The organism is Cellulomonas sp. NS3 (genome assembly GCF_024757985.1).
Classification (GTDB): domain Bacteria; phylum Actinomycetota; class Actinomycetes; order Actinomycetales; family Cellulomonadaceae; genus Cellulomonas_A.
The window spans coordinates 3826679-3941469 of sequence record NZ_CP103289.1; the positions used below are offsets into that span (position 1 = coordinate 3826679).

A 114791-nucleotide genomic window follows, 5' to 3' on the forward strand; every position below is an offset into this window, starting at 1 on the left:
CGGGGACGTGACCCCCGGGCCCGACGCGGGTGCCGCGGACGGGACGACCGGGACGCCGCCCCGGCGCGTGCGTGCCCGGACGGTCGTCGCCGGTGCGGCGGTCCTCGTCGCCGCGCTCGCCGGGACGCAGGCAGCGCTCGACGCCCGGGACCGCGACGAGCTCGCCCGCTACGCGCAGGTGCCCGGCGTGCTCCCTCCGCTCGGCGACGGCCTCGAGGCCCGCTGGGAGCCCGGGCTCGGCGACGTGCTCACCATGTACACGGGCGCCGAGGTCGACGGGCTGAGCCTCGGCGCACGGTTCGAGGCCTCGGGCGCGCAGAGCGCCGTCGCGCTCGACCCCGCCACGGGCGACGTCCGGTGGTCGACACCGCTGCGTGGTCCCGAGGAGCTGCTCGTCGACGCCACGGAGAACCTGCAGGGCGTCCCGTGCGACGCCACGACCGGCGAGTCGCCGCTGCTCGTGTGCGTCGTCGGCGGCCGGTACGTGCGCCCGTCGGTGCCGCCCGAGTCCTACGGCGGCGACACCTCGCTCCCCACGCCGGTGCCGCAGGAGGCCGAGCTCGTGGTGCTCGACGCCACGACCGGCGACGTCGTCCGCCGCGCGCCCGAGCGGCCGCCGACCGGGATGGTCGTGGTCGGCGGCACGGTCGTGACGGCGACCTCCGCGACCGACGGGAGCGTCGCGGTCCGTGCCCGGGACGTGCGCACGGGCGAGGTGGCGTGGGAGCAGGAGCTGCCCGCGGGGACCGCCGAGCGCGAGTGGGCGCAGGCCGCGGCGGCTCCGTCCCTGGTGCCCGCCGGCGACACCGTGCTCGTCGTGCTCGGCACGGCCACGGCGCGGTTCGGCCCCGACGGCACGCTCGTCGGCACGACGCCCGCGAGCACGTCCGAGGTGGGCGCCGTCGTCGAGCCCGCGCGCGGCGACCGGGTGGTGCGGCGCGGCTTCGGGGTCTCGGGCGGCGAGGCGGTCTCCCTGCTCTCCCCGGACGGGACCTCGACCGTCCTGCCCGAGGGCCGGCTGCGGGTCCTCAGCGTGGACGACGGGACGGAGCCCGACGTGCTGCTCCTGACCGGGGCGCCCGACGCGGACGGCGGGCTGCTCGCGTGGGACGCCGGGACGGGCGAGGTGCGCTGGGTCGTCGACGACCTCCTCGTCTCCGACGCCGTCGTGCTCGGCGGCGTCGCGTACCTCGTCGGGTTCGATCGCTCGCTGCGCGCCGTCGAGCTCGCCGACGGCACGACGCGCTGGCGCACGGCACCGCCGGCCGCCGCGCCGGGGACGGGCGGCGACCCGGCGACGAGCCCGACGCTGCTCACCGACGGCCGCTCGCTCGTCGTCGTGGGCCGGCGCACCGAGGCGACCGAGGCCCAGGCGTACGCGCTCCGTGACGGCAGGCCGACGTGGGCCGGGACCCTGCCGTTCGCGGTGGACGGCGTCCAGCCGCTCGGGGGCCGCGCGGTCGCGTGGTCGCGGGACACCGACCGCTGGACCGTGCTCGGCTGAGACCCGCCCGGCCGGGGCCCCCGCCGACCGCCTGGACGTGCGCCCCAGCTGCCCCGGCGCGTCGTGTGGCAGGATGGGCCGCGGACCGAGGGCGACGACGCCGACCGTGTGCGCACCCGCGAGCTACCTCAGCAGGCGCTCCCACGGACGACGACTGCTCCCGGTCTGTGTCAGCGGCGACACTTCTGGCACCTTTCACTACGGATCGTCCGGCACGTACCTGCCGGTGAAGGGAACACATCATGGCTACGGTCACGTTCGACAACGCCACCCGGGTCTACCCCGGCACGGAGCGCCCCGCGGTGGACGCGCTCAACCTGCACGTCGAGGACGGCGAGTTCCTCGTCCTCGTCGGCCCCTCCGGCTGCGGCAAGTCGACCTCGCTCCGCATGCTCGCGGGCCTCGAGGACGTCAACGCCGGTCGCATCCTCATCGGCGACCGCGACGTCACGGACGTCCAGCCCAAGGACCGCGACATCGCGATGGTCTTCCAGAACTACGCGCTGTACCCGCACATGACGGTCGCCGACAACATGGGCTTCGCGCTCAAGATCGCCGGCACCCAGAAGTCGGAGATCCGCAGCCGTGTCGAGGAGGCCGCCAAGATCCTCGACCTCACCGAGTACCTCGACCGCAAGCCGAAGGCCCTCTCGGGTGGCCAGCGTCAGCGCGTCGCGATGGGCCGTGCGATCGTGCGCCAGCCCCAGGTGTTCCTCATGGACGAGCCGCTGTCGAACCTCGACGCCAAGCTCCGGGTCCAGACGCGCACGCAGATCGCGTCGCTCCAGCGCCGCCTGGGCGTCACGACGGTCTACGTCACGCACGACCAGACCGAGGCCCTGACGATGGGTGACCGCATCGCGGTCCTCAAGGACGGCCTCCTGCAGCAGGTCGGCACGCCGCGCGACATGTACGACACCCCGAAGAACGTCTTCGTCGCCGGCTTCATCGGCTCGCCGGCCATGAACATCGGCACGTTCCCGGTGCTCGAGGGCTACGCGCAGGTCGGCAAGGCCCGCATCGCGGTCCCGCGCGACGTCGTCACGGGTCTCACGGCCGAGGACAAGGGCCACGTCACGATCGGCTTCCGTCCCGAGTCGCTCGACGTCGTCCCGCAGGGCACGCCGGACGCCATCCCGGTCGAGGTCAACCTCGTCGAGGAGCTGGGCTCGGACGCCTTCGTCTACGGCTCGCTGACCAACGAGTTCGGCGCCGCGGCCACCGTGCACTCCGGTGCCGGGGACGCGCAGGTCGTCGTCCGCGTCGACCCGCGCCAGGTCCCGGCCAAGGGCGAGACGATCTGGGTCCGCATCCGCACCGGCGAGCAGCACCTGTTCCATGCCGGCTCGGGCGAGCGCATCTCGCACGTCTGACCTGCACCTGACGCACCCGCGAGGGCGGACCGGCACCTGCCGGTCCGCCCTCGCGGCGTTCCGGTGGCTTGTCGGTGTCGTCCGGGTGGGGGCTGTGCGCGCTGTCGGTGCTCCCACCTCCCCGCGTCCGACCGTGATGAGAGGATCGGTGCATGAGCCAACGCCCGCCTGCGCGCCTGCAGATCACGACCGCGGCGCCCGACCCGGCGCTCCTCGACCTGCCCTGGCACATCCCGCTCGAGGAGTGGCCGGCCGAGACGCTCGCCGCGCTCCCCCGCGGGATCTCGCGGCACATCGTGCGGTTCGCGCGCCTGTCCGGGCGCGTCATCGCGGTCAAGGAGATCGGCGAGACGGTCGCGTACCGGGAGTACGAGCTCCTGCGCCAGCTCAGCCGCATCGACGTGCCGAGCGTCGACCCCATCGGTGTCATCACGGGCCGCACCGCGCCCGACGGCGAGCCGCTCGAGGCCGTGCTCATCACTGAGCACCTGTCGTTCTCGCTGCCGTACCGCGCACTGTTCAGCCAGTCGCTGCGCCCCGACACCGCGACCCGGCTCATCGACGCGCTCGCGGTGCTCATGGTCCGCCTGCACCTCATCGGGTTCTACTGGGGCGACGTGTCGCTCTCGAACACGCTGTTCCGGCGCGACGCCGAGACGTTCGCGGCGTACCTCGTCGATGCCGAGACCGGTGACCTGCACGACCGGCTCACCGACGGCCAGCGCGCGTACGACCTCGAGGTCGCCCGGGTCAACATCATCGGCGAGCTCATGGACCTGCAGGCCGGCGACTTCCTCGAGGAGGAGGTCGACGCCGTGGCGATCGGCGCGATGCTCGTCGAGCGCTACTCGGAGCTGTGGACCGCGCTGACGGACGCCGAGTCGTTCACCCTCGGCGAGCGCTGGCGCGTCCAGGCGCGCATCGAGCGGCTCAACGACCTCGGGTTCGACGTGGGCGAGCTCGACATCACGACGGACGTCGACGGCACGACCGTGAGCATCCAGCCCAAGGTCGTCGACGCCGGCCACCACTCGCGCCGGCTCATGCGGCTGACGGGGCTCGACGTCCAGGAGAACCAGGCCCGGCGCCTGCTCAACGACCTCGACGCGTTCCGGGCGGCGACGGACCGGCAGAGCGAGGACGAGTCGTTCGTCGCGCACGACTGGCTCACCGGGGTCTTCGAGCCCGCCGTCCGGGCCGTCCCGCGCGAGCTGCGCCTGAAGCTCGAGCCCGCGCAGGTGTTCCACGAGCTGCTCGACCACCGCTGGTACCTCTCGCAGCAGCAGGGACGCGACGTCCCGATGCCCGAGGCGGCGCAGAGCTACGTGCGCGACATCCTCCCGTACCGGCCCGACGAGCAGGCGATCCTCGGGGTCAGCGCCGCCGACCTGCACGAGGACGCCGACGTGGTGCCCGCCCCGCGGCGCGACTGAGCCCACCCCCCCCCCCGCCGGACCACCCGGCGCCGATCCCGGCGCCCGCGGCGGCCGAGCCACCCGCGCCGGGACCCCGCAGCGAACCACCCGTCGGGCCCCGTGCGGCCTCGGGCGCGACGGTCAGCGCGCGCCGAGGGCGACGACGCGGTCGAGGCCCACGATCGGCCAGACGGGCGCCGGCGGCGCCGGGTCGCTCCGCAGGCGCGCGTGGGTCTCGACGTCGAAGCGCTCGGTCCCGTACCGGAGCTTGCGGCGCTCGGTGCCCTCGACGACGAACCCGGCGCGCGCGGCGACGTGGCAGGACGCGGGGTTGTTCACGCGGTGACCGAGCTCGAGCCGGAAGAGCCCGAGGGTGTCGAACGCCCAGGCGGCGACGGTCGTGACGGCCTGCGTCGCGAGCCCGCGCCCCCGGTGGCTGGCGGCGAGCCAGTACGACACCCAGGCGGTGTCGTGCACGTGCTCGACGTGGCTCAGGCTCACCGCGCCGACGGCACCCCGGTCGACGCTGATCGCGAACGCGAAGTGCGCGGGTCCCCACGAGTCGAGCTGAGCGGCGATGAGCCGCTCGCACGCCTCGAGGTCGCGGGGGTCGGTGCCGCCCCCGAGCTGGACGGCGAGGTCGGGGGACGCCGCGAGCGCCGCCTGGAGCGCGGGGGCGTCGCGGAGGTCCCAGCGTCGCAGCTCGGTCGTCATCGCTCCCATCGTGGCACGGACGACGGTTGCCCGCGGCCACCGCCGCCGTCCTCGACCCGTCCGGCGTACACCCGTCAGGCTCCGCGCTGGCGCGCCACCTCGTACAGCGCGATCCCCGCGGCGACGCCGGCGTTGAGCGACTCGACCGCCGAGCCGATCGGGATGGACGCGATCGCGTCGCAGTGCTCGCGCACGAGCCGCGAGAGGCCCTTGCCCTCGGAGCCGACGACGATGACGAGCGGGTCGTTCGCGTAGGGCAGGTCGCCGATGGGGGTGTCCCCGCCGCCGTCGAGCCCCACGACGAAGCACCCGGCGCTGCGGTACTGCTCGAGCGTGCGCACGAGGTTCGTCGCGCGGGCGACCGGGACGCGCGCGGCGGCGCCGGCCGAGACCTTCCACGCGGAGGCCGTGACCCCGGCCGCACGCCGCTCAGGCACGAGCACGCCGTGCACGCCGAACGCCCCGGCCGAGCGGAGCACGGCGCCGAGGTTGCGCGGGTCGGTGATGCCGTCGAGCGCGACGATGAGCGGCGGCCGGCCGGACGCCTCGGCGACGTCGAGCAGGTCGTCGGGCTCGCCGTACGCGTACGGCGGGACCTGGATCGCGACGCCCTGGTGCACCGAGTTGTCGGTCAGGCGGTCGAGCTCCGGCTTGGTGACCTCGAGGAGCGGGTAGCCGCGCTCGGTGACCGCGCGCAGGATCTCGCGCGTGCGGTCGTCGGCCTCGAGCCGCGCGGCGATGTACACCGTCGAGACGGGGATGCCGGCGCGCAGGGCCTCGACGACCGAGTTGCGGCCGTTGACGATCTCGTGGGTCGCGGAGACCCCACGCCCGCCCTTCGTGCCGCCCGCGCTGCGCGACGCCCGCGCCCCGCCACCGGCCACGCGCGCGCCCGAGGACGGCCCCCGGTCGGTCCCCGTGGCCGCACGCCGCTCGGCGGCGATCTTCTTCTTGCCCGCGGGGTGGTACGGGCGGTCCTCGGCCTTGGGCGTCGGGCCGCGGCCCTCGAGCGACTGGCGTCCCTTGCCCCCCGAGCCGATGCTCGCGCCCTTCTTCGATCCCGGCTTGCGTGTGGCGCCCCGGCGCTGCGAGTTCCCTGGCATCAGTCGTCGTCCTCGGTACGTGGTGCTGCGAGCGACCAGCGGACGCCGGTCGCGGAGTCCTCGACGACGACCCCGGCTGCGGCGAGCCGGTCCCGGATCGCGTCGGAGGTGGCGAAGTCGCGTGCGGCGCGCGCCTCGGCGCGTGCGGCGAGCTCCGCGGTGACGAGCGCGTCGAGCGCCTCGGCGTAACGGCTGTCGGTCCCGTGGCCGCCCCACTGCGCGCCGGCGGGGTCGAGCCCGAGCACGTCGAGCATGCCGCGCACGGCCACCAGCTCGGCGCGCACGGCCGCGGCGTCACGGGCGGCGAGCGCGCTGTTGCCGGCGCGCAGGTGCTCGTGCACGACGGCGAGCGCGGCCGGCACGTTGAGGTCGTCGTCCATCGCGGTCGCGAAGTCGCCGGGGAGCGGACCGGTGGCGACCTCGTCGGGCGTCACCGCGGCGTCCGGCCCGAGCTGCTCGGTCGCGCGCTCGACGAACCCCGCGAGCCGGTCCCACGTGCTCTCGGCCTCGCCGAGCGTGTCGGGCGTCCACTCGAGCATCGAGCGGTACTGCACGGACGTGAGCGCGTACCGCAGCACCGCCGGGCGGACGCTCTCGAGCAGGACGCTCACGAGCAGCCCGTTGCCGAGCGACTTGCTCATCTTCGCGCCGCCGAGCGTGACCCAGCCGTTGTGCAGCCAGTACCGCGCGAAGCCGAGCCCGGCCGCGTGCGACTGCGCCTGCTCGTTCTCGTGGTGCGGGAAGCGCAGGTCGAGCCCGCCGCCGTGGATGTCGAACGTGTCGCCGAGGTAGCGCTGCGCCATCGCGGAGCACTCGAGGTGCCAGCCGGGGCGCCCCCGCCCGAACGGCGTGGGCCACGACGCGGTCGCGGGCTCTCCCGGCTTCGGCGCCTTCCAGAGCGCGAAGTCGCGCGGGTCCTTCTTGACGACCGTCGGCACGTCGCCGTCGGCGGGACCGCCGTCGGGCGCGGGAACCATGTCCTCGAGCCGCTGGTTCGTCAGCGCGCCGTACTCCGGGTACGAGCGCACGTCGAAGAACACGTCGCCGTCGGCCGCGACGTACGCGTGGCCGCGCTCGACGAGCGTCTGCATGAGCTCGACCATCGCGGGGACGTGACCCGTGGCGCGCGGCTCGTAGGTCGGGCGCAGCACGCCGAGCACGTCGTACGCCCAGGTGAACGCCCGCTCGTTCTCGAGCGCCCACGCCCACCACGGGCGACCGGCCTGCTCGGCCTTCGCGAGGATCTTGTCGTCGATGTCGGTGACGTTGCGGACGTACGTGACGTCGTTGCCGGCCCGCCGGAGCCAGCGCACGAGCACGTCGAACGCGATGCTCGAGCGCACGTGCCCGATGTGCGGGGGCGACTGCACGGTCGCGCCGCACAGGTAGATGCCGACGGAGCCCGGACGGACGGGCACGAAGTCGCGCACCCGGCGGGTCGCGGTGTCGTACAGGCGCAGGCTCACCCCGCAAGGTTACCGGCGCGTGGCGTCGTCACCCGCCGGTCCGGGCCGCGGGCCTGGTGCGCCGCGCCCGGCGGTACGACCGGGCGCCGGTCAGCCGAACGTCCGGCCCTCGCCGCGGTACGTCGGCACCGTCCGCTCGAGCGTCTCGCCGCGCACGAGGTGCACCTCGGGGAAGCGCTCGTAGACCTCGCCGGCCTTGGCATGCCGGAACCAGACCCGGTCGCCGACCGAGAGCCCGTCGACGCCCCGGCCGCGCAGGGGCGTCTGCACCTCGCCCGCGCCCTCGCGCGGCGTGAGCGCGAGCCCGGCGGGTGCGACGGGACGCGGGAGCCGCGAGCGCGTGGCCGGGCCCGACGCCACGTACCCGCCCCCGAACGCGGTCGCGTAGCCGGGACCGGGCAGACGTACGACGTCGAGGCCGAAGAACGCCGCCGGGCGCGGCTCGAACGCGCGGTACCCGTCGAACAGCGTCGGCACGAGCAGCCCGGAGCCGGCGGTGACCTCGGTGACCGCGGGGTCGGCGGCGCTCGTCCCGACCGACCCGGAGCCGCCCGAGTTGACGAGGCGCAGCGGCGCGCCGGTGGCCTGCTGGACGGCGTCGACGACCCGGGCGCGGCGCCGGTCGAGCTCGCGCACGGACGCGCGCTTGACGGCCCGGACCAGCACGTCGGAGTCCGGCAGCCCGGCGACCTGGGCCTCGTAGAACATCACGCCGCGCACCTCGATCCCGGGCCGGCGCGCGAGGGTCGCCGCGAGCACCTCGGCCTGGCGCGGCGTGTGCAGCGGCGACCGGCGCACGCCGAGGTGCACGACGGTACGGCCGACCCCGAGCCGCAGCGACGCGTCGATGTCCAGGCACACGCCGACCGGGTTCCCGCCCGCGGCGGCCGCCCGCTGCGCGAGGTCCGCCTGACCGACGTGGTCGACCATGAGCGTGATCGCGGCGGCGGCGCGGGCGTCCCGGGCCAGCTCGTGCAGCGCTCCGGTGTCGACGGTCGGGTAGCCCATCAGGACGTCGTCGACGCCGTTCTCCACGAGCCAGAGCGCCTCCCGCAGGGAGTACGCCATGACGCCCACGAACCCCGGGGTCGCGAGCGCGGCCCCGACGAGGTGCCGCACGCGCACCGACTTGCTCGCGACCCGGACCGGCACGCCGCCGGCGCGCCGGACGAGGTCGGCCGCGTTGGCCTCGAACGCGTCGAGGTCCACGACGGCGAGCGGGGCGGGCAGCCCGCGGGTCACCGCGTCGAGGCGTGCGCCGAGCGTCGTCACGCAGCCGACCGCCGGCTCCCGAACCGCGGAGCGAGCAGCACGACGACGACCGCGAGCGCGAGCGGCACCGCGTAGCCGATGCGCAGCGTCGAGCCGACGCCGATCGCCCCGACGAAGACCCCGCCGAGCACGGCACCGAGGTAGTTGAACCCGTTGAGCCGCGCGACGACCGCGTCGGCGTGCTCCGGCGCGAGGCTCCCCGCGGCGGCGAAGCACAGGGGAGCGATCACGCCGAGCCCCAGCCCGGTGAGCCCGAGCCCCGCGATCGCGACCGCCGGGCTCGGCGCGAGCACCACGGCGAGCAGCCCCGCCGCACCGACCAGGCCCGCGGTGCGGACGACCGCGACGCGTCCCCAGCGGCGCACGGCCAGGTCGCCGGCGAGCCGCGACACCAGCGTCGTCGCGAGGTACACGCCGTAGCCGAGCGGCGCCACGTCGGCCGCCGCGTCCAGGACGTCGCCGAGGTAGATGGTGCTCCACGTCGCCGCGGCGGAGTCGACCACGTAGTACGCCACGACGGCGATCCCGAGCACCGAGATGGCACCCCAGGGGAGCGCGGAGCGGCGGACGGGGCCTGCGTCCGCGTCGGGCCCGCTGGGCGTGAGCGGCGCGTCGTGCGCCCGCCAGGCCCGCCGGAGCACGAGCACCCCGACGACGCCGACGACGGCCGCGACGACGGGCAGCGCGACCTGCTGCGGGACGTCGCGCGAGACGTACTGCCCGACGTAGACGGTCGCGAGGATGCCCGCGACCGACCAGGCCGCGTAGAAGCCGGTGAGGATGCTGCGCCCGTACTCGCGCTGCAGCGCGACCGCCTGCATGTTGGTCCCGGCGTCGACCTGCCCGAGCCCGACGCCGTAGAGGGCGAAGCCGACGAGGAACACCGGCAGGCTCGGCGCGAGCGCGATGACGAGGATCGCGAGCGTGATGCTCGCGATCCCGGTGGCGAGCACGGCACGCGAGCCGGGGCCGCGCGCCTGACGCTCGGAGAGGACCGTGCCGACCGCCGCCATCAGGCACACCCCGAGGACGACGACCGTGACGACGTCGTCGCCGATCCCGAACCGGTCCTTGAACCCCGGCAGGCTCGTGATGAGCGCGCCGTAGGCGAGCCCCTGGGCGCCGAACGCGAGCGCGACGACGACCCGCGCGGCGCGGGCCGCGGCCGGGAGCCCGGTGGGCGCCGCGCCGGTGTCGAGGCCCGCGGGTGCGCCGGGCACCGACGTCCCGCCGGTCATGCCCGCGTCCCGGTCAGGTCGCGGTGACGGACCGCCCGGCCCGGACCGGCGAGCGGTCGGGCCGGGCGTCCGGCGTCCGTGCGGGTCACGCGTGCGAGCTCGCGTGCTCCGGGAGCGTGGCGCTCGCACCCGGCTCGCCGCTCGCGCCGAGGTACGTCAGCGAGGCCGCCGGCGCCTCGTCGTCGCGCGCGGCCGGCCCGTCGATCAGGTCCCGGGGAAACGTCGCGGCCTGCGTCGCGAGGAAGTCCGCGAACCCGACGAGGGTCGTGGTCGCCGCCGCGTCGTCACCGTCGACGAGCCACGCGAGGGCGATCCCGTCGACGACGGCGACGAGCGAGCGGGCGAGCCGCTCGCGCGGCACGAGCCAGGTGATCCCGACCGCCTGCTCGATGTTCTCGAGGAACACCTCGGCGGAGTTCCACTGGCCGCGGTACTGCGCGATCGCAACCTGGTTGAGCTCCGCGTGCCGGAGCGACGTCGTCGTCAGCTCGTAGCTCAGGAGCTGGGCGCCCCGGTTCGCGCGGATGCTGTCCCACATGCTCTCGACCGCGGCACGGAACGTCGTGCGCAGGTCGGCGTCCTGCGGCAGGCCCATCTCGGCCGCCTGCCGGTTCTGCACCGTGATCGCCTCCGCCACGGCGCGCAGCAGCTCGTCCTTGTCCTGGAAGCAGTAGTGCACGACGCCCAGCGAGACTCCGGCCTCGGCGGCGACGGCGCGTACCGTGGCCGCGTCGATCCCGTCCCTGCTCGCGACGCTCAGCGCCGCCTCGATCAGCTGCTCTCGCCTCGCGGCGACAGGCATGCGGTTCATCGGTCCCCCGTTCGATCCCCTCGTTCGCCCGGGCTCCGCGCGACACGGGGTCTGCGGAGCCCGTACGCCCCCTTGACCCCATCTCAATGTGCGTCGTGACAATAGTCAAGCGTGCGGAGCACTTGACTTGGACGGCCGACCAGATCGACAGTCAGCCCATGAACTTCGGGGGGAACCGTGGGGAGTGGCAGAACTGGGCGCGGACGGCGCAGGCGAACCCGGTGCGCCGGGTGCGTCCGCGCGACGAGGAGGGGCTCGCGGCGCTCGTGCGCGGGGCCGGTGACCTGCGCGTACGCGCGGTGGGGGCCGGTCACTCGTTCACCGGCGCGGCGGTGACCGACGGGATCCTCGTGAGCCTCGACGCCATGACCGGCATCGAGCGCGTCGACCACCGGGCCGACGGCAGCGCGCGCGTGACCGTCCGGGCCGGCACGCGGCTCGGCGACCTGAACGCCGGGCTCGCCGCGCACGGGCTCGGGCTGCGCAACCTCGGCGACATCGACCGCCAGTCGATCGCCGGGGCCATCTCGACCGGCACGCACGGGACCGGCATCCGGCTCCCGGGCCTGGCCGCGCAGGTCGTCGGGGTGCGGCTCGTGACCGCGTCGGGCGACGTCGTCGAGGCCTCGCCCGAGCACCGGCCCGAGCTGTTCGAGGTCGCGCGGCTCGGGCTCGGCAGCGTCGGCGTGCTCTCGGCCGTCACGCTCGACGTCGTGCCCGCGTTCCGGCTCGAGGCCGTCGAGGAGCCGTGGCCGCTCGACCGGGTGCTCGAGGGCCTGGAGGGCCCCGACGGGCTGATCGAGTCCAACGACCACTTCGAGTTCTACTGGTTCCCGCACACGCGGCGCACGCTCACGAAGCGCAACAACCGCGTGCCCGACGACGACGTCCGCCCGCTCTCGAAGGTCCGCGCCTGGGTCGACGACGAGCTGCTCTCGAACGGCGTCTTCGCCGCGACGAACACGCTGACCGCCGCCGTCCCCGCCCTGACGCGCTCCGTCAACGGCATCGCCGCCCGGGCCCTCGGCGCGCGCACCTACACCGCCGCGTCGCACGAGGTGCTGGTCTCGCCGCGCCGCGTGCGGTTCCGCGAGATGGAGTACGCGATCCCGCGCGCCGCCGTCCCGCAGGTCCTCGGGGAGATCGAGGGCTGGCTCGCGTCGACCGGCGAGCGGATCCCGTTCCCGCTCGAGGTCCGGTACACCGCGGCGGACGACGTCTGGCTCTCGACCGCGTACCGGCGCGAGACCGCGTACGTCGCGGTGCACCAGTACGTCCGGCTGCCGTACCGGCGCTACTTCAGCGCGGTCGAGCGGATCGTCGCCCAGGTCCAGGGGCGCCCGCACTGGGGCAAGCTGCACTGGCTCGGGCCCGACGAGCTGGACGCGCTGTACCCGCGGCTCGCGCAGGCCCGTGCGGTGCGCGCCGAGGCCGACCCCGGCGGACGGTTCGCGAACGCCTACGTCGACCACGTCCTCGGGGCGCCGGGGGAGCGCGCGGCCTGAACGCGCGGCCCGAGCCCGCGCCCGGTCGTCACGTCGCGGCGGACCGCTCGATCTCGCGCGCCTGCGCACGCAGCTCGCCGAGCACGCGCTGCACGACGAGGCGCTCCGCCCGGTCGGGCCGCAGCAGCGCGTCGATCCGGCGACCGGCCCGGACGCCGGCGAGCGGCACGAGGCACAGGCGGTCGGGCGCGGCCCCGCTCGTGTAGCGCGGCAGCAGCGAGATCCCGTGGCCGGCGGCGACGAGCGCCTCGACGACGTGGAAGTCGTTGATGCGCTGGACGATCCGCGGCGGCGACCCCGCGAGCGCCGCCAGCTCGTTGAGCACCGCGGCCACCGGGAAGCCCTCGCGCACCGCGATCCAGTCCTCCCCCGCGAGGTCGGCGGGCTCGAGCGTCGCACGCTGCGCGAGCGGGTGGCCCGGCCACAGCGCGACGTCGAGCGGCTCGCGCAGCAGCGGCTCGACCCGGAGCCCGCCTCCCCAGCCCGCGGAGCCGTCGGGCCGGTGCGCGACGACGACGTCGAAGTCCGCGGTGAGCACCCCGAACTCGGCCTGGGCGACGTCCTCGTCGCTGCACTCGAGCGCGATGCCGCCGAGCCGGGCGACGCGCGTGAGGAGCCCGGGCAGGAGCATCTGGGCAGCGCTCTGGAACGCGCTCACGCGCACGGTCCCCCGCGGCTCGGCACGGTGCGCGTCGACCGCCGCACGCGCCCGCTCGAGGGCGACCGCGACGTCGACGGCGGCCCCGGCGAGCGCCGCACCGGCGGGCGTGAGGCGCACCCCGCGCCCGACGCGCTCGAGGAGCACCGCCCCGACCTCGCGCTGCAGCACGCGGACCTGCTGCGAGACCGCCGACGGCGTCACGTGCAGCGCCGCCGCCGCGGCGGTGACGCCCCCGTGGTCGTGCACCGCGCGCAGCGTCTCGAGCAGTCGGGCGTCCATGAAGCCACGCTACAGAGTCCAGGGCCGACTTTTCGATGGTGCTGCGACGCCGCCGGGCCGACGATCGACGCATGCCGCCCCGCGACCGCCTCCTCGCCGCCGTCGTCGCCCTCACGTGGGGCCTCAACTTCACGGCGATCCACCTCTCGCTCGAGCACTTCCCGCCGTTCTTCCTCGCCGGGCTCCGGTTCGCGGTGCTCGCCGTCCCGGCGCTCCTGCTCGTCCCGCGCCCAGCCGTCCCGTGGCGCTGGATCCTGGGCTACGGGCTCGGGTTCGGCATCCTGCAGTTCGCGTTCCTGTACCTCGCGATGGACGCCGGGATGCCGACGGGGCTCGCGTCGCTCGTGCTCCAGTCCTCGGCACCGTTCACGGTCGTGCTCGGCGCGGTGTGGCTGCGCGAGCGGCTCAGCGCCCGGCAGGGCGTCGGCATCGCGCTGGCCGTCCTGGGCCTCGCGGGCATCGCCGTGCACCGGGCCGAGCTGGGCGGCTCCGCGACGCTCCTGCCCGTCCTCCTGACCCTGTGCGGGGGCCTCGGGTGGGCGTTCGGCAACATCTGCAACCGCCAGGCCCGCAGCGGCTCCCCGCTCGCGCTCCTGATGTGGATGTCCGTCGTCCCGCCGCTGCCGATGCTCGGGCTCGCGCTCGTGGTCGACGGGCCCGCCGCGATCGGCACGTCCCTCACGACGCTCGGCAGCCGTACGGGCCTGCTGGCGCTCGCCGGGCTCGCCTACACGGTGCTCGTCGCGACCGTCCTCGGCACGGGCCTGTGGACCGCGCTCATGTCCCGGCACCCGTCGAGCACGGTCGCGCCGTTCTCGATGCTGGTGCCCGTGGTCGGCGTCGCGGCGTCCTGGCTGCTGCTGCGCGAGCCGACGCCGGTCGTCGAGCTCGCGCTCGGGACGCTCGTCGTGGGCGGGGTGCTGCTCGGCAGCTCGCGACCCCGGCGCCGGGCGGCGCTCGTCGGGGCGTCGGCGGCCGGTCCCGCCGGCACCGGGTCGCCGGCCGAGGGCGCCGCCGACGACCCGGACGCGGTCGGCTCCGCCCGCACGGCCGAGCAGCCCGCCGTCCGCTAGGCCAGCCGGCGGACCGTCACTCTACCGTCCGCAGCGGGGTCCGGCGGGCGGCGCGGGCAGCTGCGGCGCGGTGGGCCGGGCGGTCGGGCGCAGGTCGGGTCAGGGTGCGCCGGGTCAGCTGCCCGGGGTCGGGCGCCGGACGCGCGTGACCGGGATGGCGCCCGTCGCGAGCTCGGCGCTCACGGGCGGCGGCGGCGCGGCGGCGGCCTCGCTCTCGGAGAGCTCGGGGGCGCGGTGGTCGTCGAGCTGGGCCAGGCCGTCGATCGTGGCGGCCAGCACGTCCGTCGGGATGCGCACGCGCAGGCGCACGCGGTTGACGCCCTCGCGCTGCGGGAGCGGTGCGGGGCCTTCCGGTGCTGCCCCGTGACCTGGCAGCGCTCTCACGCGCTCGACCGGGCGAGTCGGGGGGCGGTGCGTCTTCGTCACGAAGCGGGACGGTACAGACATTCCGACCGCGATGCGACCCCCCAGCCGCCGCAGCGGCCGGTCGGCGCCCGCCGGGTCCCGCGCCCGGGTGACGGGGCGAGCGCAGCGGCAGCGCGTGCTAGGGCACGGATCGGTGGGCGACGACCAGGGCCGTCGCGACCGCTGCCACGCCCTCACCGCGGCCCGTGAGCCCGAGGCCGTCGGTCGTGGTCGCCGAGACGCTCACGGGCGCCCCCGCGGCCGCGCTGAGCGCCTCGACGGCCTCCGCGCGGCGCGGGCCCAGGCGCGGTCGGTTGCCGATCACCTGGACGGCGACGTTCCCCACCTCGAAGCCCGCGGCCCGGACCCGCCGCGCCGCCTCCGCGAGCAGCACCGTGCCGGCGGCGCCCTTCCACTGCGGCTCCGCGGTGCCGAAGTTCGAGCCGAGGTCGCCGATCCCCGCGGCGGACAGGAGCGCGTCGGCTGCGGCGTGCGCGGCCACGTCGGCGTCCGAGTGCCCCTCGAGCGGGCGCTCCCCCGGCCACGCGAGCCCGGCGAGGTGCAGCACGGCGTCCTCGCGCGGCTCGGCGGCGTAGGCGTGGACGTCGACGCCGATCCCCGTGCGCGGCAGCGCGAGCGAGGTCGGGTCGGTGGCGTCGGTCATCGAGCCGGCCTCCTGGTCGGACGGGGCGTCGGGCGTGGACCGGGCGCGGCGCACGGGCCCGGCGTCGCGCAGGGGCTCGGCGTCGCGCACGGGCCCGGCGTCGCGCAGGGGCTCGGCGTCGCGCACGGACCCGGCGTCGCGCAGGGGCCCGGAGTCGTGCGCCGCCGGGGCGTCGGGGACCGACGACCGCGCCGCCAGGACGAGCTCGGCGAGCGCGAGGTCCCGGGTGGTCGTGACCTTGAACGCGTCGTCGTGCCCCGCGACGACGTGCACGGGCAGGCCGAGGCGCTCGACGAGTCCCGCGTCGTCCGTCGCGGCGCTCGCCTCGTCCTCCGCGACCGCCTGCGCCTCGCGGTGCGCGCGGTCGAGGGTCGCCCGGTCGAAGCCCTGCGGGGTCTGGACGGCCCGCAGGTCGGCGCGCGGGACGGTCCCCGCCGCGGAGCCGTCGGTGTGCAGGCGCGTGAGCGTGTCGGTCACGGGCACCGCGGGGACGACGGCGGGGTGCCCGGCTCGGACTGCGGCGACGACCCCGTCGACGGTCTCGGGAGGGACGAGCGCGCGCGCCGCGTCGTGCACCAGGACGATGGTGGCGTCCGCCGGGACCGCGGCCAGCCCGGCTGCGACCGACGCCTGGCGCGTCGAGCCGCCCGGGACGACCCGGACCGGGACGCCGAGCCGGGCACCGTCGAGCAGCGCCGCGAACTCGTCGAGACGGTCCGCAGGCGCGGTCACGACGAGGGCGCTGACGGGGAGCGCGCTGCCGGCCGCGGGCGACGCGACGCCGCCCGCGGCCAGGAGGCTGCGGGCGGCGTGGACGACGAGCGGCGTCCCCCCGACGCGGACCAGCGCCTTCGGCAGCGCGTGCCCGAGGCGGGTCCCGCTGCCGGCGGCGGTGAGCACCGCCACGACCCGGTCCGGACGTGCACCCGACCGGGTGTCGTCGCCGGAGGCGCGCGGCACTGCGGCGGCGTTCCCGGTCACGGGGCGTCGAGGACGGTCGTCGGAGGACGCGTTACGAGGCGAGGACCTCGTCGAGGATGGCCTCGGCCTTCTCCTCCTCGGTGTGCTCGGCGAGTGCGAGCTCCGAGACGAGGATCTGACGGGCCTTGGCGAGCATGCGCTTCTCGCCGGCCGAGAGCCCACGGTCCGCGTCGCGGCGCGAGAGGTCGCGCACGACCTCGGCGACCTTGATCACGTCACCCGAGGCGAGCTTCTCGAGGTTGGCCTTGTAGCGGCGCGACCAGTTGGTCGGCTCCTCGGTGTACGGCGCACGCAGCACCTCGAAGACGCGGTCCAGGCCCTCCTGGCCGACCACGTCACGCACACCCACGAGGTCGACGTTCTCCGCCGGGACCTCGATCGTCAGGTCACCCTGGGCGACCTTGAGCTTGAGGTAGATCTTGTCCTCGCCGCGGATGGTCCTGGTCTTGATCTCTTCGATCAACGCTGCACCGTGGTGCGGGTAGACAACCGTCTCCCCAACAGTGAAAGTCATCTGCAGGTGTCCCCTTTCGCGGACGCCCATTCTATCACGCTATTGTTCGCCCCCTTTCGCCCGCCCGCGGCCGTCCGAGCCGTTTGCGCAGGTCACGCCGACGCCTCCGCGGGTGCCCCGGGGGCGGCCCGCGGAGCCCGGGATCCGGCGGCGCCGACTAGGCTGTGGACCTGCGGTCCGTGCGGTGCGCGGACCCGCCACCAGCGCACGTCAGCACCGCCGGCCGATGCCGGCACCCGTTCCGCCCCGAGGAGTCACCGTGGCCCGCGTCCGCCCGTCCCTGCACCTGCGCCTCACGGCGACCGTCGCCGTCGCGCTCGTCGGCGCCGGTCTCGCCGGTTGCTCGGCGACGAACCCGATCACCACCCAGGAGCCGTACGCGCCGTCCGACGGCGTGCGGGTCACGCTCGGCGACCTCACGGCCGAGAACCTGCTGGTCCTCACGGCCGGCGCTGGCGAGGCGGCCAGCCTCCAGGGCGCCCTGTCGAACGACGGTGCCGAGACGCTCGAGGTCACCTTCGCGCTCGAGGACGGCACCGAGGTGGGCACGGTCGAGGTCAGCGCGGGCGACGGGGTGCTGCTGGGCGGCACCGACGGCGAGGAGCTGCTCTTCACGTCCGCCGACGCGCCGGGCGCGACGACCGACGTGACGATCTCGACCGCCGCGGGCGGCTCCGAGACGATCGCGGTCCCCGTGCTGGACGGCACCCTGCCCGAGTACGAGGACCTCGTCCCGACCTCGCTGCCGACGACGACCCCCTCCGCGCCGACCGGCGTCGACCCGACGCTCGAGCCGACCCCCACGCCGACCGAGACGGCGTCCGAGGGCTGACCGCCGCCCGCAGGCACCACGCACGAACGGCCCCCGGGGACTCCCCCCGGGGGCCGTCGTGCTGTGCGGGCGCTCAGGCGGTGGCGCGGGGACGCTCGGGCGGTCCCGCTCAGCCGAGCGACCCGATCGCGTCGAGCACGTCCGCCCGCACGGACGAGGGCAGCGGTGCGTAGCCGATGTCGACGAGGCTCTGCTGGACCGCGGGCGACGCGAGGTGCCGCAGGAACGCCCGGACCGCGGCGGTCGTCGGGGCGTCGAGCCCCGTCGAGCACACGACCTCGTAGGTCACGAGCACGATCGGGTACGCGCCGGGCTCACGCGTCGCGTGGTCGAGCTTCAGCGTGAGGTCGTCGCCCTCCCCGGTGCGCTCGGCGGTGGCGACGGTCGCGGCGGCGCTCTCCGTCGTGAGCTCGACCGGGCCCGAGCCGTTGTCGATCTTCGCGACGCCGAGGCGGTTCTCCTTCGCGTAGGACCACTCGACGTAGGTGAGGCTCCCGGGGGTCGTGGCGACGGCCTCGGCGACGCCCGCCGACTTCTCCCGGCCCTCCCCGACGCCCTCGACGGGCCAGGTCTTCGCCGGCGCGTCCGTCCACACGTCGCCCGCCGCAGCCGCGAGGTAGCGCGTGACGTTCTCGGTGGTGCCCGACTCGTCGGACCGGAACAGCACCTGGATCTCCTCGGCGGGCAGCAGCTCGCCGGGGTTGAGCGCAGCGATCGCCGGGTCGTCCCAGGACGTGATCTCGCCCCGGAAGACGCGTGCGAGCGTCGGCGCGTCGAGCACGAGCTGGCTGACGGTGTCGAGGTGGTACGCGATCGCGACCGGGCCGGTGACCATGGGCAGGTTCCACGCGGGCGACCCGGCGCAGCGCGCCGCCGCCGCGTCGACCTCGCCCTTCGCCGGGTTCAGCGCCGAGTCGGTGCCCGCGAACGCGACCTCGCCGGCCGTGAAGCGGGTGATGCCCGCGCCGGAGCCGCTCGCGTCGTAGTTCACGACGACGTCGGGGCACACTGTCGAGAAGGTGATGATCGCCTGCTCGACGGCGTTGCGCTGCGCCGAGGAGCCCGCGGCCTCGAGGGTGCCCGCGCCGCACTCCTCCACGGCGTCGACGGACGCCGTCGCCGACGCGGACGCCCCCACCGGCTCGTCGCCCCCGGAGCCCGGCTGCGACGCGCAGCCTCCGAGCACCCCGAGGACGAGCGCGAGGCCGACCGGGCCGACGATCCGTGCGAGCTGGCGTACCGCCACGTGAGGTTCCTCCCCTGCAGACGTCGCCCCCGCTGCACCGGCCGGTGGCGGCGGTGCGCGGGGACGCGGACATGACGGCACCAGGACCGGGCGCTGTCGCCTGGCCCTGGTGCGGCGGCCGGAGCCGCGCGGTCGGCCTTCCGGGGCGGGACGCCCCGGCGGACCGGCCGGTGGATCAGCCGAAGCGGCCGGAGATGTAGTCCTCGGTGGCCTGCTCGCGCGGCGAGGAGAACATCGTCGCGGTCTGGTCGACCTCGATGAGCTTGCCGGGAGCCCCGGTGCCGGCGATGTTGAAGAAGGCCGTCCGGTCGGAGACGCGCGCGGCCTGCTGCATGTTGTGGGTCACGATGACGATCGTGAAGTCGTTCTTGAGCTCGGAGATGAGGTCCTCGATCGCCAGCGTCGAGATCGGGTCGAGCGCCGAGCACGGCTCGTCCATGAGGAGCACCTGCGGGCGCACGGCGATCGCGCGCGCGATGCACAGGCGCTGCTGCTGACCGCCCGAGAGGCCGGCGCCGGGCTTGTCGAGCCGGTCCTTGACCTCCTTCCAGAGGTTCGCGCCCTGCAGCGCGTTCTCGACCGTGTCCTGCAGCTCGCTCTTCTTCTTCACGCCGTTCAGGCGCAGGCCCGCGGCGACGTTGTCGAAGATCGACATCGTCGGGAACGGGTTGGGGCGCTGGAACACCATGCCGATCGTGCGGCGGACCGCAACCGGGTCGACGTTCTTGTCGTACAGGTCGGCGCCGTCGAGCAGCACCTCGCCGTCGACGCGCCCGATCGGGAGCACCTCGTGCATGCGGTTGAGCGTCCGCAGGAACGTCGACTTGCCGCAGCCGGACGGGCCGATGAAGGCGGTCACGGAGCGGGCGTCGATCCCCATCGTGACTCCCTCGACCGCGCGGAAGTCCCCGTAGTAGACATTCAGGTCCTTGACGTCGATGCGCTTGGCCACGGCCCTCAGCGCTCCTCTCGTGGCAGTGCGGTGGGGGTGACGGGTGCGGCGGCGGCCGTCATGACTTGACCTTGCTGAAGTGCCCGATCGCGCGGCCCGCGATGTTCAGGGCCATGACGATGAGGATCAGCGTGAGCGCCGCACCCCACGTGCGCTGGACCGCGGCGTCGAGGAACTCGGTGCGGTCCTGGTTGATCATCGTGGGCAGCGACGCCATGTTGCCGTTGAACAGGTCCATGTTGATCGACTTGGTGTACGGCCCGAGGATGAGCAGCGGCGCGGTCTCGCCCATGACGCGCGCGAGCCCGAGCAGGACGCCGGTGATGATCCCGGAGAAGGCCGTCGGGAGGACGATCTTGACGATCGTCTTCCACTTGGGCACACCGAGCGCGTAGCTGGCCTCGCGGAGCTCGTTGGGGACGAGCTTGAGCATCTCCTCGGTCGACCGCACGATCGTCGGGACCATGAGCAGGACGAGCGACAGGCTCACCGCGAAGCCGACGCGGGAGAACCCGAACGTCGAGATCCACAGCGCGTAGACGGTCAGCGCGGCGACGATCGACGGGATGCCCGTGAGGATGTCGACCATGAAGCTCACGGCCCGCGCGACGCGGCCGCGGCCGTACTCGACGAGGTAGATCGCGGTGAAGATGCCGAGCGGGACCGAGATGAGCGCGGTCACGGCGGCCTGCATCACGGTGCCGGCCATCGCGTGGTACGCGCCGCCACCGAAGTCGCGCACGGTGATCCCGCGCTGCGAGTTCGTCCACCACGACGACTCGAGGAGCATGTGGTAGCCCTGCGAGACGACCGTCCACAGGATCCAGACGAGCGGGATCACGGCGACCAGGAACGCGAGGTGCATGACGACCGTCGCGATGCGGTCCTTCACGCGGCGCGACCCGGAGCCGCCGCCGTTCAGGCTGCGCAGCTCGTCGCCCGGCGAGGCGTCGCCCGGGTCGGCTGCGGCGAGGCTCGGGGTCAGGGACGTGGCGCTCACTCGGTGAACCCCTTCCGGCGGTCGATGATGACCCGGGCGATCGCGTTGACGGCGAACGTCAGGAGGAACAGCACGAGCCCGGCGGCGATGTAGGCGCCGGTCTTCGAGGGGCTGTCGAACTCGGACGCGGCGTTCGCGATCTTCGAGGCGAACGTCTCGCCGCCGAAGAACAGCGACCAGCTGAAGGCGCCCGTCGTGGTCGACAGGATGATCGTCACGGCGATGGTCTCGCCGAGCGCCCGGCCGAGGCCGAGCATCGCGGCGGACACGACGCCGGGCCGGCCGAACGGGAGCACCGCGGTGCGGATCATCTCCCAGCGCGTCGCGCCGAGCGCGAGCGCAGCCTCCATGTGCCCGACGGGCGTCTGCCGGAAGACCTCGCGCGAGAGCGCGGTGATGATCGGCAGGATCATGATCGCGAGCACGATCGACGCGAGGAAGATCGTGCCGGCCTGGACGGCGGTGGGCGCGAAGAGCGGGAACCAGCCGAACGCGCTCTTGAGCGCGTCCTGGAAGGGCTGCACGTACGGCATGAGCACGCGCGCGCCCCAGAGGCCGAACACGATCGACGGCACCGCGGCGAGCAGGTCCACGAGGTACGCGAACGGCTTGGCGACGCGGGCCGGGGCGTAGTGCGTGAGGTAGAGCGCGACGCCCATGGCGATGGGCACGGCGATCGCCATGGCGACCACCGACGAGATGATCGTGACCCAGAGCAGCGGCGCGATGCCGAAGCGCAGGGCGTCCGGGTCGGCGACGCTCCACTCCCGGGACGTCAGGAAGCTCGCGCCGTTCGCGGCGAGGGACGGCCACGCCTTGCTGATGAGGTAGACGCCGACGATGACGACGAGCGCGACGACGACGGCGCTCGACCCCCCGGCGAGCAGCTTGAAGGCGCGGTCGGGACCGCGCGAGAGACCCTGCTTCAGGCCCTCGGGGCCCGGCGGCGCGCCGGGAACGCGCGGCGTGCTGGTGGTCGTGGCCATCGGCGTCCTTCAGTCGGTGCTGGGCGGTGCTGGGGTGTGCGTCGGGCTCCGCGGCGGTGCGCCCCGAGTCGTGCGTGCCGTCGTCCCGGCCCTCCCTCGTGGGGTGGACCGGGACGACGACGACCCGTCCGGTGCTGCCGGGCCGGGTGCGGCCCGGCAGCGTGTGGAGGTCAGGTCAGGCGATGGCCTCGATCGCGGCCAGGACGTCGGTCTGCACGTCCTCCGGCAGCGGCGCGTAGCCGATCTCGACGAGGCCCTCCTGGACCTCGGGCGAGGCGAAGTGCGTCAGGAACGCCTTGACGCCGGCCGTGGCGGCCTCGTCGAGACCCGCCGAGCAGACGATCTCGTAGGTCACGAGGACGATCGGGTAGGCGCCCTCCTCCTGCGTCGCGTAGTCGAGCTTGAGGGCGAGGTCGTTGCCCTCGCCGACGCGCTCGGCGGTGGCGACGGAAGTGGCGACCGTCTCGGCCGTGAGCTCGATCGGGCCGGAGCCGTTGTCGATCTGCGCGATGCCGAGGTCGTTGTCCTTCGCGTAGGACCACTCGACGTAGGTGATGCCGCCGGCCGTCGTCGCGACGCCCTCGGACACGCCGGCCGACTTCTCGCGGCCCTCACCGACACCAGACGACGGCCACGACTTGCCGGCCTCGTCGGTCCACACGCCACCCGAGGCCGCGTTGAGGTACTTGGTGAAGTTGTCGGTCGTGCCCGACTCGTCCGAGCGGAAGAACACGTGGATCTCGTCGGCCGGGAGCGTCGCGCCCTCGTTGAGCGCCGCGATCGCCGCGTCGTCCCAGGTCGTGATCTCGCCGCGGAAGATCTTGGCCGTCGTGGCCGCGTCGAGCACGAGCTCGTCGACGCCCTCGAGGTTGTAGGCCACCGCGATCGGGCCCGTCACCATGGGGATGTTCCACGCCGGGCCGGCCTCGCAGCGCGCCTCGGCCGCCTCGACCTCGCCCTTGTCGGCGTTGAGCGCCGAGTCCGAGCCCGCGAACTCGACCTGGCCGGCCGTGAACTGCGTGATGCCCGCGCCGGAACCGGTCGGGTTGTAGTTCACGGTGATGTCGGGGCAGACCTCCTCGAACGAGGCGATGGCCTGCTCGATCGCGTTCTTCTGTGCGGACGACCCCTCGGCGTTGAGCGTTCCACCCTCGCCGCAGTCGATGTCGCTGCCCCCCGCGGTCACAGCGGCGGAGTCCGCCGTCCCCTCGCCACCGGCGTTGTTGTCGGACCCGCAGGCCGCGAGCGCCAGAGACGAGACGAGCACGACACCGACCAGACCGGTCTGTCGTGCGAGCTGCCGAACCTTCACGGGAATCCCTCTCCTGATGCTTTCGTCGTAGACCCACCGGACCCCGGGGGCCTCGGTGCGCCACTGACGCTAAGGAGAGGAAGTGACCGCGTGGCCCGCCGGAGGTGAACCCCCGGTGAACGGTGGTCGACGACTACCGGCCAGGCCTTGCGGCGCGGACCGTCAGGACGCTTCGTCCGTGTCCGCGATCTTGTACCCGAGGCCGCGCACGGTCTGCAGCATCGTCGGGTTGGCCGGGTCGTCCTCGATCTTGGCGCGCACGCGCTTGACGTGCACGTCGAGCGTCTTGGTGTCGCCGACGTAGTCGGAGCCCCAGATGCGGTCGATGAGCTGGCCGCGGGTGAGCACGCGGCCGGCGTTGCGCAGCAGCAGCTCGAGCAGCTCGAACTCCTTGAGCGGGAAGGCGACGAGCGTGCCGCGCACGTGCACGGTGTGCCGCTCGACGTCGAGGCGGACGGGGCCGACCTCGAGCGTGCCGTCGTCGAGCTCGTCGTCGGCCGGTGAGCCCGCGGCGGCCGGTGCCCCGCGGCGACGCAGCACCGCGCGGACGCGCGCGAGCAGCTCGCGGAACGAGTACGGCTTGGTGACGTAGTCGTCGGCGCCGATCTCCAGCCCGACGACCTTGTCGATCTCGCCGTCCTTGGCGGTCAGCATGATCACCGGGACGTCGCTCGTGCGGCGCAGCTCGCGGCACACCTCGGTGCCGGAGAGCCCGGGGAGCATGAGGTCGAGCAGCACGAGGTCGGCGCCGCCGTCGGCGAACCGCTCGAGCGCCTCGGGGCCCGTCGCGGCCGTCACCACCTCGAAGCCCTCGCGCTCGAGCTGGTACGTGAGCGGGTCGCGGTAGGACTCCTCGTCCTCGACCAGCAGGATCCGGGTCACCGGGCGGCTCCTTCGTGCGCGGGGTCGTCCCCGCCGGCGGCGGGGGCCTGCGCGGGTGCGGGGGTGGTGGTGGCGGCCGCGGGCGCGGGTGCGCCGGGTGCGGCCGTACCGGAGTCGGGCTGCGGGGTCGGCAGCGTGCCGATCGTGCGGGCGGCGGGCGGCGCGGCGAGCAGCTGGTCCGGCACCGCGCCCACGGGCAGCCGCAGCGTGAACGTCGAGCCCTTGCCGGGGCGCGACCACACCGTGACCTCGCCGCCGTGGTCGGCCGCGACGTGCTTGACGATGCTCAGGCCGAGCCCGGTGCCGCCCGTGTCGCGCGAGCGTGCGGGGTCGACGCGGTAGAACCGCTCGAACACGCGGTCCTGCTCGTCGGACGCGATGCCGATGCCCTGGTCGACGACCGCGACCTCCACGAGCCCCTCGACCGCCCGGACCCCGATGCCGACGTGCGCCCCGTCCGGGGAGTACGCGACGGCGTTGTCGAGCAGGTTGCGCACCGCGGTGACGAGCAGCGCGTGGTCGCCGTACACGGTCAGGCCGCGCTCCCCGCCGACGTCGAGCCGGATCTGCTTGGCGCTCGCCGCGGTGCGCGCACGGTCGACGGACTCCTCGATCACCGCGTCGACGTCGACGACCGCGATGTCCTGCAGCGCGCCCGCGACCTGCAGCCGGGACAGCTCGATGATCTCGTGGACGAGCGCCGAGAGCCGTGCGGCCTCACCGCGCATGCGCCCCGCGAAGCGGCGGACCGCCTCGGGGTCGTTCGCGGCGTCCTGCACGGTCTCCGCGAGCAGCGACAGCGCACCGACCGGGGTCTTGAGCTCGTGCGAGACGTTGACGACGAAGTCGCGCCGGATCGCCTCGAGGCGCCGGGCCTGCGTGCGGTCCTCCGCGAGCACGAGCAGGTGCCGCGGGCCGACCTGCGCCACGCGGACCTGGAGCATGAGGGTGCCGGGGCCGACGGGCCCGCGCGGCAGCTCCAGCTCCTCGTCGCGGATCACCCCGGAGCGGCGCACGTCCGCGATGAGGTCCCGGATCGCCGCGTGCACCACCTGCCCCTCGCGCACGACGCCGAGCGCGTACGCGGGCGGGCTCGCGCGGACCACGCGGTCGTCGTCGTCGAGCACCACGGCCGCCGAGCGGAGCACCGCCAGCACGCGCACGAGCCCCTCGTCGAGCTCGCGCTCGGGCTGCGCGGGGACGCTGTACTGCGAGCGCTCGCTCCACCGGAACGCCGCCACGGCGACGACCCCGACCACGAGGCCGAGCAGGCCGGCGACGACCGCCACGAAACCACCAGGACCATCCACGTCAGCCAGCGTACGGTCGTCCCAGGACACCCCCGCACGACCACCGCCCGGGCGGCCCGATGGCCTCCCGATGTTCACCTGGGGGCGGGAGACCGTTCACCTCCGGGTGCGAACGTGACGGTCGCGCGCACCAGCACGCAGGAAGTAGGGACCATGCGGCAGATCTTCGAGGCCGAGCTCACGCAGCTCGGCGACGACCTCGCGGCGATGAGCCGCCTGGTCGAGCACGCCATCACCAACGCGGGGATCGCGCTGCTCACGGCAGACCTCCAGCTCGCCGAGACCGTCATCGCGGACGACGTCGCGATCGACGCGATCGAGCGGGACCTCGACGAGCGCTGCGTGCACCTCCTCGCGCAGCAGCAGCCCGTCGCGACGGACCTGCGCGTCGTCGTCTCCGCGCTGCGCATGAGCGCGACGCTCGAGCGCATGGGTGACCTGGCCCGGCACATCGCCCAGGTCGCGCGGCGCAGCTACCCGCGCGTCGCCGTCCCGAACTCGCTGTCGGGGACCTTCACGGAGATGCACGAGGCCGCGACGCGGGTCGCGAAGCGGACCACGGCCGTGCTCACGACGCGTGACCTCGAGGTCGCGCAGAGCATCGAGCGCGACGACGACCTGCTCGACTCGCTGCACGCCGACACGTTCACCGCGCTGCTCGGCGTCGGGTGGAACGGCAACCCGCAGGAGACGGTCGACGTCACGCTGCTCGGCCGGTACTACGAGCGCTTCGGCGACCACGGGGTCTCGGTCGCCCGCCGCGTCACGTACCTCGTCACGGGGGCGTTCGAGGACACGCGCGCCGGACGGTAGGACCGCTCGACCCTGCCCGACCCCCGGGGGTCGGGACCCGTCACGAGGCGCTGGGGGGCGGGCGCCGGCGAGGCCAGGACCCCGGGTACGACGAACGCCGCGGAGCACCGGACGGTGCACCGCGGCGTTCGTCGTGCTCCGCCGCCGCTCGGGCCGCCCGACCCCGCCCGCCCCGCCCGGCGACGTGCACCGGGCGGGGCGGGTGGTGCGGGCGTGCGGGTCGGACCTACTTGCCCTGGTTCGCCACCGCGGCGATGGCTGCCGCCGCCGCGTCGGGGTCGAGGTACTCGCCACCGCGCGTCACGGGCGTGAGGGTGTCCTCGTCGAGCTCGTAGCGCAGCGGGATGCCGGTCGGGATGTTGATGCCGGCGATCGTCGCGTCGTCGACGTCGTCGAGGTACTTCACGATCGCGCGGATCGAGTTGCCGTGCGCCGCGACGAGCACCGTCTTGCCCGACTGCAGGTCCGGGACGATGTCGCTGTGCCAGTACGGCAGCGCGCGGTCGAGGACGTGCGTGAGCGCCTCGGCGCGCGGGATCGGCTCACCGGCGTAGCGCGCGTCGGCGTCCTGCGAGAACTCCGAGCCCAGCTCGATGTCCGGCGGCGGGACGTCGTACGAGCGGCGCCACAGCATGAACTGGTCGTCGCCGTACTCGTCGCGGATCTGCTTCTTGTCCTTGCCCTGGAGCGCGCCGTAGTGGCGCTCGTTCAGGCGCCAGGAGCGCTTGACGGGGATCCAGTGGCGGTCGGCGGCGTCGAGCGCGAGGTTCGCGGTGGTGATCGCGCGGCGCAGGAGCGACGTGTGCACGACGTCGGGCAGCACGCCCGCGTTCGTCAGCAGCGTCCCGCCGCGCCTGGCCTCCTCGACCCCCTTCTCGGAGAGCTGGACGTCGACCCAGCCGGTGAAGAGGTTCTTGGCGTTCCACTCGCTCTCGCCGTGGCGGAGCAGCACGAGGGTGTAGGTCATGGGTTCATCCTGCCGCACCCGCGCGGGAGCGCACCGGGGACGTTCGGCCCGTGAGCAGCGTCAGGACCGGCGGCGCGCCGCCGCGAGCGCGTAGACCTTGAGCACCTGCTCGGCGGCGCCGTCCCACCCGAAGTGCTCGGCGTGGCGCCGCGCACCGAGCCCGAGCGTCGCGCGCACGGCGTCGTCGGCCAGCACGTCCTCGATCGCGTCGGCCCACACCGCGGGGTCGTGCCCGTGCACGAGCCGCCCCGACACCCCGTCGGTCACGACCGAGCGCAGGCCGCCCACCGCGGACGCCAGGACCGGCGTGCCCGACGCCTGCGCCTCGACCGCGACGAGCCCGAACGACTCGCTGCGCGACGGCATCGCGACGACGTCGGCGGCCCGGTACCAGCGCGCGAGCTCGGCGCGCGGGACGGGCGGGCGGAACAGGACGTGGTCGGCGAGGCCCGTCGTCGCGGCGAGGGCCTCGAGCTCGCGGACCGCCGTCGGGCGACCGCTGGGGCCACCGAGCACGACGAGCAGCGGGACCCCGCTGCCGTCCCCCGCGCGCAGGGCGAGCACGCCGAGGGCGCGCACCAGCACGTCCGGTGCCTTGAGCGGCTGGACGCGGCCGGCGAACAGCACGACCCGCCGGTCGAGCGGCAGCCCGAGCGCGCGGCGGGCCTCGGCGCGGCCGTCGGGGCCGCCCGGCGCGAACAGCTCGAGGTCGACGCCCGGGGCCACGACGTGCACGCGCTCGGGGTCCGCGTCGTAGAGCGCCACGAGGTCGTCGCTCTCCTCCGCGGTGCTCGCGACGAGCGCGTCCGCCTCCGCCACGACCTGCTCCTCGCCGATGATCCGGCCCGTGGGCTCCGCGGTGTCGCCCGGCGCGAGCGACGCGTTCTTCACGCGCGCCATCGTGTGCATCGTGTGGACGAGCGGGACCTCCCAGCGGTCCGCCGCGAGCCAGCCGACCTGGCCGGAGAGCCAGTAGTGCGAGTGCACGACGTCGTACCAGCCGGGCCGGCGCGCGGCCTCCGAGCGCAGCACCCCCGCGGTCATCGCGCAGAGCTGGCCGGGCAGGTCGTTCTTGTCGAGCCCCTCGAACGGGCCCGCGGGCACGTGGTGGACGAGCACGGGCGGCATGACGCCGGGCTCGACGTGCTCGGCGAGCAGCACGCGGCGCGAGTCCTCCCGGGAGAGGGTGTCGCCGCGCGCGTCGGTCCCGGGCAGCACGACGGTCTCGGGCAGGGCCGACGAGGTGGCGCGCGTGAAGATCTCGACGCGGGCACCCCGGCGTGCGAGCGCACGCGACAGCTCCGAGACGTAGACGTTCATGCCGCCCGCGTCGCCCGTGCCCGGCTGGTCGAGCGGCGAGGTGTGCACCGAGAGCATCGCGACGCGCGGCAGCTCGGTGGTCACGGGCGCTCCAGGGTCGGGTCGGGCGGGCTCGGGGATCGGGTCACCGGGGTCGGGCCTGTCCCCAGCGTGCACCCGCACCATGGCGGAGGCCCGTCGTGCGCCCATTGTCTCGCGTCTCGGACGCCCGGTCGTCGCCGCGGGCAACCGGCCGGGCAGGATCACCCGCGCGGCGGCAGCGCGGCGCGTCCGCGGGAACCGCGCGGACGAGCCCGCACCGACGGGGCGTCAGCGGACGGGGACCACGCACGCCGGCGCGGGCAGCGGGAGGACGTCCGACGGGGCCTCCGCACCCGGCCCGAACGTCGTCAGGGCGCCGCCGACCTGCTCCGCGACGACCGCCCAGCCGTCGACGACCGCGTGGTGGCGCGGCCAGCCGCCCGCGCCGAGGGGAAGGTCCCGGACGTGCGTCAGGAGGCCGTCGGCGCCGACCGCGAGCTCGGCGAGCACGCCGGCCGCGCGCACCCCGACGAGCAGCCGGTCGCCGTCGAGCGTCACGTGCGAGGGCAGGACGCGCGGCGCGACGCCCGTCGCCTCGTCGACCGGCGCGGCCGTGCCGCCCGCGGGCAGGACCTGCACCGGCTCGCCGGTCGCCGTCGCCGCGTCCCACGCGAGCACGTGCACCGTGACGTCGAGCTCGCCCACGACGTACGCGAGGCGCCCGTCGGCGGAGAAGACGAGGTGGCGCGGGCCGGTGCCGGGCGGGAAGGTCGCCGCGACGCCGTCCTCCGCGAGCCGCCCGTCGGCCTCGACGCGGTAGCGCCGCAGCTCGTCGGTCCCGAGGTCGCACACGAGCACGTGCGCCGCCCCGGGTGCGAGCGCGACAAAGTGGGCGTGCGGCGACTCCTGCCGGCTCGCGTCGGGACCGCTGCCCTCGTGCCCGAGCACCTGCGCCGGCGCGCCGGACGCAAGCACCTCGGGCGCGAAGGCGCCGTCCGCGTCGAGCGGCAGCACCGCGAGCGTGCCCGACGAGTAGTTGGCGACGTACAGGGTGCGCGCGTCCGGGCTCAGCAGGAGGTGGCACGGGTCGGCGCCGCCCGACGCGACCGTCGCGACCGGGTCGAGCCACCCGGGCCCGGCGCTGCCGGACGTGTGCCCGCCGTCGGAGGTGCCGCCGTGGGACGGGTGACCGCCGGCGGCCTCGTCGTCGACGGACCGAGGACCCGAGCCGTCGTCGCTCCCCCCGCCCCCCACCGCGAACGCCGTGACCGTGCCCTCGGACCGCTCCCCCACCGCGTACAGCACGCGCCCCGACGGGTGCGCCGCGACGAACGACGGCGCGGGGGTCGCGACGACCTGGCGTGCGTCGACGAGCCCGCCCGTCGCGAGGTCGAGCGTCACGCGCCAGACCCCCTCGCCCAGCCCGGCGGGAGTGCCTGCCCCCGCGGCGGGGTACGTGCCGACCCACAGGTCGCGCGACCCGGCGGATGGGGCGGACGCCGGCGCGGAGCCGGTCGACGGCGTGGTCGTGGGACGGGTGCGCGGCTGGTCGGTCACGGGAGCCGAGCGTAGGCGGTGCGCCGGTCCGGGGCCCGGCGCGTCCGCGGAGCACGCCGGGGCTCAGGACGTCCGCAGCGCCGTGAGCCGCTGGAGGCGGTACCGCGTCGTGCGCTGGAGGAGGACCGGGTACACGTGGAAGGGCACCGCGAGCGCGGCGGACCACGCCGCCACCGCCGGGCGTCCGAGCACGAGGCCGGCCGCGGCGAGCAGCGCCGTCAGCCCGAGCAGCAGCACGTGCGCGCCCTCCGACCGGCGCGTCCCGGTCTCGAGCGCGTCGAGCGTCGCGCGCGAGCCGTCGAACCCCCGCCCGGCGTCGACCGACCGGTTCCAGCCCACGGCGCCGAGCGCGCGCCGGAACACCTCGACGCCGCACCGGCGGTACCAGCGGAGCTCGGCGCGCCGCACCGGCGTCCAGCGCCGCGGCAGCCACCGCTCGGGCTCGCGCAGGACCACGGCCGCCCAGCACAGCCCCGTCCACTGGGCGCCCCACGCGAGCACGCCCGCGTCGACGACCCGCCACGCGAGGACGAGCAGCGCGAGCACGGCCGACGTCACGGCGACGTCGACGACGACGCGCAGCGGGGTCCGGGGAGGCATGCCCTGTTCTACCGCGACCGCACCCCGCGCCGTCCCCGGACGCGACGCACCCGCGCCGACCGGACCCGGCAGGGCCGGTCGACGCGGGTGCGTCGGGTGAGCGGGACGCCGGTGGCTCAGCGCGCGCCGCCCGCGCGGCGCTTGTTGATGAGGTCGAACGCGACGGCGAGCAGGAGCACGAAGCCCTTGATCGCCTGCTGCACGGCCGGGTCGACCGAGAGGATCGACAGGCCCATGTTGAGCACGCCCATGATGAGCGCCCCGATGATGGCCCCGGAGATCCGGCCGACGCCGCCCGTGACCGCCGCGCCGCCGATGAAGCACGCGGCGATCGCGTCGAGCTCGTAGTTCTGGCCGGCGGCCGCGACCGCCGCACCGGCGCGCGAGGTCACGACGACCGACGCGACACCGGCGAGGAAGCCCATGTTGACGAAGATCCAGAAGTTCACGTTGCGCGTGTTGACCCCGGACAGGACCGCCGCCTGGACGTTGCCGCCGATCGCGTAGATGTGCCGGCCGAACACCGTGCGGCCCATGAGGAACGTGTACGCGAGGATCAGCACGCCGACGATGATGAGCACGATCGGGGTGCCGCCCGCGCTCTGCGAGAGCACCCACGTCACCGCCCCGATGCCGACCGTGATGAGCACGATCTTCGTCAGGAACAGCGGGACGGCCTCGGTCTTCAGGTCGTGCTTCTTCAGCACCGAGCGCGCCCGGACCTGGCTGCCGACGAGCGCGGCGATCACGATCGCGCCGAGCACGAGCGTCACGGCGTCCGCGTTCCCCGCGAAACCGAGGAAGTTCGGGATCGAGCCGCCCGAGATGTCGATGAACGGCGCGGGGAAACCGGCGACCGTGACGCCGACGAGAAGGATCGCGAAACCGCGGAAGATGAGCATCCCCGCGAGCGTGACGATGAACGCCGGGATCCCGATGTAGGCGATCCAGAATCCCTGCCAGGCGCCGACCACCGCCCCGATCGCGAGCCCGAGCAGGACCGCGACGAGCCACGGGAGGCCGAAGTCCTTCATCATCAGCGCGACGAGGCCGCCGATGAATGCGACCTGCGAGCCGACCGACAGGTCGATGTGCCCGGCCACGATCACCATGACCATGCCGATCGCGAGGATCATGACGTACGCGTTCTGCTGGATGAGGCTCGCGACGTTGTTGGGCAGCAGGAGCTTGCCGTCGGTGAGGACCTGGAACAGCGCGACGATCACGACGAGCGCGCCGAAGATGCCGTACTGGCGCATGTTGCCGCCCATGCCCTGGAGGCGCGCGAGCGGCGAGACCCGGGCCTGCGCCGGCGTCTCGGGTGTCATGGTGGTGCTCATCGGGCGGCCCCGTCCTTCTCCATGGTCATGTAGTGCATGAGGGTCTCCTGGGTCGCGTCCTCGCGGGACACCTCACCCGTGATGCGCCCCTGCGAGAGCGCGTAGATGCGGTCGCAGGTCCCGAGGAGCTCGGGGAGCTCGGAGGAGATGACGATGATCGCCTTCCCCTGGGCCGCGAGCGCGTTCATGATCGTGTAGATCTCGTACTTGGCGCCGACGTCGATCCCGCGGGTCGGCTCGTCGAGGATGAGCACGTCGGGGTCCGCGAAGATCCACTTGCTCAGCACGACCTTCTGCTGGTTGCCGCCCGAGAGCTTGCCGACGAGGGCCTCGACCGTGGGGGTCTTGACGTTGAGGTCCTTGCGGTACTGCTCGGCGATCTTCGTCTCGCCCTCGCGGTCGACGACGCCCAGGCGGGCCACCTTGTCGAGCGCGGCCGACGAGACGTTGCGCTTGATCGTGTCGATGAGGTTGAGGCCGTACCGCTTGCGGTCCTCGGTCGCGTACGCGATGCCGTGGCGGATCGCCTCGCGCACCGAGCCGACCTGGATCGGCTTGCCGTCCTTGAGGATGCGGCCCGAGATGTTGGCGCCGTACGCGCGGCCGAACACGCTCATGGCCAGCTCGGTGCGGCCCGCACCCATGAGGCCCGCGATGCCGACGATCTCGCCCCGGCGCACGAAGAGGTTGGCGTTGTCGACGACGACGCGGCCGTGGTCCACGGGGTGGTGGACGGTCCAGTCCTCGATGCGCAGGACCTCCTCGCCGATCACGGGCTCCCGGTCGGGGAACCGTGCGTCGAGCGAGCGCCCGACCATCGCGCGGATGATCCGCTCCTCGGAGACCGGCTCGGCGCCGTGCATCTCCATCGTCTCGATCGTGCGGCCGTCGCGGATGACGGTCGTGGTGTCGGCGATGGCGTGGATCTCGTTGAGCTTGTGGCTGATGATGATCGACGTGATGCCCTGGCCCCGGAGGCTGCGGAGCAGGTCGAGCAGGTGCGCGCTGTCGTCGTCGTTGAGCGCGGCCGTGGGCTCGTCGAGGATGAGCAGCTTGACGCGCTTGGACAGCGCCTTGGCGATCTCGACGAGCTGCTGCTTGCCGACGCCGATGTCCATGATCTTGGTGTCGGGGCTCTCGGTGAGCCCCACGCGGGCCAGCAGCTTGGCGGCCTCCGCGTTCGTGGAGTTCCAGTCGATGACGCCGCGCTTCGAGCGCTCGTTGCCGAGGAAGATGTTCTCGGCGATCGACAGGAACGGGCTCAGCGCGAGCTCCTGGTGGATGATGACGATCCCGCGCTCCTCGGAGTCGCGGATGCCCTTGAACTCGCAGGGCTCGCCCTCGAAGAGGATGTCGCCCTCGTAGGTCCCGTGCGGGTACACCCCCGAGAGGACCTTCATCAGGGTCGACTTGCCGGCCCCGTTCTCCCCGCAGATCGCGTGGACCTCGCCGCGCCTGACCTCGAGGGTGACGTCCTGCAGCGCCTTGACGCCCGGGAACGTCTTGGTGATGCCCCGCATCTCGAGGATCGTGTGATCGCCTGTCATGTCTGCTCGCAGTCGTGTGCTGGTCGGTGGACCGCCGGACGCCCGGCGTGGTCCCGGCGGAGGCCGGCCGGGGCGGCGTGCGCCACCCCGACCGGCCGACGGGACCTCGGGTCAGAGACCGAGGTCGCTGGCCTTATAGAAGCCGGACTCGACGAGCACCGACTCGACGTCGTCCTTCGTCACGACCTGCGGGGGCAGCAGGTAGGTCGGGACGACCTTGTTGCCGTTGTCGTAGGTCTCCTCGTCGTTGACCTCGACCTCGTCGCCCTTGACGATCTGGTCGACCATCTTGGCGACCTGGTCACCGAGCGTGCGGGTGTCCTTCCAGACCGACATGGACTGCTTGTCGGCGAGCATGTTCTGGACGTTGGCCTTGTCGGCGTCCTGGCCCGTGATGAGCGGCCAGTCGCTGCCCGGCGTGTAGCCGGCGCCCTCGAGCGCCTGCTCGATGCCGAGCGCGAGCGAGTCGTTCGGGGAGAGCACGACGTCGACCTTGGTGCCGCCCGCGTAGAACGAGTTCAGGCGGTTCTCCATCTCGGACTGGGCGTCGTCGGAGCCCCAGCCCTGGATGCCGATGCTGGTCCACTCGTCGTTGCTCTTCGGGGCCTTGCCCGACGGCGTGACGAGCTTGCCCTCGTCGACGTACGGCTTGAGGACGTCCCACGCGCCGGAGAAGAAGAACTTGGCGTTGTTGTCGTCCGGCGAGCCGGCGAACGGCTCGAGGTTGAACGGGCCCGCCTCGGTCTCGAGGCCGAGCTGCTCGACGATGAACTCGCCCTGGAGCTGGCCGACCTTGTAGTTGTCGAACGTCGCGTAGTAGTCGACGTCGTCCGTGCCGTTGATCAGGCGGTCGTAGGCGATGACCGCGATGTCCTTCTCCTTCGCCTGCGCGAGCACCGGGCCGAGCGCGGTGCCGTCGATCGAGGCGACGACGAGGACCTCGGGGTCCTGGTTGATCATGTTCTGGAGCTGCGTGATCTGCTGGTCGACCTGGTTGTCGGCGTACTGCAGCGTGGTCTCGTAGCCCGCCTCCTGGAGGAGCTCCTCGAGGTGCGCGCCGTCCTTGTTCCAGCGCTCCAGGCTCTTCGTCGGCATCGCGATGCCGATGAGGCCGCCCTCGGCGGCGGCGGTGCCGCCGTCGCCCTCGGGGGTGTCGCCCGCCCGCTCGGTGCTGCACGCCGCGAGGCCGCCGACGAGCAGTGCCGCGCCGGCGAACGCCGCGACGACCTTGGTGTTTCTGAGAGACATCGTTGTCGACCCTTCGTCCGACCGCCGGACTGCCCGGCGGTGAGGTGACGCGTCCTCGCGTCGGGTTCGGGGTACCCCGTGACGACCTGCGGTCGCCGTCAGGCACCCTCGCCTGATGTGCACCCGGGCCAGCCGACCCGGGTTTGTTGTCGCGATGAATTTAGGATGTGAAGCCATCCTGCGCAAGGACAGTACAACTGTTGAAGGTCACGATTCCACAACGGCGGGATCACATCCCGGTGACGATGCCCGGATGCGCACATGTGAACGATCACATGGACGAATCGGGCACCCGACTGCCCGACGGCGTCACCCGAACGTGCGAAGCGCCCCCTCGACGGCCCCGTGCCGTCACACGCGCGCGCGTCCGTTCCCCGCTCCCGCGCCGGCGCCGTCGCCGGTCCCGAACCAGCCGATCGGGTCCGCGGCGACCGCCCGCAGCACCGCGAGGGCGCCCCCCGTCATCGCCGGGTACTCCCCCGCCCGGGCCTCGCTCAGCTCGACGGGTGACCACCCCCCGAAGATGACACAGCGGTCGAGCTGCTCCGCGACCGCGTCGCGCACGTGCGGGTAGATCTGCCCGAACGTGCCGCCGAGCACGACGAGCCCCACGTCGACCACGTTGACCACGTTCGCGAGCGCGACGCCGAGCGCGGTGCCGCCCCGGTGCAGCGAGTCGAGCGCCGCCCGGTCCCCCGCGCCGGCCGCCGCGACGAGGCTCGCGAGCGGGGCACCGGGCTCGAGCCCCGCCCCGCGCACGAGCGCGTCCAGCCCCGCGTACTCCTCGAGCGTCCCGCGGCCCGGGCCGAACGGGTCGAGCACGGTGTGCCCGAGCTCGCCGCTCCACCCGTGCCGGCCCAGGAAGATCTCGCCGTCGAGCACGATCGCTCCGCCGATGCCGACCTCGCCGGAGACGTACACGAAGCTCGGGCGGCCCGCCGACCTGCGCGCATGGGCCTCGGCGCGCGCGGCCAGGTTCGCCTCGTTGGCCAGTCGCGGCGGGAACCCCGCGAGCACCGGGTGCCTCGTCAGGTGCGCGACGACATCGACGTCGCGCCACCCCAGGTTCGGCGCGACGCGCAGCGGGCCGGTCACGCGGTCGACCAGCCCGGGCAGCGCGAGCGCCGTGCCCGCGACCCGGACCCCGTCGGCGCTGAGGTTCGCGGCGACCCGGCCCGCCATCTGGGCGAGCCGGTCGAGCACGGCCTCGGGCCGGCTGCCGCGCAGGTCCCCGAGCTCGACGCGCTCCGTCAGGACGCGCCCCGCGAGGTCGAGCGCGCGCACGCCGACGTAGTCGACGTTGACCTCCATGCCGAGCGCCGCGACGGTGCCGCGTGCGGGCGCGAGCGGGACCGCCGGCCGGCCCGCGCGCTGCGAGACGAGCGGCTCGAGCTCCACGACGAGCTGCGCCGCGATGAGCTGGTCGACGAGCCCCGAGACGGTCGCACGGGCGAGGCCGGTGGCGGACGCGATGTCGGCGCGCGAGAGCGGCGCGTGCGCGTCGAGGACGTGCTGGAGCGTGAGGCTCAGGTTGTGCTCGCGCAGCGACGCCTGACCCGCGGCCCGGCCCGGTGCGCGCACGCGGGTCGCCGACGGGCGGCCGCGTGCCGGGAGCGCGCCGGACGGCCGGGTGCCCCGAGCGGCGCGGCCCGTCGGCGCGACGGCGGGCGGGGCGACGGGCGCGTCGGCCTGCGCCGACGCCCCGGGCGGCGCGGCGGCGGCGGACCGGTCGGGCGTCATGACTTGACCCTAGCCGCTCCCGCGGATAAGTTCACTCATACAACAAATCCCGCCGGCTCTCGTGGAGGAGAACCCGATGGCGCCCAAGGCCACCCCCGCAGACAAGTTCTCGTTCGGTCTCTGGACCGTCGGGTGGGAGGCGCGCGACCAGTTCGGCGACGCGACCCGCCCGTGGCTCGACCCGGTCGAGTCCGTGCACCAGCTCGCCAAGCTCGGCGTCGCGCACGTGACGTTCCACGACGACGACGTCGTCCCGTTCGGTTCCGACGCGACGACGCGCGACGAGATCCTCGCCCGCTTCAAGGGCGCGCTCGACGAGACCGGCATCACCGTCGAGATGGTCACGACGAACACGTTCACGCACCCGATGTTCAAGGACGGCGCGTTCACCTCGAACGACCGCCGCGTGCGCCGCTACGCGCTGCGCAAGATCGTCCGCAACGTCGACCTCGCCGCCGAGCTCGGTGCCGACACCTTCGTCATGTGGGGTGGCCGCGAGGGCGCGGAGTACGACTCCGCGAAGGACCTCAACGCCGCGCACGACCGCTACGCCGAGGGCATCGACACCGTTGCCGCGTACATCAAGGAGAAGGGCTACGGGCTGAAGATCGCCATCGAGCCCAAGCCCAACGAGCCCCGCGGCGACATCATCCTCCCGACGATCGGGCACGCGATCGGCTTCATCGCCAAGCTCGAGCACGGCGACATCGTCGGCCTCAACCCGGAGACGGGCCACGAGCAGATGGCCGGCCTCAACTACACGTCGGGCATCGCCCAGGCGCTGTGGGCGGGCAAGCTGTTCCACATCGACCTCAACGGCCAGCGGTCCATCAAGTACGACCAGGACCTCGTCTTCGGTCACGGCGACCTGTTCTCCGCGTTCGCCACGGTCGACCTCGTCGAGAACGGCTTCCCGAGCGGCGGCCCGCGCTACGACGGCCCCCGCCACTTCGACTACAAGCCGTCGCGCACCGAGAGCATGGAGGGTGTCTGGGCGTCCGCCGAGGCGAACATCCGCACCTACCTGCTGCTCAAGGAGCGTGCGCTCGCGTTCCGCGCGGACCCCGAGGTCCAGGCGGCGCTCGAGGCGTCCGGCGTGCTCGAGCTCGCGCAGCCCACGCTCGGCGAGGGCGAGACCCTGGCCGACCTCCTGGCCGACCGCTCCGCGTACGAGGACCTCGACGTCGACGCCGTCGCGGCGCGCGGCTTCGACTTCGTGCACCTCAACCAGCTCGCGCTCGAGCACGCCATCGGCGCGCGCTGACCGCTGCTGACCCCGCACCACCGCACGACCCGAGAAACCCCGGCCGGGCCCGGCGACCGCACCCCGCGGACGCCGGGCCCGGCTCCTCGCACGAAGGGCACACGCACATGACGCTCGTCGCCGGGGTGGACTCCTCCACCCAGTCCTGCAAGGTCGTCGTCCGCGACGCGCAGACGGGGGCGCTCGTCCGCTCCGGGCGCGCCTCGCACCCCGACGGCACCGAGATCGACCCCGCCCGCTGGTGGGACGCGCTCCAGGCCGCGATCGCGGACGCGGGCGGGCTCGACGACGTCGACGCGATCGCCGTCGGCGGTCAGCAGCACGGCATGGTCGCGCTCGACGCGGACGGGAACGTGGTCCGCGACGCGCTGCTGTGGAACGACACGCGCTCCGCGCAGGCCGCCCTCGACCTCATCGGCGAGCTCGACGGCACGCCGCGCGACGGCGCCGTCGGTGCGGCCGAGGGGGCCCCGCTGCTGGACGGCGCGAGCGCCTGGGCGCAGGCCACCGGGTCGGTGCCCGTCGCCTCGCTCACCGTCACGAAGCTGCGCTGGCTGCGCGACGCCGAGCCGGAGAACGCCGCGCGCGTCGCCGCCGTCGCCCTCCCCCATGACTGGCTCACGTGGCGCCTCGCGGGCCACGGGCCGGGCTCCGGCCGCACCGGGCTGGAGGCGCTCACGACGGACCGCTCCGACGCCTCCGGCACCGGCTACTGGTCGCCCTTCACCGACGACTACCGCCGCGACCTCCTCGAGCTCGCGCTCGGCCACGACGCGGTGCTGCCGCGGGTCGTGCGTCCGGGCGATCCCGCCGGGACCTCGACGGTCGGCGCGCGCGGTCCGCTGCTGGGCGCCGGCGCGGGCGACAACGCCGCCGCGGCCCTCGGCCTCGGGCTCGTGCCCGGCGACGTCGCGATCTCGATCGGCACGTCCGGTGTCGTCTCGGCGATCGCCTCCGCGCCCAGCGCCGACGGCTCGGGCCTCGTCACCGGCTTCGCCGACGCGACCGGTGCGTTCCTGCCGCTGGCCTGCACGCTCAACGCCTCGCGCGTGCTCGACGCCGCGGCGCGCATGCTCGGGGTCGACCACGCGGGCCTCTCGGAGCTCGCGCTCTCCGCGCCCGCCGGCGCCGACGGCCTCGTCCTCGTGCCCTACCTCGAGGGCGAGCGCACGCCCAACAAGCCGGACGCCACCGGGGCGCTGCACGGCCTGCGACTCGCGAACACGACCCCGGCGCACCTCGCCCGGGCGGCCGTCGAGGGCATGCTGTGCGCGCTCGCCGACGGGCTCGACGCGCTGCGGGCGCAGGGCGTCCAGGTCGAGCGCGTGTTCCTCATCGGCGGCGGCGCGCAGTCGCAGGCCGTCCGGGAGATCGCGCCGAGCGTCCTCGGGCTCGACGTGACCGTGCCGACGCCCGGCGAGTACGTGGCCGACGGGGCCGCGCGCCAGGCGGCGTGGGTCCTCTCGGGCGAGCCCACGCCGCCCGCGTGGACCGGCGCCGGCGAGTCGACGGTCTACCGCGCGGAGCCCGCGCCGCACGTGCGCGCGCAATACGCGGCGGTGCGCGAGCTCACCGGGACCCGTCCCGCCTGAGCCGACCGACGCGCGTCCGCCCGGTGCGGGGTGGGCGCGCGTCCCGCCCGGCCCGGGTGCCCTCCCACCCGGTCCGGACGCACGAGTGCCCGGCACCCATGGGGTGGTGCCGGGCACTCGTCACGTTCCGTGCACCGCGGGCGACCGCGGCAGGGTCGGGCTGGGTCAGTGCGCAGCCTCGTAGGCGGCCTTGACGTCCGCCGAGATGCGACCGCGCTCCGAGACCGGGTGGCCGTTCGCCTTGGCCCAGTCGCGGATGGCGCCTGCGTCACCGCTCGACGACGAGCCGGACGTGCGACGCGTGCTGCGCCCGCCGCGGCCGGCCGACGAGGACGCCCGCCCGCCCGTCTTGCGCGCGTGACCCACCCACGTCGCGAGCGACTCGCGCAGCTCGTTCGCGTGCGCCGACGTCAGGTCGATCTCGTAGGAGACGCCGTCGATCGAGAAAGAGACGGTCTCGTCGGCGGTTCCGCCGTCAATGTCGTCGACGAGCAGGACCTGGACCTTCTGGGCCATTGTTCTTCTCCTGGTGCGAGGGGGGATTCTCACGGGGTGTTGAACGCAGCATCGCACCATTCGAAAGTCGCGTCAAAGGGGACGCGGGCGCACCGCCCGAACAGCGAGTGTCAGATATCTGATTCAGCCCGGGCGGATTTGGCCTTCGCGGCGCGCTCCGCATCCTGCGCATCCATGCGCGCCAATGCGGCGCGTTCCGTGCGGTCGGCATTCACGAGCGCCCGCATCACATACCAGAAGATCGCGCCGACGCCCACCGAGGGCAGCAGCGCGGCGAGGGCGAGAAGGAAGCCGTTCATCGCGACAAGTCTACGCCCGGCGATCTCACCGGGTGCCCGACCGCGCTTTTCCGCTCAGACCTGCGGCTTCACGAGCGGGAACAGGATCGTCTCGCGGACGCCGAGCCCCGTCAGCGCCATGAGCAGGCGGTCGACACCCATCCCCATGCCCCCCGCGGGCGGCATCGCGTACTCGACCGCGGTGAGGAAGTCCTCGTCGAGCTGCATCGCCTCGTCGTCGCCCGCGGCCGCGAGCAGGGCCTGCGCCTCGAAACGCTGGCGCTGGATCACCGGGTCGACGAGCTCGGAGTAGGCGGTCGCGAGCTCGAAACCGCGCACGTACAGGTCCCACTTCTCGACGAGCCCGCGCCTGGTGCGGTGGTCGCGCGTGAGCGGGCTGGTCTCGACCGGGAAGTCGCGCACGAACGTCGGCGCCCACAGGTCGTTCCCGACGTGGTGCTCCCACAGCTCCTCGACGAGCTTGCCGTGGTTCTGCCGGCGGGGGTCGATCTGGATGTCGAACTTCTCCACGAGAGCCGTGAGCCGCTCGTCGGGCGTGTCGTGCGTGATCTCCTCGCCGAGCGCCTCCGAGAGCGACTCGTACATCGACAGCTGCGTCCACTGCCCGCCGAGGTCGTACTCCTCGCCGTTCGGGAGCGTCACGACCGTGCCGCCGAGCGCGTCGTTCGCGGCGGTCTGCACGAGGTCCTGCGTGAGGACCGCCATCGTGTCGTAGTCGCCGTAGGCCTCGTACGCCTCGAGCATCGCGAACTCGGGCGAGTGCGTGGAGTCGGCGCCCTCGTTGCGGAAGTTCCGGTTGATCTCGAAGACGCGCTCGATCCCGCCCACGACGGCGCGCTTGAGGAACAGCTCGGGGGCGATCCGCAGGTACAGCTCGATGTCGAACGCATTCATGTGCGTGACGAACGGGCGCGCCGCGGCGCCGCCGGCCTGCGTCTGCAGCATCGGCGTCTCGATCTCGAGGAACTCGCGCCCGTGCAGGTTGTCGCGCAGCGAGCGCACGACGGCGGCGCGCAGGCGGGCGGCGTCGCGCGCGGCCGGGCGGGCGATGAGGTCGACGTAGCGCTGGCGGACGCGGGCCTCCTCCGAGAGGTCCTTGTGCAGCACCGGGAGCGGGCGCAGCGCCTTCGCCGCGACCTGCCACTCGTCCGCGAACACCGAGAGCTCGCCGCGGCGCGAGGAGATGACGCGCCCGTGCACGAACAGGTGGTCGCCGAGGTCGACGAGCGCCTTGAACCGGCTCAGCGACTCCTCGCCCACCTCGGCGAGGCTCAGCATGACCTGCAGGCGGGTGCCCTCGCCGTCCTGGAGCGTCGCGAAGCACAGCTTGCCGGTGTTGCGCAGGAACACGACGCGCGCCGCGACGCCCACGAGGTCGTCCGTCTCGGTGCCCGGCTCGAGGTCCGGGTGCGCCGCGCGGACCTGCGCGAGCGTGTGCGTGCGCGGCACCGAGACCGGGTACGCCTCGCCCTCGGCGAGCAGGCGCTCACGCTTCTCGCGGCGGACCCGCATCTGCTCGGGGAGGTCCTCGGTCTGCTCGTCGTCCGCCCCGGCGGGCACGCTGTCGGTCACTGGACGATCCTACCGACCGGCGCACGCCTGCCCGTCGGCGTCAGGCCGTCCCGGCGGGCGTCAGGTCGAGCGCGACGTCCAGGATCGGGCTCGAGTGCGTCAGGGCCCCGACCGAGAGGTAGTCGACGCCGGTGCGCGCGACGTCGGCGGCGACGTCGAGCGTCAGGTTGCCCGTCGCCTCGAGCTCGACCCTGCCGGTGCGCGCCTCGCCCGCGCGCACCGCGGCGACGACCTCGGTCAGCACCGCGGGCGGCATGTTGTCGAGCAGCAGGAACCGGGCCCCGACCTCGACCGCCTCGAGCGCCTGCGCGAGCGTGTCGGCCTCGACCTGGATCGTCACGTCGGGGAAGCGCGTGCGCACCGCGTCGACCGCCGCGGCGACCGAGCCCGCGGCCACGACGTGGTTGTCCTTGACCATCGCGACGTCGTACAGGCCCATGCGCTTGTTCGTGCCGCCGCCGCAGCGCACCGCGTACTTCTCGAGCGCGCGCAGGCCCGGCGTCGTCTTGCGGGTGTCGAGCACCTGGGCGCCCGTGCCGTCGAGCGCGTCGGCCCAGCGGCGCGTGTGGGTCGCGACGCCCGACGCGCGCGAGACGAGGTTGAGCAGCGTCCGCTCGGCGACGAGCAGGACCTGGACGGGTCCGGTGAGCGTCGCGAGCACGTCGCCGCGGCGCACGCGCGTGCCGTCGGGGACGCGCAGGTCGACCGTCGCCGGCGCGAGGGCAAGCCGCGTCGCGACCTGGCCGAGCACCTCGGCGACGACGACGAGCCCCGCGACCACCCCGTCGGCGCGCGCGACGACGTCCGCCGTCCCGGTCTCGTGCGCCGGGACGGTCGCCTGCGTCGTCACGTCGCGGCCCGGGGCCGGGCCGAGGTCCTCGTCGAGCGCGATGCCCACGAGCCGCGCGAGCCACGCGGCGTCGGGCGCGTCGTGCGGTGCGGCGGGGGTCGGGGCGTCGGGCGGGGTCTGCGCGGTCACGGCGCCACGGTAGCCGCGCCGCACGGGGCACGTGGACCGGCGCCCGTCCGTGCCCCACGTGGGTCGTGTCGCTTCCGTTCGGGGCGCGGGCACCCCATCCTGGGACGCGGCCGCCCGCCGTCGGCCCCGGCGCACCACCGCCGTCCCACCCGAGGAGGACCCGCGTGAACGAGATCGACGTCGCCCGGCTGCACGCGCTGCTGAGCGAAGACCCCACCGCGACGGTCGTGGACGTGCGCGAGGCCGACGAGTACGCCGGCGGCCACGTCCCCGGGGCGCTGTCGGTGCCGCTGTCGGAGCTCGTCGCGCGCGCGCCCGAGGTCCTCGGCCTGCCGACGCCCGTGCACCTCGTGTGCGAGTCGGGCGGGCGCTCGGCGCAGGCCGCGGGGTGGCTCGAGGCGCAGGGCGTCGAGTCCGTCAACGTCGTGGGCGGGACGAGCGCGTGGCGCCGCGCCGGGCTCCCGGTGGAGGTGCCGGGGCGCTGACGTCCGGCCGACGGCTCGCCGTCGTCGGGGCCGGGGGCGGACACGGCTGACGTGCCCCTGACGTCCGGCACGGTCCTGCCGTCGTCAGGCCGGCGGGACGTCCCCCGCGAGCGGCACCCGCTCGGTCACCAGCCGCCCCTCCGCGTCGAGGCGCACCTCGATCCGCAGGCGCCACGCGTCGTCGGGCACCGGGAAGTCGGTGCGGGTGTGCCCGCCGCGGCTCTCCTCGCGCTCGAGCGCCGTCGCGGTGAGCGCGGTCGCGACCTGGTGCACGTTCGTCGTCTCCCACTCGGCGGTCTGCGGGTCGGCGACGACGCCCGAGGAGCCGTGCGAGACGACGTGCGCGTCGGTCCGGACGCCCGCGAGCCCCTCGGCGGCCGCCCGCAGCCCCTCGCCGGAGCGCAGGACCCCCGGGCCCGACGACGCGAGCCGCTGGATGCGCGAACGGCTCGCACCCGCCACCAGCGCGGCGCGTCCCGGGCGCTGCTCGGGGTCTTCGGGGACCAGGTCCCCGGCGCCGACCCGCTCGGCGATGTCCCGCGCGGCGCGGTGGGCGAACACGAGGCCCTCGAGGAGCGAGTTCGAGGCCAGCCGGTTCGCGCCGTGCACGCCCGTGCACGCGACCTCGCCGACCGCGTAGAGCCCGCGCAGCGACGACCGGCCCACGAGGTCGGTGACGATGCCGCCCGAGTGGTAGTGCTGCGCGGGGGCGACCGGCACGAGGTCGGTCGTCAGGTCGATGCCGTGCTGGAGCAGGCGGTCGTGGATCGTCGGGAAGCGCCGGCGCAGGAACTCGGCGCCGAGGTGCCGCGCGTCGAGCAGGACGTGCTCGGAGCCGGTGCGGGCCATCTGCGTGACGATCGCGTGCGCGACGACGTCCCGCGGCGCGAGCTCGGCCATCGGGTGCACCGCGGGCATGAAGCGCACGCCGTCGGTGTCGAGCAGGTACGCGCCCTCACCGCGGACGGCCTCCGAGACGAGCGTGAGCTGCCCGCGCACGCCCGAGCCGAGCCACAGCACCGTCGGGTGGAACTGCACGAACTCGAGGTCGCCGAGGCGGGCACCGGCCCGCAGCGCCGCGGCGATCCCGTCGCCCGTCGCCTGCACCGGGTTCGTCGACGAGCGGAACACCTGCCCGATGCCGCCGGTCGCGAGCACGACCGCGGGGGCCAGCGCCGCGCCCACGCCGTCGCGCGTGCCCTCGCCGATCACGTGCAGCGTCACGCCGCACACCGCGCCGGGCTCGCCGCCCGGTCCGCGCGGGCCGGTGAGCAGGTCGAGCACGAGCGCGTGCTCGACGACCTCGATGCCCGGGTCGGCGCGCACGGCGTCGAGCTGGGCGACGAGCGCGCGGGAGATCTCGGCACCGGTCGCGTCCCCACCGGCGTGCGCGATCCGGTCGGCGTGGTGGCCGCCCTCGCGGGTCAGCGCGATCTCGCCGTCCGCCGCGCGGTCGAACACGGCCCCGCCCGCGACGAGCTCGCGCACGCGCGCCGGCCCCTCGGTCACGAGCACCTCGACCGCGCGCGGGTCGCACACACCGGCCCCGGCGACGAGCGTGTCGGTCAGGTGCGCCGAGGGCGAGTCCGTCGGGTCGAGCGCGGCCGCGATGCCGCCCTGCGCCCACAGCGTCGACCCCGACGCCAGCACCCCCTTCGTCACGAGCAGGACGCGCGGGACGCGGGTGCGCAGCTCGAGCGCGGCCGTGAGGCCGGCGATGCCCGAGCCGACGACGACCGCGTCGGCCCGCACGGTCCACCCCGGCTCCGGCGCCGCGAGGTGCGAGGCGAGGACGACGCCCTCCCCCTCGCGCGCCTCGAGCCCCTGCGGGTTCGCCGGCGCCGGGGCGAGGGTCATCGCGCCGTGCCGGGGATCGCCGGGTGCGGGCCCTGCACGAGCGAGCGGCCCTGCGCGAACGGCACGCCGCTCGGCTCGAGCCCCGAGAGCTCGGTCCACTCGGGCGGCACCTGGCCCGGGTCGTCGCCCGCGCCGACGATGCGGTTGTCCGCGTCGACGAGCACGACGTGCGGGGAGTACGTGCGTGCCTCGGCGTCCGAGAGCATGCCGTAGGCGATGAGGATCACGACGTCGCCGGGGTGCACGAGGTGCGCCGCGGCCCCGTTGATGCACACCTGGCCCGAGCCGGCCTCGCCCGCGATCGCGTACGTCGTCAGCCGCGCGCCGTTGGTGACGTCGACGACGTCGACCTGCTGGCCGGGGAGCAGGTCCGCGGCGGCGAGCAGGTCGGCGTCCACCGTGATCGACCCGACGTAGTGCAGGTCGGCCTGCGTCACGGTCGCACGGTGGATCTTGCCGATCATCATCGGTCGCTGGAGCGAGGTCATCGGGTCCCCTCGGGTCGGTCGGGCCCGGCCTGCTCGGGGTCTCCGAGGGTCAGCCGGACGTTGTCGATGAGCCGGGTGGAGCCTACGCGGGCGGCGACCGCGAGGACCGCGGTGCCGGCGAACCCGGGTCGTACGTCCTCGAAGCCTGCCGCGTCGACGAGCGCCACGTAGTCGACGTCCACGACCCCGGCCTGGGCGAGCGCGGCGTGCACCGCGTGCACGACGTCGCTGGGGTCCTTGCCGGCCTCCGCGAGCTCCCGGCCGGCAGCGAGCCCCCGCGAGAGCGACAGCGCCTGCGTGCGCTCCCCGGGGCTCAGGTAGGCGTTGCGCGACGACAGCGCCAGGCCGTCGGCGTCACGCACGGTGGGGACCCCGCGCACCTCGACGGGCACGTCGAGGTCGTGGACCATGCGGCGCACCGCGCTGAGCTGCTGCGCGTCCTTCTCGCCGAACAAGGCTACCGACGGCCGCGTGAGGTGCAGCAGCTTGAGCACGACCGTCAGGACGCCGTCGAGGTGGCCCGGACGCGAGCGCCCCTCGAGCACCTCGCCGATCCGCCCGGCGGCGACGCGCACCACGGGGTCGCCGCCCGGGTAGACGACGTCCGGGGTCGGCGCGAACACCACGTCGCCGGGGCCGAGCAGGCCGTCGCCCGCGAGCAGCGCGAGGTCGCCGTCGAGGTCGCGCGGGTAGCGGTCGAGGTCCTCGCCGGCGCCGAACTGCAGCGGGTTGACGAAGATCGTCACGACGACGTGCCGGGCGGCCGCGCGGGCGGCGCGCACGAGCTCGAGGTGCCCGGCGTGCAGGGCGCCCATCGTCATGACGACGGCACGCCCGGGGAGGTCGCCCGCGCCGTCCTGCGCCACGAGGGCCGCGGCCAGGTCCTCGCGCGTGCGGACCAGGGCGGGTCCGCTGCGGTGCTCGTGCGCGGTCATGCGTCGTCCTCCTGCGTGCGGTCGTCGTCGGGGTCCGGCGCGTCCTGCGCGGCCCCGGGTCCGGGGCCGGTGGGTCCCACCCCGTCCAACGCTGCCGGACCGCCCGGCATGCCCGCCACCGGGGGCGGCTCGGTCAGCACGTCGAGCAGCGTCTGGGCCGCGCCGGCGTCGAGCAGCCCCGCCGCGAGCCCGCGCGACGTCGCCGCCCGCGCGAGGGTCCGGTAGCTCAGCGGGACGTCGACCGCGCCCGTGCCCGCCCCGAGGGCCCCGAGCACCTCGACGTGGTCGCGCACCGTGCCGGCGTCCCCGCGCCGCACCGGTCCCGTGAGCGCGGTGATCGCGCCCGGTCCGCCGCCGGACGGACCGCCGGCGCCCGCCGCTGCGCCTGCGGACGCCGCGCGCAGCGACCCGTCGAGCGCCGCCGAGAGGAGCGGCCCGAGCACCCGGCCCGGGTCGTCGACCCCGGCCGCCGCGAGCGCCTGCGCGGCCTGCGCGACGAGCACGACGAGGTGGTTCGCGCCGTGCGCGAGGGCCGCGTGGTAGAGCGGGCGGGCCTCCTCGGCGACGACGACCGGCTCGCCGCCGACCTCGACGACGAGCGCCTGGCCGATCGGCAGCACCGGGCCGGGCGCGGTCACGGCGAACGTGCAACCGACCAGCCGGGCGAGGTCCAGGGACGTGCCCGTGAACGTCATCGCGGGGTGCAGCGCGAGCGGGATCACGCCGGCGGGGCGCGCCGCGGCGAGCACCCCCACGCCGTACCGCCCGGAGGTGTGCGCGACGATCTGGCCCATCTGCCACGCACCGACGTCCGCGAGTCCGGTCACGAGCCCCTCGAGCGCGTCGTCGGGCACCGCGAGCAGCACGAGCTCGGAGCGGCGCACGACCTCGGGGACATCGACGACCGGCACGCCGGGCAGCAGCTGCTCGGCGCGCTCCCGCGACTCCGCCGAGATCGCGCTGACGGCCACGACGGGGTGCCCCGCCGCGCGCAGCGCGCTGCCGAGCACGGCACCGACGCGGCCCGCGCCCACCACCCCGACCCCGAGCCGCCCCGGCCGGCTCGCACCGCTCACGCCGTGCCCTCGCGCCGCATCCACTGCTCGGGTCCCGCGTTCGCGCGGGCCGTGCGGGCACGCTCCGACTGCTCGTCGAGCAGCGCGGCCGCGACCCCCGCGTCGAGGTGGTCGACGCGCGGGCTGACCGGGCCGGGCGTCGAGTGCACGACGAGCGACGCGACCCCGAACCGCCGCTGGAGCGGGCCCTGGTCGAGCTGCAGGGACTGCGTGCGCTCGTGCGGGACGACGACGAGCCGCCGGATGAACCGCCCCGAGCGCACGAGCAGCGCGCGCTCGGTCACGAGGACCCCGCGCCGGTTCCACGCGAGCAGGTCGAGCAGGCGCGCGCGGCGCGGGACGGTCAGGAAGCCGAACGCGTCGTCCTCCGCCGAGCCCGAGAGCCCCGCCTCGACGACCGCGCGCGGGTCGGCCACCCCGAGGTCCGGGAGGACGAGCCACAGGGCCAGCACCGCGTCGTCGCGCGTCCCGACGGGGAGCAGCACGTTCTCCGTCTGCTGCTCGCTGGCTCCGCCGTAGCCCGCGACGTTCATCTGCACGCGCCACCAGTCCTTGCGCCGCCACATCGGGCCCTGCGTGATCGCCAGCGCCTGGACGCGACCCGGCGGGACCGTCTGGGCGCGTGCCTCCGTGAGGCCGTGGCGCAGCCGGATGCCGTCGGGCGAGATCGCGGCGCGGAAGTTCGCGCCCTGGTTGACCGACGACCAGATCGCGCCGGCGACCCCGAACAGCGCGGGCACGACGATGAACACGGCGCCCGGCTCGCGCGTCCAGGCGACGCCCACGATCACGGGCACGATGAAGACACCCGCCCAGACGGTCACGCCCGAGCGCAGCACCGACTGCACGAGCCGCGCCATCGGCACCTCGAACACCTGGTGCTCGGGCGCCGCCTCGACCACGGGACCGCCCTGCGGCGCGCCGGCCTCGACGTGCAGGCCCGCGGCGCGCGCGAGCAGCTCCGAGCGCAGCGCCTCGGCCTCGTCCTGCTTGAGGAACGCCAGCGAGACCGCGGAGCCCGAGCCGCCGGCGACCTCGAGCTTGAGCTCGGCGAGGCCGGTGATCCGGGCGAGCAGCGGCTGCACGACGTCGACGGCCTGGAGCCGGTCGAGCCGCGCCTGGCGCTGCTGGCGGAACAGCACGCCCGTGTGCAGGTGCACGGCCTGGTCGGTCACCGCGAACCGGGTCATGCGCCACGCGAGCAGCGCGTACACGAACCCGATCGCGGCGACGAGCACGAGCCCCCCGACGACGAACCGCCAGCGCCCGTCGCCCACGAGCTCGGCGGCGTTCCGCAGGTCGTCCCCGAACTGGTAGCCGAGCACCGCGATCGCGCCGACGAGCACGCGCCAGCCCTTGATCGCCGGGGTGACGGGGTGCATGCGCCGCCAGACGCGCGAGTCCGCGGCGGGCTCGGGGAGCGTCGCGCCGTCGGCGGGCGCGGCGTCCCCAGGCGTGGCGTCGGCGGGCGCGGCGTCCCCGGTCGCGACCGCACCAGGCGTGACGTCCCCAGGCACGACGGCACCGGGTGCGACGGCACCAGGTGCGACGTCACCACCCACGGCGGTCGCCGCCGGCTCGGCGTCGGGACCGGCGGCCGCCTGCTTCACGAGGTCGGGGCGTGCCGGGACGCGCCCGGCGGAGACGGCACCCTCCCCTGGCGCGCGCGGCCCGTGCCGGTCCGGGACCGCGGTCGTCGACACCGGCCCGCCCTCGGCCGGCTCGGTCGGGCGGTCCACGTCGCTGCCGCGCTCGCTCACAGCCCCGCCAGCTGCGCCTCGCCGCGCGACGCGAGCTGGTCGCGCAGGCGCGCGGCCTCCTCGGGCGGCAGGCCGTCGATGGTCGCGTTCGTGTTCGGCGACGCGGTGTGGAGCTGCACGGACGCGATCCGGAACCGCCGCGCGAGAGGGCCCGCGGTCACGTCGACGTACTGCATGCGCCCGTAGGGGACGACGACCAGCTGGCGGAACAGGATCCCCTTGCGCACGAGCAGGTCGTCGGCGCGCTCGGCGTACGCGTGCGCGCGCACCTGCCGCGGGACGAGCAGGGCGGCCCACAGCATCGGGAGGACGACCACCGCGGGGAACACCCACGTCCACGCGGCGCCCGTGAGCAGCGGGATCGGCACGAGGACCAGGAGCACGATCGCGGTGGTGATCCCCAGGGCCGTGAGCCGCGCCCCGGCGAGCCGGCTCGACACGGGGGTCCAGGTCACGCCGGTCGGGTCGAACGGGCCGCCGGGTGCTCGTTCGGGTGCAGTCGTCATGCGCTCATCCTTCCACCGTGGCCGGACGTACCGGATCGGTCGTGCGGTGGACCCCGGCCCGACCCAGGGACACGCCGGCGCGGCCGAAGGTCGGGCGGCGGCGGGGCGCGCGCGGCGGGGCCCGGGTGCCGCCGGCGACGACCGCGACAGGAGGTCCCGTCGGCCGGGACGCGCACCCCCCGAGCGGCCGCCGGGGCCGTCGGCCGGGAGCCGACGTCGGCGTCAGCCGGCCGCCGGGTCGGGCGCGGGCTCGCGCGGGCGCGACGGGTCGTCCTTCGCCCCGTCCTCGGGCGGCGGGACGCGGCAGAACCACTCGACGACGAGGCCGACGACCGCCATGACCAGCGCACCGACCACCGCGAGCCCGGCCGCTGCGGCACGGGCGCGCTGCGGCTCGATGTCGAGGTCACCGAGCACCGCGAGGACCTGGCCGCCGTACCAGCCGACGAGCACCGCGCCGGTGTAGCAGGACGCCTTCGCGAGCACCGCGGTCCGCGCCGCCCGGATCGGCGACAGGTCGGGCCGCTTGCCCTGCAGGAACTGCCGCACGGCCCAGCCCATCGAGAGCACGACGGCCGCGATGACGAGCTCGACGCCGACCACGAGCCACGGGACCTCGGGCACCTGGATGCCGCGGCTCGCGAGCGCCCGGACCAGCAGCGCGCTCAGAGCGGTGGTGGCGAACGCCCAGAGCGCGAGCGTCTGCCATCGCGTGCGGTGCATCACGGGTGCGGCCCGGTCCCCGGGTCGCCGGCGGGCTCGGGCTGCACGGCCGGCACCGGGACCGTGAGCCAGTCGAGCGCGAGCCAGCGGATCCCGTCGCGGTCCGGCGCGGTCGCGGCGAGCGCTCCGACCGGTCCGCCGCCGAGCCCGGGCAGCACCGCGTCGGGAGCGACCTGGGCCCACGGCTGCAGCACGAACGCGCGCTCGTGCGCGCGGGGGTGCGGCAGCTCGAGGTCCTCGGTCACGGCGAGCGTCGCGCCGTAGACGATGATGTCGACGTCGAGCGTCCGCGGCCCCCAGTGCTCGTGCCGCTCGCGCCCGTGGAGCTGCTCGACGGCCTGCGTCGCGCGCAGCAGGTCGCGCGCCGAGAGCGTCGTGCGGGCCAGGACGACCGCGTTGAGGAAGTCGGGCTGGTCGGGGCCGCCGACGGGCGCGGTGCGGGCGAGCGGCGAGACGTCCACGACCTCGATGCCCGCGACCTCGGCGAGGTCGTACACCGCGTCGCGCAGCGTCTCCTGCGCGGCGCCGAGGTTCGAGCCGAGCGCCAGGACCACGTCGACCGCGCCGCGCGGCGCCTCGTCGAGCGCGTCGGTCATGAGCTCGCCGTCGACCACGTCGTCGTCCGCGTCGCCGGGACCGCCGAGGAGCTCGGGCCGGGTCGAGCGGACGTGCGGCGCGGGCTCTGGGGCGGGCGGCGCCGGGTGGCCCGCCGCGCCGTGACGGGCGACCGTGGCGCCGTCGACGCGCACGGGCCCGGAGTGGTGCGTCCCGGGCGTCTCGTCGGGCTCCGCGTACGGCTCGGCCGCGAGGACCTCGGGCCGGTACGGCAGCGGCTGGTAGGGGCCCTCGTCGTAGGGGAACGGGGTCGCGCGCCCGAGCGGGTCGGTCGGGTCCGCGGGAGACGGCGCGCCGGGGTGCGGCCCGGTCGGGACCGGCGGGAGGGGTGCCGGTGGGTGCGGGGCGGGCGGGTGCGGGGTCGGCGGGTGCGGGTCGGGCACCGGCTCGGCGGCACGCGGCCCCGACGCCGCCCCGCCGACCGTGGCTGCGGCGATCGTGGGCAGCTGCGCGGTGACCGTCCGCACCGGGGCCGACGTCACCGCGGCGCGCTCGCGGCCGTCCTCGTCCGCGGGGCGCCACGGCTCGGCCGCGGGGAGCTTGGCGCGGTCGCGGTAGATCTCGACGACGACGTCGTCGAACGGCACCGGGATCGGGGCGCGCGGCTTGTGCAGCGCGACGTCGACGGCGACCGCCTGCGGGAACGCGAGGACGGTCGCGGCGATCCGCTCGGCGACCGTCTCGATCAGGTCGGCCGGGTCGCTCGAGAGCACCCCGGCGACGTGCTGCGACAGCGTCCCGTAGTCGAGCGTGAGCGCGAGCTCGTCGCGGGCCGCCGCCCGGCGGGTGTCGAGGTGCACGACGACGTCCGCGACGAACTCCTGGCCGTCGCGGCGCTCGTGCTCGAAGACCCCGTGGTAGCCGATCGCGGAGATCCCGAGCACCCGGATGCGGTCGAGCCGCCGGCCCGACGCGTCGTGGGCGACCGCCGCGCTGAGCGCGTACGGGTCCCGGCCGCGTGCCGGCTGGCCACCCTCACCGTTCGCGTGCACGTTCACCGCTCGCCTCCCGTCGTCCGACCCGTCCCACGCGCGTCGCCGCCCGCGTGCCGCCACGCCGCCGCGACGCGCACGGCGTCCGCCGAGCCTGCCACCTCGTGCACGCGCACGCACCAGGCTCCCGCGGCGGCCGCGAGCGCCGAGACCGCCGCCGTCGCGCCGTCCCGCGCGAGGGGCGGCGCGGGCGTGCCGTCCGGGCGGGCGAGCAGGTGCCCGAGGAAGCGCTTGCGGGACGCCCCGACGAGCACCGGGAAGCCGTCCGCGACGAGCTCGGGGAGCCGCGCGAGGAGCGGCCAGTTGCTCGCGCCCGGCTTCGCGAAGCCGAGGCCCGGGTCGAGCACGACCTGCTCGTCGCGCACCCCCGCGGCGCGCAGCGCGTCGACCCGCTGGGCGAGCTCGCGCCGCACGTCGGCCACCACGTCGTCGTAGTCGTCGCGCGCGTCCATGACGTCCGCGTGCCCGCGCCAGTGCATCGCGACGTACACCGCACCGGTCTCCGCGACCGTCGCGAGCATCGCGTCGTCCGCCAGGCCGCCCGAGACGTCGTTGACGATCGACGCGCCGCGCGCCACGGCCTCGCGGGCCACGACCGCGCGCGTCGTGTCGACGCTCACCGTCGCGCCGCGCTCGACGAGCTCCGCGACGACCGGCAGCACGCGCTCGAGCTCGTCCTCGACCGCGACGCGGCGCGCACCCGGCCGGGTCGACTCGCCACCCACGTCGAGCAGGTCCGCACCGGCCTCGACCAGCGTCAGGCCGTGCGCGACCGCCGCCGCGGGCGCGAACCACCGACCGCCGTCCGAGAACGAGTCGGGGGTCACGTTCACGACCCCCATCACCAGCGTGCGCCCCGCGCCCGTGAGGTGCTCGGGCAGGGGGGCGGGACGTGCTCCGGTGCTCACGGGCCGAGCCTAGGCCCCGGTCAGCGTCCCAGGACGAGGCTCATCGCCTCGGCCCGCGTGGCCACGTCGCGCATCTGCCCGCGCACCGCCGACGTGACCGTGCGCGAGCCCGGCTTGCGGACGCCGCGCATGGACATGCACAGGTGCTCGCACTCGATGACGACGAGCACGCCCTTGGGGTCGAGGTTCTCGACGAGCGCGTCCGCGATCTGCGACGTGAGCCGCTCCTGGACCTGCGGGCGGCGCGCGAACACCTCGACGAGCCGCGCGAGCTTGCTCAGCCCCGTGATGCGGCCCGCAGCGCTCGGGATGTACCCGACGTGGGCCACCCCGTGGAACGGCACGAGGTGGTGCTCGCACGTCGAGTACACCTCGATGTCCTTGACCAGGATCATCTCCTCGTGGCCGAGGTCGAACGTCGTGGTCAGCACGTCCTCCGGCTCCTGGCGCAGGCCCGCGAAGATCTCCCGGTAGGCCCGGGCGACCCGGGCCGGCGTCTCGCGCAGCCCCTCGCGCTCGGGGTCCTCGCCGACCGCGAGCAGGAGCTCGCGGATCGCTGCCTCCGCCCGCACGGCGTCGTACTCCGGCACCACGCGACGCTCCGGGGCGGCGAGCGGCGCGGGCAGGAGCTCGGGCAGCGCGTCGTCGTGCTCGTCGACGGTCATCGCGGTCAGCCCCGGGCGTTCGGGTCGGGGGTGCCGTCCCACGGGAGCTGGACCGGGATCTCGGCCGGGTGCTCCGGCTTGGCGTCGGCCGCGACGTCCTCGGGGATGATCGGCGCGCCGTTCTGCTCGGCCCGCTCGCCCTTCGTGAGCACCGGCGGCCGCTTCGAGACCGCGCGCTCCTCGCTCGACAGCCACACCTGGCGCGGCTCGCGCTTGACGACCGGCGCGAAGATCTCCGCGAGCTCGGCCTGGTTGAGCGTCTCGCGCTCGAGCAGCTCGAGCACGAGGTGGTCGAGCACGTCGCGGTACTGGACCAGGATCTCCCACGCCTCGTCGTGCGCGGCGTCCATGAGCTTGCGGACCTCGACGTCGACCGTCGCGGCGACCGACTCGGAGTAGTCGCGCCCGTGGCCCATGTCGCGGCCCATGAAGACCTCGCCCGAGTCCTGGCCGAGCTTCACGGCGCCGATGCGCTCGCTCATGCCGAACTGCGTGACCATCTTGCGGGCCGTCGCGGTGGCCTTCTCGATGTCGTTGCTCGCACCCGTCGTCGGGTCGTGGAACACGAGCTCCTCGGCGACGCGCCCACCCATCGCGTACGCGAGCTGGTCGAGCAGCTCGTTGCGCGTCGTGGAGTACTTGTCCTCGAGCGGCATGACCATCGTGTACCCGAGGGCACGGCCGCGCGGGAGGATCGTGACCTTGGTGACCGGGTCGGTGTAGCGCAGCGCCGCCGCGACGAGCGCGTGCCCGCCCTCGTGGTACGCGGTGATCTTCTGCTCGGAGACCTTCATGATCCGGGTGCGCTTCTGCGGCCCCGCGATGACGCGGTCGATCGCCTCGTCGAGCTCGTGGTCGCCGATCGTCTGGCCGCCCGTGCGCGCGGTCAGCAGCGCGGCCTCGTTGAGCACGTTCGCGAGGTCCGCACCGGTGAAGCCGGGGGTGCGGCGCGCGACGGCGTCGAGGTCGACGTGCGGGGCCATCGGCTTGCCCTGCGCGTGCACCTGCAGGATCCGGGAGCGGCCCTTGAGGTCGGGCGGGTCGACCGAGACCTGGCGGTCGAAGCGGCCCGGGCGCAGCAGCGCGGGGTCGAGGATGTCGGGGCGGTTCGTCGCGGCGATGAGGATGACGTTCGTCTTGACGTCGAACCCGTCCATCTCGACGAGCATCTGGTTGAGCGTCTGCTCGCGCTCGTCGTGCCCGCCGCCCATGCCGGCGCCGCGGTGGCGGCCCACCGCGTCGATCTCGTCGATGAAGATGATCGCCGGGGCGTTCTGCTTGGCCTGGTCGAACAGGTCGCGCACGCGGCTCGCGCCGACGCCCACGAACATCTCGACGAAGTCCGAGCCGGAGATCGAGTAGAACGGTACGCCCGCCTCGCCGGCGACGGCCCGCGCGAGCAGCGTCTTGCCGGTACCGGGCTGGCCGTAGAGCAGCACGCCCTTGGGGATCTTGGCGCCGACCGCCTGGAACTTGGCGGGCTCCGCGAGGAACTCCTTGATCTCGTGGAGCTCCTCGACCGCCTCGTCGACGCCCGCGACGTCCGCGAACGTGACCTGCGGGGACTCCTTGCTCACGAGCTTGGCCTTGGACTTGCCGAAGCTCATGACGCGCGAGCCGCCGCCCTGCATGTTCGACATGAGGAACCAGAAGACGGCCAGGATGATGATGAACGGGACGATCAGCGTCAGCAGGCTGCCCCACCACGACTGGCGCGGGACCTCGGACGTGAAGCCCTTCTCCGGGTCGGCGTCCGCGATGGCGTTCACGACCGTCTCGCCCTGCGGCACGACGTAGTAGAACTCGACGTTCTTGCCGAGGTTGTCGTCGCCCTGCACGTAGTCCTCGGACAGCGTCAGCTGGACGCGCTGCTCACCCTCCGTGACCTTGACCTGCTCGACCTTGCCCTCGTCGAGGAGCTCGAGCCCGACGGACGTGTCGACCCGCTGGGTGCGCGGGGAGCCGAAGATGGTGCCGAGACCGATCCAGACGATGACGGCGGCCAGCACGATCCACACGGCGGGGCCGCGGGTGAGTCGCTTGAGATTCATGGGCAGCGGGGGTGGCGCCCCCTCATCCCTCCGGGTTGCAGGGCAGCAGGTGGCGTCGAAGTTACACGCTGGACCTGGGATCGACGGGGTCTGTTCGCCCAGGGCAGGAAGGGCGCCTCAGCTGGAGTAGACGTGCGGCGCGAGCGTGCCGACGAACGGCAGGTTGCGGTACTTCTCCGCGTAGTCCAGCCCGTAGCCGACGACGAACTCGTTCGGGATGTCGAAGCCGACGTAGCGCACGTCCACGTCGACCTTCGCGGCCTCGGGCTTGCGCAGCATCGTCGCGATCTCGACGCTCTCCGGCCCGCGGCTGCGCAGGTTCGCGAGCAGCCACGACAGCGTGAGCCCGGAGTCGATGATGTCCTCGACGACGAGCACGTGCCGACCGGTCAGGTCGGTGTCGAGGTCCTTGAGGATCCGCACGACGCCCGAGGACTTGGTGCCCGAGCCGTACGACGACACGGCCATCCAGTCCATCTGCACCGTGGAGTGCAGGCGGCGCACGAGGTCGGCCATCACCATGACCGCACCCTTGAGCACCCCCACGACCAGGAGCTCCTTGCCCGCGTAGTCCGCGTCGATCTGCGCCGCCAGCTCGTCGAGGCGCGCACCGAGCTGGGCCTCCGTGAGCAGCACGCGCTCGAGGTCGTCACCCATGTCCGCAGGATCCACGGTCGTCATTCTCCTTCGTGCGTTCGGGGGTGGAGCCTCAGCCTGCCACACGCGCGGGACGCGACGACGGGACCTGGTAGGGCCGCCGGGCCCTGCCCGTGCCACGCCGTCACGAGGGCGTCGACCGCGAGGACGTGCGCCCGGGTCAGGCTCCCGGGCGGGCAGCCGGCGTCCACCGCGGCCCGGCGCAGCGCGCGGCGGCGCACGGCCGGGAGGGCCCGCGCGAGGGTCGCGACGTCGAGCGCGACGCCGGGGGCCGGGCCGTCGGGCGCCGGGTCGCGCGGTGGACCGTCGGGCGCCGGGTCGGGAACCGGGCCGTCGGGCGTGTCGCGGGTCGCCGCGGCCAGCAGCTCGGCCGCGAGCGCGTCGAGCGCGTCCGCGTCCTCGCGCAGCAGCTCGGCGGTCCGGGCCAGCGCGACGGCGACCCCCGGACCGAGCGTGTCCTCGAGCACCGGCAGGACCGCGGCGCGCACGCGGGAGCGGACGGGCGCCGCGCGGTCGTCCGGCGCCGGGGTGTTGGTCGGGTCGTGCCACGGCGTGAGCCCGTGCGCCGCGCAGACCGCCTCGGTGTCCGTGCGGCGGAGCCCGAGGAACGGGCGCCGCAGCAGGTCCCGGCGTGGCGCCATGCCCGCGAGCGAGCGGGCGCCCGACCCGCGCGCGAGCCCGAGCAGGACGCCCTCGGCCTGGTCGTCGAGCGTGTGGCCCAGCAGCACGGCCGCCGCGCCCAGCCGCCGCGCGGTCGCGTCGAGCGCCGTGTACCGCGCGTCGCGGGCCGCCGCCTCGGGACCGCCCGGGCCGCCGACGTCGGCACGTACCACCTCGACCGGGTCGAGGCCGAGCCGCCGGCACGCGGCGGCCGCCCCGGCCGCGACGTCGGCGCTGCCGGGCTGCAGGCCGTGGTCGACGACCACCGCGCCGGCGCGCACGGGACGCACCGGGCGCGGGGAGCGGGCGCTGCGCCCGGCGACGAAGGCCGTCGCCGCGGCGAGCGCGAGGGAGTCGGCGCCGCCCGAGCACGCGACGAGCACGAGGGACCCGGCGGGCAGGTCGTCGAGCGCGTGCGTGACCGCGGTGCGGGCGGCCGCCACGGCGGGCGCGGGTCCGGTCACGCGGGTCAGCCGTGCACGCGACGCACCCAGGCGCCGGGCTCGGCGATCTCGCGCGCCGACGGCAGGTGCTCGGGTGCGGCCCACACCGCGTTGAGCCCCTCGGTCCCGACCGCGGTGCGGACCGCGCGCACGAACGCCGCGCCGTCCCGGTACTGCGCGAGCTTGGCGTCGAGGCCCAGGAGCCGGCGCACGACGCGCTCGGGCCCGCGGGACCGCGCGCCCGCGTCGCGGCGGGCCTCGAACCGGGCGCGGATGCGGCGCACCGACGGCACGACCGAGCGGCCGACGGCGTCCATCGCGACGTCCGCGTGCCCCTCGAGCAGCGCCATGACCGCGCCGACCTCGTCGACGAGCACCCGCTGGTCCGCGGGCAGCAGGTCGAGGATGCCGCGCCCGTCGTCCGGGCCGCCCAGCGCTCCGGCGACGCCCTGCACCAGGTCCAGCAGGGTCGGGCCGTCGTCGTCGCCCGCGCCGCGGTCCCGGCGTCCGTGGGCCCGCCCGGCGTCGCCCGAGAGGCCCGCGAGCAGCGCCCCCGAGCGCGCGCGGAGGTGGTCGGCGAGCCAGGGCGCCGCCGCGAACTGGAGCGCGTGCGTCTGCTCGTGCAGGCACACCCAGAGCCGGAAGTCGGCGGGGTCGAGCCGCATCGCGCGCTCGGCCTGGAGCACGTTGGGCGCGACCAGCAGGAGGCGGCCGGCGGGTGCGTGCGCGTCGGCGGTGAAGGGGTCGAACTGCCCGAGCACCTTGCCGGACAGCAGCGCGAGCACCGCCCCCACCTGCGTCGCGGCGGCGAGACGCGCGGCGGGGGGCACCGGCCGGGGCACGGGGACGTCGTGCGTCATGCTCGCCATGAGCCGGGTGTTGGCCCGGGCCCAGGCGGGGCGGTCGACGACGTGCACGGTCGCGGGCACGCGTCCGTCGGCGGGCGTCAGGCCGGTGATCCGGGCGACGTGCTCCGGTGCGGCGGCCGCTGCGGAGCGCAGTCCCTCGACGAGCGCGGCGGCCTCGTCGCGCGTCGCGCGCGGGCCCGGCGTCGCGAGCCGTCCCGCGAGCCGCGCGGCGACGTCCCAGTCGACGAGCGGGCGCGCACCGGTCCCGGTCGCGCCGGGCTCGGCGTCGACGCGGTCCGGGTGTGCTGCTCGACGCGGTGCCACGCGCCCACCGTAGCCGCCACCGCCGCCGGCCCCGCCCCGCCGTCAGCGGCAGCCGCACTCCGCGAGGCGCGCCACGAACCCGTCGATCGCCGCGCGCGGCGCCGGCTGCCCGCCGCCGGGAGTCTGGTCCGCGAGCACCGCGAACAGCAGCTGGCGGCCGTCCGCGTCGACCACGGTGCCGGCGAGCGACGTGACGCCCGGCAGGCTCCCGGTCTTCGCGCGCACGAGGCCCCGCGCCGAGGTGGTCGTGTACCGCTCGGCCAGGGTGCCGGTGAGCCCGGCCACCGGCATCCCGGTCGCGATCTCCCGGAGCTCGGGGCGCGCCGGGTCCGTCACGAGCCGCAGGAGGCCGAGGAGCAGGTCCGGGGTCAGCTGCGAGCCCGTGCCGAGGCCCGAGGCGTCGACGAGCTGCGCCCCGGCCGTGTCGACGCCGAGCTGCGCGACCTCCCGCAGGACCGCCTGCGACGCCCCGTCGAAGCTGCCCGGCAGGCCGGAGTCGACCGCGACGAGCCGCGCGACGACCTCGGTGATCGTGTTGTCCGACGTGTCGAGGAAGTAGTGCACGACGTCGGAGAGGGGCGCCGACCGCACGAGGCCGAGCTGCTCGGCGCCCGCGGGGGCCGGCCCGACGGGGCCGACGCCGGTCACCGTGATCCCGTTCTCCGCCAGCCGCTGCGCGAGCACCTGGGCCGCGTTCGCCTCGGGGTCGGCGTGCCGGGGCGGGTACTCCCCCGGGCGGATCTTCGCGATGTCGACCGCGAAGCTCGTCACAGGCGCGACGAACCCCTGGTTGACGTCGGCCGGCTTCCACGTCGGGCTCAGCGCCGGGCCGGAGAACAGGGACCCGTCGTAGCCGAGCCGCACGCTCGTCGTCCCCGTGGACGCCAGCACGCCCGCGACCTGCGTCGCGAGGTCGCCCAGGCCCGCGTGCCCGACGACCGCGTCGGCGTCGCCCTCGGCCGGCGCGAGCATCATGTCGCCGCCGCCGACGAGCACGATCTCGTCGCCCTCGCCGCGGACGACCCGCGTGTCGAGCGTCGACGCCGGGTCGAGCGCCGCGAGCGCGGCCACGCCGGTGACGAGCTTCGCGGTCGACGCCGGGACGCGCGGCTGGTCGGAGGCGTGCGAGGCGAGCACCTCGCCGGTGATCTGGTCCGCCACGACGACGCCCACCGCCGGGCCGATCCGTCCGTCCGTCACGAGGCCCTGCACGAGCGCGGCCACCTGCGCGGCGTCGGGGACGGGTGCCGCGGCGTCGAGCGGGCCGAGCGCCGGGGCGACGGCGGGCGGCTCGGCGACGCCCGGGACGGCGGGGAACGGCTCGGGGTCGGGCGGCACCGGTGCGAGCGTGACGACGCCCGGGACGACGTCGTACGCGTCGGCCGTCCCGTACGCGCCACCGCCCAGGACGAGCACGAGCAGGCTCACCCCGACCACGCGCGCGCCTGTCGACATGCGCCCTCCCGTCCGTGCGTGTCGCGCGTGTCGCGCGTGTCGTTGGTCTCAGTCGGCTGCTCGACCGGGCACGCTCGGCGGCGCGCGCGGGAGCAAGTCGTCCCGGTGCGTCACACTAGGTCACGTACCAGGGGGGCGTCCCACGTCGGCACGCCGCCACAGGCATGTTGGAGACACGTGTGGACAGGTCGCGCCCACCGGCGCTCCCGCCGCACGGGCGGAGGAGAGCTGTGGAGTTCGACGTCACGATCGAGATCCCCAAGGGGCAGCGCAACAAGTACGAGGTCGACCACGCGACGGGGCGCATCCGCCTCGACCGCATGCTCTTCACCTCGACTCGCTACCCCGACGACTACGGCTTCATCGAGGGCACCCTCGGTGAGGACGGCGACCCGCTCGACGCCCTCGTGCTCCTCGAGGAGCCGACGTTCCCGGGCTGCCTGATCCGGTGCCGTGCGCTCGGCATGTTCCGGATGCGCGACGAGGCGGGCGGTGACGACAAGGTGCTGTGCGTCCCGACGGGCGACCAGCGCGCCGCGTGGCGGCAGGACATCGACGACGTCTCCGACTTCCACCGTCTCGAGATCCAGCACTTCTTCGAGGTCTACAAGGACCTCGAGCCCGGCAAGTCGGTCGAGGGCGCGCACTGGACCGGCCGCCAGGAGGCCGAGGACGAGATCGAGCGCTCGCGCCAGCGGGCCATCGACGCGGGGTACGACCACCACTGAGCCGGACGCGGGCCGCCCCCTGGGGGGCGGCCCGTCCTGCTCGTGGGGTCGCCGGTCCCCCTCGTGCTGCGCGGCAGGGCCTCGCGTCAGGGACGCCCGGCGTACGGCATCGTGCCCGACCAGCGCATCGACGCCAGGCGCACCGGCACACCCTCGCGTGCGGCCTCCATGATCTGCCCGCCGCCGACGTACATCGCGACGTGGTGGATCTTGTCGGGGTTGTTCGGGTCGGTCGACCAGAACACGAGGTCGCCCGGGCGCAGCGAGTCGTAGCTGATCTTGAGCACCTGCTTGTACTGGTCGCGCGACGTGCGGTTGAGGTTGACTCCCGCGCTGCGCCACGCACCCCCGGTGAGCCCCGAGCAGTCGTAGCCGCTCGGGCCCGTGCCGCCCCACAGGTACGGGATGCCGGTCTGCGCGCGCGCCCACGCCGAGGCGGCGTCGCCCTGGGCCGCGCTGCCACGCGAGCGGCCGGTGCCGAGGCCGTACGGGTTGCTCGGCGCCGGGGCCGGCGCGGGGACGACCGGGGCGGGCGCGGGGGCGGGCGCCGCCGGAGCCGGGGCCGCGGGTGCCGGGGCCGCGGGGGCGGGTGCGGCCGGGGCGGGAGCCGCGGGGGCCGGTGCCGCCGGAGCCGGAGCCGCCGGGGCCTGCGCCGCCGGCGCCTGGGAGGCGGGGGCCTGCGCCGCCGGGGCCGTCGCGACGGACGCGGCGGGAGGCGCGGTGCGGCGCGCCTGGGCGGCGGCGTTCTCGCGGGCCTGTCGCTCGACGTCGAGGGCGTCCTGGCGCGCGCGCTCGACCTCCGCGCTCGTGCTGCGCGCGGCGGCGAGCTGGGCGATGAGGCCCTCGCGCTCGACCGTGGCGGCCGCGACGGCCTCGTCCGCCTCCTCCTGGACCTGCTTGGCCTCGGCGAGAGCGTCCTGCGCGGCTGCGGCCGCTTCCTTGCGGGCGGCGACGGCCTCGTCGGCGCGCTTCTTGAGCGTCGTCGCGACGAGCTGCGCGGCGCGGAACTCCTGGACGGCCGCGTCGGCCTTGGTTCTGACCCGGGCGAGCGCGGTGCTGCGCTCGACGACCTGGTCGAACCCGTCGGCCGAGAGGAACGCCTGGACCGAGTCCATCGAGCCGCCCGAGCGGGCGCTCTGCCGGGCGATGGCGACGAGCGTGCGGCGGGCGGCCTCGGCCTGCTCCTGGGCGACGCGGTGGCTCTCGGCGGCGGTGGTCGCGGCGGCGGCCGCGGTCTCGCTGTCGACCTGCGCCTGCGTGTACGCCTCGGCGGCCTGCTGCACGCGCACGAGGGCGGCCTCGCGCTCGGCGCTCTGCTGCGCGAGGCGCACCTCGATCGCGGCGACGGACGACTCGGCCCCGCCGACCGCCCGGCGAGCGTCGCGCACGTCCTGGTCGCTCGGCGCGGCGGGGACGGCGGTCGCCGCCACCGGAGTCAGCACGAGCAGCGCGGCGGCGAGCGAGGCCGCCGCGGCACGCCGGAGGCGGGGTGCCGTGCGGCTGCGCGGGTGGGGGTGCGTCACGTGATGTCCTTCGTCGTCCGAGGGCGCGACCTCGAGCCGTCGGGGGCGCCGTTCGGCACGCTACCGGCGTGATTCTCAGAAGTGAACACCAGTCACACCCGTCACACGAGTCACACCCGTGTCGTTCGGGAGGGATGCGGACGAACCGACCGGGTGAAGCTGCCCGAACGGGCGACGGCGACGCCCGGCACCGGCAGCGGGGTGAAGTCGTCCCGTATCGCGAGACCGCCGTTTCACATACGGGACGGCGCTCGTACTGTTCGTGACATGTCCCGCCGAATGTGTCGCTGACCAGCGCACGCTCGGCTGTGCCCGGTGACCGGTCACCTGAGCCCCTCCCCGTCCCCGCCTGACCGTGCGGCCGACGAGGACCCGGGCTCCCGGTCCTGATCGGGCCGCTCCCGGCACCGCGGCAGCGTGCGCCCCTCCCCCGCCCCCGCGCACCCCCGCCCGCCGCGTCCTCCGGACGCCGGGCCCGCCCCCGAGGAGAGCCCCATGAACAACGCCTGGTCCTTCGAGACCCGCCAGGTCCACGCCGGTCAGACCCCGGACGCCGCGACCGGCGCCCGCGCGCTGCCGATCTACCAGACGACGTCCTTCGTCTTCCCGGACGCGGGCGTCGCCGCCGACCGCTTCGCCCTGAAGGACCTCGGCCCGATCTACACGCGCATCGGCAACCCGACGCAGCAGGCCGTCGAGGACCGGATCGCCTCGCTCGAGGGCGGCGTCGGCGCGCTGCTGCTCGCCTCGGGCCAGGCCGCCGAGACGCTCGCGATCCTCAACGTCGCCGAGGCCGGCGACCACGTCGTCGCGAGCCCGAGCCTCTACGGCGGCACGTACAACCTGCTGCACCACACCCTGCCGCGGTACGGCATCGAGACGACGTTCGTCTCCGACCCGCACGACGCGCAGGCGTGGCGCGACGCGGTGCGCCCGAACACCAAGCTGTTCTTCGCGGAGTCCATCCCCAACCCGCGCGCCGACGTCCTCGACATCGAGCTCGTCGCCGGCATCGCGCACGAGAGCGGCGTGCCGCTGGTCGTCGACAACACCGTCGCGACGCCGTACCTGATCCGCCCGTTCGAGCACGGCGCCGACGTCGTCGTCCACTCGGCGACCAAGTACCTCGGCGGCCACGGCACCGCGATCGGCGGCGTGATCGTCGACGCGGGCACGTTCGACTACGCGCAGCACCCCGAGCGGTTCCCGAACTACAACCAGCCGGACCCGAGCTACCACGGGCTCGTCTACGCGCGGGACCTCGGCGTCGGCAGCGCGTTCGGGGCGAACCTCTCCTTCATCCTGAAGGCCCGCGTGCAGCTCCTGCGCGACCTCGGCGCCGCGATCTCGCCGTTCAACGCGTTCCTGATCGCCCAGGGCATCGAGACGCTGTCGCTGCGCGTCGAGCGCCACGTCGAGAACGCGCAGAAGGTCGCCGAGTGGCTCGAGGCGCGCGAGGACGTGCTCGGCGTGCACTACGCCGGGCTGGCCTCGAGCCCGTGGAACGCGAACGCCCGCAGGTACGCCCCGCGCGGCGCGGGCGCGGTGCTGGCCTTCGAGCTCGACGGCGGCGCGGCGGCCGGCCAGGCGTTCGTGTCCGCCCTCGAGCTGCACTCGAACGTCGCGAACATCGGCGACGTCCGCTCGCTCGTCATCCACCCGGCCTCGACGACGCACAGCCAGCTCACGCCCGAGGAGCAGGCGCTCTCCGGCGTGACGCCCGGGCTCGTGCGGCTCGCGGTCGGGATCGAGCACATCGACGACATCCTCGCCGACCTCGAGGCGGGCTTCCGCGCCGCGAAGGGCGCCTGACCGCACGGCCCCGGGCGCGCCACGCACGTCGCGCCCGGGGCCGCACCGCGCTCGCACCGGGTGCACGCCCCGCGGTCGACCCACGCGCGCCGCGCGGGACGCCCCCGTAGATTGGACAGCCATGCCCACCGACCGGCCGACCGACCGGCCCACGACCGCCAGCGACCGGGACCTCCCGGTCGCCGCCGCGGAGCCCTCCCCGCGCCGGGCGGCCCCCGCAGGCCCCCGCCGGGTCGCCGCACCGCCCGCTCCCGTGCCGGCGAGCGCCGCGTGGCGCGAGGGCGACCCCGTGGGCCGGCGGCAGTTCGCCGACCTCGGGCCGCTGCGCCTCGAGGCGGGCGGGCGGCTCGGTGCCGTCCGGCTCGCGTACGAGACGTGGGGCTCGCTGAACGCGGCCGGCGACAACGCCGTGCTCGTGCTGCACGCGCTGACCGGCGACTCCCACGTGACCGGCGACGCCGGCCCCGGTCACCCGACGCCGGGCTGGTGGCGCTCGCTCGTCGGGCCCGGCGCACCGATCGACACCGACCGGTGGTTCGTCGTGGCGCCCAACGCGCTCGGCGGCTGCCAGGGCTCGACCGGCCCGGCGTCGACCGCGCCCGACGGCCGGCCCTGGGGCGGGCGGTTCCCCCACATCACGGTGCGCGACCAGGTCGCCGCCGAGACGCGGCTGACCGACGCGCTCGGAATCGACTCGTGGGCGCTCGTCGTGGGGGCGTCGATGGGCGGCCAGCGCGTGCTCGAGTGGGGCGTGAGCGCGCGCGACCGGGTCCGGTCCCTCGCGGCGATCGCCACGGCGGCGCAGACGTCGGGCGACCAGATCGCGAGCTTCCACACGCAGCTCGCCGCGATCCACGCCGACCCTCGGTTCCGCGGCGGGGACTACTACGACGCGCCCGACGGCGAGGGCCCGCACGTGGGCCTCGGCATCGCGCGGCAGATCGCGCACCAGACCTACCGCAGCGCCCGCGAGCTCGACGTGCGGTTCGGGCGGATCCCGCAGGGCGGGGAGGACCCGCTCGAGGGCGGGCGCTTCGCGGTGCAGTCCTACCTCGACCACCACGGCGACAAGCTCGCGCGGCGGTTCGACGCGAACACCTACGTCGCGCTGACCCGGACGATGATCACGCACGACCTGGGCCGGGACCGTGGCGGGGTCGAGGCGGCGCTCGCGAGCATCACGGCGCGCTCGCTCGTCGTCGCGGTCGACTCCGACCGGCTGTTCCTGCCCGCGCAGTCCGAGCGCATCGCGGCGGGGATCCCCGGCTCGGGCCCGGTGCGGACCATCCGCTCGGAGTTCGGGCACGACGGGTTCCTCATCGAGGCCGAGCAGGTCGGCGGGATCGTGAGCGAGTTCCTCGCGGAGGGCTGATCCCCGTCGCGCCGGCGACGACGTTCGGCGAAACGTTTCGGCTGTGGTGGGCACGCGCCCGCGGCCGGAGGATCGGGGCAGCCGCTGCCCGACGACGGGCCCGGCGCACCGACGAAGGAGTCGACCGATGCCCCGCTCCGCGCTGCCCGACCGTCCCGCGGGCACCCCGTCCGGCCGCACGACGGGAACCGCGCAGCGGCGCGGGCGCGGGGCGGCCCTGCTCCTCGCGGTGACCCTCACCGCCTCCGGGCTCGGCGTCGCCGCCACCGCGTCCAGCCCGAGCACGGCCCCCGCGCAGGCCGCCGTGCTGCCGTACCTCGACCCGGCGCTCCCCGTCGCGACCCGCGTCGAGGACCTGCTCGGGCGCATGACGCTCGACGACAAGATCGGCCAGATGACGCAGGCCGAGCGCGCCGTCGTCACGCCGGCGGACCTGACGACGTACCGGCTCGGCTCGGTGCTCTCGGGCGGCGGGTCGGCGCCCTCCCCGAACACGACCGCGGGCTGGGCCGACCTCTACGACCGGCTCCAGCGCGGCGCCCTCGCGACTCCGCTGCAGATCCCGATGCTCTACGGGATCGACGCCGTGCACGGCAACAACAACGCGCTCGGCGCGACGATCTACCCGCACAACATCGGCCTGGGGGCGACGCGTGACCCGCAGCTCGCGCAGGACGTGGCGCGGGCCGTCGCCGAGGAGGTCGCCGCGACCGGGGTCGACTGGACGTTCGCGCCGTGCCTGTGCGTCGTCCGCGACGACCGGTGGGGCCGCACGTACGAGTCGTTCGGCGAGGATCCCGCGATCGTGTCCTCGATGGCCACGACCGTCACCGGCTTCCAGGGCGAGCGGCTCGGCGGTCCCGCGTCGGTGCTCGCGACGGCCAAGCACTTCATCGGCGACGGCGGCACCGTGGGCGGCGACGACCAGGGCGACGTCCGGATCACCGAGGCCGAGCTCCGCGCGGTGCACCTGCCCCCGTTCGAGGCGGCGATCGACCGGGGCGTCGGGTCGGTCATGGTGTCCTACAGCAGCTGGAACGGCGTGAAGATGCACGGCAACCGGTACCTGCTCACGGACGTGCTCAAGGGCGAGCTCGGGTTCGACGGCTTTGTGGTGTCCGACTGGGCGGCGATCGACCAGCTCGACGGCGCGCGCGGCTTCACCGCGCAGGAGGTCGCGGCGTCGGTCAACGCGGGCATCGACATGGTGATGGTGCCGAACGACTACCGGACGTTCCTCACGTACCTGCGGCAGGGCGTGCAGAGCGGCGCGATCCCGGCGGCGCGGGTCGACGACGCGGTGCGCCGGATCCTCACGAAGAAGGTCGAGCTCGGCCTGTTCGAGCGGCCGCTCGCCGACCGGTCGACCGCCTCGACGGTCGGCAGCGCGACGCACCGGGCGCTCGCGCGGACCGCGGTGCAGAGGTCGCAGGTGGTCCTCAAGAACACCGGCGTCCTGCCGCTCGCGACGACGGGCGGCACGGTCTGCGTCGCCGGGAAGAACGCGCACGACATCGGCAACCAGAGCGGCGGCTGGACGCTGAGCTGGCAGGGCGCGAGCGGCGCGACGGTGCCCGGGACGACGATCCTGCAGGGCGTCCAGGAGGTGCTCGGCGGCGGCCGGTCGGTGACGCACGCGCGCGACGCGAGCAACGTCGACGCCTCGTGCGCGGTCGCGGTCGCCGTGCTCGGCGAGACCCCGTACGCGGAGGGCGAGGGCGACCGGCCCGGCGGGCTCGCCCTCGACGCCGCCGACACCGCGGTGCTCGAGCGGATCCGGTCGACGGGCGTCCCCACGGTCGTCGTGCTCGTGTCCGGCCGTCCGCTCGACGTCTCAGGGTTCCTGCCCTGGGTCGAGGCGCTCGACGTCGCGTGGCTCCCCGGCAGCGAGGGAGCGGGCGTCGCGGACGTCCTGTTCGGGAAGGTCGCCCCGACCGGGACGCTCCCGGTCTCCTGGCCCGCGTCCGCGACGCAGCAGCCGGTCAACGCCGGCGACGGCCGCACGCCGCTGTTCCCGCTCGGGGCGGGCCTCACGTGGACGCCCGACGACGGCGGCGGCGTCGTGCAGCCGCCGGACGCGCCCACGGGCCTGACCGCCGGCCGGACGACGACGAGCACCGTCCCCCTCGCCTGGTCGGCGCCGGCCGGCGGGACCGCCGTCACCGGCTACGAGGTGCACCGCGGCGGCCTGCGCGTCGCGACGACCGCCGGCACGGCGTACACCGACACCGGGCTCACGGCCCGCACCGCGTACACGTACACGGTCCGCGCGGTCGACGCCGCGGGGAACGTGTCGCCGCCCTCGGCCGCCGTGACGGCGACGACCCAGCCCGGGACGTCGGGCCCTGCCACGGGGTGCACCGCGACCTGGCGGACCGAGAACAGCTGGGGCAGCGGGTTCACGGCGTCGGTCACGGTGACCGCGACCGGCACCCAGCCGCTGCGGTCGTGGCGCGTGACGTGGGTGTGGCCCGACGGCGTGCAGCTCGCGGGCGGCTGGAACGCGGCGTTCGCACGCACCGGGGCCACGCAGACCGCGTCGAGCCTGGCCTACAACGGCGCGCTCGCACCGGCGGCCTCGACGTCGTTCGGCCTGCAGGGCACGACGGCGGGCGGCGCGCCCGCGCCGACGCTCACGTGCGTCGGCGGCTGACCGCACCACCGGCTGTGGCGTGGTCAGCGGCCGCCCGGTGCGCCGCTCGCCGGGCGGCGCACCGGGCCGGTCGCCGGGCGAGCGTCGGGGCCCCGGGACGCCCGCACGTGCGCGGACCCGTCCCGGACACCTGCCCGACTTCGCCCGGTCTGGGGCACGATGGGCGCATGACGCACCCCTCGTCGACCGACCTCGCCGCCGCCTCGACCGCGCTGCACGCCCAGTGGGACGTCCTGCGGCGGTGGGTCGGGACCGTGGTCGACCCCCGTGCGGCACGCGCCGAGAGCGTGCTCGACGGCTGGACCGTGGGCGACCTCGTCGCGCACCTCGGACGCGCGATGGACTCGCTCACCGCGGTCGAGGTCGCCCCGGCCGGGACGGTCCCGCTCACGCTCGCCGAGTACCTCGGGCAGTACGCCGACCGGGCGTCGGAGACCGCGGAGACGACGCGGCAGCTCGCGGCCGAGCTCGGCGACGACCCGCTCCCCGCGGTCGACGCGCTCGCCCGCGCCGCATTCGCCCGCCTCGACGCGCTCGGCACCTCGGACGCCGTCGTGCTCGCCCGCCGCGGGCCCGTGCTGCTCTCCGACATGGTGGCGTCGCGCGTGCTCGAGCTCGTGGTGCACGCCGACGACCTCGCGCGCTCGCTGCGCGGGAGCGGCCGCGTCGACCCGTCCGGCGCCGGTCCCGTCGACCGCGACGCGCTCGACCTCGTCGCCGGGGTCCTGCTGCGCATCGTCGTCGCGCGCGGCGGGTGGAGCCTCGAGGTCGCCCGGCCGCTCACGTGGGTCCGGCTCGCCGCGGGCCGCGTCCCGTACGACGTCGACGTCCTCGCCGAGGCGCTGAGCCCGCAGTACACGTCGGAAGCCGTGCCCGACCTCGGCCGGATGCTGCCGCTGCTCTGACACGACCACCCGGTCGGGCCCTCACGGCCCGACCGTCCCTGCCGATCGTGCCGGGGACAGCCCAGGGACCGACGGGAAGGTGGCAGCGTCGTGCTCGCGCTCGTCTACGCCCTCGTCGCGCTCGTCGCGCTCGTCCCCGCGCTGACGTCCTGGCGGCACCGCGAGCGAGGGCCCGCCGCCCGGCCGCTCGCGCTCCTGCACCTCGGGATCGCGTACTGGAGCGCCTTCGACGCCGCCTCGGTCGCCGCCGCGGACCCTGCGCTCGCGTACGCGTTCAGCCTCGCGATCTACCCGGGCGTGTGCGCGGTGATCGCGGGCTTCCTGTGGCAGGCGCTCGTCGCCGCGGGGCACGCCGAGCAGCTGCGGCGCGAGCACGCCGTCCTGCTCGCGGTCGTCCCGGTCCTGACCGTCGTCGCCGCCGCGACCGACCCGTGGCACCACCTGTTCTACGCCTCGGTCGAGCGCGCGCCCGGCGCCGCCATGCCGCACGTCGACTTCGGCCCGCTGTTCTGGGTGCACAGCGCGTACAGCTACGCGCTCAGCGCCGCCGCGACCGTGCTGCTCGTGCAGGCGATGCGCCGGTCCATCGCCGGCCAGCGCCGCACGTTCGTCCTCCTCCTCGTCGCCGCGGCGGCACCGACCGTCGGCAACCTCGCGACGCTCACCGGCGTGGCGGGAGCCCAGACGGTCGACCTGACGCCCGTCCTGTTCCTCGTGACGGCGCTCTCGTGGTGGCTGCTCGACCGCCGCTGGGGACGGGGGCTGGCCCTGCCGTCGCTGTCCGCGCGCCAGGTCCTCGCCGCGCTCGGCGACGCCGCGATGGTCCTCGACCCGTGGGGCCGGTTCCTCGACCTGAACCCCGCCGCGGTCCGGCTGCTCGCGCGCGCCCCCGGGGCGGCCGGCTCCGCGCTCCTCGGCGCGCGGTGGCAGGACGTGCTGGGGCCCGAGCTGGCGGCCGCGCTGGGGAGCCGCGACCCCGTGACCGTCACGACCCGTGACGGCCAGGTGCTCGACGTGCGCGTCACCGAGATCCGGTCGCGGCAGGGGCGCCTGCTCGGGTTCGTCGCCGTCGCCCGGGACGTCACCGAGCTCGAGCACCTGCGCGCGGACCTCGTCGACCAGGCGTCCCGCGACGCGCTCACGCACGTCCACAACCGGCGGCACCTCGCGCTCGCGCTCGCGACGGCGGTCACCCGGTCGGCGTCGGCGGGCACGCCGCTGACGGTCGTCATGGTCGACCTGGACCACTTCAAGCAGGTCAACGACACCCACGGGCACGCCGTCGGGGACGAGCTGCTCGTGTTCCTCGCGACCACGCTGGCGTCGAGCCTGCGGGGCACGGACGTCGTCGCGCGGTACGGCGGCGAGGAGTTCGTCGTCGTCATGCCCGGCGCGGACGTCGCGGTCGCGGCACGGCGCGCCGAGGAGTGGCGGGCGGCGTGCGCCGGCGCGACCGTGCAGGCCGCCGCCGGGCGGGTCGGGGTGACGATCAGTCTCGGCGTCGCGGAGGCCGCCCCCGGGGACACCCCCGAGAGCCTCCTGCACCGGGCCGACGACGCGCTGTACCGCGCGAAGAGCGACGGGCGCGACCGCGTGGTCGTCGCGGGACCCGGGACGTCCTCGCGCGCGCTCGCCCCCGCACCGTCCGGGGCGCACTGAGCCCGCGCCCGGCACGGGTGTCGCGCCACCCGCGACCGACCGGCAGCGCCGGCCCTCCGACCTCGCCCGACGGGCAGCGACCCCCCACCGACCTCGCCCCGGTCCGGCACCGAGCGCAGCCCGGACGTCGGCGCCCCCGGACCCACCGGGCTACGGTGCTCGCATGCTCGCTGCGTCCGTGACCCGCTTCGGCACCTCGCCCGACGACCTGCTCGACGGCCTCGAGGTAGGGGAGCGTCCCGAGCCCGAGCCGCGCGAGCACTGGACGACCGTCGACGTGCGCGCCGCCTCGCTCAACCACCACGACCTGTGGTCGCTGCGCGGCGTGGGCCTGCGCGCCGAGGCGCTGCCGATGGTCCTCGGGACGGACGCCGCCGGGGTCACGCCGGACGGGCGCGAGGTCGTCGTGCACGGCGTCGTCGGTGGTGCGCTCGGCCACGGCGTCGGGCCCGACGAGCCGCGCTCGCTGCTGTCCGAGCGGTACCCCGGGACGCTCGCGGAGCGCGTCGCGGTGCCGACGTGGAACCTCGTCGACAAGCCCGCGGGGCTCTCGTTCGTCGAGGCCGCCTGCGTGCCGACCGCGTGGCTGACCGCGTACACGATGCTGTTCACGCGCGGGCGCGCGACCCCGGGCCAGCGCGTGCTCGTGCAGGGCGCCGGCGGCGGGGTGGCGACCGCCGCGGTCCTGCTCGGTGCGGCGGCCGGGCTCGAGGTGCTCGTGACGAGCCGCGACGAGACGCGCCGGGCCCGCGCCGTCGAGCTCGGCGCCGCCGGGGCGTTCGAGACCGGCGGCCGGCTCCCCGGCAAGGTGGACCTCGTGCTCGAGACCGTCGGCGCGGCGACGTGGTCGCACTCGGTGCGCTCCGTGCGCCCCGGCGGCACGATCGTCGTCGCGGGCGCGACCTCGGGCGACGCGAGCCCCGCCGAGCTGCAGCGGCTGTTCTTCCTCGAGATCAGCGTCCTCGGCGTCACGATGGGCGCCAAGGAGGACCTCGTGCACCTGCTCGCGATGCTCGGGCGCACCGGGGTCCGCCCGCTCGTGGACGCGACCTACCCGCTGACGCGTGCCCGCGACGGCCTCGACCGGCTCGCGCGCGGCGCCCAGTTCGGCAAGGTGGTCGTCGAGGTCTGACGCGACCCACCCGCCGGGAGGTCCCGGGCCGGGCGGCACGACGAGCGGCCGGCGGTGCGCCGGCGGAGAGGCGGGCGCGTGGTCGGCCGGTGGGGACCCGACGTGCTGGGCGACGACTTCCGGGCCCGCACCCTCGCGCTCGCGCCCGACGACGAGGGCGACGTCGTCGCGACCCTCGTGCGGTACGCACCCGCGACGCCCGAGCCGGTGCGGCCCGCCCGCGCGGTGCTCTACGTGCACGGGTGGTCCGACTACTTCTTCCAGACCGGGCTCGCCGCGTACTGGCACGCCCAGGGCGCCGCGTTCTACGCCCTCGACCTGCGCAAGTACGGCCGCAGCCTGCGCCCGCACCAGACGCCCGGCTACGTCGACGACCTGCGCACGTACGACGAGGACCTCGACGCGGCGCTGACCCAGGTGCAGCGGGACCTCGGCACGAGAGCCCGGGTCATGGTCATGGGGCACTCGACGGGCGGCCTCGTCGCCGCGCTGTGGGCGGACCGCAACCCCGGGCGGATCGCAGGTCTCGTCCTCAACAGCCCGTGGCTCGAGCTCCAGGGCTCCGCGGTGCTCCGGAACGTCAGCGCCCCGGCGATCGCGCGCATGGCCCAGCTCCAGCCGCGTGCGCCGCTGCCCAACATCGACCCCGGGTACTACGCGCGCACGATCCGCTCCGCCGACGGCGGCGAGTGGACCTACGAGGACCGCTGGCGCCCCGTGCCGTCGTTCCCGGTCCGCGCCGGGTGGCTCAGCGCGATCATGACGGGCCACGCGCAGGTCGCGCGCGGGCTCGCGATCGACGTCCCCGTGCTCACGCTCGTCTCCGCGCGGACGGTGATCAGCCGGCGCTGGAGCGAGGACATGCGGGCCGCGGACATCGTGCTCGACGTGGACCTCGTCGTGCGCCGCGCCGTGCAGCTCGGACCCGTCGTCACGGTCGTGCGCGTGCCCGGCGGGCTGCACGACCTCACACTGTCCCCCGCGCCGGTGCGCGCGCGGCTCTACGCCGAGATCTCCCGGTGGGCGGGCAGCTACGGGTGGGTCGCCGCGGGCTGACCCGCGGCGCGCCCCGGGCCGGTCAGCGGACGCCGGCCGCCTCGGCGAGCGTCGGACCGCCGTCGCCGACGCGCCACGAGCTCCACCCGTCGACGGCTCCCTCCGCGTTCGCGGCCTCCGCCGCCGCCTCGTCGGGGTCGGCGTGCACGCCGCCGTCGGGCAGCTCGATGAGGCCGTCGCCGCGCAGCGTCGCGACGAGGCGCTGACCCCGGCGCTCGCGGAACCACACGAGCGTCGCGACGGCGCCGCGCCCCTTGGCGAGCGCCGCGAGGGCGGGGTCGGGGCTGGGTGCGGAGGACGTGCCGGTCAACGCCGGCCGCAGGGACCCGGTGGGCGGCGTGGGCGGGACGTCGGCGCGCGACCGGCGGTCACGCACGGGGAGGTCCTCGTCGGGCCCCGACGCGCGGCCGGGGACGCCCGCGGCCGGGGTCGTCGGGGCCGGGGTCGCGGCGGCCGGGGCCGTCGCGGCGGGACCGGTCGCGGGACGCGGGTGGTGCTCGTCCGCCGGGGCGGCCGCCCGGGGCGAGGTCGCTGCCGCACCGTGCGCCGGGGTCGGGACCCGGCGCTCGTCGGCGAGGAACGACGGCCGGTACGGCTCCGGGGTGGGGATCGGCGCGGGCGTCGACCCGGACGGGCTCCCGGTGCCGGGCGCGCCTGCCGCGGCCGTCGGGAGCGCGCCCGACGCGGCAGGGCTCGCCAGGGCCGGGCCCGACGGGGTCGCGGCTGACGCGGTCGGGGCCGACGCACCCCGGGGTGCCGGTCCGGAGGCCGCGGTGGACGGGCTCGCCCAGGCCGCGCTCGTCGCCTCGACGGCGGACGAGCCGGTGCCCGTGCCGCTCCGGCCGACGGGAGCCTGACCCACCGGGCGGTCGGGCAGGAAGATCGGCGCCGTGAGCGGGCTCGGCTCCCGGCGGGCCGGGCGCAGCCGTGCGGCGTCGAACGCGCGCGCACGGGCGAGCGCCTCGTCCGCGGCCCGGAGCTCGGCGGCGTGCACCGCGGGGTCGCGCGGGAGGTCAGTCGTGGTGCTCTCGTCGGCACGCCGCCGGGCCGCGGCGCGCTCCTCGGCGGCGCGCTGCTCCTCGGGGCGCGGCGCGAACCCGCCGGAGCGCGTCGGGGGCTCGGGCAGCGCCTCGTCGTCGTCGAGCCGGACGGGCGCCATGCGCATGGTCAGCTCGACGTCCGCAGGGACTGCGAGGGCCGGGCGCGCGGCCGGCACGGGTGCGGGCGTGGGTGCCGGCGCAGTCGGCGCCAGGGCCCGCGTGAGCGCGGAGCCAGCGGCGGGCGCCGGGTCAGCGGTCGGCGCCGGGTCTCCGGCGCTCGGGGGCAGGTCCCACTCGTCCGCGGAGGGCCGCGGCACGGGCACCGGCTCGGGCCGCGGGCGCTCCGCGGCGGCCGCTCGCGCCGAGACGCTCTCGTGCGCCGACGCCCCCGTCACGGTCAGGGGCGCGGGCACCGGGGCGGGGACGATCATCGCGGCGGGCTCGACGGGGCGCGGGGTGCGGTGCGGGCCGAGCTGGACGGGCGAGACGTCGACGTAGCGGCGCCCGTCACCGCCCTGCACGACGCCCATCTGCAGGACCTCGACCTGGCGGCCCGGCTGGCGCAGGAACGCCAGGGCGTCGCTCACGTCCTCGTCGACCTCCGAGCACACGAGGACGAGGCGGGAGCCCGTGCGAGGTGCGTGCTGGGCGGTGAGCGGCGAGCGGTCGCGGAACACCGCGAGGTCCGCGTCGAACGCCTCGCGGCCGCCCTGGTAGGCGCGGGCGAGGTCCGAGCGGGTGAGCCGGGCGGCCTGGCCCGCGAAGCCCAGGGCGCGCACGAGCGCCTCGGCGTCGAGCAGGTGGACCACGTCGACGACGACCGGCTGACCGCCCGCGTCGAGCGCGAGCAGGTGCGGCGCCTCGTCGTCCTCGTGCCGCACGCGCACCTGGAAGAGCTGCTCGCCGAGCAGCGCGGTGAGGTGGTCGGCGACGAGCGCGGAGGTGTCCGGCGCGAACGTCGAGCTCGCGGGCTGCATGGGCTGGACGAGGAGGGGTCGACCTTCGTCGAGCTCGAAGATCGGCACTGCCTCTCCCTCCCCGGGCGCGCGCAGCCGCCGTGCGCACCCGCGTCGATCGCCCCGGACGCTCCGCCCCCCGGCCGTCCGGCGAACACTCTCCCATGCCCCGCTGTGAAGCCCAACCGGCCCTCACCCGAACGCTGCCGAGGCGCAGGCGGACGGCGTCAGCCCACGCTCTCACGGGCGCCGGCGTCCGCCCGACGCGGCTCCCCGCCCCGCCCGGCCCGCCGGTCGGTCAGCCGGCCCCCGTGACCGCGTCCGCGCCGAGCGGCAGGTGCGCCGCGAGCAGCTCCGCGAGGTGCACCCCCTGGACCCCGGCGAGCTGCTCGGCCTGCGTGCGGCACGAGAACCCGTCGGCGAGGTACACGTCGCCCGGCGCCGCGTCGCGCAGCGCGGGCAGCAGCGCGTGCTCGGCGACGGCCACCGACGTCTCGTAGTGGCCCTTCTCCATCCCGAAGTTCCCGGCGAGGCCGCAGCACCCGGCGAGCGTCGAGAACTGCGCGCCGGCCTCGGTCAGGAGCGTGCGGTCGGCGGTGTACGTCATCACGGAGTGGTGGTGGCAGTGCGGCTGGACGACGGCGGTCACGCCGGACAGGTCCGGGAGCTCCCAGCGCTCGCGCGGGCCGATCGGTGCGGGGGCGGTGAGCAGCTCCGCGAGGGTCCGGGTCTCGCGCGCGACCGCGACGGCGCGGGGGTCGTCGGGCAGCAGGTCGAGCAGGTCCGAGCGCAGGACGGCGGTGCACGACGGCTCGAGGCCGACGATCGGGATGCCGTTGACGGCGTACGGGCCGAGCACGCCGAGCAGGTGCGTGAGCCGGTCGCGCGCGCCGTCGAGCTGGCCCGTGGTGATCCACGTGAGCCCGCAGCACGCCTCGTCCTCGGGCACGATCACCTCGTAGCCGGCCGCCGTCAGCACCCGCACCGCGGCCTGCGCGACGGACGGCGCGAGGCCGTCGCTGAAGGAGTCGGTCCACAGCAGCACGCGCGGCTTCCGGGCACCCTCGGGCGCCTCGTCGTCCACCGCGCCCGCACCCCGCGTGACCTGCGCCGCGCCCGCACCGCGCGCCCACGCGCGGAACGGCGTGGGGGCGAACGTGACCATCTTCCGGCGCGTGTCCATGCCGCCCGCGGCGAGCACGAGCTTCGCGACGGGGCGGATCCCGAGCGCCGCGTTGGCGAGCCGCGCGAGCCCGGGCACGCCCGTCACGAGCCGGGTCCAACGCGGGAGCCAGCCGAGCGCGTAGTGGCTCACGGGGCGCAGCCGCCCGCGATAGGTCCGGTGCAGCACCTCGGACTTGTACTGCGCCATGTCGACGCCCGCGGGGCAGTCGCTCGAGCAGGCCTTGCACGCGAGGCACAGGTCGAGCACCTCGTGGACCTCGGGCGCCGCCCAGCCCTGCGTGACGAACGTGCCGTTCGCCATCTCCTGGAGCACGCGGGCCCGGCCGCGGGTCGAGTCCTTCTCGTCGCGCGTCGCGAGGTACGACGGGCACATGAACCCGCCGGTCGCGGACGTGTCGGCGCGGCACTTGCCGACCCCGACGCAGCGGTGCACGGCCGTCGTGAAGTCCCCCGCGTCGTGCCCGAACGCGAACCCGCCCGAGCCCGCGAGCAGCGACCGGGCGTGCGGGCGGCGCAGGTCGGCGTCGAGCGGCCGCGGGCGCACCAGCACCCCGGGATTGAGCAGGTCGCGCGGGTCGAACAGGTCCTTGACGGCCTCGAACGCCGCGATCGCCGTCGCGGAGTACATGACCGGCAGCAGCTCGCTGCGCGCGCGCCCGTCGCCGTGCTCGCCCGAGAGCGAGCCGCCGTGCGCGGCCACGAGGTGCGCGGCGTCGGTCATGAAGGCGCGCAGCGGGTCGCCCGAGCGCTCGAGCGGGACGTCGAGGCGCAGGTGCACGCACCCGTCGCCGAAGTGCCCGTAGGCGAGCCCGTCGACCGCGTGCGTGGCCATGAGCGCCTCGAGCTCGCGCAGGTACGCGCCGAGCCGGGCGGGCGGCACCGCGGAGTCCTCGAAGCCGGGCCAGGCCTGCTCGCCTGAGGGCGTGCGCCCGCCGAGCCCGGCGCCGTCCTCGCGGATCCGCCACATCGCAGCGGCCTGCGGTCCCGGCGGGAACACCCCCACCGCCTCGGTCCGCGCGTCGGCCGCGAGCGCGCGCGCCCGGGACATCGCCTCGTCGAGGTCCGCTCCCCCGACCTCGACCATGAGCCAGCCCGCACCCGTCGGCAGCGGCGGCACCGCGCTCGCGCCCTTGACGCGGCGCACGACGTCGACGAGCCGGGCGTCCATCCCCTCGATCGCGAGCGGGGCGTGCGCCAGCAGCGCGGGCACGGCGTCGGCGGCCGTCGGCATGTCCGGGTAGCCGAGCACGACGAGCACGGGTGCGGCGGCGATCGGCACGAGGTTCACGGTCGCGCCGAGCAGGGTCACGAGGGTGCCCTCGGTGCCCACGAGCGCCTTCGCGAGGTCCGCGCCGTTCTCGGGCAGCAGGTGCTCGAGCGAGTACCCGGAGACCTGCCGGCCGAAGCGGCCCAGCTCGGTGCGGATCGTCTCGAGGTTCGCGCGCACCAGGGCGTCGAGGCCCGGCACGGGGTCGAGCCCGCGCGCGGCCTCGAAGCGCCGGCCCGTGCCGTCGACCACGTCGAGCGCGAGCACGTTGTCCGCGGTGCGTCCGTACGCCACCGCGCGCGGGCCGCACGCGTTGTTGCCGATCATGCCGCCGAGCGTGGCGCGGGCCTGCGTCGACGGGTCGGGGCCGAAGCGCAGCCCGTGCGGGGCTGCCTGGCGCTGGAGCTCGGACATGACGACGCCGGGCTCGACGCGCGCGGTGCGGGCCTCGGGGTCGATCGCGAGCACGCGGTTCACGTGCCGGGAGAAGTCGAGCACGACGCCGGTGCCGACGGCGTTGCCCGCGACGGACGTGCCCCCGCCGCGCGACGTCAGCGGGACCCCCGCCGCGCGCGTGACCTCGAGCGCGGCCAGCACGTCGTCGGTGTCCCGCGGGAACACGACGACCTGCGGCACGACGCGGTAGTTCGACGCGTCCGTGGAGTACTCGGCGCGACGCCGGGAGGAGTCGTCCACGGAGCCCCGGACCGCGGCGCGCAGCGCGGCGACGACGTCGGGGGTGGGCTGCGCGGCCGCGTCCGGGCGCTGCGCGGGATCCGTCACGGTCGACACGGCTGCAGTCTCCCACCCACAGCCCAGCGTCCGCGCAGGGTGACCAGGTTCACCCTGGTGGCCGTGCATGCCGGCCCGCACCGTGCCGATATCTCTTGCATGACAGGCACAGCACGGCACCCCCGCTCGCGGGAGCGTCGCAGCTTCGTGCCGTCCCCCCGCGGCACCGCGGGACGCGCGGCCCCCGACGTGCGTCCCGCGGTGCGCGGGCTGGATCCCGCCGAGGCCATGTGGCTCGCGGAGTCCCGCGAGCTCCTGCGCGGCCCCGGCCTGGACCTCACCGACGTCGACCGGCTCGGCGTCCTGCTCGACGAGCTCATGGGTGCCTGGCACGCCGTCGAGCCCCCGCTCCGCTGGGACCCGGTGCCCACGATCACCGCGCTGGGCCTCCTCGCCGGCGACGTGATCGTCGCCCGCGTGCCCGGGCTCACGTGGGTCCGCATCGAGGGCTCGCCGAGCATCGCGCTCGCACACCCCCGCACGACGACGCTCGAGCTGCCCCTCGACGCCGTCGCCGCCCTGTGGGAGGCCGGCGTCCCCGAGCAGCTCCCCACGCTCGTGCGCGAGGTCACCGACCGGACGCTCGCCCGCGTCACCCAGGTCGACGAGCCCCCGCGGCTCACGGGCGCACTGCGGCTGCTCGCTCGCCTGCGCTGACGACCGGGTCGGCAGCACGCCGACCGGCACGCGTGCCGAGCACGCTCGGCGGGCGACCGGACGCCAGGACGTCGGCGGCTCCGCACGTCCGACCGCCGGGGCGTCCGCTCCGCCACCCCGGAACGACCCCCGCACCGACCGCCCCGCGCCGACGCACGCGCGCACGTCGCGCACGCCGCCGGCCCGGGACGGACCGCGCGGGTCAGTCCAGCGCGGCGTCGAGCGTGATCTCGGTGCCCGTCAGGGCCTTGCTCACCGGGCACGTCGCCTTCGCGGCGTCGGCCGCCTTCACGAAGCCGTCGGCGTCGATGTTCTCGACCTCGCCGCGGACCTTCAGCGCGATCCCGCTGATGCGGAAGCCGCCGGCGGGGTCGGGGCTCAGCGTCACGTCCGCGGTGACCTCGAGCGCGACGGGCGTCGCCCCCGCCTCGCCGAGCAGCGCGGACAGCTGCATCGCGTAGCAGGACGAGTGCGCGGCCGCGACGAGCTCCTCGGGGCTCGTCACCCCGCCCGCCTCGTCGGCGGCGCGGCGCGGGAACGAGACGTCGTACGTGCCGACCTTCGAGCTCGTCAGCTCGACCTGGCCGCCCCCCTCCTGCAGGGTCCCGTTCCAAGCGGTGCGTGCGGTACGGATGGGCATGGCGCTCCTTCGTCGTGGCGTGCGCGACGCCGGGCGACGCCGCCCGTCCACCGTAGGGTCGCGGCGCGGAGGCCGACACCCCAGTCGCGGTGCACGGGACGTCGACCCGCACGGCACGGCGGAGCGAGCGGTGCCGCACGCCGGACGCTCACACCGTCCGGTGCAGGTGCCGCTCCACCACGGCCGCCGGCGCCCCGGCCTCCTGCAGCGCCCGCGCCGCGCGCGCGTGCAGGTCGCGGCGCTCGGCGGGGTCGAGCCCGGCGTACAGCGCGGTGCGCACGAGGTCGTGCCGGAACGCGAGCCGGTCGCCGCGCGCGTGCACGACGCCCGCCGCGAGCGCGTGCCGGAGGATCCGCCAGCAGTGCGCGACGGGCAGGTCGGCGAGCTCGGCGAGGTCCCCGACGACGAACGACGAGCCGAGCACCGACGCCCGGGCGAGCAGCGCGGTGACCTCGGCGCCGAGGTAGTCGAGGCGGGCGACGACGAGGGCGTCGAGCGGCCCGACCCAGCCGTCGTGCGCGACGTCGACACCGCCCGGCGGCGTGGGCACGAGCGCGTCGGCCTCCTGGAGCGCCCGGACGAGGTCGGCGACGAACCGCGGGTTGCCGCCCGTGGTGGCGAGCGCGCCGCGCAGCGCCGGGCCGGCGGGGGCACCGAGGCGCGACTCCGCGAGCTCGACGACGGCGGCGGGCGCGAGCGGACGCAGCTCGACGTAGCGGGCGCCGGCGCGCGTCCAGGCGGCGACGACCGTCGCGAGCTCGGCGCCGCGCGGCACGGGCCGCATCGTCGCGAGCAGCAGTGCCCGCTCGACGGCGCCCTCGCGCGCGAGGCGGTAGAGCACCGCGAGCGACGCCTCGTCGGCGAGGTGCAGGTCGTCGAGCACGAGCAGCCAGGGTCCGGAGTCGCCGCGGCGGCGGACGAGCGCGGTGAACAGCTCCTCGGTGCGCGCGACGACGGCGGGCGCCGCGGGGGTGTCGCGCGCGCGGTCGAGCAGCGCCGCGAGCTCCTCCTCGACGGGCGAGGGCCCACGGGAGGGCCCCGGCCCCAGCGCGTCGTCGGCCCCGTGCACCGGCCGCGCCGGCAGCAGGGCCTCGGCGAGCAGCGCGAACGCGCGGCGCGGGACCCCGGACGCCGACGCGCCGCGGACCTCGAGGCCGAGCAGGTGCGCGGTCGTCCGGACCGCGTGCGCGATCGACGACTTGCCGACGCCTGCCTCGCCCTCGAGCAGCATGATCGAGCCGCTCCCGGCGGACACCGACGACAGCACGTCGTCCAGGTCGTCGAGCTCGGGCCCACGCCCGACGAGCGGCCGATCGCGACCGGGCTCGCCATGAGCACTCATGGGGCCGATGGTAGGTCCTGCGCGCCCTCCCGGCCGGGCGGCGCGAGCGGGGTGGGCGTGCTGGTCAGCGGTCCGGGAGCCGCGCGCCCGGCGTGCCGGAGCAGGGCGGGCGGGCGGCCCGGTCAGCCGACGTACTCCCAGTGCCACGCCTCGGGCTTGCTGCCGGTCGCGCGGGCCCACTCGGGGAGCGTCCAGCCGTACTCGTCGGCGTTCGCGACGAGCCAGCGGTGCTGCCGCGTGCCGAACGTCTGGATGCCGCCGCCGAGGTCGACGGCCGTGCCGAGACCGTGGTTCGAGGTCCCGGGCGCCGCGCACAGGCTGCCCTTGGTGCGCGTGCACGCGTACTGCCCGGCGAGCGAGCGGTAGGAGTCGGAGACCGTGATGTGCACGCCGAACGCGTCGACATACGCGGCGTCGAGCAGCTCGAGCTGCTCGGCGGCGTCGCAGCGCAGCTCGTGCGACGTGTCGAAGTCGAGCTCGCAAAGCGCCGACTCGGGCACCTGGCCGTTGCCGTACTTCTCGAGCGACGTGCGCCACGCGGCGCGCGTCGCGGCCTGCTCGGCGGCGACCCGCTCGGCCTCGGCGGCGGCGCGCTGGGACTCGGCGGCGGCGGCTGCCTGGACGCCCTGGGCGACCTCGACGGCGGCGGAGTTGGCCTCGGCGACGAGCACGACCTGGGCGGACGCCTGGGCGACCTTCTCGACCGCCTCGCGCAGACGGGCCGTCGTGGCGTCCTCGGGCCCCTTCGGGACGTCGACGCCCGCGACCCTGGCGGGGACCTGGGTGGTGAGGATGGCCTTCTCGTCCGCGGCGGACGCGGAGCCCGAGGGCGTCGGCGCGGGCGCGTCGGACGGGAGCGGCGCGGGGGCCGGCTCGGCGGCGCCCTCGGTCGGCGCCGGGGCGGACCCGGCGAGCGGGGCGGCGGGGCCGGTCGCGGTGGGCTCGGGTGCGGTGGCGGTCGCGGGGTCGGCGGCGCTCTCCGCGCGGGCGATCTCGAGGAGCTCACCGAGCTCGGCGACGGCCTCGTCGAGCGGCGCGACGACCTCGGCGGTCAGCGCGGCGGCGCTCGCGGTCTCCTTGGCGACCTGCGCGCGGGCTGCCACGGAGTCGGCGACCTGGACGACGGCGGCGCGGCGCTCGGTGAGCGCGGCCTCGGTCGCCTCGGCGGAGGCGGCCAGCTGGGCCTGCTCCTCCTGGGCCTGCTCGGCGGCCTGTCGCTGCGCGGTCACGTCGGCCATGCTCGGCACGGTGAACGCGTAGGCGCTGACGCTGAGCGTCATGGCGACGGCGACGGCACCGCGGGCCACCTGGACTGCGGTGGCGCGCGGCTGGGCGGCGGCTCCGGCGCGGGGGGCAGCGTGCCGCCCACCGCGTGCAGAGCGCCGCGTGGTCGGCAATCTGTCACTCACACGTAACACGTTATGTGTATCGGACCGAGGTCCTCGACCCTTGAGGGTGAGTTTCTTTGTGGGTCTCGTCACGCTTCCGTGACAGATTGACCCTCCCGTGCCCGATGTGTCCCGGCTACGCTTCTGGACGTGGACTCAGGGGACCTCGACGACGCTCGCGCGCCCGGACGAGCGGCGCACGCCGCACCGGACGCACCGCTGACCCGTGCGCAGATCCGCGCTCGCGAACGGGCCGCCGAGCCGCAGGGCCTCGACGACCTCTACGACATCGGACGCCTCGCGGACCGGCTCGGCGTCGAGCACGCGACCATCCGCGTGTGGCTCTCGCGCAAGGTGCCGTGGCTCCCGGCACCCGACGGCCGGCTCAACGGCGGCGCCGTGTGGCGCGCGTCGACGCTCGAGGGCATCGAGCAGCGGCGCACCCCCGGCCGCCCGGGCCGCCGCCCGCGCACGGTCGCCCAGCTCATCTCCGAGACCCAGTCGATCCCCGTCGTCTCCGTGCAGGCCGTGCTCGACCCGCTGCCGCCCGCCACCGGCCAGCTCCCCGTCGTCGCCCCCGCGCCCTGACCACCGCGGACCGCGACCACCCCGCGCCGGCCCCCGCCCGCCCGCACCGCCGCCGCCCGACACCCGCGCCGGCCCGCTCTCTCCGCTGACACCCTCCGGCCGCGCGCCTACGCTCGACGGATGACGGGTGTGGGCGGCCGCCGGCCGGACCCGCTCGAGCGGGCCGACGACGTCGCGCAGGCGATGCGCGACCTGGACCGGCGCGCGTTCCTGCCGCCCGACCAGCGCCCGCACGCGCACGAGGACCGTCCCCTGCCGCTCGGCCACGGCCTGACGTGCTCCCAGCCGAGCACCGTCGCGACGATGCTGCGGTGGCTGCGCGTCCCCGTCGGCGCGCGCGTGCTCGACGTCGGCTCGGGCTCGGGGTGGACGACCGCGCTGCTCGCCCGGCTCGTCGGGCCGCAGGGCGAGGTGCTCGGCCTCGAGCTCGAGCCCGGGCTCGCGCAGTGGGGTGCGGAGAACCTGGCGGCGACCCGGCAGCCGTGGGCACGGATCGAGCCCGCGACGCCGGGGACCCCCGGGCGCGAGGTCTCGGGCGGCTGGTCGCGCATCCTCGTGTCGGCGGCGGCGCAGCGCCTCCCCCACGCGCTGCTTCGCCAGGTCGCCGACGGCGGGCGCGTGGTGCTGCCGGTGCGCACGACGCTGTGGGTCGTCGAGCGGCGCGGCGAGACGTTCGTGCACCGTCGCCTGGGCAGCTACGCGTTCGTCCCGCTGCGCTGACGAGGGGTTCCGCACGGCACTGAGCACACCGATGTGACCGGGAGTCGTACTCAGCAGTAACTCGTGGTGCCCGAACGGGTGACGAATCACCCGTTCGGGATTACCGTCACCCCGGGGGCCGTCCCGCGATCCGGGACACCACGACACTCGGGCGGCGCCACAGATCCTCACCACGCCTTCACCCGCCCCGCCCAGGAGTGAGCCCATGACGCCTCGCCCGCTGCTCTCCGTGCTGACGACCCTCGCGCTCGCCGCGACGTCGACCCTCGTCGGCGCCCAGGTCGCCGCCGCAGCCCCCGACCCAGGCTCACCCGGCGGCGCCGTCGCCTCGGGCAAGGACCTCTCCCGCGCCAAGGTGAGCCGCAGCGTCCTCGACGCCGCGGGCACGATCACCGCGTTCGTCGAGCTCGACGCCCCGTCGGGCCTCGACGTCGTCGAGGACGGCGGCACGCCCGCCGAGGTCCGCGCCGCGACCGCGCAGGTCGACGAGCTGGCCGCGCAGGTAGTTCCCGAGCGCGTCACGGCACGCTCCGCGACGGCCGCACCCCGCCGCATCTCGACCCTCTCGAACGTGGTCTCCGGCACGCTCGTGACGGGCGACGCCGCGACCATCAGCCGGCTCGCGGAGTCGGACGACGTCGTCTCGATCCGCCGCGTGACCCCGAAGACGCCCGACAACCGGAACACCGACGTGTTCACGCGGGCGCTCGAGGTGTGGCAGTCCACCGGCCAGACGGGCGAGGGCGTCCGCGTCGGCGTCATCGACACCGGCGTCGACTACACGCACGCGTCGTTCGGCGGCCCCGGCACGGTCGAGGCCTACGACGCCGCGTACGGCGAGGACGGCACGCAGCCGGTCCCCGAGGGCTCGTACGACCCCGAGAAGTACCTCGGCGGCTACGACTTCGCCGGCCCGCTCTACGACCCGAGCGAGGACATCCCGGGCACGAGCGCGATCCCGGTACCCGACGAGAACCCGATCGACAGCCTGTACACGAGCGACAACAGCGGCCACGGCACGCACGTCGCCGGCACCGCCGTGGGCTACGGCGTGACCGCGGACGGCACGACGTTCGAGGGCGACTACGCGTCGCTCACGGACCTGTCCGACTGGCAGGTCGGGCCCGGCTCGGCCCCCGAGGCCGGCGTCTACGCGCTCAAGGTCTTCGGTGACCTCGGCGGGTCGACAAACCTCACGTCCCTGGCGCTCGACTGGGCCGCCGACCCGAACGGCGACGGCGACTTCAACGACCACCTCGACGTCGTCAACCTCTCGCTCGGCGCCTCCGCCGCACCCGTCGACGACCCGGACACGCTCGTCGTCAACCGGCTCTCCGACCTCGGCGTGCTGTCCGTGTTCTCGGCCGGCAACTCCGGTGACATCACCGACGTCGGCGGCTCGCCGGGCAGCGCGACCTCGGGCCTCACGGTCGCCAACTCGGTCGGCAGCCCGCTCGACCTGGACGGCGTCGAGGTCACGGTCGGCTCCGACCCGTCGCTCGACGGCACCTACGCCGCGCAGAACAGCATCGCCTACGCCGGCACCGAGGACGTCACGGCGCCCGTCGCCTACCTCGGCGACGACGTCGACGGCTGCGAGCCGCTCACCGAGTTCGCGGACGAGCTCGCCGGCAAGATCGCCTACCTGTGGTGGGACGACGACGACTCGGCCCGCCGCTGCGGCAGCGTCGCGCGCTTCAACGCGGCCGAGGCCGCCGGCGCGGTCGGCGTCCTGATCGGAACCGAGAACACGATCTTCTCGGCCGGCATCTCGGGGAACCCGACGATCCCGGGCGCCCAGCTCACGGCTGCCTCGACCGACGCGCTCCTGCCCGCCATCCAGACCGGCACCGTGACGGCCCGCATCGGCCCGTCGCTCGCCGGCACGGTCCAGGACGCGTCCGCGGGTGACGCGCTCAACCCCGGCTCCTCGCGCGGCGCGCACGGCTCGCTCGGCATCCTCAAGCCGGACGTCGCCGCGCCGGGCACGAGCATCCAGTCCGCCGCGTCGGGCACCGGCAACGAAGCCCACACGCTCTCGGGCACCTCGATGGCCGCGCCGCACGTCGCCGGCATCGCCGCGCTCGTCCGTGCGACCAACCCGGGCTGGACGCCCGCGCAGGTCAAGGCGTCGATCGTGAACACCGCGACGCACGACCTGTTCACCGGCCCGAACCAGACCGGTGAGGTCTACGGCCCCGAGCGGGTCGGCTCCGGCCGGGTCGACGCGGTCGACGCCGTCGCCAACGGCGTCCTCGCCTACGCCTCCGAGGCCCCCGAGCAGGTCTCGGTCGTGTTCGGCGTCGTCGACGTCGGCGCCCAGACGGTCGTCGAGAAGAAGACCGTCACGGTGACGAACACGAGCAACCGCGCGGTCCGCTACGCGACGGCGTTCGACTCGGCCACGACCGCGGGCGGTGCGACGGTGACGACCTCGCCGGCGAGCCTCACCGTCCCGGCCGGGCAGTCCCGTCTCGTCACGCTGACCCTCACCGCCGACCCGGCGACGCTCGAGCGCGAGCTCGACCCGACCTCCGAGGTCGAGCAGGGCGGGGTCCCGCGCGAGTACGTCGCCACGGTCTCGGGGCGTCTCGTGCTCACGACCGACGGCAGCGAGCTGCGGGTCCCGGTGCACGCTGCACCGCGCCTCGTGAGCGACCTGACCGCGCAGCCCGTCGAGTTCGCCGACGCCGCCACGACGACCGCGGAGCTCGCGCTCACCGGCCGCGGGGTCGCGTCGGGGGGCTGGTACTCCCTCGCCGCACCGCTGGTCCTCGGGGCCACGAGCCCGCAGCTCGAGGACGACCCGCGCGTCGAGACGTCGCCGTCGGCCAACGCCGCCGGTGACCTGCGGTACGTCGGGTGGTCCACGACCGCGCCGCAGCGCGCGGCCGCGGGCGGGACGCCCGAGGACGGGTACCTCGGCATCGGCATCGCGACCGAGGGCGAGTGGGCCACCCTCGGCGCGTACACCAAGCCGGTGATCGAGCTCGACATCGACGCCGACGGGACGTACGACACGCAGACGGTCGTGCAGAAGCTCGACGACTCGTCCGACGTGACCGTGCAGGCGACGTTCGACCTCGTGACCGACGAGGTCATCGACGTGCAGCCCGTCAACGGCTTCTTCGGCGACGTCGACACCACGGTGTTCGACAACAACGTCGTCGTGATCCCGCTGAGCCTCGCGGACGTCGGCATCACGCCGGGCGCGACGCCGACCGTCCGGGTCTGGACGTACTCCGAGTACGCCGCAGCCCCGACGGGCGTGGTCGACGAGGTCGAGCCGTTCACGGTCGACCCGTTCACGCCGCCGTTCTGGTTCGACGCCGGCACCCCGGACTCGCTGTGGTTCCTGTCCGGTCCCGACGCGCCGATCACCGTGCACCGCACCGAGGCGGCCAAGGCCGGCGAGTCGCAGCTGCTCGTGCTGCACAGCCGCAACGCCACGACGACGGCGCGCGCGCAGCTCGTCGACGTCACGGTCCCCGCGGCGACGCCCACGACCACGAGCCTCAAGGTCAGCGGCTCGGCGAAGGCCGGTGCGGAGCTCACGCTCACCGCCACGGTGGACCCCGCCGAGGCGACCGGCACCGTCCGGTTCCTCGACGGTGAGACCGAGCTCGCCGCGGTCCCGGTGACCTACGGGAAGGCGACCGCGAAGGTCCGCCTCGGTGCGGGCTCGCACGCGCTGTCCGCGGTCTTCACCCCGGACGGCGGCACGTTCGCGGCGTCGACCTCGACGGTCGTGACGACCGAGGTCGCGAAGTCGGGCTCGACGCTCGGGCTCATGCTGTCGAAGGCGTCGGGGAAGCCCGGCGACGCCGTCAGCGCGACCGTGACCGTGAAGGGCCGCACCACGGCGCCGACCGGCACGGTCGAGATCCGCGAGCGCGGCACGGTGCTCGGCACGGGCACGCTCGTGACCGACGGTCTCACCGGCACCGTCACGATCGCGCTGCCGACGGACCTCAAGGTCGGCACGCACCAGATCACCGCGGTCTACCTGGGCAGCGCCGACGTCGAGAGCTCCAAGACGCAGCGCTCGTACCAGGTGAAGCAGGCACGCCGCAGCTGATCACCGGGGCCGCCGCACGGCGGCTCGCGCACGGCACAGGAGGGGCGTCACCGGTCGGTCCGGGGGCGCCCCTCCGGCGTGCCCGGACCGGGACCGGCGCGGCCGGGGAGCGGCCGGTCGGGGAACCACCCTCGCGGAGGTTCAAGCAGCGGTCACCGCCGACCGATCAACGGGTCATGACCGCTCACGCTCTCGCACCTCGTCCGGAGGTCGCCCCGCTCAACGCCGCCGAGCTCGTCTTCGTGGCGCAGCACCGCGAGCTCGTCGCCGGCCTGTGCGGCGGCTCGGTCGCGGCCGACTCCCTCGGCGCCCTGTACGACCGGGTCCTCGTGACGTGGGCGGCGTCGCCCGCCGAGGACCGCGTCGACGCCGAGCAGCTCGTGCGCGCGTTCGGGATCGCGCTCGGCGACCTCGTCGTCGCGCTGTCGCCGGGGACGGCGTGGGTCTCGTCGACCGACGACGCGGGCACCGAGCTCGCGCTCAGCCACCCGGGGGTCGACGTGCTCGTGTACCCGATCGGGGTCGTCAGCCGGCGCTGGTCGGCCGGCGAGACCGGGTGGCTCGCGGGGTACCCGGACGAGATCGCCCGCGGGCTCGCGGAGCTCGCGACCTCCGAGGGCTGACCGGCCGCTCAGAACAGGACGTCGAGCTCCGGCTCGGGCTGCGTGCCGCGCGGGACCCGCGCCGCAGGTGCCGTGCGTCCGCCGGCGGACCGCGTCGCCGCCGTCCGCGCGGGCGCCGCAGCGACGGCCGCCGTCGCGACCGGTGCCGGCCCGGCGACGCCCACGGTCACCTCGCCGGTCACCGACGTCCGGGTCACGACGACGTCACCCTGCTGGGCGGCCCGCGCCGCGGCACCGCACAGCGCGTCGGCCCGCTCGTTGAAGTGGTCGCCCTGGTGCCCGCGGACCCAGTGGAAGACGACCTCGCCCTCCCGCTCCGCGAGCGCGCGCTCGATGGCCTGCACGAGCCCGAGGTTCTGCACCGGTCCGCCGCTCGCGGTGCGCCAGCCCTTGCGCTTCCAGCTCGCGACCCATACCGACGCGCACTTGATCGCGTACGTCGAGTCGGACTCGATGCGCAGCGGCTCGGCCCCGGGGTGCGCGAGGACCGCCTCCAACAAGGCGGTGAGCTCGGCGATCTGGTTGGTGCCCGACGCGATCCCGCCCGACGCGGACGAGCCGTCGTGGTTGACCCACGCCCAGCCGCTCGCCCCTCCGGGGTTGCGCAGGCAGGAGCCGTCCGTGCTGACCGTGATCACGCCGACCATTGTGCCGGGCGCGGGCGGCACGCCGGCGCGCCGCACCCGCCGCCGGGGGGCCTCGGCCCGGACGTCGACCACGACGAGCACCGCGGCGCGGCGGTTCCGTAGTACCGGAGCGCGGAACGGCCCGCGCCCACCCGATCGGGCGACGGCGGGCCGCATCCCCTCACGTCCGCGCAGGTCAGTGCCGATGAGGTGGGCATGACGGCCATCGACGGCAGCACCTTCGACCTCTTCGACGACTTCACGTCGGGTGACGCCGCGCAGCGCGCCGCGTCCCGTCTCAGCTCCCTGCGGCGGCTGGCCGTCGTGCTCACCGCGGGCGCGCTCGTGGTGAGCGGCGCGGTCGGCGCCCGGGCCGCGCTCGACGCCCGGAGCACGGAGCCCGTGGTCGTCGCCCCCGCGGTCCTGTTCGGGGTGCTCGCGGAGCGGCAGCGCGACGCGGACGTCCTCGCGGAGGAGCCCGGCACGGCGCTGCTGGACCCCGCGAGCACGCGGTTCCTCGGCGAGACGACGGCCGGCAGCCACTACCTCGCGGTGCACGCGACGGGCCTCGTCTGCCTCGTCACGGTGCCCGTCGGCGAGGTCGCCGAGGTCGGGTGCACCGACCCGGTCGCGAGCGACCACCTGCTACGCGCGGAGCACACGTCACCCGTGCCGCTGACCCTCGCGCTCGTCCCGGACGGCCTGGCCCCGGCCGCGGACGGGGCCCCGTGGGAGCGCCTCTCGGCGAACCTCTACGTCCGCGACGGGGTCTCGTCGCACTCGTAGCCGCCCGACCCTGCCCGCGCCCGGCCCGGCCTGGCGGCTGCTCCCGCGGCCAGGGCGACGGGCCGCCCCCCGCGCTCACCCGGGGCGGGTCGTCACCGTGATCCGGCCGCTGGTCAGGCTGCGGTCGAGGCAGCCGAGCACGCGGCGCACGTCCGCCTCGCTCGCCTCCGGCTCGAACGTCATCGTGGCCGACCACGGCGGCGCGTCCGCAGTCATCAGGGACTCGGCGACGGCGTCGTCGTCGCACGCACCCAGGTCACCCCTCGGGTCGCGGATCTCGATCACCCAGGGTCCCCCCTCGGGGACGGCGGGGGCGTCCCCGGACCTCGTCCGGCCACGAGCACGGCGACGACCGTGAGCGCCGCACCGCCCACGACCGCGGCCGCCACCACACGCGTACGCACAGCCGCTCAGTCCAGCGTGAGCGCCGTGACCACGCGCGTGACGCTCGACGTGAGGCCCCAGCGCGTCGTGAGCTCGACGAGGCGGTCGGGGTCGGCCGGCGTTGCGGGCAGGGTGTCGTCGACGTCGCCGACCGGGGCGTCGGGCGCGACCCGGACGACCGTCGGCGCGACCGCGAGGTAGTCGGCGGCCTCGACGAGCTTGGCACGCTGGCTCTTGGTGAGCCCCGCGTCCCCGGCGTCGCGCGCCGCGAGGATGCCCGCGAGGTCGCCGTACCGGGCGACGAGCGCCGCCGCGGTCTTCTCACCGATGCCCGCGACACCCGGCAGCCCGTCGCTCGGGTCGCCGCGCAGCACCGCCATGTCGGCGTACGCCTGGCCGGACGCGACCGCGTACTTCTCCCGCAGCCGCGCGGTGTCGACGACCTCGAGGTCCTTGATGCCGCGCTGCGTGTAGAGCACGCGCACCGGCACGTCGTCGTCCACGAGCTGGAAGAGGTCGCGGTCGCCCGTGATGACGTCGACCGGGGACCGCTGCGCCGCGGGCCGGGCCTGCTCGCGCGCGACGAGCGTGCCGATGACGTCGTCGGCCTCGAAGCCCGGCGCACCGACGCGCGCGATGCCGAGCGCCGCCAGCACCTCCGCGATGACGGGGACCTGCGGCGAGAGCAGGTCGGGGACCTCCTCGGCCTCCGCACCGCCGGGCAGCACCTCGGCGACGCGGTGCGCCTTGTACGACGGGATCGCCTCGACGCGGAACGCCGGGCGCCAGTCGTCGTCCCAGCACGCGACGAGCCGCGACGGCCGGTGGTCGGTGACGAGGCGCGCGATCATGTCGAGCAGCCCGCGCACCGCGTTGACCGGGGTGCCGTCGGGCGCCTTGACCGAGTCGGGGACACCGAAGAACGCCCGGAAGTACAGCGACGCGGTGTCGAGCAGCAGGAGCGGGCGGCGGTCCGTCATGCACGGCACGCTACGGGACACCGGTGACGCCGCGGCGGCATCCGGCGCTCGGGTCTCGTGCTCGCGCACCGTGCTGCGTCCCGTGCTCGGAGCTCCTCCCGCGGGCGAGGTGGCACGCTGGGTGCATGACGGCTCCCCTCGGCGGCACGACTCGCGGCGGCACCCGGTGAGCGCGCCGACGTCGACCCCGGTCGCGACGCGGGTCGACCGCTGGACCTGGGCCGTGCGCCTGTTCCGCACGCGCGCGCTTGCCGCCGCCGCGATCCGGGCCGGGCACGTGAAGGTCAACGGCGACCGGGCGAAGCCCGCGACGCAGGTCAAGATCGGCGACGAGGTGCGCGTGCGCGAGGGCGGGGTCGAGCGGATCGTCGAGGTGGCGCGGGTCATCGAGAAGCGTGTCGGGGCGGCGCTCGTCGCCGACGTGCTCGTGGACCGCACCCCTCCCCCGCCGGAGCCGACCGAGATCGCGTTCGTGCCGACCCGGGACCGCGGCGCGGGGCGGCCGACCAAGCGCGAGCGGCGCGAGATCGAGAAGTTCCGCGGGCACTGACGCCGGGCGGGGGCCACGGGCGCGCGACCGTGCGTCACGGCCCCCGCTGCGCGTCCGCGGACCGGGCCGGCCGCTGCGGGTCGCACCCGCGCCACGTCCCCCGCCCCTCCCCGAACGCACCGCACGGCCGAGAGGTTGTGCACCCTGGGGAGGATGTTTCTCCTCCGCCTCGCGACCACAGGCGGATGCCGCCGGGCCTCCCGCACCGGTGGACTGGCGGGTATGACGGTGATCTCGCCCCTCGACCGGTCGCACGCCCGCGCTGCCGCCGTGCGCCGCGGCCCCGCCGTCCGGACGGCCCCGGGCCAGGCACCGGCGGTGCTCCCGGCCGACGAGCCGCTCGACCCGCTCGTCGGCATCGCGCTCGCGCTCGTCGGCGGCCTCCTGCTCGGTGTCGCGGCCCAGGTGCTCCAGGGCGTCCTGCCCGGCGCGTGGAGATCGGTCGCCACGTCGGTCGCCGTCTGGAGCCTGATCGGCGCCGGACTCGGCTCGCGCGTGACCGGGCGGTTCGCCCCCGGGCTCGTCGGCGTCGTCACGCTGCTCGCGCTGACCGGCGGCTACTCCGCCGCCGCGTCGCTCCAGGGCGTCCCGGCCGGCCCGGGGTACCTGCTCTTCTGGTCGCTCAGCGCGGTCGTCGGCGGCGTCGTGTTCGGCACCGCGGGCGCGTGGTGCCGGTTCGGGTCGGCCCGCGAGCGCGTCGCGGCCGCCGCCGTGCTCGGCGGGGTGCTCTGCTACGAGGGTCTCGTGCGGACGTTCGTGTTCGCCGACCAGGTGCCCGAGGGCCTCACGATGGTCGTGCTCGGCATCGGGGCGCCGCTGCTCGTCGGGCGCACGACGCGCGAGCGGGCGTACGCCGGCGTGGCGCTCGTGCCCGCGACGGCGCTCGGGCTGACCGCCTACCTCGTGCTCGACCTGCTGCCGGTCTGACGCCGGCCCCGGCTCAGCCCCTGGCAGGGCCGCCGCGCCAGCCGAGCAGCAGCACGCACACGTCGTCCCGCCCCCGCTCGTCGCGCAGCAGCCGCTGCACGAGCGCCGGGACCGCGACGCCCGCCGGCTCGTCGCGCAGGCTCGCCCCCGCGACCGCGAGCCCCTCGAGGCTCTCCTCGAGCAACCGGTGGCGCCGCTCCACGAGCCCGTCGGTGTAGAGCAGCAGCCGGTCGCCGGGCGCGAGCTCGAACGTCCCCTCGCGGCGCTCGCGCCCCGGGATCCGCACGCCCAGCGGAGCCGAGCGCCCGCCCCACAGCAGCTCCGCGCCCCCGCTCGCCCGTACCAGCAGCGGCGGCAGGTGGCCCGCGCACACGTACCGCGCGCGCCCCGTCGCGAGCTCGACCTCGACGTAGGCCATCGTCGCCATGGCCGCGGCGTGCACCTGGTCCACGAACCGGTCGAGCCGCTGCACGAGGCGCGCCGGCCCGACCCCCGGACCGGCGACGGCGCGGATCGCGCTGCGGACCTGACCCATCGCGCTGGCCGCCCCGAGCCCGCGCCCGACGACGTCCCCCACCACGACCGAGAGCACCCCGTCCGCGGCGAGGAACGCGTCGTGCCAGTCCCCGCCGACGTCGAGCGCCTCGACGCCCGGGCGGTAGGCGCTCGTCACCTCGAAGCGCGGGTCGACGGGCGGGTCGGTCGCGAGCAGCGAGTGCTGCAGCTCGTGCGCGACGGTCGCACTGTGCTCGTAGAGCTCGGCGCGGTGCAGCGCGAGCCCGGCCTGCTCCCCGAGCGCCGTGACGACCTCGAGCGCGAGCGGCTCGGCCCCCGGGTCGTCGCGCGGCAGCAGGACGAGCACGCCCTGCGGACCGGCCTGGCCGCGCAGCGGGACGACGACGCGGCCACCGTCGAGGACCGCGGGGCGCTGCCCGAGCGACGCGTCCGACGGCAGGCCGCCCACCTCGTCGACCCGCTCGCCGAGCGACCCGTGCAGCCGCAGCGCCCCCGAGGCGTCGGCGAGCCACACCGTCGCCGCGCGTGCACCGAGGTCCCCGACGGCCGCGTCGAGCACCGCGTGCGCGACACCCCGGACACCCGTCGCCCGGGACAGCGCCGACGTCGCCCGCTGCAGCACGCGCACCTGGGCGGCCGACCGGTCCGCCTCCCGGCGGGCGGCGAGCAGCTCGCGCTCGTACCGCGACCGCTCGCGCGCGCTCGACAGGGCCACGTGCACCTGGGCCCGGCCGTCCGCGTCGGTCCCCCGGACCAGCGCGGTGAGCAGCACGGGCATCCGGCCCGCGGGCGTGCGCAGCTCGAGCGCGACCTCGTCGGCCCGCCCGTCGACGTGCAGCATCGGCGCGAGGTGCGTCTCCCAGTAGATCCGGCCGCCGACCGACAGCAGCCCGCTCAGGCGCACCGATCCCACGACGTCCTCGCGCGCGCGGCCGACCCAGCGCAGGACCGTGTCGTTCGCCTCGACGACCGTGCCGTCCGCGTCGAGCACGAGCAGGCCCGACGGCGACGACCGCCATGCGTCCGCCGGACCGGCCGTCATGCCGCCAGGTACTCCCGCATCGCGGCCACGAGCTCGTCGGGGGCGCTGAGGTTCGGGCAGTGGCCGACCGCGTCGAGCAGCGCGTACTCGCTGCGCGGCAGGTGGTCGCGCACGTACTCCCCGACCGCGACCGGCGCGATCGCGTCCTCCCGGCACTGCACGACGAGCGCGGGGACGGTGCAGCGTGGCAGGTCGGCGCGGTTGTCCGAGAGGAACGTCGTCCGGGCGAACGCCCGCGCGATCGCGGGGTCCGTGCGGCAGAAGCTGCTCGTGAGCTCCTCGCCCAGCTCGGGCCGGTCCGGGCGGCCCATGATCACCGGCGCGATGAACGCCGACCAGCCGAGGTAGTTGTCGTCCATCGTGTCGAGCAGCTCGTCGATCTCGTCCTGCGTGAAGCCGCCCGTGTACCCGTCGTCGTCGACGTACCGGGGGCTCGGTCCGACCAGCACGAGCCGGTCCACGAGGTCGGGGCGCGCGACCGCCGCGAGCACGCCGATCATCGCGCTGACCGAGTGCCCGACGAGGACGGCCGGGCCGGCGTGCAGCGCCTCGATCACCTCGAGGACGTCGCGCGCGTAGCCGTCGAGGCGTCCGTGCCGCGCCGGGTCGTAGGCCGAGGCGTCCGAGCCGCCCGCGCCGACGTGGTCCATCAGGACGACCCGGTGGGTTCCCTCGAACGCCGGGACGACGTGCCGCCACATGCCCTTGTCGCACCCGAAGCCGTGCACGAGGAGCAGGAGCGGGCCGTCGGCACGGCCGCGCACCTCCACGTTGTTGCGCCTTAGGACGTCCACCCGCGACAGGGTACGTGCGGCCCTCGGGGCCCGCACGGGGCGACCCGGCGGCCCGCGTGTCGCGCCGCGGGCCACCCGTCGGGAAGGGCGGCGGGTCAGCGCGCCGTGAAGTCGAGACCGTCGTCGGCGACCGCGACGACGCTCCACGCGCCGCCCTCGTCGTCCGTGAGCTCGTAGCTCGGCACGAGCACGCTCGACCCGTCGGCCTGCGCGACCATCGCGAGCCCGAGCCGCGCCGACGTCAGCGTGACCTCCTGGACCGGCCACGAGATCGGCGAGCCCGCCGGGGTCAGCGGCGGGACCGTCGGCTCCTGCCCGGCGCCGTCGGACGACGCCTCGGAGCCGAGGTCCTCGGTCGTGGCCAGGGTCTCCTCGAGCGCACGGGCCTGCCCAGCGAGCGGCATCACGCCCACGGGCGACGAGCCGAAGCGCGGGTCCATGAGCCGCTCGACCGCGGCCGCGGGGCTCACGACGTCGTACTCCCCGAGCTCGACGACGGGCGCGAGCGAGCCGTAGAGGGCCTGCACGCCGTCGGCGACGAACGTCAGGCTCCACGACACGCCGCTGCGCTGCCCGTCGAGCACCTGGTGGGCATAGACCGTCGTCGCCGCGGGCTGCCCGGTGTCGGTCGCGACCTCGAGCTCGTACCCGCCCGCGTCCACGCCGAGCCGGTCGAGCAGGTCCCGGGTCTGGGCGCTCGCGTCGTCGCCGCTCGGGGCGGACCCCTCGGGCGCGCACGGGGGCAGCGCACCGAGGCCCGGGTCGCCCTCGCCCTCGGTGAGCCCGCTCGTCGCGGGGCCGTCCGGCGCGACCACGTCGGTGCCCGGGTCCGCGGGCGCGACGTCCGGGGTCTCGGGCGCCGACCGCACGCAGCTCCACGGGTCGCGCGCGGGGTCGGAGTAGCTCAGGCTCGCGAGCCCGTCGGGCTGGAGCTGGACGTTCGGTCCGGTGCCGTCCTGCGCCCCGACCGTCCACGCGCCCCACTGCTGGGTGGCGGCGCCCTCGACCCCCAGCACGCCCGCGACCCGCTCGGCGGTCTCCTGCGAGAACACCGACGCCGGGTCGAACGTCCACGCGCGCGCCGACCCGCCCTCCTCCGCGAGGCCGGAGCCCGTGAAGACGGTCCGCCCCCAGAAGCCCGGGGCGATCATCTTCGTGGCGACGGTGCTCTGGTCCAGGGCCATCGACTCGGCACCCGACGCCGGGGTCGCCGCCCGCCCGGTGCCGTCCAGCGTGATCGGTGCAGCCGCGGGGGTCGGCGCGTCGCCGCGGCCCAGCGCGTAGGCCCCCGAGCCGATCACCGCGACGCCCGCGACGGCCGCCGCGACCTGCAGCCAGCGGGCCGGCCGGCGTGCGGCACGCGCCTCCCGCGCGGCTCCGAGGTCCGTGACGCCCGACGCGTCCGCGCCGGCGCCCGACGCGCGTGCTGTGACCGCCTGCCGCAGCGCCGGGAGGTCCGCGACGGTCGACGCCGCGGGGTCGGCGGCCCGCACGCGGTCGAACGCGACGTCGGGCGTGGGCTCGTGCGGCGCGGGCTGCGGGCCGCCGGCGCCGGTCGCGTCGCTCGGGCCGGTCGGGCCGTCGGGGGTCGACGTCATGGTGCTCTCCTCGGGTGCGGTGCGGGACGTGCTGCTACCCCACCTGTGTCCCGGGGAGCCGGGTCCTTGCACGGTTCGCCTGCCGGTCGCCCGGACGCCGCGCTCGGCTGCCGCGCGGTCGCCGCACCACGCTCGCGCCGGGTCCGGGCCGCGCCTACGACCCGGGCGTCTCCGCCCACGCCTCGCGCAGCCGGGCCCGCGCCCGCGAGAGCGCCGCGTCGGCCCCTCCGCGCGAGATGCCCAGCACGTCCGCGAGCGCGTCCCCGGTGAGCCCCTCCCACGCGTTGAGCAGCAGCACCCGGCGGTCGCGCGCGCTCAGGGCCGCCAGCACCTCGCGCACGCGCTCGTCGGTCACCGCGAGCTCGGCGGGGTCGTCGTCGGCCGCGACGTCCGGGACGTCGCCCACGGGGACCGGCCGGCCCTTGCGCCGGTGGTTCGCGAGCACGAAGCCGGCCGTCCGGTAGAGCCACGGCAGCTCGGCGCCGAGCGGCACGTCGCCGCGCCGGCGCCACGCGACCGCGAGCACGTCCGCCGCGAGGTCCTCGGCGTCCCCGCGGGCGCCGCGCCGCACCAGGTAGCGCAGCACCGCCGTCGCGTGCTCGCGGAACAGGGCCTCGAACCAGGCGTCGTCACGCGGTCCGGCCGGGGGCGTCGGTGCGGCGGGACGGTCCGGGTCGACGGGGACGTCCGGGCTCGGGCTGGTCCGGGGCTGCACGGGTGCTCCTGGGGCTCGGTGGCGCGTCACGGGCGGACGGGTGCCTGTACCCGCACTGTGTCGCGTCGCCCCGCCGTCTTGCACCGGCGGCAGGACCCGCCGGCCGGCCGGCGGCTCAGAGCCCGTCGGCCACCGTCGCGGTCACCTGCAGCCAGGCGTCGCGCGTGCGCCGGTGCAGCGCGTCGTACTCGATGGGTCCGCCGGGGATCAGGCGCTTGTCGTGCGGGACGTCGAGCACCGCGCGGGTCAGCGCACCGAAGTGCTCGTGCAGCCGCTTGCGCAGGTGCTTGTCGACCTTGGGCTCGGGCGCCGAGAGCACCGTGACCGCGTGGCGCACCATCTCGGCGTGCCCGGTGGCCCGCAGCGCGTCGATCGCCCACGCCGCGGACTGCGCGGTGTCCTCGCGGACCGTCGAGACGATGACGAGCTGGTCCGCGGCGTCGATCGCGGCCTGCCAGTTCGAGGCGCGCATGTTGTTGCCGGTGTCGATGACCATGACCCGGTAGAACCGCGAGAGCGCGGTGTGCAGCGACGTGAACCCCTGCGCGTCGACCGACGCGGCCGACGCCGCGTCCTCGTCGGAGGCGAGGACGTCGAACTGCGAGCGGCCCTGCGAGCGCACGTAGCTGTCGAGGTCGCCCACCCGCGCCGAGGCGAGGTCGGTGAACCGGCCGATGTCCTGGAGCAGGTTGACCGCGGTGTTGGAGTGGCGCGCGTGCGTCGAGCGCCAGCCGAGCGTGCCGCGGGTCTCGTTGTTGTCCCACGCGAGCGTGTACCCGCCGCGGTGGATGCCGAACGTCGCGGCCATGAGCAGCGTCGCGGTGGTCTTGTGCGCGCCGCCCTTGGGGTTGATCACGACGATGGTCTTCGGCCCGTCGAGGCTGCGCTGGACGGAGTCGATCGCCGCCCGGCGCGCGCGCTCGGCACGGCCCGGCGCGGGCGACACGAGGCCCCCGGTGACGCGGCGCAGCCCGGCCTGCCAGCCGTTGTGGGCGGCGCCCTGCTGCGCGGTGCGCCGGCGGGTCGCGAGCAGGTCGTCGAGCGTCGGCGCCTGGCCGGCGGCGGCGACGGTCCGGTGCTCCCCGGTGCGGGTCCGGGTGCGCTCCTCGGCGGGCGCGCGGGTCTCGGCCACGGGCGCGGGGACGGCGGGGGTCGCGCCCGACGCGGTGTCGGTGACCGCGGTCGGCGCCTCCTCGACGCTGCCGTCCGGGTGGATCAGCAGCGACCACACGCCGTCCGGGTCCTCGACGGTCGCGGGGACGGGGCGCCCGAGCCCGGCGGCGATCTCGGCGACGAGCCCGGTCACTGCGGCGCCCGCCTCGGCGACGCTGCCGAGGGCCACCCGGCGCACGGAGCCGTCGACGACGACCTCGGCCGTCCCGTCCGCCCGCACCACTGCCTGGACGACGGACGGACCGGGTGACGGGTCTGCCGTCAACGCACTGCTCTCGCTCATGGGTCGGCCTCTTTCGTCGACGGTCACGCCAGGCACGAACCTACGCCGCATCGCCCTGACGTGCCCAAGTGTGCCCGAAGGTCCGGTATCGGACTCCACCCGCGCCGCTCCTCACGGGTGTCGAAGCGGTTCCGATAGAGGAGGCATGACGATGTCGACGACGCGCGCGGGGAGCCCGGCCGCGGTGCCGTGCGCCGCCCGACCGTACGCGTCGCTCGTGCACACCGACGGCGCGTGCCGGTGCTTCGCCGGCGGGCCGCCGCCCGAGTACGCGGCCCCGCGCCCGCTCGGCCCGCGCCTGGGTCTCGTCGACGGCGGCCTCACCTCCGGCACCCGGTGGGTCCCCGCGGCGACGACGACGCGGGCCGAGCGCGCCTGCTGACGCCCGCCGGGTGACGTCCACCCGCTGACGCCGCCCGCGCCACCGGTGCCCGCGCACCCGCCCGCGCAGGTCCGCGCCCCCGCCCCTACGCTCGTGGCGTGCGGCCGTTCCTCCTGCTCGCGTCCCGCGCCGACGACCCCGCTGCCGACGGCGAGTACGCCGCGATGCTCCGCTACGGCGGGCTCGCCCCCGAGCGCCTGCACCGCGTCCGCATGGAGGCCGGGCCGCTCCCGCGGATCGACCTCGACCGGTACGCCGGCGTCCTGGTCGGCGGGAGCCCGTTCAACTCGGCGGACCCCCCGGAGAGCAAGTCCGAGGTGCAGCAGCGCGTCGAGGCCGAGCTCGCCCCGCTGCTCGACGAGATCGTCGCGCGCGACCACCCGTTCCTCGGCGCGTGCTACGGCGTCGGGACGCTCGGCGCGCACCAGGGGGCCGTCATCGACGGCACGTACGCCGAGGAGATCGGCTCGGTCGAGATCACACTGACGGACGCCGGCGCGGCGGACCCTGTGCTCGCGGGCGTGCCGCGGACGTTCGAGGCGTTCGTCGGGCACCGGGAGGCGTGCCGGACGCTCCCGGCGCACGCGGTGCTGCTCGCGTCGTCGGCGACGTGCCCCGTGCAGATGTTCCGGGTGCGCGAGCACCTGTACGCCACGCAGTTCCACCCGGAGCTCGACGTCGAGGGCATCGTGACGCGGATCGAGGTCTACCGGCACGCCGGCTACTTCCCGCCGGAGGACGCCCACCGGGTCGAGGAACGGGTGCGACGGGGCGCCGTCACGCACCCCCCGACCATCCTGCGGAACTTCGTGCGGCTCTTCGGGTGAGCGCGACGGGCTGACGAATCGATTCGAAACGCCCCTGCCGCATTGTTACCGATCGGTACCCATTGTTCCGGGCCCGGGGGCTGGCTAACTTCGCCTCGCCGCGCGCACGTCGCGGCGACGCGTCGGCGCGTACCGGCGCGAGCCGACCCGAGGAGCCCAGCACCGTGGTGACCCGCCGAGAGCTGTCGACCGCCTCCCGCGGCGTCCCGACCGTCACGCCGACGCCCGGACCCGCCCCCACGACGACGACGCCCCCGGGCGCCCGCTCCGCGACACCCGCGTGGCTCCCCGTCCTGCTCGGCGTGCTCGCGCTCGCCCTCGTCGCTGGCAGCGCGCTCGTCGTCGTCCGCGACGTCGCGTTCGAGTCCGAGGCCGAGTACGGCTGGGTCGTCGTGCAGGACGTCGGCGACGGCTCCGTCACCGCGGTCCAGGACCTCGACCAGGACGGCCCGACGCTCACGCTCGAGGTCCCGACGACCGCGGGCCTCGAGCCCGGTTCCCGGATCGCGGTCCGCTACGACGCGGACGACCCGTACGACGTCGTGCTGACCGACCGCCCCTCGCGGCTGCCGCTGCTCCTCGGGGCGGGCGTCGTCGGGCTCGTCCTCGCGGGCGTCGCCGTCGCGCTCGCGGCCCGCGTCCGCCGGGCCCGCAGGCAGGTCAGCCGCCGCTCGTGAGGTTCCGCTCGGCCCGCCGGTCCGCCGTCGCCCAGCCGTGCACGGCCCGCGCCAGCATCGCCCCGCCCGCGAGCACCGCGGTGACCGAGAGCGCCGTCCCCAGGGTCCGGAGCGCGGAGGCGTAGGACGCGACCGCAGCGGCCGCCCCCACACCGACCACGATGCCCCAGACGATCATGGAGCTCTTGGCACGCTCGCGGAGGGTGTCCGACTCGCGGTTGAGCTTCCACTCCGGCACTGCGGTCTCGTGCGCAGCCATCAGGCCCTCCTCGTCGGTGTCCACGGTGACGAGGAGGGCATCGGCACCGTGCGAGGGATGCTGAGGAGCGGGGCGCGACGGCACCCCGGCGCGCCGCGGGATTCACTCGGACGGGCGTCCAGGACGCGCCGGCGCGAGCGGAGGGGGTGCTCGGTCTAGCGCTCGGCCTCGGGGTCGACGGTGAACCAGACGGTCTTGCCGCCCGGCTCACGACGCTCGATGCCCCACGCGGTCGACAGCGCGGCGACGAGCGCCATGCCGCGGCCGCTCGCCGCGGTCGGGGCCGGGTGCAGGACGCGCGGTCGGTCGGGGCTCTGGTCGGTCACCGAGACCTTGACCGCCTCGCCGTCGACGCGGACCTCGACCCGGATCTCGCCGTCCGGCGGCCCGTGCAGCACCGCGTTGGCCACCACCTCGCCCGCGAGGAGCTCGATGACCTGGTTCGAGACCCCGTGCACGCCCGCCTCGGCGATCGACCGCATGATCCAGTGCCGGGCGGCGCGCGGGGCCGCGCGCTCCGGCGTCAGGACCAGCTCGACGGTGTGCGCGCGGGCATCCTGACGTCGCGCGCTCGCAGCGCTCCGCAGCTCCCTGACATCGCCCACCGGTCCACTGTGCCCGAAGGCGCGGGAGTTCGCCGGGTGAACAGTCGACCCGATCCGGTGAGCAGCAGCGCGGATCCGCGTCCGGGGACCGATCAAGCGTCGGTCACCCGCGGGTCAAGCGCGGGTGCGCTCGCGGCGCGCTCCGGGCTCCCGCCGGGGCGGGCACGGGGCCGCGCAGCGTGGCAGCCTGGACCTCATGACCTTCCCGCGACGACGCCTCGGACGCTCCGGCCTCGACACCAGCGCGCTCGGCCTCGGGTGCTGGGCCCTCGGCGGCCCAATGGCGAGCGGCGACCAGCCCCTCGGGTACGCGGGCGTCGACGAGGACGAGGCGACCCGGGCACTGCACCGCGGCGTCGAGCTCGGCGTGACGCTGCTCGACACCGCCGACGCGTACGGCGCGGGCCGCAGCGAGGAGCTGCTCGCCCCGGTGCTCGCGGCGCACCCCGACGTGCTCGTCGCGACCAAGTTCGGCAACACGATCGACCCCGCGACCCGGCAGCTCACGGGCGTCGACGTCTCCCCCGCGTACGTGCGCGAGGCGCTGCACGCCTCGCTGCGCCGGCTCGGGCGCGACCACGTCGACCTGTACCAGCTGCACACCCCGACGGCGGGCGCGGCGGTCGCCGAGGAGCTCGCCACGACGCTCGAGCAGCTCGTCGACGAGGGGCTCGTGCGCTGGTGGGGCGTCAGCACGGACGACCCCGACGAGGTCGAGGTGCTCGCGCACGCGCCGCACCTCGCCGTCGTGCAGATCCAGCTCAACGTGCTCGACGACAACGCGCCGATGCTCGCGCTGGCCGAGCGGCACGACCTCGGGGTGCTCGTGCGCTCGCCGCTCGCGATGGGCCTGCTCGGCGGGCGGTACGCCGCCACGAGCCGGCTGCCCGAGGACGACGTGCGCGGGCGCGAGCCCGGGTGGATGCGCTGGTTCTCCGGCGGCGCGCCGGCCCCCGAGATGCTCGAGCAGGTCGACGCCGTGCGCGCGGCCCTCACCGCGGACGGGCGCACGCTCGCCCAGGGGGCGCTCGGGTGGATCTGGGCGCACGACGAGCGCGCCGTGCCGCTGCCCGGGTTCCGGGACGTGCGCCAGGTCGAGGAGAACGTCGGGGCGCTCGCCGCGGGACCGCTCGACCCGGCCGTGCACGGGGAGATCGAGCTGCTGCTGGGACGCGGGTCGGGCTGACCCGGCGGGGCGGGTCCCGGCTCCGGGACGCGCTGACCGGCCGCGGGTCCGGCCGACGGCCGAGCCGGCCTGGTCCCGGGATGTCGGCGGCGTGCAGGACGATGGGCGGGTGCCCGACTACCTCGCCCGCATCACCGTCCAGGACGTGCCCGACGACGACACCCGCGCCGGCATGGCCGACGCGCTCGGCGCCGTCGACGACGTCGCCGACGAGGCCGCGCTGCCCGGCGCGCCGCTGCCCGGCCCCGTGACGTTCACGGTGCCGGGCGAGGCGCCCGACCTCGAGACGGCGACCGGGGTCGCCCAGCGCCACGCCGCGGAGCTGCTCGACGGGTTCGAGTTCGAGGTGGACGTCACCGAGCGCTGACCGCCGACCGGTCCGACCGCCGCACGGTCCGTGCGGCGCAGGGCGTCACGCAGACGGCGGCGTCGGGACGCCCGGTGCCGGGTAGCCGGCGTGCACGCGGGCGAGCTTGTCCTCGGACGGCATGAGGATCCAGAGCACCGGGTACACGATGAGCTGGCTGCCCGGGATCACCATGAGGACGAGCAGGAAGAGCAGGCGCGCGGGCCAGGGGTCGAGCCCGAACCGGCGGCCGAGCCCGGCGCACACGCCGCCGAGCACGCGGCCCTGGACGGGGCGGATCAGGCCGTCGCGGCCGAGGGTCTCGTGGATGCTGGTCACGGGGTTCACGTTCCTTCGTTCGTGGGGTGTCGCTCTGACACCTCCACGGTGCCTCCGACGCACCCACCCCCACATCGGGGACCGGCCCTGAGCCGACCCGGACAACGCCCTGACGCTGCCCTGACCGCACCTGAGCCGGTGCCCTGAGACGGCCCCGGGGTGGTGCGGTCAGGCGCCCCACCGCTCGGCCGTGCCCGTGCACGGGCCGGTGACCGTGCCGTCGGTCTCGCTCGTGAGCGTCCACTCCCAGCGGTCACCGAGCTCGTCGAACGCCTCCGGGGCGAACCGTGCGACGACCGTCGCGCCCTCGAGCCCGAAGTCCTCGAGCGGCGCCCCCCGGTTCTCGAGCTCGGCGGTGCCGTCAGCCGCGGCCGACACGACGTCGACCTGGAACGTGCGCGCACCGCTGCCGTCGGGCCGCGCGACCCGGAGCCGGTACGCGCCGGGGCTCGCGACCGCGCCCGTGCGCTCCCAGCGCACCTCGACCCAGCCCTCGCTCCGGGTCTGACGGCGCACGACACCCCACCGGCTCACGGGGCCCTCCTGGGCCGGCACCGCGACGCTGCCGCCCGCCGCCGGCCCCGCCGACCCGTCCGTGCCGGGGACCATGCAGTCGGACGTCACCGTGTCCGACGACGAGGCGGAGTACGGGCCGAGCTGGAACGCCGCCGCCGCGACGCACACCACCACGGAGGCCGCGACTCCCCCGCGCACGAGCCCGCCGGTCCACCACGCGGGCGTGCGCGCGTCGGCCCGCCGGACCACGACGGTCGAGAGCAGGCTGTCGGCGAACGTGCGGCGCTCGGCCTGCCACAGCGGCCGCAGGTACCCGACGTACACGATCGCGTCGAGCAGATGCGCGAACCAGCGGACGACCGTGCGCACCAGCCCGGCGGGACGCCCGTCGGAGTCGCGCACGACCGCGATCCCGGCGACGAGCTTGCCGGGCGTCGAGCCGACGTACGCCTGCAGCAGCACGAGCACGACGAACGTCAGCACGACCCACGGGCTCTCCCACCAGGACCCCGGTGCCCGCGGTGCGTCGATCCCGGCGGCGAAGAACGGCGCGGGGCTCGGCGCCGTGACCGGCTGGACGGCGAACGCGAGGTACGTGACCGCACCCAGGGCGGCCGTGTCGAGCAGGTGCGCGACGACGCGCGCGCCCCACGACGCGTAGGCCGGTCCGGCGGCGCGCGGCCACCAGGGGCGGGCCTCGGGCCGGTCGGGGTCGGGCCAGGCGATCGCGACGCCCGACGGACGCGGCGGCTCGTCGGCGGGCCCTTCGGTGTGGCTCCGGTCGGCACGCCCGTCGGCGTGCGCGGGCGTCGACGGTTCGCCGCCGGTCGCCCCGCCGCCCCCTGCGGTGGTCATGCGGTCATCCTGGCGCACGTCGGGCGCGCACGGGGGTGGATCAGCCGGTCGGCGGGCGCGGGATGCGGCCGTCGGCGCGCAGCGGGTACCAGCGGTTGCCCCAGCGGCGCGTGACCTGCGGCTGGTCCACCGTCGCGAGGTCGGTGACGCTGCGCGTGACCACCCCGGCGACGTGCAGCGCCGCGGGGTCGTCGTCGGCGGTGAACCGCACCGTGATGCGGGCGCGGCCGCGCACGACGCCGAGGTCGTACGCCTCGACGGTCACGAGCCCGCGCGCGGCGGCTGCGGCGGCGGGCAGCACGTCCTCGGGCGCGGTCGACCCCCGGAGGAGCCCGACGCCGAGCGTGACGCGGTACGAGGGCACGAGGACCGGCCGGTCGGGTGCAGGGCCGGTCAGGCGGCGAGGACCCGGACGCCGGCGCCGGAGACGTCGAGGCGCACGGCCCCGAGGTGCGGGACGACGACGTCGGCGGTCAGCGCGTCGCCGTGCGACTGGGTGGCGAGGGCGAGCGTCGCCGCACCCGCGTCGCGGCCCGAGGCGAGCCCCGCGGCGGCGTCCTCGACGACGAGGCAGCGGACCGGGTCGACGCCGAGCCGGCGCGCGCCGAGCACGTACGGCTCGGGGTCCGGCTTGCCCCGCGCGACGTCGTCGGCGGTCACGACCACGTCGGGGACCGCGAGACCCGACGCCGCGAGCCGCGCCCGGGCGAGGGTCAGGTCGCACGACGTGACGATGGCGCTGCGCCCGGTGCCCGCGAGCGCGGCGAGCGCCTCCGCGGCGCCGGGCAGCACCTCGATGTCCCCCGTGTCGGTGACCTCGAGCTCGACGATGCGGCGCAGCGCCCGGGCGCGCTCCTCGGGCTCACGGTCGGCGAGCAGCGTGTCGACGATGTCGCGTGCGGGCACGCCGTGGAACCGGAACTCGCGGGCGCGCACGTCGTCGATCCGGAACTCCTGCGCGAGCCGGGTCCAGCTGCGCACGACCGACGCGAGCGAGGAGATGAGCGTGCCGTCCATGTCGAACAGCACGGCCTCGAACGTCGCGCCGTCGAACAGCACGGAACCGGGGGCAGCGGTCGACAGGGGCATGTCCCGAGGGTGTCACGCGCCGCGGGCCGGGGCCGAATCCGCTGGTCGCACGGCCGGTAGGAGCCGCAGCGGGGCGCGCCGGCCCCCGGACGCCCGGCCGCACCTCAGACGCCGCACGGCTCGTCTGAGGTACCTCAGGGCCACCTCAGACGCGGTCCGGCGCCCACGACCCGTCGACCGACCGATCCGGACCCACCCCCCTCAGGACGAACGTGGAGGTCGTGCGGGAGCGGGTCCCGCACCACGGAGGAGGAGCCGACATGAACGGGATGTGGGGACCGGCGCTCGACGCCGAGGTGGCCTACCGGGCCGAGCAGCTGCACGCGGCGTCGCGGTCGGGCCGGGCGCAGGGGCGCGGGGGCGAGCGCGCCGACGGGGACGGCTCTCGGGCGCGGGTCCGCACAACCGCGCGGGTGCGCCCGGGCCGTGGGTGGCACCTGCCAGGATCGGGGGCATGGCACGCAGCGCGATGACCATCCCGTTCGTCGCCCGGGCCGACGAGGTCCGGCGGCTCACGGACGCGCTCGGGCGCGCCGGCGCCGGGCAGCCCGGCGCGGTGCTCCTCGGCGCCGACGCCGGGGTCGGCAAGACGCGGCTGCTGCGCCGCACCGCCGAGCTCGCGGAGCAGGCGGGCGCGACGGTCGTGACGGTGCACTGCGTGGACCTCGGGGAGATCGGCCTGCCGTACCTGCCGTTCGCGGAGGCGCTCGCGCGCCTGCGGGACCAGGTGCCGGAGGTCGTCGAGCCGGCCGTGGACGCCCGCCCGGTGCTCACGCGGCTCGTGCCCGCGCGGCGTGGCGCCGGCCTCGCCGCCGTCGGCGGTGGCGGGCACGCGGGTGCCGGCGGGACGGGCGCGGGTCGCGCCGGTGGCGAGCAGGGGGCGCCGCCGGAGGACGCGCGCGACCTCGGCCCCGGCGAGGACCAGGCGGGCCGGCTCCAGCTGTTCGACGGCATCGCCGCGGTGCTCGGTGCGGTCGGCCGGCCCGGGGCGCCGCTGCTGCTCGTGATCGAGGACCTGCACTGGGCGGACGCGTCGAGCCGGGACGTGCTGCGCTTCCTCGTGGCGCGGCTGCGCGACGAGCACCTCCTCGTGGTCGCGAGCTACCGGACCGACGACCTGCACCGGCGCCACCCGCTGCGCCCGATGCTCGCCGAGATGTCCCGGCACCCGCGCGTCGAGCGCATCGACCTGCCCGCCTTCACGCGCGACGAGCTGCGGGAGTTCGCGGCGGCGTTCGTCGGGCACCCGCTGCCCGAGGCGGACCTGCTGCGCGTCGCCGAGCGTTCCGAGGGCAACGCGTACTTCGCGGAGGAGCTGCTCGACGCACGGTCGGGGCCGGACACGCTGCCGTGGACCCTCGCGGACGTGCTGCGTGCCCGCCTCGAGCACCTCGACCCGGCGGTCCAGCAGCTCGCGCGCATCGCGTCCGTCGCGGGGCGGCGGGTGACCGAGCCGCTGCTGCGTGCCGTCGCGGCGGACCCGGAGGCGGGGTTCGGCACGTGGTCGGTGGACGACGCGCTGCGGGAGGCCGTCGCGCACCACGTGCTCGTCGGCGAGGAGGGCCGGATCGCGTTCCGGCACGCGCTGCTGGCCGAGGCCGTCTACACCGACCTGCTGCCCGGCGAGCAGGTCGCGCTGCACCGCGCCTACCTGCGGGCGCTGCGCGCCGACCCGTCGCTCGGGCCGCTGTCGCGCCTCGTGGTGCACGCGCTCGAGTCGCACGACCTCCCCGTCGCCGTGGACGGGTCGTGGCGTGCCGCGCAGGACGCGGCGTGCGTGCTCGCCCCCGCGGAGGAGCTGCGGCACCTCGAGACCGTGCTGCGGCTCTGGGAGTCGGTGCCGGACGCGGGCGGCCTGGTCGGCGTCGTGCGGGTCGACGTGCTCGAGCGGGCGGCCGACGCGGCGAGCCGGTCCGGGCAGGTCGAGCGCGCGATCACCCTCGCCCGGGAGGCCGTCGCCGCGGCCGAGGACGACCCCCGCCGCCGCGTCGGGCTCCGCACCGAGCTCGCGCGTCACCTCCTCGCGGCGGACCACGAGCTCGAGGCCCTGCGCAACGCGACGCAGGCCCTCGAGGACGACCCCGAGCCCCGCCAGCTCGCGTGGGTGCTCGCGACGCACGCGCGTGCGTCGCTCACGGCCGACCGGGACGACGACGCACGCGCGTCCGCAACCCGGGCCGTCAAGGTCGCGCGCGAGCACGGCGAGGCCGCCGCCGAGTCCGACGCGCTCGCGACCCTCGCGGTGCTCGTCGTCGACGACCCCGCGCACGCCGCCGAGCTGCTCGCGACCGCCGAGCGCCGGGCCCGCGACGCGGGTGACCTCGTGACGGCCCAGCGCTGCACGTACAACCTCGCGACGACCCTGTACTACGACGGTCAGCTCCGCGAGGCGTCCCGCGTCCTCGCGCGCGGGCTGGAGGAGTCCGCGGCGACCGGGCTCGCCTGGACGGAGTTCGGAGTCGCGCTGCGCTTCTTCGCCGAGCTCGTGCGCTACGCGCTCGGGGACCTGACGCCCCTGCGTCTCGGCACGGAGCCGTTGATCGAGCTGCAGCCCGGGCTCATGGCGGCGGTGGGGCTGTACGCGGCGGTCGCGCGCGGCGACGCGGACGCCGTCTCCCGCGGCCGCGCGTTCGAGCCGGGCTGGGAGCGCGACGCGCAGATCGCGCTGCTCAGCGGCGGCTGCCTGATCGACGCGCTCACCTGGGCGGGCGAGCTCGGGGACGCCGCGTCCGTCGGCCGGCGGCTCATCGACCACCTCGGGCGCACGTGGAGCGAGACCTTCCTCGGCGCCATCTGGCTCGCGGCGCTCACGATCGCCGCGCTCGCCGACGACGCGCACGGCCGCCGGCTCGTCGGGGGCGACACCGCGGAGCTCGTCGAGCACGGGAGCGCCCTGCTGGCCCGGGCGGCGCGGGTCGCCGAGCGCGGGCGTCCGCGCGGCGGGCGGCTCGGGCCCGAGGGCCGGGCGTGGCTCGCCCGTGCGCGCGCCGAGCACGCACGCCTGGCCGGCACCGACGACCCCGACCTCTGGCGCGCCGCGCGCGACGCCTACGCGTACGGGTACCGCTACGAGGTCGCCCGGTGCGAGTGGCGCTGGGCCGCGGCGCTGCTCGACGCGGGCGACCGCGCGGCGGCGACCGAGCACGCGCGGGTCGCTCTCGAGGAGGCGGAGTCGATGGGCGCCCAGCCGCTCGCCGGCGCCGTCCGCGACCTCGCGCGCCGCGGCCGGCTCGACCTGCCCGGCGTGCGCTCGGCCGGGGGCGACGTGCTGACCGCGCGCGAGGCCGAGGTGCTGCGGCTCGTGGCGCGCGGGCTGTCCAACCGGCAGATCGGCGAGGAGCTGTTCATCAGCGCCAAGACGGTGAGCGTGCACGTGTCGAACCTGCTCGCGAAGCTCGGCGCCTCGGGACGCACGGAGGCCGCGACCCTGGCGCACCGGCGGGGGCTGCTCGACGGGTCGTGACGCGGGGAGGCGGGGAGTGAGGCAGTTCACCCCCCGTTCGCGAACCCCCCGGGTTACCGTGGAGGTCGGCCCACTTTCCCCGTGCACCGCAGCACGCCTCCTCGAGAAGAGCCCCCCATCACGCGTCCCGTCGTCCTCGTCCACGGTGTCCGCACGTCGTCCGCGATCTGGACGCACCAGGTCCACGCGCTGGCGCGCAACGGTCACCGCACGATCGCCGTCGACCTGCCCGGCCACGGCCGGCGCGCGCACGAGCGGTTCACGCTGTCGGGCGCCCTCACGACGATCGACGACGCCGTCGCGTCGTGCGACGTCCCGCCGCTGCTCGTGGGCCTCTCGCTCGGCGGGTACATGTCGCTCGCGTACGCGGCGCGCCACCCGCACAAGCTCGCGGGGGTGCTGCTCGCCGGCTGCTCGACCGAGCTGCGCGGCAAGCCGCTCGGCGCCTACCGCCGGCTCGCGCACCACGTGACCGGCGCGCTCCGGATCGGCGGCGGCACGTGGCACGTCGTGTCGGACATGCTCGCGGCCGTGCGCGGATACTCGCCGCTGGCGGACCTGCGCCGCGTGCACGTGCCCGTCTGGCTCGTGAACGGGCGCCGCGACCCCCTGCGCCTCGACGAGCGCCGCTACGTCAGCGCCCGCCCGGGGACCCGGCTCACCGTGGTGCCGCGCGCCGGGCACGACGTCAACAGCCACGCCCCCGCGGCCTTCAACCGGGTGCTGTTCGCCGCGATGCACGAGCTGCGGCTGCCCGGGCCGGCGGTCGTCGCGCGCCTCGCGTCCGCAGCGTGACCCCCACGGCCTGAGCCGCTCGAGGCCCGGGCGTCAGGCCTCCGCCTCCCGGCGGACGACCCGCACCAGGTCCTCGACCGAGAACCCGAGCTCGCGCGCACGCCGCACGTACTCGCGCGCGGCGATCGACGCCTCACGCTCCCGGTCGGCGCCGCGCACCGCCACGAACGTCCCGAGCCGCCCGCGCGTCTCGACGACCCCTGCCTGCTCGAGCTCGCGGTAGGCGCGTGCGACGGTGTTCACGGCGAGGCCCAGGTCGTCGGCGAGCCGGCGCACGGTCGGCAGCCGGTGACCGGGCGGCAGCTCGCCGGCGACGGCCTGCGCCTCGAGCTGGCTGCGCACCTGCTCGTAGGGCGGCACGTGCGACGCGGGGTCGACGACGAGCATCAGCGCGCCCCGGCGGCGCCGGGCAGCCCGGCGGGGACCGCGGGCGCGGGCGGCTGCGGCCACAGGCGTCGGCGCACGTGCCCGCGCGGGTCGAGCAGCACGCTCGCGCCCGCCGCGACGAGCAGCCCCACGAGCAGGACGAGGGAGAGACCGTCCTGGATGGTGCCGACCTCTTCCGCGCGCGCCGTGATCACGAGCAGAAGGTACGCGCCCACGGTGAGCGGCACGGTGACGAGGTCGCGCGCCGTGCGGGCACGCAGCACGTCGTCCCACGCGAGCGCGAGCGGGGTGGACGCGGCCTGCCGGGCGCGCAGGAGGCGCGCGAGCAGCAGCTCGGTCCCGACGACGGCCGCGACGGGGACCCCGACGCCGAGCGCGACGAGCGCCCCCGGGAGGCCGGGACCCTCGCGCAGCGCGGCCGCGGCGGTGACGGCGACGCACACCCCGGCGAGGACCCACGCGCCGCGCCGCTCGTGCGGTGCCACGTAGTCCTCGACGACGGGGACGCTCGCCCGCGCGACCCGGGGGCCGCGGTCGTCGACCGCGCGGGTCGTCTCGCGCCAGGCGAGCAGACCCAGCCCGGCGGCGGTGCCGGCGAGAAGCCGAGGAGCACCGCGTAGCCGCGCAGGTCGCCGCCCGCGGAGCCGAGCAGCGCGGTGCCGTCGTCCCCGGGCAGCAGCGGCAGCGGCAGCAGCCCGCCGAGCAGGGCGCCGGTGGCGGCCCACCGCTCGCGACGGCGGGAGCGGGCGACGACGTGGGGCTCCGTCGCGTCGTCGAGCGGGAGGTCGACCTGGAGCGCGGTGCGGCGCACGGCACCCCGGACGAACGCCGGCACGAGGCTGTGCACCAGGAGGGCGAGCGCGCACACGGAGGTGAGCGTCGCGAGCACGAGCGTGGACCCCATGACCGGACTCCTTCGTCGTGGTCCGGACACGAGCGCCGGACGTTTTGTACCGCGTTTGTCTCACTTTAACGGTACAAACCTGCGACAGACAACGGTCAGGAGGTGGACCCGTCCGCGTGCCGCTCGACCTTGGTGTCCGGACCGGGGAACACCAGCGTGCGCTCCCCCGTGTCGGACCACTCGACGACGAACGGCGGCTGCCCGTCCGGGTGGCGCAGCTCGACGACGACGCCCTCACGCACGTGGCCGCCGACGACGGTCGGCCGGCTCACGATCAGGTCCCCCACGGCTGCTCTCATGGCACGTCTCCTCCCACGAGCGGGTGCCCTCCCATCATGCGCGCGCGGCGTCGCCCGCGGAACCTCACCCGGCACCACGCGGGCTTCCTCTCCGGGACGACGTGCCACGCGTGCGGGCCCGGCTCGTGGCGCGGACCGTGGCCCCACGGATCGCGTCCCCGCAGGTCCCGCCCGCGTGCGCCCGACCGCCGCGCGCACGGGCACACCGCCGTGAACCGGTGCGCCCGTGGGCGCCCGCGTCTACGGTGAGGCGCATGGCGCCGTCGAAGACACCTGCGGTCGAGCTCGAGGTCGAGGGCCGGACGGTGCGGGTCACCAGCCCGGACCGGCTCGTCTTCCCCGCGCGGGGGCTGACGAAGCTCGACGTCGTGCAGTACTTCGTGTCCGTCGGCGGCGGGATCCTCGGGGCGCTGCGCGAGCGCCCGACCACGCTCGAGCGCTGGCCCAAGGGCGTGTTCGAGGGGGCCCGGCTCTCGACGCGCACGGACTCGACGGGCGACGCGTTCTTCCAGAAGCGGGTCCCGCAGGGCGCACCCGACTACGTCGAGACCTGCACCATCGCGTTCCCGAGCGGCCGCACGGCCGACGAGGTCTGCCCGACCGAGCTCGCGGTCGTCGCGTGGGCCGCCAACATGGGGACCCTGACGTTCCACCCGTGGCCGGTCCTGCGCGGCGACGTCGACGCCCCCGACCAGCTCCGCATCGACCTCGACCCCCAGCCGGGGACCGACTACGCGGACGCCGCACGCGTCGCCCCCGAGCTCCGGTCGATCCTCGAGGAGCACGGCCTGCAGGGGTTCCCGAAGACGTCGGGCGGGCGCGGCCTGCACGTCTTCGTGCCGATCCAGGCGCACTGGACGTTCACGCAGGCCCGCCGCGCGACGATCGCCGTCGGCCGCGAGCTCGAGCGGCGGCTCCCCGACCAGGTCACCACGAAGTGGTGGAAGGAGGAGCGCGGGTCCAAGATCTTCGTCGACTACAACCAGATGGCCCGCGACCGCACGATCGCCTCGGCGTACTCGATCCGCGCGAACCCCCGCGCGACCGTGTCGGCCCCGCTGCGCTGGGCCGAGGTCCCCGAGGTGCACCCCGACGACTTCGACGTGCTGTCGATGCCGGGGCGGTTCGCGGAGGTCGGCGACCTGTTCGCGCCCCTCGGTCCGGACCGCAGCGGGCTGCCCGACGACGGGTGCTCGATCCGCCCGCTGCTCGACCTGGCGGACAAGGACGAGCGCGACCACGGGCTCGGCGACCTGCCCTACCCGCCCGAGTACCCCAAGATGCCCGGCGAGCCCAAGCGCGTGCAGCCGAGCCGCGACCGGGACCGCCCGTCGGCCGCCGCCGAGCCGGACGCGACCTCCGCCCCCTGACGCGACCGCGCGCCGGTCGTCGGCTGGCCGTCGCGCGCCCCCTCGGCCGCGGCGGCTGCTGTCCGCCGTGCCGGCCTCATCCTGCGCGCGGGTCCCCGGGCTGCGGCGGGGCCGGCCGCGTGATCCGCACGACGCCCGCGTCGAGGTCGACGTCGAACGGCGGCGCCTCCGACGGTCGCTGCGCGATGGCGGTCCGCTGGCGCTCGCGCTCCTGCGTCAGGTGCGTCCGGCTCGGCTGGAACACCTCGACGAGCTCGCCCAGCATCCCGGCGCCGACGCCGTCGCTCAGCGCGCCGCGCGCCCCGCGCACACCGCGTGCGCTCAGGCGCTCGAGCAGCACGGCGACGACGACGACCAGCACGACGACCGCCACGAGCACGCCCCAGCCGCTGTCCATGACCCGAGCGTACGGCGGCGTGCGGGCACAGCCACGGCCACGGCCGGACGGCGCCGGCACGGACGCGCCCGCACCGGCGCGGCAGTCGTTAGCGTCAGGGCATGTTCCTGCTCGACGACGGCGCCCCCGTGCTCAGCCCGAGCGACCTGGCCGTCTCCGCGACGTGCGAGCTCGCGGTCCTGCGGCGCCTCGACGTGCAGCTCGGCCGGTGGGAGGCCGTCGTGAGCCCGCCCGACGCGCTCGACGTGCGCACGTCGCAGCTCCGCGACGCGCACGAGCAGCAGGTGCTGGCCCGGTACCGCGCGCAGCACGGGGTGTTCGACCCGGCGACCGGCCGGGGTGTCGCGGTCGTCGAGCGGCCGCCGTTCGTGTGGGCGCGTGACCGGCGGGTGCTCGAGGACAAGCACGCCGAGACGCTGGCGCTGCTGCACGGCGGCGCGGACGTCGTCCACCAGGCCGGCCTGTTCGACGGCGGGCTGAGCGGCTGGGCGGACTTCGTCGTCCGCGCGGACCCGCCAGGCGGCGCGTGCACCGTCGTCGACGCCAAGCTCGCCCGCCACGCCCGCACCACGGCGCTGCTCCAGCTCGCCGCGTACGGGGACCTGCTCGCCCGGGCGGGGGTTCCGGTGTCCCCGCACGTGCACCTCGTGCTCGGCGACCGCACGGTCACGAGCCACCGGCTCGACGAGCTCGCGCCCGTGTACCGCGAGCGCCGCGCCCGGCTCGAGCGGCTCGTCGCCGCGCACCTCGCGCAGCCCGGGCCGGCGGTGTGGGGCGCGCCGGGCGTGCGGGCGTGCGGGCGCTGCGACGTGTGCGCGGGCGAGGTCGAGCGGACGCGCGACGTGCTGCTCGTCGCGGGCCTGCGCACCACGCAGCGCGCGCGGCTGCGCGACGCGGGCGTGCGCACGGTCGACGAGCTCGCGACGAGCAGCGGCCCCGTCGCCGGCGTCGGGGCGGCGACGCTCGACGCCCTGCGCGCGCAGGCCCGGCTCCAGGTCCGGCAGTCGCCGCCCGCGGGCACGGACGCTCCCCCGGCCGCGCAGGACGCCCACGGCGACGCCACGCCGCTCGGCACGCCGCTCGACACGCACGGTGACGTGGGGGCCGCCGCGCTCGGCGCGGACCGCGCGGACGACGCGCCCGCCGGGGACCGTGCGGACGACGCGCTCCGCGGCGACCGCGCGCCCGGCGCGCCGCCCCTGGTCTTCGAGCTGTTCGCTCCCGAGGTCATCGGGCTGCTGCCCGCGCCGGACCCCGGGGACCTGTTCTTCGACTTCGAGGGCG

The 114791-nt window shown here is 75.8% G+C and carries 103 protein-coding genes (2 of these 103 running past the window's edge); 35 read left to right on the plus strand and 68 right to left on the minus strand.

Going from position 1 to position 114791, the window contains the following annotated elements:
• The 3 genes from NXY84_RS17315 to NXY84_RS17325 form a co-directional block, all read left to right on the plus strand.
• Nucleotides 1-1504, plus strand: partial view of a PQQ-like beta-propeller repeat protein gene (locus tag NXY84_RS17315; protein ID WP_258724276.1) — the 3' portion only. Its footprint begins 68 nt before the window's first position; 1504 of the gene's 1572 nt are visible here — the last part of the coding sequence; its start codon lies off the left edge, out of view; its stop codon occupies nt 1502-1504.
• A 242-nt stretch (nt 1505-1746) separates the two neighbouring features.
• A complete protein-coding gene (locus tag NXY84_RS17320) occupies nt 1747-2877 on the plus strand; it encodes an ABC transporter ATP-binding protein (RefSeq protein WP_034634041.1) in 1131 nt (376 codons plus the stop codon).
• A 152-nt stretch (nt 2878-3029) separates the two neighbouring features.
• Nucleotides 3030-4310: a DUF4032 domain-containing protein gene (locus tag NXY84_RS17325; RefSeq protein ID WP_258724277.1), complete on the plus strand. Its 1281-nt coding sequence runs from the start codon at nt 3030-3032 to the stop codon at nt 4308-4310.
• 123 nt (nt 4311-4433) lie between these two features.
• Here NXY84_RS17325 and NXY84_RS17330 read toward each other — a convergent pair whose 3' ends face one another.
• The 6 genes from NXY84_RS17330 to NXY84_RS17355 form a co-directional block, all read right to left on the minus strand.
• Entirely contained in the window at nt 4434-5006 is a 573-nt protein-coding gene (locus NXY84_RS17330; protein ID WP_258724278.1) for a GNAT family N-acetyltransferase, read from the minus strand.
• Nucleotides 5007-5080: 74 nt separating this feature from the next.
• The gene (rlmB, locus tag NXY84_RS17335; protein ID WP_258724279.1) at nt 5081-6109 is read right to left on the minus strand and encodes a 23S rRNA (guanosine(2251)-2'-O)-methyltransferase RlmB; all 1029 of its coding nucleotides are present in this window, start codon (nt 6107-6109) and stop codon (nt 5081-5083) included.
• Nucleotides 6109-7575 (minus strand): cysteine--tRNA ligase, encoded by a 1467-nt coding sequence (gene cysS, locus NXY84_RS17340; protein WP_258724280.1) that lies wholly within the window; start codon nt 7573-7575, stop codon nt 6109-6111. The genes rlmB and cysS overlap by 1 nt, the downstream gene beginning before the upstream one ends.
• Before the next feature lie 90 nt (nt 7576-7665).
• A complete protein-coding gene (locus tag NXY84_RS17345) occupies nt 7666-8847 on the minus strand; it encodes an alanine racemase (protein ID WP_258724281.1) in 1182 nt (393 codons plus the stop codon).
• On the minus strand, nt 8844-10085 hold the full coding sequence (locus NXY84_RS17350) for an MFS transporter (protein ID WP_258724282.1): 1242 nt from the start codon (nt 10083-10085) through the stop codon (nt 8844-8846). Before NXY84_RS17350 ends, NXY84_RS17345 begins: the two co-directional genes overlap by 4 nt.
• A gap of 85 nt (nt 10086-10170) precedes the next feature.
• A complete protein-coding gene (locus NXY84_RS17355; protein WP_258724283.1) occupies nt 10171-10896 on the minus strand; it encodes a TetR/AcrR family transcriptional regulator in 726 nt (241 codons plus the stop codon).
• A 158-nt stretch (nt 10897-11054) separates the two neighbouring features.
• On the opposite strand from NXY84_RS17355, the gene NXY84_RS17360 reads away from it, so the two are divergent.
• Nucleotides 11055-12401, plus strand: coding sequence for a D-arabinono-1,4-lactone oxidase (locus NXY84_RS17360; protein WP_258724284.1), 1347 nt, complete (start codon nt 11055-11057; stop codon nt 12399-12401).
• A 28-nt stretch (nt 12402-12429) separates the two neighbouring features.
• On the opposite strand, the gene NXY84_RS17365 is transcribed toward NXY84_RS17360, so the two are convergent.
• The gene (locus tag NXY84_RS17365; protein WP_258724285.1) at nt 12430-13341 is read right to left on the minus strand and encodes a LysR family transcriptional regulator; all 912 of its coding nucleotides are present in this window, start codon (nt 13339-13341) and stop codon (nt 12430-12432) included.
• Nucleotides 13342-13412: 71 nt separating this feature from the next.
• Between NXY84_RS17365 and NXY84_RS17370 the strand changes: the two genes are divergently transcribed.
• Nucleotides 13413-14414, plus strand: a complete 1002-nt coding sequence (locus NXY84_RS17370) for an EamA family transporter (protein WP_258724286.1) — start codon at nt 13413-13415, stop codon at nt 14412-14414.
• Between the two features lie 114 nt (nt 14415-14528).
• On the opposite strand, the gene NXY84_RS17375 is transcribed toward NXY84_RS17370, so the two are convergent.
• The 3 genes from NXY84_RS17375 to NXY84_RS17390 form a co-directional block, all read right to left on the minus strand.
• Nucleotides 14529-14798: a hypothetical protein gene (locus NXY84_RS17375; RefSeq protein ID WP_258724287.1), complete on the minus strand. Its 270-nt coding sequence runs from the start codon at nt 14796-14798 to the stop codon at nt 14529-14531.
• Between the two features lie 160 nt (nt 14799-14958).
• Nucleotides 14959-16464, minus strand: coding sequence for a 2-C-methyl-D-erythritol 4-phosphate cytidylyltransferase (gene ispD, locus NXY84_RS21780; protein WP_309485014.1), 1506 nt, complete (start codon nt 16462-16464; stop codon nt 14959-14961).
• Nucleotides 16465-16495: 31 nt separating this feature from the next.
• Entirely contained in the window at nt 16496-16978 is a 483-nt protein-coding gene (locus tag NXY84_RS17390) for a CarD family transcriptional regulator (protein ID WP_013769765.1), read from the minus strand.
• A gap of 259 nt (nt 16979-17237) precedes the next feature.
• On the opposite strand from NXY84_RS17390, the gene NXY84_RS17395 reads away from it, so the two are divergent.
• Entirely contained in the window at nt 17238-17810 is a 573-nt protein-coding gene (locus tag NXY84_RS17395; RefSeq protein WP_258724288.1) for a hypothetical protein, read from the plus strand.
• Between the two features lie 109 nt (nt 17811-17919).
• On the opposite strand, the gene pstS (NXY84_RS17400) is transcribed toward NXY84_RS17395, so the two are convergent.
• The 7 genes from pstS (NXY84_RS17400) to NXY84_RS17430 form a co-directional block, all read right to left on the minus strand.
• The gene (pstS, locus tag NXY84_RS17400; protein ID WP_258724289.1) at nt 17920-19056 is read right to left on the minus strand and encodes a phosphate ABC transporter substrate-binding protein PstS; all 1137 of its coding nucleotides are present in this window, start codon (nt 19054-19056) and stop codon (nt 17920-17922) included.
• Nucleotides 19057-19231: 175 nt separating this feature from the next.
• On the minus strand, nt 19232-20008 hold the full coding sequence (gene pstB / locus NXY84_RS17405) for a phosphate ABC transporter ATP-binding protein PstB (RefSeq protein WP_258724290.1): 777 nt from the start codon (nt 20006-20008) through the stop codon (nt 19232-19234).
• A gap of 58 nt (nt 20009-20066) precedes the next feature.
• Entirely contained in the window at nt 20067-21008 is a 942-nt protein-coding gene (gene pstA / locus NXY84_RS17410) for a phosphate ABC transporter permease PstA (RefSeq protein ID WP_396126277.1), read from the minus strand.
• Nucleotides 21005-21994, minus strand: a complete 990-nt coding sequence (gene pstC, locus NXY84_RS17415) for a phosphate ABC transporter permease subunit PstC (RefSeq protein WP_258724291.1) — start codon at nt 21992-21994, stop codon at nt 21005-21007. The genes pstA and pstC overlap by 4 nt, the downstream gene beginning before the upstream one ends.
• A 175-nt stretch (nt 21995-22169) precedes the next feature.
• Nucleotides 22170-23306, minus strand: coding sequence for a phosphate ABC transporter substrate-binding protein PstS (pstS, locus tag NXY84_RS17420; RefSeq protein ID WP_258724292.1), 1137 nt, complete (start codon nt 23304-23306; stop codon nt 22170-22172).
• 162 nt (nt 23307-23468) lie between these two features.
• Nucleotides 23469-24188, minus strand: coding sequence for a response regulator transcription factor (locus tag NXY84_RS17425; RefSeq protein WP_258724293.1), 720 nt, complete (start codon nt 24186-24188; stop codon nt 23469-23471).
• Nucleotides 24185-25498 carry a sensor histidine kinase gene (locus NXY84_RS17430; RefSeq protein WP_258724294.1) on the minus strand — a complete coding sequence of 438 codons (1314 nt, stop codon included), beginning with the start codon at nt 25496-25498 and terminating at the stop codon, nt 24185-24187. The genes NXY84_RS17425 and NXY84_RS17430 overlap by 4 nt, the downstream gene beginning before the upstream one ends.
• 153 nt (nt 25499-25651) lie before the next feature.
• Here NXY84_RS17430 and phoU point away from each other — a divergent pair, with 153 nt between their 5' ends.
• Nucleotides 25652-26311 (plus strand): phosphate signaling complex protein PhoU, encoded by a 660-nt coding sequence (gene phoU / locus NXY84_RS17435; protein ID WP_258724295.1) that lies wholly within the window; start codon nt 25652-25654, stop codon nt 26309-26311.
• Nucleotides 26312-26537: 226 nt separating this feature from the next.
• Here phoU and NXY84_RS17440 read toward each other — a convergent pair whose 3' ends face one another.
• From NXY84_RS17440 to NXY84_RS17475, 8 genes are all read right to left on the minus strand, one after another.
• A complete protein-coding gene (locus tag NXY84_RS17440; protein WP_258724296.1) occupies nt 26538-27278 on the minus strand; it encodes a phosphoglyceromutase in 741 nt (246 codons plus the stop codon).
• Nucleotides 27279-27338: 60 nt separating this feature from the next.
• Nucleotides 27339-28655: a D-inositol-3-phosphate glycosyltransferase gene (gene mshA / locus NXY84_RS17445; RefSeq protein WP_258727261.1), complete on the minus strand. Its 1317-nt coding sequence runs from the start codon at nt 28653-28655 to the stop codon at nt 27339-27341.
• A 252-nt stretch (nt 28656-28907) separates the two neighbouring features.
• Nucleotides 28908-30176 (minus strand): lactonase family protein, encoded by a 1269-nt coding sequence (locus NXY84_RS17450; protein WP_258724297.1) that lies wholly within the window; start codon nt 30174-30176, stop codon nt 28908-28910.
• 63 nt (nt 30177-30239) lie between these two features.
• Nucleotides 30240-30776, minus strand: a complete 537-nt coding sequence (locus NXY84_RS17455) for a hypothetical protein (protein ID WP_258724298.1) — start codon at nt 30774-30776, stop codon at nt 30240-30242.
• A 116-nt stretch (nt 30777-30892) separates the two neighbouring features.
• On the minus strand, nt 30893-32116 hold the full coding sequence (mmsB, locus tag NXY84_RS17460) for a multiple monosaccharide ABC transporter permease (RefSeq protein ID WP_258724299.1): 1224 nt from the start codon (nt 32114-32116) through the stop codon (nt 30893-30895).
• On the minus strand, nt 32113-33663 hold the full coding sequence (gene mmsA, locus NXY84_RS17465; RefSeq protein ID WP_258724300.1) for a multiple monosaccharide ABC transporter ATP-binding protein: 1551 nt from the start codon (nt 33661-33663) through the stop codon (nt 32113-32115). The genes mmsB and mmsA overlap by 4 nt, the downstream gene beginning before the upstream one ends.
• A gap of 111 nt (nt 33664-33774) precedes the next feature.
• Complete coding sequence (gene chvE, locus NXY84_RS17470) at nt 33775-34911, minus strand: multiple monosaccharide ABC transporter substrate-binding protein (RefSeq protein WP_258724301.1); 1137 nt, start codon at nt 34909-34911, stop codon at nt 33775-33777.
• Between the two features lie 351 nt (nt 34912-35262).
• Entirely contained in the window at nt 35263-36651 is a 1389-nt protein-coding gene (locus NXY84_RS17475; protein ID WP_258724302.1) for an ROK family transcriptional regulator, read from the minus strand.
• 76 nt (nt 36652-36727) lie between these two features.
• On the opposite strand from NXY84_RS17475, the gene xylA reads away from it, so the two are divergent.
• Nucleotides 36728-37915, plus strand: a complete 1188-nt coding sequence (xylA, locus tag NXY84_RS17480; protein ID WP_258724303.1) for a xylose isomerase — start codon at nt 36728-36730, stop codon at nt 37913-37915.
• A 107-nt stretch (nt 37916-38022) separates the two neighbouring features.
• Nucleotides 38023-39507: a xylulokinase gene (locus NXY84_RS17485; RefSeq protein ID WP_258724304.1), complete on the plus strand. Its 1485-nt coding sequence runs from the start codon at nt 38023-38025 to the stop codon at nt 39505-39507.
• 165 nt (nt 39508-39672) lie between these two features.
• On the opposite strand, the gene NXY84_RS17490 is transcribed toward NXY84_RS17485, so the two are convergent.
• The 4 genes from NXY84_RS17490 to nadC all read right to left on the minus strand — a co-directional run bounded on the left by NXY84_RS17490 (nt 39673) and on the right by nadC (nt 42873).
• Nucleotides 39673-40023 carry a histone-like nucleoid-structuring protein Lsr2 gene (locus NXY84_RS17490; protein ID WP_258724306.1) on the minus strand — a complete coding sequence of 117 codons (351 nt, stop codon included), beginning with the start codon at nt 40021-40023 and terminating at the stop codon, nt 39673-39675.
• A gap of 110 nt (nt 40024-40133) precedes the next feature.
• Entirely contained in the window at nt 40134-40322 is a 189-nt protein-coding gene (locus NXY84_RS17495; RefSeq protein WP_258724307.1) for a hypothetical protein, read from the minus strand.
• Between the two features lie 54 nt (nt 40323-40376).
• Nucleotides 40377-41834 (minus strand): lysine--tRNA ligase, encoded by a 1458-nt coding sequence (lysS, locus tag NXY84_RS17500; RefSeq protein WP_258727262.1) that lies wholly within the window; start codon nt 41832-41834, stop codon nt 40377-40379.
• Between the two features lie 100 nt (nt 41835-41934).
• Complete coding sequence (nadC, locus tag NXY84_RS17505) at nt 41935-42873, minus strand: carboxylating nicotinate-nucleotide diphosphorylase (RefSeq protein ID WP_258724308.1); 939 nt, start codon at nt 42871-42873, stop codon at nt 41935-41937.
• Between the two features lie 164 nt (nt 42874-43037).
• Here nadC and NXY84_RS17510 point away from each other — a divergent pair, with 164 nt between their 5' ends.
• On the plus strand, nt 43038-43358 hold the full coding sequence (locus NXY84_RS17510) for a rhodanese-like domain-containing protein (protein WP_258724309.1): 321 nt from the start codon (nt 43038-43040) through the stop codon (nt 43356-43358).
• A gap of 84 nt (nt 43359-43442) precedes the next feature.
• On the opposite strand, the gene NXY84_RS17515 is transcribed toward NXY84_RS17510, so the two are convergent.
• The 15 genes from NXY84_RS17515 to dacB all read right to left on the minus strand — a co-directional run bounded on the left by NXY84_RS17515 (nt 43443) and on the right by dacB (nt 60321).
• The gene (locus NXY84_RS17515) at nt 43443-45215 is read right to left on the minus strand and encodes an L-aspartate oxidase (protein ID WP_258724310.1); all 1773 of its coding nucleotides are present in this window, start codon (nt 45213-45215) and stop codon (nt 43443-43445) included.
• Complete coding sequence (gene panD, locus NXY84_RS17520; protein ID WP_258724311.1) at nt 45212-45703, minus strand: aspartate 1-decarboxylase; 492 nt, start codon at nt 45701-45703, stop codon at nt 45212-45214. The genes NXY84_RS17515 and panD overlap by 4 nt, the downstream gene beginning before the upstream one ends.
• Nucleotides 45700-46638, minus strand: coding sequence for a pantoate--beta-alanine ligase (panC, locus tag NXY84_RS17525; protein WP_258724312.1), 939 nt, complete (start codon nt 46636-46638; stop codon nt 45700-45702). The genes panD and panC overlap by 4 nt, the downstream gene beginning before the upstream one ends.
• Nucleotides 46635-47714, minus strand: coding sequence for a Rossmann-like and DUF2520 domain-containing protein (locus NXY84_RS17530; protein ID WP_258724313.1), 1080 nt, complete (start codon nt 47712-47714; stop codon nt 46635-46637). Before NXY84_RS17530 ends, panC begins: the two co-directional genes overlap by 4 nt.
• Nucleotides 47711-49474, minus strand: a complete 1764-nt coding sequence (locus NXY84_RS17535; RefSeq protein WP_258724314.1) for a PH domain-containing protein — start codon at nt 49472-49474, stop codon at nt 47711-47713. Before NXY84_RS17535 ends, NXY84_RS17530 begins: the two co-directional genes overlap by 4 nt.
• The gene (locus NXY84_RS17540; RefSeq protein ID WP_258724315.1) at nt 49471-49980 is read right to left on the minus strand and encodes a PH domain-containing protein; all 510 of its coding nucleotides are present in this window, start codon (nt 49978-49980) and stop codon (nt 49471-49473) included. The genes NXY84_RS17535 and NXY84_RS17540 overlap by 4 nt, the downstream gene beginning before the upstream one ends.
• A 222-nt stretch (nt 49981-50202) precedes the next feature.
• Nucleotides 50203-50703 (minus strand): DUF3180 domain-containing protein, encoded by a 501-nt coding sequence (locus tag NXY84_RS17545; RefSeq protein ID WP_258724316.1) that lies wholly within the window; start codon nt 50701-50703, stop codon nt 50203-50205.
• On the minus strand, nt 50703-52316 hold the full coding sequence (gene folK, locus NXY84_RS17550; protein ID WP_258724317.1) for a 2-amino-4-hydroxy-6-hydroxymethyldihydropteridine diphosphokinase: 1614 nt from the start codon (nt 52314-52316) through the stop codon (nt 50703-50705). Before folK ends, NXY84_RS17545 begins: the two co-directional genes overlap by 1 nt.
• Entirely contained in the window at nt 52313-53218 is a 906-nt protein-coding gene (folP, locus tag NXY84_RS17555; RefSeq protein ID WP_258724318.1) for a dihydropteroate synthase, read from the minus strand. The genes folK and folP overlap by 4 nt, the downstream gene beginning before the upstream one ends.
• Before the next feature lie 20 nt (nt 53219-53238).
• On the minus strand, nt 53239-53883 hold the full coding sequence (gene folE, locus NXY84_RS17560; RefSeq protein WP_258724319.1) for a GTP cyclohydrolase I FolE: 645 nt from the start codon (nt 53881-53883) through the stop codon (nt 53239-53241).
• Nucleotides 53884-53888: 5 nt separating this feature from the next.
• Nucleotides 53889-55934, minus strand: coding sequence for an ATP-dependent zinc metalloprotease FtsH (gene ftsH / locus NXY84_RS17565; protein ID WP_258724320.1), 2046 nt, complete (start codon nt 55932-55934; stop codon nt 53889-53891).
• Between the two features lie 117 nt (nt 55935-56051).
• Nucleotides 56052-56606, minus strand: coding sequence for a hypoxanthine phosphoribosyltransferase (gene hpt / locus NXY84_RS17570; RefSeq protein ID WP_258724321.1), 555 nt, complete (start codon nt 56604-56606; stop codon nt 56052-56054).
• A gap of 5 nt (nt 56607-56611) precedes the next feature.
• On the minus strand, nt 56612-57715 hold the full coding sequence (gene tilS, locus NXY84_RS17575; RefSeq protein ID WP_258724322.1) for a tRNA lysidine(34) synthetase TilS: 1104 nt from the start codon (nt 57713-57715) through the stop codon (nt 56612-56614).
• A gap of 5 nt (nt 57716-57720) precedes the next feature.
• On the minus strand, nt 57721-58866 hold the full coding sequence (locus tag NXY84_RS17580) for a zinc-dependent metalloprotease (protein ID WP_258724323.1): 1146 nt from the start codon (nt 58864-58866) through the stop codon (nt 57721-57723).
• 42 nt (nt 58867-58908) lie between these two features.
• Nucleotides 58909-60321, minus strand: coding sequence for a D-alanyl-D-alanine carboxypeptidase/D-alanyl-D-alanine endopeptidase (dacB, locus tag NXY84_RS17585; protein WP_258724324.1), 1413 nt, complete (start codon nt 60319-60321; stop codon nt 58909-58911).
• A 230-nt stretch (nt 60322-60551) separates the two neighbouring features.
• Between dacB and NXY84_RS17590 the strand changes: the two genes are divergently transcribed.
• Nucleotides 60552-61049, plus strand: a complete 498-nt coding sequence (locus NXY84_RS17590) for an inorganic diphosphatase (RefSeq protein ID WP_141372301.1) — start codon at nt 60552-60554, stop codon at nt 61047-61049.
• A gap of 86 nt (nt 61050-61135) precedes the next feature.
• On the opposite strand, the gene NXY84_RS17595 is transcribed toward NXY84_RS17590, so the two are convergent.
• A complete protein-coding gene (locus tag NXY84_RS17595) occupies nt 61136-62572 on the minus strand; it encodes an NlpC/P60 family protein (RefSeq protein ID WP_258724325.1) in 1437 nt (478 codons plus the stop codon).
• Nucleotides 62573-63067: 495 nt separating this feature from the next.
• Between NXY84_RS17595 and NXY84_RS17600 the strand changes: the two genes are divergently transcribed.
• The 7 genes from NXY84_RS17600 (at nt 63068) to NXY84_RS17630 (ending at nt 73161) form a co-directional block, all read left to right on the plus strand.
• Nucleotides 63068-64384, plus strand: coding sequence for a bifunctional o-acetylhomoserine/o-acetylserine sulfhydrylase (locus NXY84_RS17600; RefSeq protein ID WP_258724326.1), 1317 nt, complete (start codon nt 63068-63070; stop codon nt 64382-64384).
• Between the two features lie 121 nt (nt 64385-64505).
• Nucleotides 64506-65756, plus strand: coding sequence for a homoserine O-acetyltransferase MetX (metX, locus tag NXY84_RS17605; protein ID WP_258724327.1), 1251 nt, complete (start codon nt 64506-64508; stop codon nt 65754-65756).
• Nucleotides 65757-65883: 127 nt separating this feature from the next.
• Entirely contained in the window at nt 65884-68409 is a 2526-nt protein-coding gene (locus tag NXY84_RS17610; protein WP_309485015.1) for a glycoside hydrolase family 3 N-terminal domain-containing protein, read from the plus strand.
• A 167-nt stretch (nt 68410-68576) separates the two neighbouring features.
• Complete coding sequence (locus tag NXY84_RS17615) at nt 68577-69314, plus strand: maleylpyruvate isomerase N-terminal domain-containing protein (RefSeq protein WP_258724328.1); 738 nt, start codon at nt 68577-68579, stop codon at nt 69312-69314.
• Nucleotides 69315-69404: 90 nt separating this feature from the next.
• Nucleotides 69405-70973 (plus strand): histidine kinase N-terminal 7TM domain-containing diguanylate cyclase, encoded by a 1569-nt coding sequence (locus NXY84_RS17620; RefSeq protein ID WP_258724330.1) that lies wholly within the window; start codon nt 69405-69407, stop codon nt 70971-70973.
• A 163-nt stretch (nt 70974-71136) separates the two neighbouring features.
• Nucleotides 71137-72105, plus strand: coding sequence for a zinc-binding dehydrogenase (locus NXY84_RS17625; RefSeq protein ID WP_258724331.1), 969 nt, complete (start codon nt 71137-71139; stop codon nt 72103-72105).
• A gap of 102 nt (nt 72106-72207) precedes the next feature.
• Nucleotides 72208-73161, plus strand: a complete 954-nt coding sequence (locus NXY84_RS17630; RefSeq protein WP_309485016.1) for an alpha/beta hydrolase — start codon at nt 72208-72210, stop codon at nt 73159-73161.
• A 22-nt stretch (nt 73162-73183) separates the two neighbouring features.
• On the opposite strand, the gene NXY84_RS21785 is transcribed toward NXY84_RS17630, so the two are convergent.
• Nucleotides 73184-75226 carry a hypothetical protein gene (locus tag NXY84_RS21785; protein WP_309485017.1) on the minus strand — a complete coding sequence of 681 codons (2043 nt, stop codon included), beginning with the start codon at nt 75224-75226 and terminating at the stop codon, nt 73184-73186.
• 229 nt (nt 75227-75455) lie between these two features.
• Nucleotides 75456-78401: an FAD-binding and (Fe-S)-binding domain-containing protein gene (locus NXY84_RS17640; RefSeq protein ID WP_396126282.1), complete on the minus strand. Its 2946-nt coding sequence runs from the start codon at nt 78399-78401 to the stop codon at nt 75456-75458.
• A 99-nt stretch (nt 78402-78500) separates the two neighbouring features.
• Between NXY84_RS17640 and NXY84_RS17645 the strand changes: the two genes are divergently transcribed.
• The gene (locus NXY84_RS17645) at nt 78501-79058 is read left to right on the plus strand and encodes a hypothetical protein (protein WP_258724333.1); all 558 of its coding nucleotides are present in this window, start codon (nt 78501-78503) and stop codon (nt 79056-79058) included.
• A 202-nt stretch (nt 79059-79260) separates the two neighbouring features.
• On the opposite strand, the gene NXY84_RS17650 is transcribed toward NXY84_RS17645, so the two are convergent.
• From NXY84_RS17650 to NXY84_RS17660, 3 genes are all read right to left on the minus strand, one after another.
• Nucleotides 79261-79698 (minus strand): OsmC family peroxiredoxin, encoded by a 438-nt coding sequence (locus tag NXY84_RS17650; RefSeq protein ID WP_258724334.1) that lies wholly within the window; start codon nt 79696-79698, stop codon nt 79261-79263.
• A gap of 148 nt (nt 79699-79846) precedes the next feature.
• Nucleotides 79847-81040 carry an ATP-binding protein gene (locus NXY84_RS17655; protein WP_258724335.1) on the minus strand — a complete coding sequence of 398 codons (1194 nt, stop codon included), beginning with the start codon at nt 81038-81040 and terminating at the stop codon, nt 79847-79849.
• 122 nt (nt 81041-81162) lie between these two features.
• On the minus strand, nt 81163-82320 hold the full coding sequence (locus tag NXY84_RS17660; protein WP_258724336.1) for a M15 family metallopeptidase: 1158 nt from the start codon (nt 82318-82320) through the stop codon (nt 81163-81165).
• A gap of 258 nt (nt 82321-82578) precedes the next feature.
• Here NXY84_RS17660 and NXY84_RS17665 point away from each other — a divergent pair, with 258 nt between their 5' ends.
• The 4 genes from NXY84_RS17665 (at nt 82579) to NXY84_RS17685 (ending at nt 88437) form a co-directional block, all read left to right on the plus strand.
• Nucleotides 82579-83016, plus strand: a complete 438-nt coding sequence (locus NXY84_RS17665; protein WP_258724337.1) for a hypothetical protein — start codon at nt 82579-82581, stop codon at nt 83014-83016.
• A 120-nt stretch (nt 83017-83136) separates the two neighbouring features.
• Nucleotides 83137-83736, plus strand: a complete 600-nt coding sequence (locus tag NXY84_RS17670) for a protein-L-isoaspartate O-methyltransferase family protein (RefSeq protein ID WP_258724338.1) — start codon at nt 83137-83139, stop codon at nt 83734-83736.
• A 205-nt stretch (nt 83737-83941) separates the two neighbouring features.
• On the plus strand, nt 83942-87814 hold the full coding sequence (locus NXY84_RS21790) for a S8 family serine peptidase (protein WP_309485018.1): 3873 nt from the start codon (nt 83942-83944) through the stop codon (nt 87812-87814).
• Between the two features lie 176 nt (nt 87815-87990).
• Nucleotides 87991-88437 (plus strand): DUF3806 domain-containing protein, encoded by a 447-nt coding sequence (locus tag NXY84_RS17685; protein ID WP_258724339.1) that lies wholly within the window; start codon nt 87991-87993, stop codon nt 88435-88437.
• Nucleotides 88438-88445: 8 nt separating this feature from the next.
• Here the strand turns inward: NXY84_RS17685 and NXY84_RS17690 are convergent, their stop codons facing one another.
• Nucleotides 88446-89084 carry a ribonuclease H family protein gene (locus NXY84_RS17690; RefSeq protein WP_258727267.1) on the minus strand — a complete coding sequence of 213 codons (639 nt, stop codon included), beginning with the start codon at nt 89082-89084 and terminating at the stop codon, nt 88446-88448.
• A gap of 195 nt (nt 89085-89279) precedes the next feature.
• Between NXY84_RS17690 and NXY84_RS17695 the strand changes: the two genes are divergently transcribed.
• Nucleotides 89280-89849 (plus strand): hypothetical protein, encoded by a 570-nt coding sequence (locus NXY84_RS17695; RefSeq protein ID WP_258724340.1) that lies wholly within the window; start codon nt 89280-89282, stop codon nt 89847-89849.
• A gap of 75 nt (nt 89850-89924) precedes the next feature.
• Here the strand turns inward: NXY84_RS17695 and NXY84_RS17700 are convergent, their stop codons facing one another.
• Together NXY84_RS17700 and NXY84_RS17705 are read right to left on the minus strand one after the other, a co-directional pair.
• Nucleotides 89925-90134: a hypothetical protein gene (locus NXY84_RS17700; protein WP_258724341.1), complete on the minus strand. Its 210-nt coding sequence runs from the start codon at nt 90132-90134 to the stop codon at nt 89925-89927.
• 125 nt (nt 90135-90259) lie between these two features.
• Nucleotides 90260-91213: a 5'-3' exonuclease gene (locus NXY84_RS17705; RefSeq protein WP_258724342.1), complete on the minus strand. Its 954-nt coding sequence runs from the start codon at nt 91211-91213 to the stop codon at nt 90260-90262.
• Nucleotides 91214-91379: 166 nt separating this feature from the next.
• Between NXY84_RS17705 and NXY84_RS17710 the strand changes: the two genes are divergently transcribed.
• Together NXY84_RS17710 and NXY84_RS17715 are read left to right on the plus strand one after the other, a co-directional pair.
• Nucleotides 91380-91763: an RNA-binding S4 domain-containing protein gene (locus tag NXY84_RS17710; RefSeq protein ID WP_258724343.1), complete on the plus strand. Its 384-nt coding sequence runs from the start codon at nt 91380-91382 to the stop codon at nt 91761-91763.
• A gap of 222 nt (nt 91764-91985) precedes the next feature.
• Nucleotides 91986-92690, plus strand: a complete 705-nt coding sequence (locus tag NXY84_RS17715) for a DUF6518 family protein (RefSeq protein WP_258724344.1) — start codon at nt 91986-91988, stop codon at nt 92688-92690.
• Nucleotides 92691-92703: 13 nt separating this feature from the next.
• Here the strand turns inward: NXY84_RS17715 and NXY84_RS17720 are convergent, their stop codons facing one another.
• The 5 genes from NXY84_RS17720 to NXY84_RS17740 form a co-directional block, all read right to left on the minus strand.
• Complete coding sequence (locus NXY84_RS17720; protein ID WP_258724345.1) at nt 92704-94248, minus strand: SpoIIE family protein phosphatase; 1545 nt, start codon at nt 94246-94248, stop codon at nt 92704-92706.
• Complete coding sequence (locus NXY84_RS17725; RefSeq protein WP_258724346.1) at nt 94245-95042, minus strand: alpha/beta fold hydrolase; 798 nt, start codon at nt 95040-95042, stop codon at nt 94245-94247. Before NXY84_RS17725 ends, NXY84_RS17720 begins: the two co-directional genes overlap by 4 nt.
• A 95-nt stretch (nt 95043-95137) precedes the next feature.
• On the minus strand, nt 95138-96640 hold the full coding sequence (locus tag NXY84_RS17730; RefSeq protein WP_258724347.1) for a hypothetical protein: 1503 nt from the start codon (nt 96638-96640) through the stop codon (nt 95138-95140).
• A gap of 154 nt (nt 96641-96794) precedes the next feature.
• On the minus strand, nt 96795-97355 hold the full coding sequence (locus NXY84_RS17735) for an RNA polymerase sigma factor (protein ID WP_309485019.1): 561 nt from the start codon (nt 97353-97355) through the stop codon (nt 96795-96797).
• A gap of 115 nt (nt 97356-97470) precedes the next feature.
• Complete coding sequence (locus NXY84_RS17740) at nt 97471-98811, minus strand: MinD/ParA family ATP-binding protein (RefSeq protein ID WP_258724348.1); 1341 nt, start codon at nt 98809-98811, stop codon at nt 97471-97473.
• A 145-nt stretch (nt 98812-98956) separates the two neighbouring features.
• Between NXY84_RS17740 and NXY84_RS17745 the strand changes: the two genes are divergently transcribed.
• The 3 genes from NXY84_RS17745 (at nt 98957) to NXY84_RS17755 (ending at nt 100697) form a co-directional block, all read left to right on the plus strand.
• A complete protein-coding gene (locus NXY84_RS17745) occupies nt 98957-99193 on the plus strand; it encodes a hypothetical protein (protein WP_258724349.1) in 237 nt (78 codons plus the stop codon).
• 98 nt (nt 99194-99291) lie between these two features.
• Nucleotides 99292-100020 (plus strand): glutamine amidotransferase, encoded by a 729-nt coding sequence (locus NXY84_RS17750; RefSeq protein ID WP_258724350.1) that lies wholly within the window; start codon nt 99292-99294, stop codon nt 100018-100020.
• Between the two features lie 164 nt (nt 100021-100184).
• Complete coding sequence (locus NXY84_RS17755) at nt 100185-100697, plus strand: hypothetical protein (RefSeq protein ID WP_258724351.1); 513 nt, start codon at nt 100185-100187, stop codon at nt 100695-100697.
• Here NXY84_RS17755 and NXY84_RS17760 read toward each other — a convergent pair.
• Nucleotides 100681-100956 (minus strand): hypothetical protein, encoded by a 276-nt coding sequence (locus tag NXY84_RS17760; RefSeq protein ID WP_258724352.1) that lies wholly within the window; start codon nt 100954-100956, stop codon nt 100681-100683. The two genes, NXY84_RS17755 and NXY84_RS17760, sit on opposite strands and share 17 nt — an antisense overlap.
• Before the next feature lie 155 nt (nt 100957-101111).
• Nucleotides 101112-101561 carry an ATP-binding protein gene (locus tag NXY84_RS17765; RefSeq protein WP_258724354.1) on the minus strand — a complete coding sequence of 150 codons (450 nt, stop codon included), beginning with the start codon at nt 101559-101561 and terminating at the stop codon, nt 101112-101114.
• A gap of 196 nt (nt 101562-101757) precedes the next feature.
• On the opposite strand from NXY84_RS17765, the gene NXY84_RS17770 reads away from it, so the two are divergent.
• Both NXY84_RS17770 and NXY84_RS17775 read left to right on the plus strand, forming a co-directional pair.
• Complete coding sequence (locus NXY84_RS17770; RefSeq protein ID WP_258724355.1) at nt 101758-102747, plus strand: aldo/keto reductase; 990 nt, start codon at nt 101758-101760, stop codon at nt 102745-102747.
• A 109-nt stretch (nt 102748-102856) separates the two neighbouring features.
• Nucleotides 102857-103114, plus strand: coding sequence for a hypothetical protein (locus NXY84_RS17775; RefSeq protein WP_258724356.1), 258 nt, complete (start codon nt 102857-102859; stop codon nt 103112-103114).
• A gap of 45 nt (nt 103115-103159) precedes the next feature.
• On the opposite strand, the gene NXY84_RS17780 is transcribed toward NXY84_RS17775, so the two are convergent.
• The 4 genes from NXY84_RS17780 to NXY84_RS17795 form a co-directional block, all read right to left on the minus strand.
• A complete protein-coding gene (locus NXY84_RS17780; protein WP_258724357.1) occupies nt 103160-103432 on the minus strand; it encodes a PspC domain-containing protein in 273 nt (90 codons plus the stop codon).
• A gap of 168 nt (nt 103433-103600) precedes the next feature.
• Nucleotides 103601-104803: an RDD family protein gene (locus NXY84_RS17785; RefSeq protein WP_258724358.1), complete on the minus strand. Its 1203-nt coding sequence runs from the start codon at nt 104801-104803 to the stop codon at nt 103601-103603.
• Between the two features lie 40 nt (nt 104804-104843).
• Nucleotides 104844-105167 carry a hypothetical protein gene (locus NXY84_RS17790; protein ID WP_258724359.1) on the minus strand — a complete coding sequence of 108 codons (324 nt, stop codon included), beginning with the start codon at nt 105165-105167 and terminating at the stop codon, nt 104844-104846.
• Between the two features lie 29 nt (nt 105168-105196).
• Nucleotides 105197-105892: an HAD-IA family hydrolase gene (locus NXY84_RS17795; protein WP_258724360.1), complete on the minus strand. Its 696-nt coding sequence runs from the start codon at nt 105890-105892 to the stop codon at nt 105197-105199.
• Between the two features lie 454 nt (nt 105893-106346).
• Between NXY84_RS17795 and NXY84_RS21795 the strand changes: the two genes are divergently transcribed.
• Both NXY84_RS21795 and NXY84_RS17810 read left to right on the plus strand, forming a co-directional pair.
• Nucleotides 106347-109355, plus strand: coding sequence for an ATP-binding protein (locus tag NXY84_RS21795; RefSeq protein WP_309485021.1), 3009 nt, complete (start codon nt 106347-106349; stop codon nt 109353-109355).
• Nucleotides 109356-109436: 81 nt separating this feature from the next.
• Nucleotides 109437-110150 carry an alpha/beta fold hydrolase gene (locus tag NXY84_RS17810; RefSeq protein ID WP_258724361.1) on the plus strand — a complete coding sequence of 238 codons (714 nt, stop codon included), beginning with the start codon at nt 109437-109439 and terminating at the stop codon, nt 110148-110150.
• 33 nt (nt 110151-110183) lie between these two features.
• Here NXY84_RS17810 and NXY84_RS17815 read toward each other — a convergent pair whose 3' ends face one another.
• From NXY84_RS17815 to NXY84_RS17825, 3 genes are all read right to left on the minus strand, one after another.
• On the minus strand, nt 110184-110537 hold the full coding sequence (locus NXY84_RS17815) for a GntR family transcriptional regulator (RefSeq protein WP_258724362.1): 354 nt from the start codon (nt 110535-110537) through the stop codon (nt 110184-110186).
• Entirely contained in the window at nt 110537-111022 is a 486-nt protein-coding gene (locus tag NXY84_RS17820) for a hypothetical protein (protein WP_258724363.1), read from the minus strand. Before NXY84_RS17820 ends, NXY84_RS17815 begins: the two co-directional genes overlap by 1 nt.
• A gap of 514 nt (nt 111023-111536) precedes the next feature.
• Nucleotides 111537-111740, minus strand: a complete 204-nt coding sequence (locus NXY84_RS17825) for a DUF1918 domain-containing protein (protein ID WP_258724364.1) — start codon at nt 111738-111740, stop codon at nt 111537-111539.
• A 254-nt stretch (nt 111741-111994) separates the two neighbouring features.
• Between NXY84_RS17825 and ligD the strand changes: the two genes are divergently transcribed.
• Complete coding sequence (ligD, locus tag NXY84_RS17830; protein WP_258724365.1) at nt 111995-113110, plus strand: non-homologous end-joining DNA ligase; 1116 nt, start codon at nt 111995-111997, stop codon at nt 113108-113110.
• Between the two features lie 76 nt (nt 113111-113186).
• Here the strand turns inward: ligD and NXY84_RS17835 are convergent, their stop codons facing one another.
• Nucleotides 113187-113507 (minus strand): DUF6191 domain-containing protein, encoded by a 321-nt coding sequence (locus NXY84_RS17835; protein WP_258724366.1) that lies wholly within the window; start codon nt 113505-113507, stop codon nt 113187-113189.
• A gap of 101 nt (nt 113508-113608) precedes the next feature.
• On the opposite strand from NXY84_RS17835, the gene NXY84_RS17840 reads away from it, so the two are divergent.
• Nucleotides 113609-114791 carry the 5' end (the start) of a TM0106 family RecB-like putative nuclease gene (locus NXY84_RS17840; protein ID WP_258724367.1) on the plus strand. It continues 2840 nt past the right edge of the window, so only the first 1183 of its 4023 coding nucleotides appear in the window; its start codon is at nt 113609-113611; its stop codon lies beyond the right edge, outside the window.

Coding starts and splice junctions, on each gene's coding strand:
- NXY84_RS17320 (WP_034634041.1), top strand. CDS start 1,747: ATGGCTACGGTCACGTTCGACAACGCCACCCGGGTCTACCCCGGCACG.
- NXY84_RS17325 (WP_258724277.1), top strand. CDS start 3,030: ATGAGCCAACGCCCGCCTGCGCGCCTGCAGATCACGACCGCGGCGCCC.
- NXY84_RS17330 (WP_258724278.1), bottom strand. CDS start 5,006: ATGACGACCGAGCTGCGACGCTGGGACCTCCGCGACGCCCCCGCGCTC.
- rlmB (WP_258724279.1), bottom strand. CDS start 6,109: ATGCCAGGGAACTCGCAGCGCCGGGGCGCCACACGCAAGCCGGGATCG.
- NXY84_RS17350 (WP_258724282.1), bottom strand. CDS start 10,085: ATGACCGGCGGGACGTCGGTGCCCGGCGCACCCGCGGGCCTCGACACC.
- NXY84_RS17355 (WP_258724283.1), bottom strand. CDS start 10,896: ATGAACCGCATGCCTGTCGCCGCGAGGCGAGAGCAGCTGATCGAGGCG.
- NXY84_RS17360 (WP_258724284.1), top strand. CDS start 11,055: ATGAACTTCGGGGGGAACCGTGGGGAGTGGCAGAACTGGGCGCGGACG.
- NXY84_RS17365 (WP_258724285.1), bottom strand. CDS start 13,341: ATGGACGCCCGACTGCTCGAGACGCTGCGCGCGGTGCACGACCACGGG.
- NXY84_RS17370 (WP_258724286.1), top strand. CDS start 13,413: ATGCCGCCCCGCGACCGCCTCCTCGCCGCCGTCGTCGCCCTCACGTGG.
- NXY84_RS17390 (WP_013769765.1), bottom strand. CDS start 16,978: ATGACTTTCACTGTTGGGGAGACGGTTGTCTACCCGCACCACGGTGCA.
- pstC (WP_258724291.1), bottom strand. CDS start 21,994: ATGGCCACGACCACCAGCACGCCGCGCGTTCCCGGCGCGCCGCCGGGC.
- phoU (WP_258724295.1), top strand. CDS start 25,652: ATGCGGCAGATCTTCGAGGCCGAGCTCACGCAGCTCGGCGACGACCTC.
- NXY84_RS17440 (WP_258724296.1), bottom strand. CDS start 27,278: ATGACCTACACCCTCGTGCTGCTCCGCCACGGCGAGAGCGAGTGGAAC.
- mshA (WP_258727261.1), bottom strand. CDS start 28,655: ATGCTCTCGGTGCACACCTCGCCGCTCGACCAGCCGGGCACGGGCGAC.
- NXY84_RS17455 (WP_258724298.1), bottom strand. CDS start 30,776: ATGCCTCCCCGGACCCCGCTGCGCGTCGTCGTCGACGTCGCCGTGACG.
- mmsB (WP_258724299.1), bottom strand. CDS start 32,116: ATGAGCACCACCATGACACCCGAGACGCCGGCGCAGGCCCGGGTCTCG.
- mmsA (WP_258724300.1), bottom strand. CDS start 33,663: ATGACAGGCGATCACACGATCCTCGAGATGCGGGGCATCACCAAGACG.
- chvE (WP_258724301.1), bottom strand. CDS start 34,911: ATGTCTCTCAGAAACACCAAGGTCGTCGCGGCGTTCGCCGGCGCGGCA.
- NXY84_RS17475 (WP_258724302.1), bottom strand. CDS start 36,651: ATGACGCCCGACCGGTCCGCCGCCGCCGCGCCGCCCGGGGCGTCGGCG.
- xylA (WP_258724303.1), top strand. CDS start 36,728: ATGGCGCCCAAGGCCACCCCCGCAGACAAGTTCTCGTTCGGTCTCTGG.
- NXY84_RS17485 (WP_258724304.1), top strand. CDS start 38,023: ATGACGCTCGTCGCCGGGGTGGACTCCTCCACCCAGTCCTGCAAGGTC.
- NXY84_RS17490 (WP_258724306.1), bottom strand. CDS start 40,023: ATGGCCCAGAAGGTCCAGGTCCTGCTCGTCGACGACATTGACGGCGGA.
- NXY84_RS17495 (WP_258724307.1), bottom strand. CDS start 40,322: ATGAACGGCTTCCTTCTCGCCCTCGCCGCGCTGCTGCCCTCGGTGGGC.
- lysS (WP_258727262.1), bottom strand. CDS start 41,834: ATGCGGGTCCGCCGCGAGAAGCGTGAGCGCCTGCTCGCCGAGGGCGAG.
- NXY84_RS17515 (WP_258724310.1), bottom strand. CDS start 45,215: ATGACCCTCGCCCCGGCGCCGGCGAACCCGCAGGGGCTCGAGGCGCGC.
- panD (WP_258724311.1), bottom strand. CDS start 45,703: ATGACCTCGCTCCAGCGACCGATGATGATCGGCAAGATCCACCGTGCG.
- panC (WP_258724312.1), bottom strand. CDS start 46,638: ATGACCGCGCACGAGCACCGCAGCGGACCCGCCCTGGTCCGCACGCGC.
- NXY84_RS17540 (WP_258724315.1), bottom strand. CDS start 49,980: ATGACGACTGCACCCGAACGAGCACCCGGCGGCCCGTTCGACCCGACC.
- NXY84_RS17545 (WP_258724316.1), bottom strand. CDS start 50,703: ATGCACCGCACGCGATGGCAGACGCTCGCGCTCTGGGCGTTCGCCACC.
- folE (WP_258724319.1), bottom strand. CDS start 53,883: ATGACCGTCGACGAGCACGACGACGCGCTGCCCGAGCTCCTGCCCGCG.
- ftsH (WP_258724320.1), bottom strand. CDS start 55,934: ATGAATCTCAAGCGACTCACCCGCGGCCCCGCCGTGTGGATCGTGCTG.
- dacB (WP_258724324.1), bottom strand. CDS start 60,321: ATGTCGACAGGCGCGCGCGTGGTCGGGGTGAGCCTGCTCGTGCTCGTC.
- NXY84_RS17600 (WP_258724326.1), top strand. CDS start 63,068: ATGAACAACGCCTGGTCCTTCGAGACCCGCCAGGTCCACGCCGGTCAG.
- metX (WP_258724327.1), top strand. CDS start 64,506: ATGCCCACCGACCGGCCGACCGACCGGCCCACGACCGCCAGCGACCGG.
- NXY84_RS17610 (WP_309485015.1), top strand. CDS start 65,884: ATGCCCCGCTCCGCGCTGCCCGACCGTCCCGCGGGCACCCCGTCCGGC.
- NXY84_RS17615 (WP_258724328.1), top strand. CDS start 68,577: ATGACGCACCCCTCGTCGACCGACCTCGCCGCCGCCTCGACCGCGCTG.
- NXY84_RS17625 (WP_258724331.1), top strand. CDS start 71,137: ATGCTCGCTGCGTCCGTGACCCGCTTCGGCACCTCGCCCGACGACCTG.
- NXY84_RS17645 (WP_258724333.1), top strand. CDS start 78,501: ATGACAGGCACAGCACGGCACCCCCGCTCGCGGGAGCGTCGCAGCTTC.
- NXY84_RS17650 (WP_258724334.1), bottom strand. CDS start 79,698: ATGCCCATCCGTACCGCACGCACCGCTTGGAACGGGACCCTGCAGGAG.
- NXY84_RS17655 (WP_258724335.1), bottom strand. CDS start 81,040: ATGAGTGCTCATGGCGAGCCCGGTCGCGATCGGCCGCTCGTCGGGCGT.
- NXY84_RS17660 (WP_258724336.1), bottom strand. CDS start 82,320: ATGACGCTCAGCGTCAGCGCCTACGCGTTCACCGTGCCGAGCATGGCC.
- NXY84_RS17670 (WP_258724338.1), top strand. CDS start 83,137: ATGACGGGTGTGGGCGGCCGCCGGCCGGACCCGCTCGAGCGGGCCGAC.
- NXY84_RS21790 (WP_309485018.1), top strand. CDS start 83,942: ATGACGCCTCGCCCGCTGCTCTCCGTGCTGACGACCCTCGCGCTCGCC.
- NXY84_RS17685 (WP_258724339.1), top strand. CDS start 87,991: ATGACCGCTCACGCTCTCGCACCTCGTCCGGAGGTCGCCCCGCTCAAC.
- NXY84_RS17690 (WP_258727267.1), bottom strand. CDS start 89,084: ATGGTCGGCGTGATCACGGTCAGCACGGACGGCTCCTGCCTGCGCAAC.
- NXY84_RS17695 (WP_258724340.1), top strand. CDS start 89,280: ATGACGGCCATCGACGGCAGCACCTTCGACCTCTTCGACGACTTCACG.
- NXY84_RS17705 (WP_258724342.1), bottom strand. CDS start 91,213: ATGACGGACCGCCGCCCGCTCCTGCTGCTCGACACCGCGTCGCTGTAC.
- NXY84_RS17715 (WP_258724344.1), top strand. CDS start 91,986: ATGACGGTGATCTCGCCCCTCGACCGGTCGCACGCCCGCGCTGCCGCC.
- NXY84_RS17720 (WP_258724345.1), bottom strand. CDS start 94,248: ATGACGGCCGGTCCGGCGGACGCATGGCGGTCGTCGCCGTCGGGCCTG.
- NXY84_RS17730 (WP_258724347.1), bottom strand. CDS start 96,640: ATGACGTCGACCCCCGACGGCCCGACCGGCCCGAGCGACGCGACCGGC.
- NXY84_RS17740 (WP_258724348.1), bottom strand. CDS start 98,811: ATGAGCGAGAGCAGTGCGTTGACGGCAGACCCGTCACCCGGTCCGTCC.
- NXY84_RS17745 (WP_258724349.1), top strand. CDS start 98,957: ATGACGATGTCGACGACGCGCGCGGGGAGCCCGGCCGCGGTGCCGTGC.
- NXY84_RS17760 (WP_258724352.1), bottom strand. CDS start 100,956: ATGGCTGCGCACGAGACCGCAGTGCCGGAGTGGAAGCTCAACCGCGAG.
- NXY84_RS17770 (WP_258724355.1), top strand. CDS start 101,758: ATGACCTTCCCGCGACGACGCCTCGGACGCTCCGGCCTCGACACCAGC.
- NXY84_RS17785 (WP_258724358.1), bottom strand. CDS start 104,803: ATGACCACCGCAGGGGGCGGCGGGGCGACCGGCGGCGAACCGTCGACG.
- NXY84_RS17795 (WP_258724360.1), bottom strand. CDS start 105,892: ATGCCCCTGTCGACCGCTGCCCCCGGTTCCGTGCTGTTCGACGGCGCG.
- NXY84_RS21795 (WP_309485021.1), top strand. CDS start 106,347: ATGGCACGCAGCGCGATGACCATCCCGTTCGTCGCCCGGGCCGACGAG.
- NXY84_RS17815 (WP_258724362.1), bottom strand. CDS start 110,537: ATGCTCGTCGTCGACCCCGCGTCGCACGTGCCGCCCTACGAGCAGGTG.
- NXY84_RS17825 (WP_258724364.1), bottom strand. CDS start 111,740: ATGAGAGCAGCCGTGGGGGACCTGATCGTGAGCCGGCCGACCGTCGTC.
- ligD (WP_258724365.1), top strand. CDS start 111,995: ATGGCGCCGTCGAAGACACCTGCGGTCGAGCTCGAGGTCGAGGGCCGG.
- NXY84_RS17835 (WP_258724366.1), bottom strand. CDS start 113,507: ATGGACAGCGGCTGGGGCGTGCTCGTGGCGGTCGTCGTGCTGGTCGTC.